73 protein-coding genes and 1 tRNA gene (1 of these 74 running past the window's edge) are annotated in these 81,250 nt (G+C 59.5%); 41 read left to right on the forward strand and 33 right to left on the reverse strand.

All coding sequences use genetic code 11. The features are described 5' to 3' along the window. The 3 genes in view from J5M66_RS09520 to cyoA are tightly spaced (at most 3 nt apart) and all read right to left on the reverse strand, a layout consistent with a single transcriptional unit that may run on beyond the window. A protein-coding gene (locus J5M66_RS09520; protein WP_024012803.1) for a cytochrome o ubiquinol oxidase subunit III crosses the window boundary here: on the reverse strand, positions 1 to 586 show its 5' portion. 29 nt of this gene lie to the left of the window's left edge; 586 of the gene's 615 nt are visible here — the first part of the coding sequence; it begins with the start codon at positions 584 to 586; its stop codon lies off the left edge, out of view. A 2-nt stretch (positions 587 to 588) separates the two neighbouring features. Next, the gene (cyoB, locus tag J5M66_RS09525; RefSeq protein WP_207807850.1) at positions 589 to 2,562 is read right to left on the reverse strand and encodes a cytochrome o ubiquinol oxidase subunit I; all 1,974 of its coding nucleotides are present in this window, start codon (positions 2,560 to 2,562) and stop codon (positions 589 to 591) included. A 3-nt stretch (positions 2,563 to 2,565) separates the two neighbouring features. After that, on the reverse strand, positions 2,566 to 3,495 hold the full coding sequence (gene cyoA / locus J5M66_RS09530) for a ubiquinol oxidase subunit II (RefSeq protein WP_206420365.1): 930 nt from the start codon (positions 3,493 to 3,495) through the stop codon (positions 2,566 to 2,568). A 320-nt stretch (positions 3,496 to 3,815) separates the two neighbouring features. On the opposite strand from cyoA, the gene J5M66_RS09535 reads away from it, so the two are divergent. Next, positions 3,816 to 4,130: a hypothetical protein gene (locus J5M66_RS09535; RefSeq protein WP_016774554.1), complete on the forward strand. Its 315-nt coding sequence runs from the start codon at positions 3,816 to 3,818 to the stop codon at positions 4,128 to 4,130. A 13-nt stretch (positions 4,131 to 4,143) separates the two neighbouring features. Here J5M66_RS09535 and galE (J5M66_RS09540) read toward each other — a convergent pair whose 3' ends face one another. Beyond that, positions 4,144 to 5,169 (reverse strand): UDP-glucose 4-epimerase GalE, encoded by a 1,026-nt coding sequence (gene galE / locus J5M66_RS09540; protein WP_125916475.1) that lies wholly within the window; start codon positions 5,167 to 5,169, stop codon positions 4,144 to 4,146. Between the two features lie 318 nt (positions 5,170 to 5,487). Here galE (J5M66_RS09540) and J5M66_RS09545 point away from each other — a divergent pair, with 318 nt between their 5' ends. Genes J5M66_RS09545 through J5M66_RS09560 form a run of 4 tightly spaced genes read left to right on the forward strand, consistent with a single transcriptional unit; the run spans position 5,488 to position 10,764 of the window. Beyond that, positions 5,488 to 6,657 carry a glycosyltransferase family 1 protein gene (locus J5M66_RS09545; protein ID WP_207807849.1) on the forward strand — a complete coding sequence of 390 codons (1,170 nt, stop codon included), beginning with the start codon at positions 5,488 to 5,490 and terminating at the stop codon, positions 6,655 to 6,657. Further along, the gene (gene glf, locus J5M66_RS09550; RefSeq protein ID WP_207807848.1) at positions 6,645 to 7,817 is read left to right on the forward strand and encodes a UDP-galactopyranose mutase; all 1,173 of its coding nucleotides are present in this window, start codon (positions 6,645 to 6,647) and stop codon (positions 7,815 to 7,817) included. The genes J5M66_RS09545 and glf overlap by 13 nt, the downstream gene beginning before the upstream one ends. Next, positions 7,814 to 9,007 (forward strand): beta-glucosidase, encoded by a 1,194-nt coding sequence (locus J5M66_RS09555; protein WP_207807847.1) that lies wholly within the window; start codon positions 7,814 to 7,816, stop codon positions 9,005 to 9,007. Before glf ends, J5M66_RS09555 begins: the two co-directional genes overlap by 4 nt. Next, on the forward strand, positions 9,004 to 10,764 hold the full coding sequence (locus tag J5M66_RS09560; protein WP_207807846.1) for an ABC transporter ATP-binding protein: 1,761 nt from the start codon (positions 9,004 to 9,006) through the stop codon (positions 10,762 to 10,764). Before J5M66_RS09555 ends, J5M66_RS09560 begins: the two co-directional genes overlap by 4 nt. Before the next feature lie 8 nt (positions 10,765 to 10,772). Here J5M66_RS09560 and J5M66_RS09565 read toward each other — a convergent pair whose 3' ends face one another. The 14 genes from J5M66_RS09565 to rfaH all read right to left on the reverse strand — a co-directional run bounded on the left by J5M66_RS09565 (position 10,773) and on the right by rfaH (position 27,385). Beyond that, the gene (locus J5M66_RS09565) at positions 10,773 to 12,251 is read right to left on the reverse strand and encodes a family 16 glycosylhydrolase (protein WP_207807845.1); all 1,479 of its coding nucleotides are present in this window, start codon (positions 12,249 to 12,251) and stop codon (positions 10,773 to 10,775) included. 30 nt (positions 12,252 to 12,281) lie between these two features. After that, a complete protein-coding gene (gene galE / locus J5M66_RS09570; RefSeq protein ID WP_207807844.1) occupies positions 12,282 to 13,337 on the reverse strand; it encodes a UDP-glucose 4-epimerase GalE in 1,056 nt (351 codons plus the stop codon). 31 nt (positions 13,338 to 13,368) lie between these two features. Further along, positions 13,369 to 14,787 carry an oligosaccharide flippase family protein gene (locus tag J5M66_RS09575; RefSeq protein WP_207807843.1) on the reverse strand — a complete coding sequence of 473 codons (1,419 nt, stop codon included), beginning with the start codon at positions 14,785 to 14,787 and terminating at the stop codon, positions 13,369 to 13,371. Between the two features lie 16 nt (positions 14,788 to 14,803). Next, positions 14,804 to 15,733, reverse strand: coding sequence for a glycosyltransferase family 2 protein (locus J5M66_RS09580; protein WP_207807842.1), 930 nt, complete (start codon positions 15,731 to 15,733; stop codon positions 14,804 to 14,806). Then, entirely contained in the window at positions 15,727 to 17,034 is a 1,308-nt protein-coding gene (locus J5M66_RS09585; RefSeq protein WP_110646539.1) for an O-antigen ligase family protein, read from the reverse strand. The genes J5M66_RS09580 and J5M66_RS09585 overlap by 7 nt, the downstream gene beginning before the upstream one ends. A gap of 1 nt (position 17,035) precedes the next feature. Then, positions 17,036 to 18,142 (reverse strand): glycosyltransferase, encoded by a 1,107-nt coding sequence (locus J5M66_RS09590; RefSeq protein ID WP_130888100.1) that lies wholly within the window; start codon positions 18,140 to 18,142, stop codon positions 17,036 to 17,038. Then, positions 18,139 to 19,218: a glycosyltransferase gene (locus J5M66_RS09595; RefSeq protein ID WP_207807841.1), complete on the reverse strand. Its 1,080-nt coding sequence runs from the start codon at positions 19,216 to 19,218 to the stop codon at positions 18,139 to 18,141. The genes J5M66_RS09590 and J5M66_RS09595 overlap by 4 nt, the downstream gene beginning before the upstream one ends. 11 nt (positions 19,219 to 19,229) lie before the next feature. Further along, complete coding sequence (locus tag J5M66_RS09600) at positions 19,230 to 19,937, reverse strand: WecB/TagA/CpsF family glycosyltransferase (protein WP_123442590.1); 708 nt, start codon at positions 19,935 to 19,937, stop codon at positions 19,230 to 19,232. Then, positions 19,934 to 21,292 (reverse strand): UDP-glucose/GDP-mannose dehydrogenase family protein, encoded by a 1,359-nt coding sequence (locus J5M66_RS09605; protein WP_207807840.1) that lies wholly within the window; start codon positions 21,290 to 21,292, stop codon positions 19,934 to 19,936. The genes J5M66_RS09600 and J5M66_RS09605 overlap by 4 nt, the downstream gene beginning before the upstream one ends. A 46-nt stretch (positions 21,293 to 21,338) precedes the next feature. Beyond that, on the reverse strand, positions 21,339 to 22,730 hold the full coding sequence (locus J5M66_RS09610; RefSeq protein ID WP_122704523.1) for an undecaprenyl-phosphate glucose phosphotransferase: 1,392 nt from the start codon (positions 22,728 to 22,730) through the stop codon (positions 21,339 to 21,341). A 66-nt stretch (positions 22,731 to 22,796) separates the two neighbouring features. After that, positions 22,797 to 25,106: a GNVR domain-containing protein gene (locus tag J5M66_RS09615; RefSeq protein WP_207807839.1), complete on the reverse strand. Its 2,310-nt coding sequence runs from the start codon at positions 25,104 to 25,106 to the stop codon at positions 22,797 to 22,799. A 2-nt stretch (positions 25,107 to 25,108) separates the two neighbouring features. Continuing rightward, positions 25,109 to 25,642, reverse strand: coding sequence for a polysaccharide biosynthesis/export family protein (locus J5M66_RS09620; protein ID WP_071172312.1), 534 nt, complete (start codon positions 25,640 to 25,642; stop codon positions 25,109 to 25,111). Positions 25,643 to 25,654: 12 nt separating this feature from the next. After that, on the reverse strand, positions 25,655 to 26,815 hold the full coding sequence (locus tag J5M66_RS09625; protein WP_207807838.1) for an outer membrane beta-barrel protein: 1,161 nt from the start codon (positions 26,813 to 26,815) through the stop codon (positions 25,655 to 25,657). A gap of 51 nt (positions 26,816 to 26,866) precedes the next feature. After that, positions 26,867 to 27,385, reverse strand: a complete 519-nt coding sequence (gene rfaH / locus J5M66_RS09630) for a transcription/translation regulatory transformer protein RfaH (protein ID WP_110646548.1) — start codon at positions 27,383 to 27,385, stop codon at positions 26,867 to 26,869. Between the two features lie 681 nt (positions 27,386 to 28,066). On the opposite strand from rfaH, the gene J5M66_RS09635 reads away from it, so the two are divergent. After that, positions 28,067 to 29,041: an NAD-dependent epimerase gene (locus J5M66_RS09635; protein ID WP_207807837.1), complete on the forward strand. Its 975-nt coding sequence runs from the start codon at positions 28,067 to 28,069 to the stop codon at positions 29,039 to 29,041. 1 nt (position 29,042) lies between these two features. On the opposite strand, the gene J5M66_RS09640 is transcribed toward J5M66_RS09635, so the two are convergent. Both J5M66_RS09640 and J5M66_RS09645 read right to left on the reverse strand, forming a co-directional pair. Further along, a complete protein-coding gene (locus tag J5M66_RS09640; RefSeq protein ID WP_207807836.1) occupies positions 29,043 to 29,252 on the reverse strand; it encodes a hypothetical protein in 210 nt (69 codons plus the stop codon). Positions 29,253 to 29,346: 94 nt separating this feature from the next. After that, entirely contained in the window at positions 29,347 to 30,273 is a 927-nt protein-coding gene (locus J5M66_RS09645; protein WP_207807835.1) for an alpha/beta hydrolase, read from the reverse strand. A gap of 118 nt (positions 30,274 to 30,391) precedes the next feature. Here J5M66_RS09645 and J5M66_RS09650 point away from each other — a divergent pair, with 118 nt between their 5' ends. The 9 genes from J5M66_RS09650 to J5M66_RS09690 all read left to right on the forward strand — a co-directional run bounded on the left by J5M66_RS09650 (position 30,392) and on the right by J5M66_RS09690 (position 39,802). Next, positions 30,392 to 31,297, forward strand: coding sequence for a LysR family transcriptional regulator (locus J5M66_RS09650; protein ID WP_207807834.1), 906 nt, complete (start codon positions 30,392 to 30,394; stop codon positions 31,295 to 31,297). Between the two features lie 201 nt (positions 31,298 to 31,498). Further along, the gene (locus J5M66_RS09655; RefSeq protein ID WP_207807833.1) at positions 31,499 to 32,746 is read left to right on the forward strand and encodes an ABC transporter substrate-binding protein; all 1,248 of its coding nucleotides are present in this window, start codon (positions 31,499 to 31,501) and stop codon (positions 32,744 to 32,746) included. 77 nt (positions 32,747 to 32,823) lie between these two features. Then, the gene (locus tag J5M66_RS09660) at positions 32,824 to 33,699 is read left to right on the forward strand and encodes a branched-chain amino acid ABC transporter permease (protein ID WP_122699312.1); all 876 of its coding nucleotides are present in this window, start codon (positions 32,824 to 32,826) and stop codon (positions 33,697 to 33,699) included. Between the two features lie 11 nt (positions 33,700 to 33,710). Beyond that, positions 33,711 to 35,492 (forward strand): branched-chain amino acid ABC transporter ATP-binding protein/permease, encoded by a 1,782-nt coding sequence (locus J5M66_RS09665; RefSeq protein ID WP_201278860.1) that lies wholly within the window; start codon positions 33,711 to 33,713, stop codon positions 35,490 to 35,492. Beyond that, positions 35,485 to 36,189, forward strand: a complete 705-nt coding sequence (locus J5M66_RS09670; RefSeq protein WP_122746355.1) for an ABC transporter ATP-binding protein — start codon at positions 35,485 to 35,487, stop codon at positions 36,187 to 36,189. The genes J5M66_RS09665 and J5M66_RS09670 overlap by 8 nt, the downstream gene beginning before the upstream one ends. Before the next feature lie 33 nt (positions 36,190 to 36,222). Further along, positions 36,223 to 36,993, forward strand: a complete 771-nt coding sequence (locus J5M66_RS09675) for an SDR family NAD(P)-dependent oxidoreductase (RefSeq protein WP_207807832.1) — start codon at positions 36,223 to 36,225, stop codon at positions 36,991 to 36,993. A gap of 24 nt (positions 36,994 to 37,017) precedes the next feature. Continuing rightward, entirely contained in the window at positions 37,018 to 38,142 is a 1,125-nt protein-coding gene (locus J5M66_RS09680; RefSeq protein WP_207807831.1) for a glycerol dehydrogenase, read from the forward strand. A 130-nt stretch (positions 38,143 to 38,272) separates the two neighbouring features. Then, positions 38,273 to 38,809, forward strand: coding sequence for a 2,4'-dihydroxyacetophenone dioxygenase family protein (locus tag J5M66_RS09685; protein WP_024012829.1), 537 nt, complete (start codon positions 38,273 to 38,275; stop codon positions 38,807 to 38,809). 87 nt (positions 38,810 to 38,896) lie between these two features. Further along, complete coding sequence (locus J5M66_RS09690) at positions 38,897 to 39,802, forward strand: LysR family transcriptional regulator (RefSeq protein WP_207807830.1); 906 nt, start codon at positions 38,897 to 38,899, stop codon at positions 39,800 to 39,802. A 121-nt stretch (positions 39,803 to 39,923) separates the two neighbouring features. Here the strand turns inward: J5M66_RS09690 and J5M66_RS09695 are convergent, their stop codons facing one another. The 3 genes from J5M66_RS09695 to J5M66_RS09705 form a co-directional block, all read right to left on the reverse strand. Beyond that, positions 39,924 to 42,383 (reverse strand): fimbria/pilus outer membrane usher protein, encoded by a 2,460-nt coding sequence (locus tag J5M66_RS09695; RefSeq protein ID WP_243432868.1) that lies wholly within the window; start codon positions 42,381 to 42,383, stop codon positions 39,924 to 39,926. A 197-nt stretch (positions 42,384 to 42,580) separates the two neighbouring features. After that, positions 42,581 to 43,330 (reverse strand): molecular chaperone, encoded by a 750-nt coding sequence (locus J5M66_RS09700; protein WP_130899379.1) that lies wholly within the window; start codon positions 43,328 to 43,330, stop codon positions 42,581 to 42,583. Positions 43,331 to 43,398: 68 nt separating this feature from the next. Next, a complete protein-coding gene (locus J5M66_RS09705) occupies positions 43,399 to 44,004 on the reverse strand; it encodes a fimbrial protein (RefSeq protein ID WP_207807829.1) in 606 nt (201 codons plus the stop codon). 320 nt (positions 44,005 to 44,324) lie between these two features. Here J5M66_RS09705 and J5M66_RS09710 point away from each other — a divergent pair, with 320 nt between their 5' ends. The 6 genes from J5M66_RS09710 to J5M66_RS09735 all read left to right on the forward strand — a co-directional run bounded on the left by J5M66_RS09710 (position 44,325) and on the right by J5M66_RS09735 (position 53,059). Next, positions 44,325 to 45,545, forward strand: coding sequence for an EAL domain-containing response regulator (locus J5M66_RS09710; protein ID WP_024012832.1), 1,221 nt, complete (start codon positions 44,325 to 44,327; stop codon positions 45,543 to 45,545). 173 nt (positions 45,546 to 45,718) lie between these two features. Then, positions 45,719 to 46,426, forward strand: coding sequence for a response regulator transcription factor (locus tag J5M66_RS09715; RefSeq protein WP_016774579.1), 708 nt, complete (start codon positions 45,719 to 45,721; stop codon positions 46,424 to 46,426). Between the two features lie 67 nt (positions 46,427 to 46,493). Beyond that, positions 46,494 to 50,066: a transporter substrate-binding domain-containing protein gene (locus J5M66_RS09720; protein WP_240996746.1), complete on the forward strand. Its 3,573-nt coding sequence runs from the start codon at positions 46,494 to 46,496 to the stop codon at positions 50,064 to 50,066. A gap of 102 nt (positions 50,067 to 50,168) precedes the next feature. Beyond that, positions 50,169 to 50,546: a type 1 fimbrial protein gene (locus tag J5M66_RS09725; RefSeq protein ID WP_130899376.1), complete on the forward strand. Its 378-nt coding sequence runs from the start codon at positions 50,169 to 50,171 to the stop codon at positions 50,544 to 50,546. A 308-nt stretch (positions 50,547 to 50,854) separates the two neighbouring features. Further along, a complete protein-coding gene (locus J5M66_RS09730) occupies positions 50,855 to 51,316 on the forward strand; it encodes a hypothetical protein (protein ID WP_073474637.1) in 462 nt (153 codons plus the stop codon). Between the two features lie 114 nt (positions 51,317 to 51,430). Continuing rightward, the gene (locus tag J5M66_RS09735) at positions 51,431 to 53,059 is read left to right on the forward strand and encodes a methyl-accepting chemotaxis protein (RefSeq protein WP_073474635.1); all 1,629 of its coding nucleotides are present in this window, start codon (positions 51,431 to 51,433) and stop codon (positions 53,057 to 53,059) included. A gap of 38 nt (positions 53,060 to 53,097) precedes the next feature. Here the strand turns inward: J5M66_RS09735 and J5M66_RS09740 are convergent, their stop codons facing one another. After that, the gene (locus J5M66_RS09740; RefSeq protein WP_207807828.1) at positions 53,098 to 53,682 is read right to left on the reverse strand and encodes a hypothetical protein; all 585 of its coding nucleotides are present in this window, start codon (positions 53,680 to 53,682) and stop codon (positions 53,098 to 53,100) included. Positions 53,683 to 54,012: 330 nt separating this feature from the next. Between J5M66_RS09740 and J5M66_RS09745 the strand changes: the two genes are divergently transcribed. Further along, positions 54,013 to 54,969 carry a fimbrial protein gene (locus J5M66_RS09745; RefSeq protein ID WP_207807827.1) on the forward strand — a complete coding sequence of 319 codons (957 nt, stop codon included), beginning with the start codon at positions 54,013 to 54,015 and terminating at the stop codon, positions 54,967 to 54,969. Here J5M66_RS09745 and J5M66_RS09750 read toward each other — a convergent pair. Together J5M66_RS09750 and J5M66_RS09755 are read right to left on the reverse strand one after the other, a co-directional pair. After that, positions 54,964 to 55,323 carry a response regulator gene (locus tag J5M66_RS09750; RefSeq protein ID WP_016774585.1) on the reverse strand — a complete coding sequence of 120 codons (360 nt, stop codon included), beginning with the start codon at positions 55,321 to 55,323 and terminating at the stop codon, positions 54,964 to 54,966. The two genes, J5M66_RS09745 and J5M66_RS09750, sit on opposite strands and share 6 nt — an antisense overlap. Positions 55,324 to 55,346: 23 nt before the next feature. Further along, positions 55,347 to 56,786, reverse strand: a complete 1,440-nt coding sequence (locus J5M66_RS09755; protein ID WP_207807826.1) for an ATPase domain-containing protein — start codon at positions 56,784 to 56,786, stop codon at positions 55,347 to 55,349. A 312-nt stretch (positions 56,787 to 57,098) separates the two neighbouring features. Here J5M66_RS09755 and pstS point away from each other — a divergent pair, with 312 nt between their 5' ends. The 6 genes from pstS to J5M66_RS09785 all read left to right on the forward strand — a co-directional run bounded on the left by pstS (position 57,099) and on the right by J5M66_RS09785 (position 62,349). Beyond that, positions 57,099 to 58,130 (forward strand): phosphate ABC transporter substrate-binding protein PstS, encoded by a 1,032-nt coding sequence (gene pstS, locus J5M66_RS09760; protein WP_051600442.1) that lies wholly within the window; start codon positions 57,099 to 57,101, stop codon positions 58,128 to 58,130. A 72-nt stretch (positions 58,131 to 58,202) separates the two neighbouring features. Further along, a complete protein-coding gene (gene pstC / locus J5M66_RS09765) occupies positions 58,203 to 59,168 on the forward strand; it encodes a phosphate ABC transporter permease subunit PstC (RefSeq protein WP_024012838.1) in 966 nt (321 codons plus the stop codon). Then, positions 59,168 to 60,079, forward strand: a complete 912-nt coding sequence (pstA, locus tag J5M66_RS09770; protein ID WP_207807825.1) for a phosphate ABC transporter permease PstA — start codon at positions 59,168 to 59,170, stop codon at positions 60,077 to 60,079. Before pstC ends, pstA begins: the two co-directional genes overlap by 1 nt. A gap of 75 nt (positions 60,080 to 60,154) precedes the next feature. Further along, positions 60,155 to 60,916: a phosphate ABC transporter ATP-binding protein PstB gene (gene pstB / locus J5M66_RS09775; RefSeq protein WP_016774591.1), complete on the forward strand. Its 762-nt coding sequence runs from the start codon at positions 60,155 to 60,157 to the stop codon at positions 60,914 to 60,916. A gap of 93 nt (positions 60,917 to 61,009) precedes the next feature. Beyond that, positions 61,010 to 61,708, forward strand: coding sequence for a hypothetical protein (locus J5M66_RS09780; protein WP_122750811.1), 699 nt, complete (start codon positions 61,010 to 61,012; stop codon positions 61,706 to 61,708). Continuing rightward, positions 61,708 to 62,349, forward strand: coding sequence for a hypothetical protein (locus tag J5M66_RS09785; RefSeq protein WP_225926646.1), 642 nt, complete (start codon positions 61,708 to 61,710; stop codon positions 62,347 to 62,349). The genes J5M66_RS09780 and J5M66_RS09785 overlap by 1 nt, the downstream gene beginning before the upstream one ends. Positions 62,350 to 62,501: 152 nt before the next feature. Here J5M66_RS09785 and J5M66_RS09790 read toward each other — a convergent pair. Next, positions 62,502 to 62,589 (reverse strand) — tRNA-Ser (locus J5M66_RS09790). Between the two features lie 123 nt (positions 62,590 to 62,712). Here J5M66_RS09790 and J5M66_RS09795 point away from each other — a divergent pair. After that, positions 62,713 to 63,384, forward strand: a complete 672-nt coding sequence (locus J5M66_RS09795) for a Bax inhibitor-1/YccA family protein (RefSeq protein ID WP_008006561.1) — start codon at positions 62,713 to 62,715, stop codon at positions 63,382 to 63,384. Between the two features lie 65 nt (positions 63,385 to 63,449). Here J5M66_RS09795 and J5M66_RS09800 read toward each other — a convergent pair whose 3' ends face one another. Both J5M66_RS09800 and J5M66_RS09805 read right to left on the reverse strand, forming a co-directional pair. Further along, positions 63,450 to 63,779, reverse strand: coding sequence for a YceK/YidQ family lipoprotein (locus J5M66_RS09800; protein WP_122610438.1), 330 nt, complete (start codon positions 63,777 to 63,779; stop codon positions 63,450 to 63,452). 58 nt (positions 63,780 to 63,837) lie between these two features. Further along, positions 63,838 to 64,275, reverse strand: coding sequence for an Lrp/AsnC family transcriptional regulator (locus J5M66_RS09805; protein WP_056785725.1), 438 nt, complete (start codon positions 64,273 to 64,275; stop codon positions 63,838 to 63,840). Between the two features lie 148 nt (positions 64,276 to 64,423). Here J5M66_RS09805 and J5M66_RS09810 point away from each other — a divergent pair, with 148 nt between their 5' ends. Further along, positions 64,424 to 65,317, forward strand: a complete 894-nt coding sequence (locus J5M66_RS09810; protein ID WP_207807824.1) for a DMT family transporter — start codon at positions 64,424 to 64,426, stop codon at positions 65,315 to 65,317. 3 nt (positions 65,318 to 65,320) lie between these two features. Here the strand turns inward: J5M66_RS09810 and J5M66_RS09815 are convergent, their stop codons facing one another. The 4 genes from J5M66_RS09815 to J5M66_RS09830 all read right to left on the reverse strand — a co-directional run bounded on the left by J5M66_RS09815 (position 65,321) and on the right by J5M66_RS09830 (position 69,468). Beyond that, positions 65,321 to 66,370: an FUSC family protein gene (locus J5M66_RS09815; RefSeq protein ID WP_207807823.1), complete on the reverse strand. Its 1,050-nt coding sequence runs from the start codon at positions 66,368 to 66,370 to the stop codon at positions 65,321 to 65,323. A gap of 48 nt (positions 66,371 to 66,418) precedes the next feature. Further along, a complete protein-coding gene (locus J5M66_RS09820) occupies positions 66,419 to 67,378 on the reverse strand; it encodes an HlyD family secretion protein (protein WP_016774598.1) in 960 nt (319 codons plus the stop codon). A gap of 2 nt (positions 67,379 to 67,380) precedes the next feature. Further along, the gene (locus tag J5M66_RS09825; protein ID WP_110599509.1) at positions 67,381 to 67,737 is read right to left on the reverse strand and encodes a DUF3302 domain-containing protein; all 357 of its coding nucleotides are present in this window, start codon (positions 67,735 to 67,737) and stop codon (positions 67,381 to 67,383) included. Between the two features lie 105 nt (positions 67,738 to 67,842). Further along, entirely contained in the window at positions 67,843 to 69,468 is a 1,626-nt protein-coding gene (locus J5M66_RS09830; protein ID WP_207807822.1) for an NADP-dependent glyceraldehyde-3-phosphate dehydrogenase, read from the reverse strand. Positions 69,469 to 69,819: 351 nt separating this feature from the next. On the opposite strand from J5M66_RS09830, the gene J5M66_RS09835 reads away from it, so the two are divergent. The 11 genes from J5M66_RS09835 to J5M66_RS09885 all read left to right on the forward strand — a co-directional run bounded on the left by J5M66_RS09835 (position 69,820) and on the right by J5M66_RS09885 (position 80,716). Continuing rightward, entirely contained in the window at positions 69,820 to 70,242 is a 423-nt protein-coding gene (locus J5M66_RS09835) for a hypothetical protein (RefSeq protein WP_206420348.1), read from the forward strand. Between the two features lie 287 nt (positions 70,243 to 70,529). Then, positions 70,530 to 71,141, forward strand: coding sequence for a transposase (locus J5M66_RS09840; protein WP_073474621.1), 612 nt, complete (start codon positions 70,530 to 70,532; stop codon positions 71,139 to 71,141). 54 nt (positions 71,142 to 71,195) lie between these two features. Continuing rightward, a complete protein-coding gene (locus J5M66_RS09845) occupies positions 71,196 to 72,794 on the forward strand; it encodes a ShlB/FhaC/HecB family hemolysin secretion/activation protein (protein ID WP_016774602.1) in 1,599 nt (532 codons plus the stop codon). Positions 72,795 to 72,806: 12 nt separating this feature from the next. Next, positions 72,807 to 74,606: a MotA/TolQ/ExbB proton channel family protein gene (locus J5M66_RS09850; protein WP_207807821.1), complete on the forward strand. Its 1,800-nt coding sequence runs from the start codon at positions 72,807 to 72,809 to the stop codon at positions 74,604 to 74,606. An 11-nt stretch (positions 74,607 to 74,617) separates the two neighbouring features. Continuing rightward, the gene (locus tag J5M66_RS09855; protein WP_003201710.1) at positions 74,618 to 75,043 is read left to right on the forward strand and encodes a biopolymer transporter ExbD; all 426 of its coding nucleotides are present in this window, start codon (positions 74,618 to 74,620) and stop codon (positions 75,041 to 75,043) included. A 3-nt stretch (positions 75,044 to 75,046) separates the two neighbouring features. Continuing rightward, a complete protein-coding gene (locus tag J5M66_RS09860; protein ID WP_207807820.1) occupies positions 75,047 to 75,751 on the forward strand; it encodes an energy transducer TonB in 705 nt (234 codons plus the stop codon). Between the two features lie 39 nt (positions 75,752 to 75,790). Further along, positions 75,791 to 77,488: a putative porin gene (locus tag J5M66_RS09865; RefSeq protein WP_024012852.1), complete on the forward strand. Its 1,698-nt coding sequence runs from the start codon at positions 75,791 to 75,793 to the stop codon at positions 77,486 to 77,488. An 18-nt stretch (positions 77,489 to 77,506) separates the two neighbouring features. Next, a complete protein-coding gene (locus tag J5M66_RS09870) occupies positions 77,507 to 78,136 on the forward strand; it encodes a DNA repair protein (RefSeq protein WP_110599522.1) in 630 nt (209 codons plus the stop codon). A gap of 17 nt (positions 78,137 to 78,153) precedes the next feature. After that, entirely contained in the window at positions 78,154 to 78,624 is a 471-nt protein-coding gene (locus tag J5M66_RS09875) for a YbjN domain-containing protein (RefSeq protein ID WP_207807819.1), read from the forward strand. Beyond that, positions 78,621 to 79,568 (forward strand): peptidylprolyl isomerase, encoded by a 948-nt coding sequence (locus J5M66_RS09880; RefSeq protein ID WP_207807818.1) that lies wholly within the window; start codon positions 78,621 to 78,623, stop codon positions 79,566 to 79,568. Before J5M66_RS09875 ends, J5M66_RS09880 begins: the two co-directional genes overlap by 4 nt. 167 nt (positions 79,569 to 79,735) lie before the next feature. Continuing rightward, positions 79,736 to 80,716: a LysR family transcriptional regulator gene (locus J5M66_RS09885; RefSeq protein ID WP_207807817.1), complete on the forward strand. Its 981-nt coding sequence runs from the start codon at positions 79,736 to 79,738 to the stop codon at positions 80,714 to 80,716. The last annotated feature ends 534 nt before the right edge of the window (positions 80,717 to 81,250 follow it).

Below are 81,250 nucleotides of genomic sequence, written 5' to 3' on the forward strand. Positions count from 1 at the left end.
TAAATACGCAGATCCACACCACGTCGAGGAAGTGCCAGAACAGGCTCAGGCAACTCAGGCGCGTGGTGTTGGTATTGGTCAGGCCCCGGCTGCTTACTTGCAGCATCAACACCGCCATCCACACCAGACCACTGAGCACGTGGGCGCCGTGGGTGCCGACGAGGGTGAAGAACGCGGTGAGGAAACCGCTGCGATCCGGCCCGTAGCCTTCTGCGATCAGATGATGGAATTCGTTGATTTCCATGGCGATGAAGCCGCAACCCAGCACGAAGGTGACGCCGAGCCAGCGCAGCACGTGGGATTTGTCATTGCGGTTCATCGCCAGCATCGCGTAACCGTAAGTGATGCTGCTGAGCAGCAGCAACGCGGTTTCGGCAAGGACGTAGGGCAATTCGAAAATGTCGACAGTCGAAGGCCCGCCAGCCACGCTGTCACGCAGTACGGCATAGCCTGCGAACAGCGTCGCAAACAGGATGCAGTCGGTCATCAGGTAGATCCAGAAACCGAAAATGCGCATCGAGCCCGCGTCTTCATGGCCATGTTCATGGCTGTGCGCGATGTCTTTATCCAGAACGATATTGGACATGTTCAAGCCTCCGCCAAGTCTTTGAGACGCGCTTTTTCAATCCGCGCCACTTCCTGCGCCGGGACGAAATAGTCGATGTCTTCGTCATAGCTGCGCACGATCATTGCCACCACCGAAGCGACCAGGCCGAAGATCGCCAGCCACCAGATATGCCACACCAGGGCGAAGCTGCAGATCAGCGCGAAGACACTGATCACCAGGCCGGCGGAGGTGTTGCGCGGCATGTGAATGGCGCGGTAGTCGGTGTGACTGAGGGTGCTGACGCCGCGCTCCTTCATGCCCCAATAGGCGTCGAGATCGTTGACTTTCGGTTGCTCGGCGAAGTTATAGAACGGTGGCGGCGAGGCCGTGGCCCATTCCAGCGTGCGACCGTCCCACGGGTCGCCGGTGAGGTCGCGCAGTTTCGCGCGGTTGCGGATGCTCACGTAGAGCTGCAGGGCCTGCGCGGACACGCCACAAAGAATGATGCCGACGCCAAGCAGTTCCAGCAGCAGCCACGGTTGCCAGGCCGGGTTGTCGAAATGGTTCAGGCGCCGGGTCATGCCCATGAAACCGAGCACGTACGAGGGCATGAACGCGAAGTAGAAACCGACCAGCCAGCACCAGAACGCAATGCGCCCGAGGCGGTCGTTGAGGCGGAAACCGAACGCCTTGGGGAACCAGTAAGTCAGCCCGGCCATGTAGCCGAACACCGCGCCGCCGATGATCACGTTATGGAAGTGCGCGATCAGAAACAGGCTGTTGTGCAGCAGGAAGTCGGCCCCGGGCACCGCCAGCAGCACGCCGGTCATGCCGCCGATACTGAACGTGACGATAAAGCCCAGCGTCCATAGCATCGGCGTTTCGAAGCGCACGCGGCCGCGATACATGGTGAACAGCCAGGTGAAGATTTTCACCCCGGTCGGCACTGCAATGATCATCGTCATGATGCCGAAAAACGCGTTGACGTTGGCCCCCGCGCCCATGGTGAAGAAGTGGTGCAGCCAGACGATGAACGACAGAATCGTGATCGCAATCGTCGCCCACACCAGCGAGACATAGCCGAACAGGCGCTTGCTGCTGAAGGTCGCGGCGATCTCCGAGAAGATCCCGAACGCCGGCAGGATCAGGATGTACACCTCCGGATGGCCCCACGCCCAGATGAGGTTGACGTACATCATCGGGTTGCCGCCGGCCTCGTTGGTGAAGAAGTGCATGCCCAGATAACGATCGAGGGTCAGCATCAACAGGGTGGCGGTAAGGATCGGGAACGCAGCGAGAATCAGGATCGAGGTGCACAGTGCGTTCCAGGTGAACACCGGCATCTTGAACAGGGTCATGCCTTCGGTGCGCATCTTGAGAATGGTCACGAAGAAGTTAACCCCGGTTAACAGCGTCCCTATGCCGGATATCTGTAATGACCAGATGTAGTAATCCACCCCGACCCCGGGGCTGTAGCCAAGTTCGGACAGGGGCGGGTAGGCGACCCAGCCGGTGCGGGCAAACTCACCAACGCCCAGCGAGATGTTCACCAGTGCCGCACCCACGACGAACAGCCAGAAACTCAGCGCGTTGAGGAACGGGTAGGCGACGTCGCGGGCACCGATCTGCAACGGCACGACGATGTTCATCAGGCCGACCACGAACGGCATCGCCATGAAGAAAATCATGATCACGCCGTGGGCGGTGAAGATCTGGTCGTAGTGTTCCGGCGGCAGGTAACCCGGGCCGCCACTGGATGCCATGGCCTGTTGGGTACGCATCATGATCGCGTCGGAGAAACCGCGCAGCAGCATGACCAACGCGACGATGATGTACATGCAGCCGATTTTCTTGTGATCCACCGAAGTGAACCACTCGCGCCACAGGTAGCCCCACTTGCGCTTCCAGGTGACGGTACCGACCAGGGCAAAACCCATCAGGCCGACGATAGCCAGGGTGTACATGACAATCGGCTCGTGCAATGGAACCGCGTCCCATGAAAGTTTCCCGAACATGATTTAACGCTCCTCGGCCAGCAGACTCGGTTGTTGATTGACGCGCACATCGTCGCTGTTGCTTTGCACCTGGGTTTCCTTCTTGCGCGGTGCTTTGTTCATTCCTTCGTACTTGTCGACGATGTCGAGAAACAGTCGCTCCTGCACAGCCGAGTAATAAGCGATCTTGTGCGCCACTGAAGGCTTGGCCAACTCGGCGTAACTGGTTTGATCAAGTTGCCCGGGCGCCGCTTTGACTTTGTTGACCCACGCTTCGTAATCCGCGCCGCTGAGTGCCAGGGTGCTGAAGTGCATGTCGGAAAAACCGTGGCCGTTATAGTTCGCAGCAATCCCGCGATACTGGCCGATTTCATTGGCGATCAAATGCAACTTGGTCTGCATGCCGGCCATGGCATATATCTGCCCACCGAGTGCCGGAATAAAGAATGAAGTCATGGCCGCGTCGGAAGTGACGGTGAAACTTACCGGCGTATTCACCGGTATCGCCAGTTCATTGACCGAGGCAATGCCCAGATCGGGGTAGATGAACAGCCATTTCCAGTCCGTTGCCACCACTTGCACATTGAGGTGCGGCACGTCGGAGTCCAACGGGCGATAGGGATCGAGTGCATGGGTGGTTTCCCAGGTCACCCAGCCGAGTACGCAAATAATCAGGAACGGCACGCCCCAGACCACCGCCTCGATCTTGTGCGAACTGGCCCAACGCGGCGAATAACGGGCCTTCTTGTTGGTCGCGCGGTAGCGATAGGCGAACAGGAAGGTCATGACGATGACCGGGATCACCACCAACAGCATCAGGCCCGTGGCGAGAATGATCAGGTCGCGTTCATCTCGGGCAACATCGCCCTTGGGGTTGAACACCACCAGATTGCAACCGGCGAGCAGAACGCTGGTAGCGAGATAGACCAGGCAATAGCTGATTGTTCGCTTCATACATGCTCCTGTTCTTTATATCGATCCTTGTTTTCTTCGGGCAACAGTTGGCCATGGACAGAAAACCCTGTTTCTGTACCGGCTAATCACGCTGGGCTGAATAACGAGTTGTACTTGAGCTCGCCTGGGCCTCGAACTTTTTGAATGAGCATTGCGACGTTGGTTTTACAGAATGTTACGCAAGCTGACGAACGGTTGAACTAGCGAAACGGCGGGCGCGAATCAACGCGCTATGCTGAAAATGCCTCTTGGCAATCCTTGGAATTATTCCGCCAAAGGAAAGATCTTTGACGTGAGCGAGTTGAGTTCAGGAGTACGACATGTTCAAACGCGGCGAAACCTACAACAAATGGAAGGCGACGGAAAAGGCGGAAAAGTGCCATACCGAAGAGGTTGAAAACGGCTGTCATATCGAGGTGCGGGCACGGGAAGCCGATGATGGCGACGTCGAAATGTTCATCAGCGTTTACACCGCAACCGGCGAGTGCGCCTACGAGCGCATCAGGAAATTGCCCGGCGTGGAATGGGAAGTCGAGGACGCGCTTAAACGTGGCATCGATCAGGCAGAACGAATTGCCGGCGGCGAGTCCGGACGATTGTCCTGTGCCGATGCGCACGGCCACGAGAACGAGTGACCGTGCGCAGCTTTCAATTGGCCTGGCGAACGTCAACCTGGCCGAGTTGATTGCACTGCCAGCGCCAGGCATCGGCGAGCATGCTGTGCAGTGAGCGGCTCGCCTGCCAGCCCAGTTCTTCGAGGGCTTTTTGCGGGTCCGCCCAGCATCGCGCGATGTCGCCGGGGCGCCTTGCTTCAATCCGCAAAGGGATCTTGATACCGGTCACTTGCTCGAAGGCGCTGATCACCTCCAGCACCGAATAGCCGCGCCCGGTACCGAGGTTCCAGATGCTCACACCATGGCGATCGCGCAAGGCGTCGAGCGCGCAGACGTGCCCGAGTGCAAGGTCGACGACGTGCAGATAATCGCGAATGCCGGTGCCGTCCGGGGTCGGGTAATCGTTGCCGAACACTGACAGCTGCGCGCGCTGGCCACTGGCAACTTCCAGCAGATAGGGCAGCAGGTTGTTGGGCGTGCTGGTGGGTGCCTCGCCGAGCAGGCCGGAAGGGTGCGCACCAATCGGATTGAAATAGCGCAGCAGGCCGATCGACCAGCGCGGGTCGGAACTGGCGACACTCTTCATGATGTTTTCCGACATCAGTTTCGACATGCCGTAAGGATTGGTCGGCTGGCCAGTGGCGCAGTTTTCGTTAATTGGCAGGGTGGCGCAGTCGCCATAAACAGTGGCCGATGAACTGAACACCAGATGGAAAACTCCGGCCTGGGCCATGGCCTGGCACAAGGTCAGGCTGCCGCCGACATTGGTGTCGAAATAGCGCAGAGGTTCACGCACGCTTTCTCCGACCGCTTTCAACCCGGCGCAATGCACCACGGCATCGATCGGGTAATCGTGCAGAAGATTGTCGAGCAGTCGTCGATTGCGCACATCACCCTGAATGAACTCCGGTCGTTTTCCGGCCAGCGTACTGATGCGCTCGATCGCCGCGCGCTGGCTGTTGCACAAGTTGTCGAGGATCACCACATCCTCGCCGTTGCCCAGCCATTGCAGTGCGACATGCGCACCAATGTATCCCGCACCACCCGTAATCAAGATCATGCGCCCGCCCTCACAAGTGACGCCATCGGCGATGGCTTCGTAGATGGTTTCGATGCGCCTGTGCGGCGGCAAAAACCATGGTTGTTCTGGACGGTAGGGGCTGGATTGATCGGCAAGTTCAACCTTGTTTGCCAGCCGGTATGTGCAGTTCATCGGCTGTGTTCAAGGTTGGGCTGAACGTCGCGTGAACGCGGCTATTCCAACCTTCAAGAGCCTTACGGCCTCATCGAGAAATGCCCTGCACTTGCAGTGTCGACAAGTGTGACGGCCCGGTGGCTCGGCACTGAGTCGTCTTGTTTTTTTGATGAGGATCTGGCTATGAACCTGGCAGAACAACCCGAGGCGCTTGCATTGGCGAGCGCGCAAAATGCTGTCGAAGCATCCTTTCAGGTGCGACCCACGTTGGTGTGCCTGTCGCATCTGCGCTGGGGATTTGTTTATCAACGGCCGCAGCACGTCATGTCGCGATTGGCCAAACACTACGACGTGGTGTTTTTCGAAGAGCCGGTATTTGTCGAAGACGCCACGCTCAGACTCGAGCTTTCGAATCCGGCGGCGGGAATAGAAGTGGCGGTGCCGCAATTGCCGATCGGCATGAGTGGCGAGGCGATCGAGCAGGCGCAGAGGCAATTGCTCGATGAGCACCTCGCCGGACGCGTTCAGGGCGATCTTTTGCTGTGGTATTTCACGCCGATGAGCCTGCTGTTTACCGAGCACCTCGACGCTCGGGTTACCGTCTATGACTGCATGGATGAACTGTCGGCGTTCATGGGCGCACCGGCGCGCTTGATCGACATGGAGCAGCAACTGCTCGCCCGGGCTGACGTGGTGTTTACCGGCGGCTTCAGTCTGTGGGAGGTCAAGCAGCGCCAGCACGGTAATGCCTATCCGGTACCGAGCAGCGTCGACATCGCGCATTTCGCGGCGGCGCGGCAGGCACTGCCGGAACCGCCCGATCAAGCATCCATAGCGCGGCCACGCCTGGGCTTTTTCGGCGTGATCGATGAACGCTTCGATATCGAATTGATTGACCGCGTGGCGGCGATGCGTCCCGACTGGCAGATCGTGCTGATCGGTCCGGTGGTGAAGATCGATCCGCAGACGCTGCCGCAACGGCCGAACCTTCATTATCTGGGCGGCAAGCAATATGCCGAGCTGCCGGACTACCTCGCTGGCTGGGACGTGGCACTGATGCCGTTCGCCCTCAACGCCTCCACGCGTTACATCAGCCCGACCAAGACTCCCGAATACCTCGCTGGCGGTTGCCCAGTGGTGTCGACGCCGATTCACGATGTGATCAGCGGCTACGGCGAGAGCGGCGCGGTGTTCATCGCCGACACTGCCAAGGCCTTCGTCGAGGCGATCGAAAAAGCTTTGCCACTCAAAGGCACCATCGAATTTCTGCAGCGCGCCGATGCCGCGATCGCCGGCATGTCGTGGGACAACACCAGCCGCTTCATGCAGGAGCAGATCGAATGCCTACGATAAGCCTTGAGCGCGCCAAGTCCGGCCACGCCTATGACTACCTCATCGTTGGTGCCGGGTTCGCCGGCAGTGTCATCGCCGAGCGTCTGGCCGAAGGATTGGGCCGCCGAGTGTTGCTGATTGACCGGCGCCCGCATATCGCCGGCAATGCCTACGACCATTACGATGAGGCCGGGGTACTGGTGCACCGCTATGGTCCGCACATCTTTCACACCAATGCCCAGCGCATTGTCGACTACCTGTCGCGCTTCACCGAATGGCGACCTTACGAGCATCGAGTCCTCGCCCAGGTCGACGGCAAGCTCGTGCCGATTCCGATCAATCTGACCACGCTGAATTCGCTCTATGGCCTGTCGATGTCCTCCGAAGAAGCCGAAGTGTTTCTCGCCGAACGCGCCGAACCGGTGGCGACCATTCGCACGTCCGAAGACGTCGTGGTCAATCAGATCGGCCGTGAGCTCTACGAAAAATTCTTTCGCGGCTACACGCGCAAGCAGTGGGGGCTGGATCCCTCGGCACTGGATAAATCGGTGACTTCGCGCATTCCGACGCGGACCAGCGAAGACGACCGCTATTTCGGTGACACCTTCCAGATCATGCCCTCGGACGGCTACACGCAAATGTTCGAACGCATGCTCGATCACCCGAACATCGATCTTCTGCTCGGCACCGATTTCAAGGCTGTGCGCGACGAGGTGCAGTACGCGCATCTGATCTACTGCGGCCCGATCGACGAATACTTCGATTTCCAGTTGGGCCGTTTGCCGTATCGGTCCTTGCGCTTCGAACACCAGACCCTCGAGCAGGAACACTATCAGCCAGTGGCGGTGGTGAATTATCCGCACCCGGATGTGCCGTATACGCGCATCACTGAATACAAACACCTGACCGGGCAAACGCACCCGTGCACCAGCATCACCTACGAGTTTCCCTGTGACGATGGCGACCCGTATTACCCGGTGCCGCGCGCAGAAAATGCCGAGCTGTACAAACGCTATCGAGCGCTCGCCGAGCAGACGCCGAACGTGACGTTTCTCGGCCGACTGGGTACCTACAAGTACTACAACATGGATCAGGTGGTGGGCCAGGCGCTGGCTTTGTATCGGGATATCCAGGCGGCGCAGGCAGAAACCACCGCTGAAACCGAGATCGATGCTTCATGACCGCGCAGCCGAAAGGCGACGAGCCCGGCGCAGATGCGTCTTCGATCTTCAGCAGCTTCGTCATGGCCGGTTTCGAATGTTCCAGCCAGCGCCGCCAGGACGGTCGGCGCCTGGATCTGCTGGCCGACACCGGGCATGCGCGCTGGGTCGACAAGGACTACCTGCGACTCAGCGGATTGAACATCCGTTGCGCCCGCGACGGCTTGCGCTGGCACCTGATCGAGCGCAGCCCCGGGCGCTATGACTGGAGCAGTTTTCTGCCGATGCTCAAAGCGGCACAAGCGCAGCAAGTGCAGGTGGTCTGGGATCTGTGCCATTACGGCTACCCGGATGATCTGGATATCTGGCGCCCGGCATTTGTCGAGCGTTTCGCCCGCTTCGCCGCTGCTGCAGCGAAGCTGATGGCCGACGAGGGCGTGAGCGTTCCGTTCTACTCGCCGATCAACGAGATTTCCTTCTGGAGTTGGGCGGGAGGCGAGGTGGCGTATTTCAATCCGAACGCACGCGGGCGCGCGCAGGAGCTCAAGCATCAACTGGTGCGGGCGAGCATTGCTGCGATCGAAGCGATACGCGAACAGGCGCCTAATGCGCGGTTTGTCCAGTGCGATCCGTTGATCCATGTGATCGCCGGTTCCCGGCGCAGTGACGATATCGAAGCCGCTGAGGCTTATCGGCTGTCGCAATTTCAGGCGTGGGATCTGCTCACCGGCCGCGAATGGCCGGGTCTGGGTGGGCAGGAGCATTACCTGGATATCGTCGGCGCCAATTTCTATGCGCATAACCAGTGGTATTTCCACGGCCGACGGATCCTTCGCGGCGAGCGCGACTTCCGGCCGTTGTCGGGCATGCTCAAGGAACTGCACCAGCGTTATCAGCGGCCAGTGCTGATCGCCGAAACCGGTGCCGAAGATGATGAACGCCTGCCGTGGCTGGCATACATCGTCGAGCAGACGCTGCTGGCCCTCGAACGCGGTGTGCCGGTGCAGGGCATTTGCTGGTACCCGTTTTTCGATTATCCGGGGTGGGACAATGGCCGGTATTGTCCCACCGGTGTGTTTGGCTATCCCGATGGCGAGGGCGAGCGCGCGGCGTTTCATCCCCTGCACGTCGAGCTGGCGCAAGTGCCCGAGCGGATTGCCGCAAGTCTGCGCCGGGTCAATGGCCGGCGTGTTGAGGGGCAGGGGAGATGAACTTTCAGCGCAGGCGCGATGAACCGTTGCCGGCGTCAGCCGCCGCGTTTCTATGGCGCTACATAAGAATTCGCCCGGCGCACTTCGTCTCCATGGTCGCACTGGTGATCGGCGCGGCTTGCTGTGCGGTGGTGGTTCAATACGGCATGAAACTGCTGGTCGATGCCATGGCCGCCGGGTCGGCGGCGGAACAGGTCTGGCACGCGTTCGGCCTGTTCATGGCGTTGATCGTGATGGAAAACCTGCTGTGGCGCCTCGGCGGTTGGGTCGGTTGCCACACCATCGTCGGCAGTTGTGCGGATCTGCGCGTCGACCTGTTCCATCATCTGACCGGCCACCCGATGCGTTATTTCCGGCGGCATTTCTCCGGTTCGCTGGCCAATCGCGTCTCGGCGATCGGTGCCGCTGCCGACAAGGTCTACGGCGGACTGACCTGGCGTATCGTGCCGCCATGCGTGGATTTCATCGGTGCCGTGGCCTTGCTGTTGGCGGTGCACGGTGCGATGGCGCTGGCATTGGTCGGTTGCGTGATAGTCGTCGCCGCGCTGATTACCATATTCGGCGTGCGCGGTCGCAGCCGGCACATCGCTTTCGCTTCGCAGTCGGCGCGGGTCGGTGGCGAGATTGTCGATCTGGTTTCCAACGTCTGGACCATCAAGGCCTTCTCTGGACGCCAACGCGAGCGCCTGCGCCTGGAGCGCGAGATCGGCATCGAGGCCGATTCACACCGCAGCAGCTGGATGTACATGGAAAAGGCCCGGGTACTGCACGACATCTGCCTGACCGTTATGGCCGGCGGCATGCTCGGCTGGGCGATTCTGCTCTGGCGAGCGGGACAGGTGACGGCGGGGGATGTGGTGATGGTCAGCGCGTTGACCTTTCGCATCCTGCACGGTTCGCGTGAACTGGCGCTGGCCCTGGTGGAAACCAGCCAGCAGATGGGTGTCATCAGCGAGACGCTGGGCATCGTCGCCCAGCCCCACGAGCTCAGCGACGCCTTGGAAGAACTGGCGCCGACGCGCGGGCACATCAAAATGCTCGACGTCAGTTACGCCTACCCGGACGGGCGCAAGGTCTTCGAGCATTTTTTCCTGGATATTCCCGCTGGACAAAGCGTCGGCATTGCCGGCACCTCGGGCTCGGGAAAGTCGACTTTGCTCGGTTTGCTGCAACGTCTGGATGACGTGCGCAGCGGGGTGATCCTGATCGACGACCGCGACATCCGCTCGGTCAGCCAGGACAGCCTGCGCCGGCAGATCGCCGTGGTGCCGCAGGAACCGGCGCTGTTCAATCGCAGCATTCTGGAAAACATCGGCTACGGCCAACCGCACGCTACCGAGCAGCAGATCATCGATGCGGCGCGCCAGGCGTTTTGCGATGAATTCATCCAGGCGTTGCCGCAGGGTTATCACACCCTGGTGGGTGAACGGGGAGTGACGTTGTCCGGCGGGCAACGCCAGCGCCTGGGGCTTGCGCGGGCGTTTTTGAAAGACGCCCCGATCCTGATTCTCGACGAGGCGACCTCGGCACTGGATTCCGATTCCGAAGCGATCATCCAGCGTGCATTGAGCAATCTCATGCGCGGCCGCACGGTACTCGCCGTGGCCCACCGCCTCTCGACCATCGCCAATTTCGATCGGGTGCTGGTGCTCGAGGACGGCGAGATCGTCCAGGACGGCACTCCCGAAGAACTGCGCGAAAGCCAAGGGCGGTTCCGCACGCTGTGGCAGATGCAGGCGATGGTGCACAACCGTTGAACGCGCTGCTATTGCGCTGAGCGCGTCCAGACCCTGACGTAGTCGATGCGAAACACCGACGGCAGATCAGCATCGTCGACCACGCCGAACCAGTCCCACATCGCTTCACTGTCGAAGACGATTTGCATGGGGAAATGCCAGTAGTTGTTTTTCGCCTCTCGCACCAGCACGCCGTCGACGTACCAGCGCAAAGTCTCGGGTTGCCAGTCAAAGCCGTAGACATGAAAAGTATTGGCCAGCCGCCACGGTGCGATCCAGGTACTGCCGGAACTCAGGTGTTGATCATTCTGCGGTCTGGCCCAGACATGCGCGTTCATGTTGTACAGGCGATCGAAGGCTTCATTGCGGGTCTTGCCGCCGATTTCGAAGATATCGATTTCCGTGGCATTGTCCGTCAGCCCGGTCCACGCCAGCCAGAACGCACTGGAACCGGCGGAATTCATCGGTTTCGCCCGGGCTTCGTAATAGCCGTACATCCCCCGTTCGTTGGTTCGCACCATCGCCGAGCTGTAATCCTTGTAGCCCAGGGCGACGTATTTCTCCGGGAGGGTCTGTTTGCGGAAAGTGATGTTCAGATTGCCGTTGCCGAGCTTGGCGTTCTCCGGCAAAAACAGCGCCGGTTTGCGCCCGAGGGAATCGGTGCCGGTGGCGTTGTTGACGTGCCAGCGTTCGGCATCGAGCGCGCTGCCGTTGAATTCGTCGGACAGCCGCGTATCGCGTTTCCAACCGCCGGCATTGGCTTGGTCCGATAACGGCAGGTCGGGCGTAACGTGCGTCGGGGTCGGGCCTAGCGGACCGACGCGAGTCCACGCATCCACCTGTTGCGGAATGGCGACCGTCCACTTTTGCGCCAGATACTCGAACACATTGCGGCGTTCTTCCTGGCTGCTGAATGGGCGGTCATAAACCAGTACTTCGGCAATGTCGCCGCGGAGGATTTCCGAGGTGCCAACCACGTTGCGCGCCACCGCGAACGGGCCGATCGGCACGTCACTGGTTTCCAGCAACGCCAGCGCCGGCTCGTAGGCGGTGGTCTGCTGCACACTGATGCCGAAATTCGGTGCGACGTTGTCGTTGTCCGCCAGTTGCGGCCGCGAGCTGAACAGGCGCTGCCAGGCCTTGCCGCCGGCTTGCTCGGGCAGGCGCCGCGAGACAACGAACACCGTCACCGGCCCTTTGCTTGTGCGGATCGCCTGGCCCATGAATGCAGCCGTGCCGCTGAAGCGCACCACGCCGTGGCCGTTGAGGGCGTTATCGACGCGCGTGGGCAAAGTCGTCGCCGCGCGATTGTCGACGACCACGTCATTGCCCTTGCCGGATTTATCCAGCCAGCGCACGACCTGATTTTGTCCATCCAGTGTCATCGAGGCCGGATCATTGCCGTCCAGCCACAACACAAGTCCATCAGTGACCGGTCGTGGAATATTGGCGTTGGCGCCAGCGCTCAGCAGCAGCAAAACCAACAGCAAGCAGCGTGATCTGTTCATGAGTCGTCCCTAACGTGGATTTGCCCCGGTTCAAGTGCCCACCGCCAGCAGCGGCGCCGGTTGCGGGCGGTAGCCCCACGGGTTGTTGGTCTGCCAGCGCCAGCTGTCGATGAGCATTTGCGTCAGCTCGCGTTGCGCGCGCCAGCCCAGTTCGCGCCCGGCCTTGCTCGCATCGGCGCGGCACTCGGCGACATCACCGGCGCGGCGCGGGGCGAAGCGGTAGGGAATGCGCAGGCCGGTGACGTCTTCGAAAGCGCTGATGATCTGCAACACGCTATAGCCGCTGCCGGTACCGAGATTCCAGATGTGCAGGCCATGCTCATCACCGTGCAAAACCTGCAGCGCCTTGAGATGACCTTCGGCCAGATCCAGTACATGGATGTAGTCGCGAATACAGGTGCCGTCGACGGTTGGATAGTCGTTGCCATACACGGTCAACGCAGCGCGCTGGCCGCTGGCAACCTCGGTGAGGCACGGCAGCAGATTGTTCGGCCGACCGTTGGGCGCTTCGCCGATCAGCCCGCTCTGGTGCGCGCCGATCGGGTTGAAGTAACGCAGCACAGCGATGTTCCAGCGCGCATCCGCGAGGGCGAGGTCGCTGAGCAGTTCTTCGATCACCAGCTTCGAGCGCCCGTACGGGTTAGCCGGTTTGCCGGTGCCATGCGATTCCACGATCGGCATCACAGTCGGCTCGCCATAGACAGTGGCCGAGGAACTGAACACCAGATTGAACACCTGCGCGCGGGCCATCGCCTGACACAGGTTCAGTGTGCCGAACACATTGTTGGCGTAGTAATCCATCGGCCGGCGCACGCTCTGCGCAACGGCTTTGAGGCCGGCGAAATGCAGCACTGCATCAATCGCGTAGGTGCTGAAAATCTCGTCCAGCAGCGCGGCGTCGCGGATATCGCCCTCGATGAAATCGACGTGCGAGTGACTCAACAGCTCCAGCCGTGCGACTGCTTCGCGGCTGCTGTTGCACAGGTTGTCGAGGATCAGCACCGAGTGTCCGGATTCGATCAGTTGCAATGCCGTGTGCGAACCGATGTAGCCGGCACCGCCCGTGATCAACGTGGTTTTGCGCATGACGACGTGCTCCATTGCGAGGAAATGCAGCTCAGCGGGCGGTGAACACCAACTTGAATTCTTGCGGCCAGCGCGGGTGCAGCAGGCTGTAGGCCAAGGCATAGGTCAGCGCGCCGATGGCAATATCGCCGGCCAGGTGCGCGTAGCCGGACAGGCCGGTTTGCCGCGACGCCCACATCACCACGACGACCATCACGAGAGAGGCAAGCAGGCTGCGGTAACCGGACTGAAAGAAGCTGCGCCAGTCGTAACCGATCGCGGCGTGCAGGCCGCGTACCTGCAACGGCGTGATCAGCAGCATGCGCAGCAGCAAAGCCAGCGCCGCCGCCATGCCGCCGTAGCTCGCGCCGAGCAGATACACCAGCGCCAGCGCGAGCAGGGTGGTGGCAACTTCGGCCTTGAGGGTCAAGTGCGTGCGATTGACCGCCACCAGCGCAGTGGTTGCATACAGCGCCAGATTGCCCAGCGCCGCCGTGCAGGCGAGCACTTGCAACAAGGGAATCGCATCGGCCCATTTCGCGCCGAAGATCAGCAGGATGATGTCCTCGGCGGTCAGGGCGATGCCGAAGAACAGCGGTGTCAGTACGAAACCGCTGATCGCCGTGGAATCGCCGATTACCCCTATCAGCCGCGCCGGTTCGGCACTGCGCCGGGCGAACACCGGCAAGGCGTAGCTCATCAAGCCGTTGTAGATCGCCGAGCGCGGCAGGTCGATGATGCGCATGGCCAGGTTGAACATGCCCACTGCATGGGCGCCAGCGGTGAGACCGAGAATCAGGTTGACGCCACGTTGCAGGGTTTGCGAACTCATCACGTTGACACAGACCGGGAGACCGGCGCGCAGCACTTCGCCCAGCACCTGGCGATCAATCAGAAAAGCGATGCGCCGACGCTCGCTGCGCATCAGTACCAGTGTGGAAACGCCGTCCATGATCAGCGCCTGGGCAACCACCGCCCACGGGCCGAAACCCAGCATCGCCACGGCCACACCGCCAACCCCGCCAGCCACTTTGCCGAGCAAGGTACGCGAGGCCAGCAACTTGAAATTGCCGCTGCGGCGCATCTGCGCCACATACACCCGCGCCATCAGGGTGAAGAGGATTTTTACCGAGGCCACGGCGGTCATCCAGCGCAGCGCGGTGGACGGCGTATACAGCACCACTGCCAGCGAAATCAAAGCAATCGACAACAGACTGACCAGCACGGCAAACCAGAACACGCTGCTGATGTGTTTGTCCTCGACACGTTGCAGGCGCACCAGCGGGTCTTCCAGCATCGACGAGAATAGAATGCCGACCACTTCGACCACGGCGATGATCAGCGTGCCGATGCCCAGCTCCGTCGGCGTCAGCAGATGCGCGTAGACGACAAAGGTAATCATCGACAGAAAGATCAGGCCGAACTTCTCGGTGAAAATCCATACGAGGGTCATCAGGCGACGGTTGGCCATGGCGCGATCCCTGAATTCAGCGGCTGTTGCCCAGGTTTTTCAAGCAGGCGTAGAGGTAGCGCAGGGTCGGTTTGCCCCGGGAGAAAAACAGCGTCTGCCACGAATGCCCGAGCATCTGCCGGAACACCTCGATAACCCGTCGATGATCGCCGCGCCGGGAAAACGCATTGAGAAATTCGGCGTGGTTGGCGAGGACGAAATAGATCCGTTGCTGTTTGTTCAGCCGCGTGCCGTAACGCGCCAGGTACAGCTGGATGAAACGCAGCTTGTGCGGGTAATACTTGTGCGGTTGCGCGGTGATGTTGGCGGCGTTGACGGCGCGCCAGTGGAGGATCTGCGGCACGCTGTGGATCTCGCTGATTTCGGCGATGCGCGTCCACAGCAGGCGATCCTCGGCAAAACGCAGGCTCTGATCGAAGCCGCCAATGGCGACGATGATCTCGCGCAGGGCGAGTACGCCGGAGGTGCCGTTGATGATGTTTTCGCGCATGAAATCGGCAAAGTGCTCGCCGTGTTTGCAGCGATCTTCCAATTGACGTTTGCCATCACTGAATTCACTCATCTGAAAGCAATCGATCAAGCCGACTTTGCGCCCCTGTTGGCTCAGTTCGGCGTGCAGCGCCAGTTGCTTTTGCAGTTTTTCCGGATGCCAGCGGTCGTCGGCATCGAGGAAGGCAATGAAAGTTTCCTCGGCACTGAACACGCCGTGATTGCGCGCACTCGCCGGGCCTTGGTTGGGCTGCTGTAACAGGACGATGGGCAAGGGCGCGGCGTAGTGCTTGACGATCTCTGGCCCGGCATCGCTGGAACCGTCATCGACGACAATCACTTTGTCCGGCAGGCGGGTCTGTGCGCACACCGAGTCCAGTGTGCGTTGAATGCTGGCGGCGGCGTTGAACAGCGGAATCACCACGCACACGGTGACGGCGGAGGGATCATTCAGCACGGGCGTTGCTCCCGGAAAGTGCCGCGCATTGGCCGAGCATTCGCCGCTGGCAGCGGCTGCGGACGGGCGACGAGGTGATGGCGGAAAGTCAGGCTGAGCACGCAGAAAATCAGGAACTCGCCGGAGCGGTAGTTGGGGATCACGTAGGCGACGTAATTGGTAACGACGAACAGGCCGATGATCACCAGCGCACAGGCCTGATAGCGTGCCGACTGATCCGCCGTGATTGCGCGATAGCGCTTGCTCAGAGTCTGGGCAAACATCAGCAGCAGGGCGATCAACTGGATCAAACCGCCGTTGAGCAGGGTTTCGACGTAGCCGCTGTGGGCATTGCCGATGTAGCCCCAGCGCGTGATAAACGCATCGGCATCGGCACTGGCCCAGAACGCGCCGAAACCGTAGCCCTTGAGAAATTGCGCATCGATCAGCGGCTGCAACAGCTCCCAGATCAGCGTGCGGTCGGTCAGCGACGGGTCACGGCCAACCAGTTCCAGCAGCATCGCGTAGTTGGCGTAGAGCACGCCACACAGAAGGAAGAACACCAGCGTCGCCGCCGTGAACGCCAACAGTGAGCGGTTGATGCGCAAGCGGATCAGCGTGATGAAGTAGGCGTAACTGGCGGTGCCGGCGACGATCAGCGCAATCGCCGTGGCCGACTGCGCCAGGCCAATGGCAATTAGCGCGAACAGTCCGTAGAGCATGGCCATTGGGTTGCGCTGGCGGATCATCGGCAGCAGCAACAGGATCGCTATCGCGTTCAGGCGTGCACCGGCATTCTTTTCCGCGAACACCCCGCGAAACGCACCGTCACGAATGCCGCCGGAAATGAAGGCGATGTCCGGGCGAATCACGGCGAAGATCAAGCCGACCAACGCCGCCGCACCGATCACACAGCCGAACAGAAACGCAATGCGTTCCAGGCTGTAGCGCCAGGCAATGAAACCGGCGAAAAACACCACACTGAGCAGCGCGACGAAACGCTTGAAGCTGAGCATCGGCTCGCTCGACCAACTGATCGACGCTGCCACGCAGCCGAGAAACAGCAGCAAGAACAGGTTCTGCCGGTAGAAGCTTTTACTGAGGAAGACCTTGTGCCGGATGAAGAAAAACAGCGGCACCAGCAAGGTCAGCAAGCCGCAGACCTGATTGGCCAGATTGCCTTCCAGATCCTGCTGGGCATCATCCAGCGTGCTCACATTACCCAGGCGCAGAAAGAAGCCGATCACTTGCGTATAGAACAGCACACCGAACAGGGTGAAGGCATCGGCCAGCGTCGAGTAACGCACTTGCAGGCGGTTCATCTCAGCGCCTCCCGAGTAACGCCTTGAGGTAGGTCTGCACCGCGCGAGCATTGACAAAACGCGCGGCAGCATCAATGCGGCGCTGGCGATGCACGGCTCGCGGCGTGGCCATTTGCGCACTGATCGCGGCGGCGAGGGCGGCGGGGTCGTCGACCTCGACCAAGGGCGCGACGGCACCATCGGCGAGAATTTCCTGCGGGCCATACGGGCAGCGGGTCGCTACCACCGGCGTGCCGGTCGACAGGGCTTCGACCAGGGCGTTGGGGCTGCCTTCGAAACGTGACGACAAAACAAAGCAATCGGCCCGAGCGATTTCGGCGATGGGGTCACTGGCATACCCGGGCAGATCGCAACGCTCTGCAACGCCGAGCGCTGCCGCCTGTGCCAGCAGTTCGCCGCGCAAGGCGCCTTCGCCGAAGATGATCAGCCGCGCATCGCGTTGCGGCAGGCGGGCGAAGGCGTCGATCAGGGTGTCGAAGCCTTTTTGTTGCGCCAGGCGTCCTACAGCGACGATCACCGGAGTGGTTTTGTCCTTCAACCAGGGATGGCTCGGCGCGGCGGCAGGCTTGTCGCGAAAATCGTTGTCGAGCACCGGGTTGTCAGCGGTCGTCACATCGCGCGAACGGGTGATGGTGGTGTCGACCAGATCTTCGGCGACGCCTTGCGACACGCAGATCACCGGGTTGGGAATCAGCCGGTACAGCCACGGCGCCAGCCAGTAGGCGAGCTTGACCGACAGGGCCGGGTTGACATGCTTGTCCCGCGAAAAGGCATTGCGCTCGCTGACATGCAGCCGCGCCAGCGTCCCGGACAGCGCGGCGGCGGCAATCGCCACGACGTTGACATGAGTGAGCACCGCCAGTTGCGCGTCGTAGCGATTGCTGCGCAAAAAGCGCATCAGCGCGGGCACGGCAGCGGCGCTGCGCGGGCTGTCGAGCAGCACTTGCCTCACCCGTGGGTCGAGCGCCGGTTGATTGATGCCGGCACCGGTGAGCATCAGCAGCGTGACTTCATTGCCGGCCTCAACCAAGGCGCCGGCGAGGCGCACCATCATTTTCTCCGCGCCACCGGCGCCGAGGTCCTGGAGGATGATCAGCAGCTTTTTCATCGGTTCCACACCTGGTAATAGGCCTGGGCGGCGTACTGGCTGGTATAGGGCAGGATCGCTTCGCTGACTGAATGTCGTGCTGGAGCTGCCGCTTCGCGGTTGGCCAGACTGTCGAGCATTGCCTCGGCCAGGGCCGGCACATCATTGACACCGACCAAACGCCCGAGGCGTCCATCATCGAGCAACTCGCGCGGCCCGCTGCCACAATCGGTGGAGATCACCGGAGTGCCCAGCGCCAGCGCCTCGACCAGCACCGTCGGCAAGCCTTCGTGCAAAGAGCTGAGCACCAACAGCTGCGCATGACGGATCAGCGGATAGGGATTGCGCAGATGGCCGGTGAAATGCACCAGACGTTCGATGCCCAGCCGTTGTGCCTGCGCTTCAAGCTGAGCGCGCAACGGGCCGTCGCCGGCAATCACCAGATACGGCAGCGGGCGTTGTTGCGCCGCCAGCGCGTAGGCTTCGAGCAGCAGATCAAAGCCCTTGGTTTCCACCAGTCGGCCGATCCCCAGCCAGTAATGATGGGGCACGCCACCGGACAGCGGCGCTTGTGCCGCACGCATCAGTTGTTCGCTGATCACTGCGTTCGGGCAATAACGAATGCGCGGTCGCCCCCACGGCATCAACCCGGCAAGCGACTGGCGCAGACCGTGGGACACCGCGACCACCTTGCCGCTGCCGCACAGGTACAGCGCGTACAACAGCCGCAGGCTGGCGCGCCCGGTGTTCTGCTCGGCGCAATCCAGCGCGGCGTGGCGGGTGTAAATGACTTTGCAGGGACTGCCCAGGGTGGCGAACCAGGTGCAGAGATTGGCCTGCTCCTTGGCGCCAATCAGGTGCGTCACGCTTTCGCGGCGAATCAGCCGGCGCAGCAGCACGATCGATTTCAGCCAGCCCGCGAGCCCACTGCCGCCACCGGCCATGCTCGGCGCGCCGTCGACGTTGGGCGAGTCGCCGTTCATGACGAAAAAACTCACCCGCCGACCGTCCGCCAGAAACTGCTCGGCGAGGCGTTGCTGCACGCACTCGACGCCGCCGCCAGTCTGGTAATCCTTGAGCGTGAACAGAATATGCATCGGCACAATCCTCATGGGGCAGTGACATTGATTGCCACTTGCTGGCGCAGAATCAGTTCGGTCAGGCGCAGGGCATTGCTCGGGTAGTCGAGCAGGTAACGCTTGATCGTGTGCGGCTCGCGGTACATGCGGTAAAAGGCGCGCAGGTGCAGGCGATTGATCGCGTCGGGGTAGTAACGCTCGCTGGCATTGGCCTCCTGACGAATGAAACCGCCGCAGGTGAACGCCACGCCGCTGAAACCACCGCGCAGTGCTTCGAGGATAAAGCGCTCCTGCAGACCGGCGCCGAGGCCGACCAGCAGCAGATTGGTCCGCTGCCGGCGGATGTCAGCTTGAATTGCCGCACCTTGTTCGGCGTCGAAGTAACCGTTGCGCGCGCCGACCAATTGCAGGCGCGGGTATTGCGTGCCGAGCTTGTCAACGAAACGATCAAGCTCCGCTTGCCGCGCACCGACCACGTAGACGCGTTTGCCGCGCTGCTCGGACTCGCGCAACACCGGATCGGCAATCGAGGTGAAATCGAAACTGACCCGCTGCACCGCGCGCCCGGTGATGCGCGACATGAACCCGGACATCAGCATGCCGTCGCAGAAATACGCCAGCGAAGGCGGCGGCTGGCGGATGAAACTGCCGATCGAGGCGAAGTTGAGAAAGGAGAAGGCCCGGTTGGAGTCCAGCAGGGCTGGCGAATAACGGTCGAGCAATTCCAGGCGGATCATGACGCGAGATCCTGTGCTTCGGCGGCGCAGGTCGGGCGACCAACGCTGATGTAGGTGAAGCCGCGTGCGCTGAGGCGTTGCGGATCGAACAGATTGCGGCCATCGAAGATCAGCGGATTTTTCAACTGGCGGGCGAGCAGTTCGAAGTCCGGCGCGCGAAACGATTGCCACTCGGTGACGATCACCAGCGCGTCGGCATTTTTCAGCGCCGCCTCTTTGGTCCCCGCCAACGTGAGGTCATCACGCGGGCCGTAAAGCTGCTGCGCCTGCTCCATGGCTTTAGGGTCGAATGCCTGCACATTGGCGCCGGCTCGCCACAACGCCTCCATCAGCACGCGGCTGGGGGCTTCGCGCATGTCGTCAGTGTTGGGCTTGAAGCTCAGGCCCCACAGCGCGAAGGTTTTGCCTTCCAGCTCTCCGTTGAAGTGCTCGGCGATCTTGTGGAACAACGTGCTTTTCTGCTCGTTGTTGCGCGACTCCACCGCGCGGAGCAGGCGCGCATCGATGTCGACGCCGTGGGCGGCATGGATCAACGCCCGCACATCCTTGGGGAAACACGAGCCGCCATAACCGATGCCGGGGTAGATGAACTGGTAGCCGATGCGCGGATCCGAGCCGATGCCGTGGCGGACCATTTCGATGTCGGCGCCAAGCTTTTCCGCGAGCCCGGCCATTTCGTTCATGAAACTGATCTTGGTCGCGAGCATGCAGTTGGCCGCGTACTTGGTCAGCTCGGCGCTGCGCACATCCATGACGATGATTTTTTCGCGGTTGCGATTGAACGGTTCGTACAACTCGCGCATCAGCGCTTCGGCGCGCGGGCTGTCGGTGCCGATGATGATCCGGTCGGGGCGCATGCAGTCGTCGACCGCGCAACCTTCCTTGAGAAATTCCGGATTGGAAACCACATCGAAGGTCAGTGCACCACGGCCACTTTCGCCGAGGATGGCGCTGATGCATTCGCGCACCCGGTCCGCTGTGCCCACCGGCACCGTGGATTTGTCGACGATGATCTGCTCGCCGCGCAGGTGCTCGCCGATGGTGCGGGCGACGCTGAGCACATGTTTGAGATCCGCCGAGCCGTCCTCGTCCGGCGGCGTGCCGACGGCGATCAGCAACACATCGCCATGCTTTACGGCGGCGGCCAGATCGCTGCCGAATTGCAGGCGACCGCTGTGATGATTGTCCCGCACCAGGCTTTTCAGACCCGGCTCGTAGATGGGCAGGCTGCCGTCATTCAAGGCCTGCACCTTGGCCGCGTCAACATCCACACACAGCACGTTGTGGCCGACCTCGGCCAGCGCGGCGCCCTGGACCAGTCCGACATAACCGATACCGAATACACTCACATTCATGGGAAAACCTCATGCGTGGCGGGGTGGGCCAGAGCGCTGGCCGCTGTCAGTAAATGTTTTTCGAGAACAGGGTGAAGGGCGTCTTCAGCAGGATCTTGATGTCCAGCCACAGCGACCATTGATTGATGTAATTGAGGTCTTGGGCGACCCGGCGCTGCATCTTTTCCACGGTTTCGGTTTCGCCGCGATGCCCGGTGATCTGTGCCAGCCCGGTGATGCCAGGCTTGAGCCGATGCCGCGCCATGTAGGCGCGCACCTTGCCGGTGTAATAGATGTTGTGGGTGACCGCGTGGGGGCGCGGGCCGACCAGCGCCATGTGGCCGAACAGCACGTTGAATAGCTGCGGCAGCTCATCGATGGAGCTGCGCCGCAGAAAGCGTCCCAGCGGTGTGACGCGGTCGTCGTCGCGGGTGGCCTGACGTACTTGCTGATCGTCGTGCACGCGCATTGAGCGGAATTTCCACACGCGGATCACTTCGCCGTCGCAGCCATGGCGGTTCTGCTTGAACAGCACCGGTCCCGGCGAGGTCAGCTTGACCGCGATGGCTACTCCGAGCAGCAGCGGGCTGAGCAGAATCAGCGCCACCGCAGCGACGCTGCGTTCGAACAGGTCCTTGCAGAACAGGCTGCCGGGGTGCGAAGTGAGCAGGCTTTCGTTGAGATAGATCGCCGGCATGCGCTCGATCTCGGAGATCGAATGATTGAGCAGGACCATGCTGCCCAGATCCGGAATCCACACCACGTCGACGTTCATGTCGAGCAGGTTGATGTACAGCGCTTCGATGGTCGCTGCCTCGGCCATCGGCAGCACGATGTACACGCGCCGCGCCTGCAACCGCGTAATGATTTCGCGGATGTCCTCGACCTCACCGAGCAGCGGCAGAATGCTCGGCGCCGGGCCGCTGTCGGCTTTCGCCGCGACAAAACCGAGCAGCAGCGCACGATCCGGGTCGAGCAGTTTGCGCGCCAGTTCATGGGCGGTCGGGCAGGTGCCGATGATCACCGCGCGCCGCTCGTTGCAGATCATCTTGGTGTACATGCGCACGAACAGGTGCAGGGGCAGAAACGTCGCCGCCTGGGCGAGAAAACCCACCACGGCCCAGACAATCACCACCTGCCGCGAGAACAACGCGCTGGTCTGGGTGACAAAGGCGATGCTCATCAGCAGCCCGAGCAGAATCAGCCAGCCGGCGAGCAAACGCCCGAGCCCGACCAGCAGACCATGGCGCTTGTGGTAGACCTGCACCAGGCCGTAGACCGGCATCGAGCCAAGCACCGTGAGAATGATCAGCAGCCGATATTCACTGGGCAACTCGCCGATGCGCCAGTGCACCAGCACGATCAGCAACAGGTTGACCAGGGTCATTGCGCACAGCCATTGCACCCAGAAGGTGAGGCCGCGACGGTGTGCCATTTGCGCGGAATATTGCGAGGTCATCGGCGCGATCTCCGATTCGTCGAACAGGGAAGGATTTGCTGTTGCCGGGCGGCACGGCCCGAAGGATCAGCGCGGGGCGAAGTCGTAGTCGTAGAAGGAACGGGAATGGCCATGGCCGTACTTGCGCGCCTTGCGCAGATCGACCTGATTGAGCACCACGCCGAACACCGGCGCCTGGCTCTGCTGCAACACGGCAATGCTCTTGCGCACTTGGCCGACCGGCGTGCTCTGCGCCTTGACCACGTAGATCACCGCATCGGAATGCTGGGCCAGCAACAGCGCGTCACTGACAATTTCTGCCGGCGGCGAATCGATGATGATGTGCCGGTAGCGCGACTTGAGAATCTGCAACAGCCGGCCGAGGCGTGGAGAGCTGAGCAAATCCTGCGCCGGCGCCACGGCATTGCTCGAACTGCTCGAGGCTTTCAAACGCGGTGCCTCGAACGGGTCCAGCGCCGATGGCGACAGGCAGCCGGCCGGGAGCATGTCGAGATTGCCGACGCTGCGGATGCAGTCTTCCAGCCGCGCGCTGCCAGCCATGAGGTTGGAGAGGCCGGGGCTCTGCGGCGGGAAATCGAAGTTCAGCGACAGCGTCGGCTGCCGCATGTCGGCATCGATCAGCAGCACCCGTTCCAGCGGCGCCAGCGACGAAGCGAGATTGTTGGCGATGGTGCTCTTGCCTTCGCCGGACACCGAAGACGTGACCAGCACCACCTGCGCCGGCCGTTCGTTGTTTTGCAGCATCAGCCAGGTGCGCAGGTTACGGATGGTTTCGCAGAACCGCGGGTGGTCGTTGTCCTCGAACAGCCGCGCCAGCTGCCGCCGGCTCTTTTTCATCACCAGCGGCACGACGCTGAGCAGCGGCACATTGAGCAGGCTCTCGACGGTGTCGTCGGTCTTGAAGGTGTTGCTCAGGGTATCGAAGAGGAAGGCGAGGGCGACGCCGACGACCGCCGCGACCAGCGCAACAATTGCGAGAATCAGGTTCTTGCGCGGTTTGCTCGCTTCCAGCGGTGCGATCGCCGGGTCGACGATGCGCGCCTTGGCCGAATCCATGTCCGAGGTGGCAGCGGTTTCCTTGAGTCGGGTGACGAAGGTTTCGTACAGCGCTCGGGTGCTGTCGACTTCACGCTGGAACTCGCGCAACTGGAATTCCTTGCGCGAAATGTCCTGAATCTGCGCCTTGTTGCTGTTGAAGGATTTGCGCAGCGCGTCTTCGCTGGCCACTGCCAGCTGATACTGGCGCTCGATACCGGCAACCACTTGCTGCACTTGCAGGCGCAGGCTGTTGGCCGCCGTACGCTGTTCGGAACGGGCGGAGATCAGCGCCGGGTGCTTCGGCCCGTAGCGGCCCGACAACTCTTCGACTTTGGCCTGGGCCTTGGCCAGATCAGCCTGGAACTGCTGAATCAGCGGATTGCTCAGCACTGCCGGCACGCTGGACAAACGGCTGATATCGCCGTTGCTCAAGGCTTGCGCCTGACGGAACTGGCTCTCCGCTTCAGCACGGTCGCGGCGCGCATCGATCATGCGGTTGCCGGTCATCTGCAGCTCGTTGGCACTGATGGTGGCGACACCGTCGACATCGACCAGACCCTGTTCCTCGCGGTAGGCCTGCAACTTGTTTTCGGCGACGCGCAGGTTGTCGCGCAACTCGACCAGGCGGGTGTTCATCCAACTGGTGTTGTTTTGCGAGGACTTGAGGCTGGTGTCCTGCTGGCTGTCGATAAAACCTTGGGCGAGGGCGTTGGCCACCGCCGCAGCGAGTGCCGGGTCGGGCAGTTCGACGTCGATTTCCAGCAACTGGCTCTTGCCGACGAATTTGACGCTGGTGTGCAGCATCAGGTTTTGCGTGACGTCGTTGAACACCTGTTCTTCGGTCGCCGGCGGCTTCGGCGGCGGCAACAGGTCCAGCCATGGCAGCCACTGGTCACGATTGAGGTCCGCCAGCCATTGGCGCGGGGTGAACCAACTCTGCGCCTGCTGGCGTGGATCGGTGATCGGGTTGGTAGTCAGGCCAAGTTTGCGCACGGCGCGCTCGGCCAACTCCCGCGATTGCAGCAGGGCTTGCTGGGTCTGCAAGTAATCAGTGGTGGTGGCACCGCCGGATTCGGCGGCTTGCTGAAAACTCAACACCGGCGGCGTCTTGTCCTTGATCAGCAGTGTCGCACTGCCGACGTACTGCGGCGTGATGAACGACAGCGCCGCTACGGCCAGCGCGCAACTGAGCAGCACCAGCCAGGCGATGTTCCACTTCGCCGACCAGATCACCCGCCACAGGTGCAGCAGATCAAGGGTGTCCGACTCGTCGGCGGCTTGCGTTGGCAAGTGGCCCTGGAGCGGACGTTCGAGGTAGGTGCTTGGGCTGTTGTCCATGATCAGAAAAAGCCTTGTGCAATGGAAATGGTGTCGCCGGGGGCGATGACGGTGGTGCGCGAGATGTTCTCGGTGACCGGTGGGCCGCCACTGCCGCGCAAAATCGTCACGCGTTTCATTGAGGCGCGTTCGGTCAGGCCGCCACCCAGGGCGATGGCTTTTTCCAGAGTGAGCCCGGGCTGGAAGGGATAACTGCCGGGCTTCTGCACCTCGCCGTTGATGTAGAACGGGCGGTATTCGATCTGGCTGAGGCTGACTTTCGGATCGACCAGATAGCCTTGCCTCAGGCCATCGACGATCTTCTGTTCGACCTGATTGGGCGTCAGGCCCTTGGCGACGATTTCGCCGAGAAACGGGTAGGAGAAGGTGCCGGCATCGTTGAGGCGGATCTTCTTGAAGCTCAGTTCCGGCTCGCCGAACACGATGATGCGCAAGACATCGCCAGCGGCCAGGCGGTAATTGGTGTCGGTGTCCGCCGCCTCGACCGTGGGCACTGTCCAGAGCAGCAACAACAATAAAATCAGGCGCGTATGCATGGCCCAACCCTCCTACAGACTGACGTCGAACGTGATCTGGAAAACATTGCGGGTGAAGCTTTCGTTGTCGGCATCGGAGTCGTTATCGCGGTGGCGGTAGGCGACTTCGACGTCCAGCCAGCGGCGCATTGCGTAATTCACGCCGAGTTTGTAGTCCTGCAAATCGTCGCTACGGTCCTGGCCTTCGTAGACGTAATGGCCCATGCCGACTTCGGCAACGCTGGTGATGCGTTCGGTCCAGCCGTGACGCCAACCGATCTGGGTGAAGGTGGCTTTCACCGCGTCGGAGCCATCGTCGCCTTCGGCCATGGCCTGGCGGGCGAGAAAGGTGAAAGTCGAGTAGGTGCGCGGTTTCCACGCCAGATCCACTTGCCAGGTCGGGTTGCTCAGGTCGTCGGAACCACTCTGGTCGAAATTCTTGCGCTCGTAACCGACGCGCAATTTGCCTGTGGTTTTCGCCGTCATGTCCCACTCGGCACCGGCCAGCACTGCGTCGGAGCGGCTGCTGCGCGGGCTGTTCGATTGCAGGTAGTCGAAGCGGATGTGGTCGTATTCGAGCAAGCCACGGGTTTTGCTGCCGAGGCGGTGATACCAGGTGCTGGTCAGATTGCTGGTGTTGCGCTCCTTGTCATCGTTGATGCCATCGGAGTTGTCGTAGCGCAGCTGTGCGTAGCTGGCGCCGAGGTCGATCTGGTTCAGCGCACTGCGCGCGCCAAAGGTGTAGACGCCGCCGACGCGCTGACTCTCGATCTTGTCGTTGATGCCGTCGACGGCGGTCGAGGTGGTGCGCTCGTATTTACGCGCCTCGGCTTCGAGTTTCAGACGATGCCGATCAGTGAACTCCATGATGCTGTCGGCGCGCAGGCGCTGGGCGGTGTTCGAAGCGTCTGAGGCGCTGTGATAGATGTAGCGGGTCGGTTCCCAGATCACCCGCGTGGCGCTGTTGCGGTCCTCCGCCTTGAGCTCGAAGGCCGGCGCCAGACGGGTGACCATGGTCGATTCGACATCGTGTTCGACTTCGCGAAAGTTGTCGTCGTAGCTTTCCGACAAGGCAAAGGTCGGGGTGAAATCGAAGCCGTAGACATTGATCGCTTGCGGCTCAACGCACCAGGCAGCTTCGGGGGCACAGCAGGCGACGACTAAAACCAGGGAACAGCGAGGCTTCAGAGCCATGGATCACGCTCCTGATTAAGGGGGTCGGGGTCAGGGCGAAGCGGATCCGGACTATTGTCGCTGGCGTTCGAGGTAACTCAGCGGGACGCTGACGTGCTGTTGGCGGTTGAGAAAATTGAGCAGCATCATCACGCGCTCGTCGCCCTGCATGGACAGGAACACGCCTTCAAGCGGGGACAGTGGGCCCTGGACGATTTGCAGAGGTTCGCCGGGCTTGAGTGTCGGTTCGGCAGGAAAACCGAGCGACTCCTGGCTGCGTTCGCGCAGTTGCGCAATCACGTCTTCGTCGACCCGGGCGGGCACATGGTTGAATTCGACGATGCGGCTGACACCGCGGGTCGAGCGAATCGGTGCCCAGTTATCGTCTCGGCTCAGTTCAATGAACACGTAGCCGGGGAACAGCGATTCCAGTGTTCGTTGGCGTTTGCCACGAATACTTCGCTCGCTCATCAGCTGCGGCCGAAAGGTCGAATAGTTCTGTTGCTGCAGATTGAGTTGTGCCCGTTCATCCTGGCGGGGCTTGCACTGCAATAAATACCAGTTAGAACCGTTGCGGCAAACCGTTAGCATGCTGGAGTACTCCATACATAGCGATCGTGTAAGCAGGGCGGCCGATAACGTGGGACTAGCCGTCATGCTGCTAGTAGGTAGTAGGCTGATCAAGGCAAAGTGCCGAGCCAGATGCATCAATGTTTATTGGCAGAAGAAGTGTTTCAAAAATGAATCAACTTGATTGGGTTGTTGTTATATCCATGGCCGTCTTGGCTATAACGAGTCCGCGCTTTTGTTTGAGCAAAGCTACCGCACGGTTCGCAGTTGCGACCTTCAGGATCCAATTACATAAATAGCCGGAGAGCAGAAAAGTGCGCGTCGGCGCGAGCTCGTCGGGCAGTGATTAGTTATCGGCCAGTCTTTGCAAGCTGTCAATTGCTAACAGTCAAAAACATTACCTTTCATCCGCTGATGATGGCCATCTCACGTAGGTTATTGATTGGTAAAGGTGAAATTTATTCGTCGGGTTTTTTAAACTTTTCGAAGTTGTTGAAGTCGCGGAGGTTAGATGGTGCGCGTGATAGCAAATTATTTTCAATCTTACATGTTTCGGTTCGTAAGAAGTTTTGATTTTAGATGCCTCGCGTCGGATGCTGCTGGCCCGAGTAACTAAGGTCGTCTATGAATAGTTACGGTCGTTCGCGGGTAAATGTTCGTGCTGCATATTTCTTGAAGTCAAACCGGTGAGCCGAGGCAATCATGAGTGTTCTGGTAACGGGTGCCGCAGGTTTTATCGGTTATCACACGGTCATGCGTTTATGTCGCGAAGGGCTAGAGGTTGTGGGTATCGACAATCTCAATCCTTATTACGACGTCAAACTCAAACAGGCGCGTTTGCAGAGATTGCAGACGCTGGTCAATTTTACGTTCCAGCGGCTGGACATTGTCGATCAGAGCGCTTTGACCGCGTTGTTCGAACACGGCCACTACAAACAGGTCATTCACCTCGCTGCGCAGGCCGGAGTGCGCTACTCGCTGGACAATCCTGATGCCTATGCGCAGTCGAATCTGGTCGGGTTCCTCAACGTTCTGGAAGCGTGCCGTCGTCACCCTCCAGAGCACTTGATCTATGCATCGAGCAGTTCGGTGTATGGCGCCAATACCAAGATGCCGTTTGCAGAAGACGATCCGGTCGATCAACCGGTTTCGTTGTACGCCGCGAGCAAACGCGCCAATGAACTGATCGCGCACAGTTACTGCCATCTCTACGGCTTGCAGGCCACCGGCCTGCGCTTCTTTACCGTGTACGGCCCGTGGGGGCGACCGGACATGGCGCTGTTCAAATTCACCGAAGCGATGCTCAACGGGCGCGCCATCGACCTCTACAACCAAGGCGAAATGGCGCGCGACTTCACCCTTATCGACGACATCGTCGAAGCGATTTTCCGACTGCTCGACAAACCGCCCGCAATCAGCGCCGAGCGCGGCATCAACCGGTTATTCAATATTGGCCGCGGCAGTCCGGTAGCGCTGATGAGCTTCGTCGAATGCCTGGAGCAGGCACTGGGCATCAAAGCCCAGCGCCATTATCTGCCGATGCAGGAGGGCGACGTGCTGAAGACCTGGGCCGACGTATCGGCGCTGGCACGCTGCATCGACTTCAGCCCGCAGGTGCCGATCGAGCAGGGCGTGCAAGCGTTCGTGCAGTGGTATCGCGAGTTTTACCAGGTCTGATTCAGTGCAGGGTGACGGCCCTGCGACTTTCCCCGATGCGGATCCGGTCGAGGGCGCGGTTCAACGCATCCAGTGCATCGAGCAGCGCCTTGGCCTCGGCCTCACGCCCGTCGCCCCACAGGCGTTCGGCCATTTTGTTCAAGGCCTGAATGGCGCGTTCGATGTCGGCTGCGCTGGCGGTGTTCTCAGGGGCTGGTGGTTTTTTCGGCATTCAGGGTTCCTCGGCGGTCGGCAAACCACCATACCGCCAAGGCGCCGAGCTATACAGCGACAAGTGTCCCCGATCAGCAGCGGACGCAGTTTGGTCAGCGATTAGCCTCAGTCAATCCCGCCTCGATAAACCGCACCGAACTCTCCAGCGCCTGCTGCCCCTCGGCCAGCATGCCCGCGTAGAAATGCCAGGCGTGAAACATGCCGGGCCACACTTCAAGATTGACCCGGACGCGGTTTTCCGCCAGGTGATTGGCCAGACGCATGGCGTCACTGAGCATCAGTTCGTTTTCGCCGATCTGCACCAGAATCGGTGGCAGTCCGGTGACGTCGGCGAACACCGGCGACGCCAGCGGATGGTTGGCCAAGGTGTCGCCGAGAAAGGCTCGCGCGAGGATGTCCAGCACTGGCTTGGAGTTTAGCGGGTCAAGGCCTTCACGATTGCTCATGGAGGCGCCGGTGTGTTCAAGGTTGGCCCAAGGCGAGATTGACGAGCCCACCGCAGGCAAGGGCAAGCCTTTGGATTTTGCCGCGACCATCACGCTGACCACCATCGCGCCACCCGCCGACTCGCCTGCGAAGGCAATCTTGCTGGCGGCGATGTTCTGCTCAAGCAACCACTCATAGGCGCGCAAAGTGTCATCGATGGGGGCGGGGAACTGATGCTCGGGTGCGAGGCGGTAATCCGGCATGTACACCCGCGCGCCAAGCATTTTTGCGTAGTTGCCGCCGATGCCGTGGTAGCCGTCAGGTCGACCGACGATGTAGGCACCGCCGTGGATGTACATCAGCACCGCATCGGTCTTGAGCTCATCCGGAGTCACCAGCGTAGCGGGCACGCCGCCCATGTCGACTGCTTCAAACCCCACGCCAGCAGGCGGCTGATTCTGCCCGAGCATTTTTGCGTAGGCATCGCGGATGTCGCTCATCTTAGTGGTGGTATCGATACCCTTCAGCACGGGCACCAGATCGCTGAGGCTGTTGGCCCAGGTTTGTACAGCTGCTTTTACTTCAATGTTCATATGACCTCGATCAGACGTTAGTGATGGCTTAACTAATCGAGATGGTATGCTCATGATTGGGGAATAGGGTTCCCCATAACCGGTGCCAAGCCGCTTGAATGCCAAACCCGGAGGCCTCATGGAACTGCATAACCTGAACGACATCGCCGCCTTCGTCGCCTCGGTGGATACTGGAAGTTTTACGGCGGCGGCCAGGCAACTCGGGCTGACCCGCTCGGCCGTCGGTAAATCGATCGTGCGGCTCGAATCGCGTCTGCAGGTCCGTCTGCTCAACCGCACCACCCGCAGCCTGAGCCTGACCGACGATGGTCGGGTGCTGTATGAGCGATGTGTGGGCATCTTGCAGGATCTGGACGAGGTCGAAGAGGCTTTGGCGTTCCGCCGTTCGACGCCCAGCGGCCGCTTGCGCATGAGCCTGCCGGTAGCACTGGGCCGGCTGCACGTTGTGCAGCACATCGAGCGCTGTCTGAGAGACTGGCCGTCGCTCGCCATCGACGCGACGTTTTCCGATCGGCTGGTCGACCTGATCGACGAGGGTTTCGATCTGGCGATTCGCATCGGTCCGCCCAAGGAAGACTCCGGGCTACTCACACGCACGGTGGCTTACCAGCAAATGATCACCTGTGCCTCGCCCGATTATCTGAATGAACATCCGGCACCGCAGACACCCGAAGATCTCGCCGGGCATGCGTGCCTGCACTTCGTCAGCGGCGGCCGATTGCTGGCGTGGAATTTTCGCGTCAATGGTCAGCCTGTGCCGGTCATTCATGCCGGACGGCTGCAAATGGACAGCGCCGAAGCCTTGCATCAGGCGACTGCGGCCGGCCTCGGTATCGCGACATTGCCATCCTATGTGGTCAACGATGACCTGCGCAGTGGCAAGCTCGTGCAGTTGCTCGCTGAGTACGCCGAGGCTGCCGAGCCGATCCGGGTGATTTACCCGAGCAAGCGACACCTGTCGCCGAAGATTCGCCTGTTCATCGACAGGCTGGTGGAAGCGTGGTCACCGGCGCCTTGGGACTGATCAGCCCCCATAGGAGCTGTGCCGCAAATTCACAGCAGGTGTGCTTTTTCAGCTATATCCAGCCAATCTTGGCGAGCCGTACTCTTGCAAACAGTGGCGCAGAAACTTGCGTGTCATCGCCACTGTAATCCGACGATGTCTGTGCTCGGCACGGATCATTTGAAGGAACAATAAAAACAATATCTGCGGGAGATGAATCCAATGAGACTCGCTCAAGAGGAAGCCGTGGCCGTGGCGGCTACCGCGAAAAGCTGGCTGAAAGCTGCCGGCATCCTGCTTTGCCTGTCCACCCCGGTCGCCGCGCTCGCGGACATCAGGATCGGTGCGCTTTATCCCCTGAGTGGATCCCTGGCGTTGCTGGGCGACGAGAGCTTCCGTGGCCTCGAACTGGCCGTCGCCGAACGAAATGCTTCGGGCGGTTTGAAGGGCGAGCCGATCAAATTGCTCAAGGCCGACGCAGTCGATGCGGGACAAGCGGTCGGTGCCGCGCGCCGGCTAACCTCTGTTGAGAACGTCACTGCTGTATTTGGCAGCTATTCCTCGGCGCTGTCATTTGCGGCCACGCAGGTGACGGAGATGGCGGGGGTGCCATTTTTCGAATTGGGTGCGGTGTCCGACCACATCACTGAGCGTGATCTGAGCTACGTGATGCGCATCAACCCGACCGCCAGGAATTTTGCCGAGGGCACCATCACCGCCATCACGGACATTGTCAGCCCGTCGCTCAAGGTCGATCCGAAACAATTGAAAGTCGCGATCATCCACGAGGATGCGCTGTACGGTACGACCATCGCCGGGTTTCAGAAAAAAATCGCTCAGGAGCAAGGTCTGAATGTGGTCGAGGTACTGCCGTATTCGGCCAAAGCCGTCGATCTCTCATCGCTGATCCTGCGTTTGAAAGGCGCCCAGGCGGATGTGGTATTGCAGACCAGTTATCAGAACGACACGACGCTGTTTTTCCGCCAGATCCGCGAAGCCGGTTTCAGGCCCAAAGCCGTTATCGGTGCCGGCGGCGGCTATTCCATGCAGGACACGGTCAAGGTCGTCGGCGCAGCCAATATGGAAGGCGTGCTCGATGTCGATTTCCCACAGTTCCAGACCAATGAAAACGGCGCTCCCGGTATCGGGGCGTTCGCCAAGGCATACAAGGATCGCTACGGCAGCGAACCGCGCTCGGGCCACAGCCTGATCAACTATGTCGGGGCGAAGATATTCCTCGATGCCATGGAAAACAGTACTTCGCTGGACGCCGATGCGATCCGTGCCTCGGTGGCAACCATCGATATTCCTCTCGGCGGTACGGCTGCCGGCATCGGTGCCAGGTTTGGCAAGAACGGCCAGAACCAGCGCGCCAATACGGCAATCATGCAGTGGCAGAACGGACTGCTGAAAACCGTTTACCCCCAGGCAGCCGCCGTTGCCCAAGCGCGTTTTTCCGACCAACCCTGATACCTGAACCCCGCAATCTGCTGAAGCTTGATCATTGAGCTTCACGGGTTCGTTCGCTCGCAAAGAGGGCGCCAACCGTGGAAATTTTCATCCAGCTCCTGTTGAACGGCTTATTGCTCGGTGGCACGTTGGCCATCATCAGCATCGGCCTGACTTTGATTTTCGGCATCGTGCGTGTGGTCAACTTCGCCCATGGCGAGTTTCTGATGATCGGCCTGTATGCCGTGTACTTGCTGAATTCGCACTTCGGCATCCACCCGTATATAGCGATCATTCCTGCGACGATCCTGTTGTTTGCCGCTGGTGCGGTGATGCAGCGTTTCATCATTCAGCCGTTGCTTGGCGCTGAGGGACATATCCAGATTTTCGCCACCGTGGGCATCTCGATTGCTCTGATGAACGGCGCGTTGCTGATCTTCGGTGCCGACGTCATGACGGTGAAGAACATCAGCGTCGGTACCACAACCGTCAGCTTTGGCGCCTTTCGCGTCAGCAGCGGTCAGTTGATCACTTTTGTCGCGTCGCTCGCACTGGTCGCGGGGCTGCACTGGTTTTTGCAGAACACCTTTCTCGGCCGGGCCGTCCGCGCTACTGCACAGCATCGCAACGCGGCGCAACTGATGGGCGTCAACGTCAAGAACATCTATGTGTTTGCCTTCGGCCTGGGTTGCGCCTGCCTGGGCGTCGCCTCGGGACTGATCGCTCCGCAATATCCGGTCTTTCCAACCGTTGGCACTTTCTTCGTGCTGACGGCGTTTGTGATTGTGGTGCTGGGCGGTCTGGGCAGCCTGTCCGGCGCACTGATCGGTTCAATGCTGATCGGCATCGTCGACAGTCTCGCCGGTTACTACATCGCGCCAGACCTCAAGGAGGTCGTCTATTTCACGATTTTCCTGGGAATCCTGGTGTTTCGTCCGACAGGTCTTTTCGGCGCCGGTCGCGGGTCTGAGTGAGGAAAATGGTCATGAATATTTTGCACCCGCGTGTCTATGTCAGTGCACTGGCCCTGGCGCTGTTACTGATCATTCCATTGAGCGTTGGCTCGCCGTTCGTTTATCACCTGTTCATCCTCATATGCAGTTATGCGGCACTGGCCAGTGCCTGGAACATCGTCGGCGGGTTTGCCGGCCAGCTGTCGTTGGGGCATGCCGTGTTCTATGGGGTGGGCGCTTACACGACGACGCTGTTGATGATGAAACTGGGCATCAGTCCATGGATCGGCATGTTCGCTGGCGCAATCCTGTCGTCGATTGTCGCGGTGCTGATCAGTTGGCCATGCTTCAGATTGCGCGGGCCGTTTTTTGCCTTGGCGACCATTGCGGTGCTGGAGGTCGTGCGTCTGGTGGCGATCAATCAGCATGACGTGACCGGTGGTGCGGCAGGGCTGGGCGTACCGCTGAAGCTCGGTTTCGAGTGGATGTTGTTCCGCCCGCGCTGGCCATACCTGCTGATTGCCTTCGCCTTTCTGCTCATCACATTGGCAGTGTCGTGGAAGATCAAGAATTCCCGACTGGGTTATTACCTGATCGCCGTGCGTGAACGTGAAGACGCCGCCCATGCGGTGGGCGTGAACTCGGTCAAGGTCAAGCTGATCGCCGTGGTGTTGTCCGCATTTATCACCAGCCTGGTCGGCAGCTTTCACGCGATGTACCTGACCTTCATCGAACCCGGCTCGATGTTTTCTCTGGAGATGTCGATTCAGATCGCCATGTTCGCGTTGATTGGTGGACTGGGCACGGTATCGGGACCGCTGATCGGCACTTTGCTGGTGCTGCCGCTGGCTGAACTGGCACGCGGCTGGCTGGGCGATCTGGGCAGCGGTGTGCACGGTCTGGTCTATGGCATCGTGCTGGTCGCGGTGGTGCTGACTATTCCGCAAGGCGTGGTGGGGCGTTTTGGGGCTCGGATATTTGCCTGGATCGACTCATTGCCCGGCGGCCGTCGTTCGATGGCAAATGCAGAAGCACCGATCGGGCCGTCCTTGGCGCGAGCTCACTCGGCCACGCACGGTGAGCCGGTTCTGGTCGCAGAAAACCTGCACAAGTTCTTTGGCGGACTGCACGCCACCAACGATGTTTCGCTGAGCTTGGCCGAAGGCGAAATCGTGGGTGTGATCGGCCCGAACGGCGCCGGCAAAACCACGGTGTTCAACCAGCTCTCCGGGTTTCTTCTGCCGTCCAAAGGCCTAGTGAAAGTGCGCTTGCTCAATGGCGACTGGGTCACCCCGAGCAGCCCGGCCGAGTTCGCCAGGGCAGGCATTGGCCGGACCTTTCAGATCGTGCAGCCATTCGCTGATTTGAGTGTCTGCGAAAACATCATGCTCGGTGCATTCATGCACACCGCCGACGCGAAGGAGGCGAGGGCGATCGCCGAGCAAGTCGCCGAGCTGACCGAACTCACCGCGCTGCTCGACACCCGGGCGCGCAACTTGACGGTCGGCGGCATGAAGCGCCTGGAAATGGCCCGCGCCCTGGCGACGCGCCCGCGCATCCTGCTGCTCGACGAGGTCATGGCCGGCCTCAACCCGACGGATGTTGCCAAGGCCATCGCAGTCATTCGCCGGGTGCGTGATTCGGGTGTCAGCGTGTTGATGATCGAGCACTTGATGCAAGCCACCATGAGCCTTTCTGACCGCATCGTCGTGATCAGTTCCGGCACGCTGCTGATGCAGGGCGCGCCTCATGATGTGATCAACGATCCTCAGGTGATCGAAGCCTACCTCGGCAAGGAGTACAGCCATGCTTAAACTCGACAACGTCCACAGCGGCTATGGCGGTACGGAGATCCTTCGTGGCGTGTCCATCGAGGTCAATGCCGGTGAGGTGGTGACTATCGTCGGCGCCAACGGCGCCGGCAAAACCACGACCCTGCGCAGCTTGTGCGGCATCGTCACACCGTCCCAAGGCACGATCGAATTCGAAGGCCAGCGCATCGATGGCAATCGCCCCGATCAGATTGTCGACGCGGGCCTGACACTGATACCGGAGGGGCGCCAGTTGTTTCCCTTCATCAGCGTGCGCGACAACCTCTTGATGGGCGCTTACAAACGCAGTGCACGAGCGGGCTACAGGCAGCGTCTGGACAATATTCTCGATCTGTTTCCGAGGGTGCGCGAACGCCTTGATCAGAACGCCGGGACACTGTCGGGCGGCGAACAACAAATGGTTGCCATCGCCCGGGGCCTGATGGCCGAGCCGAAATTGTTGATGTTTGATGAGCCGTCGCTGGGCCTGTCACCGCTGCTGGTGTCGCAGGTCTTCGAGATCATCGACAGGATTCTCCAACTGGGCACCACCGTGTTGATCGTCGAGCAGAACATCGTTCATACGCTGCGCATTGCTCATCGCGGTTACGTGCTGGAGAACGGCGAGGTGGTGCTCAGCGGCACCGGCCAGGAACTGCTGGAAAACCCGCACGTCAAGCGTGCTTATCTGGGGCTCTGACCCAATCCATTCATCTGCAAGCGAGAGAAGGTCATGACTCATTCCAGACACGCCGGGCGCACCGTATTGGTCACCGGCGCCGGGGGCGGCATCGGTGCGGCGATCGCGCGGTTGTATTGCGAAGAAGGTGCAGCCGTGGCGCTGCTCGATGCTGATGCCGACAAGGTGCAACAGCAGGGCGTGGCGTTGCGTAATGCGGGTTTTGCGGTCGCGTGGGCGCAGGCTGATGTCGCGAATTTTCAAGACTGCGCTGCTGCCTGCGAGCGCTTGCAAGGTGAGCTCGGCCACATCGATACGCTGATCAACAACGCCGGCATTTCGCCCAAACACCACGGCGCACCCGCGCCGATCTGGACCATGGCGCCGGATGAGTGGCTGCGGGTGGTCGATATCAACCTCAATGGCTCCTTCAACCTGGTGCGAGTGCTCGCGCCCGGCATGGTCGAGCGCCGGTTCGGGCGCATCGTCAATATGTCTTCGGTGGCGGGCAGCGCGTTCTTGCCGATTGTCGCAGCGCACTACAGTGCGACCAAAGCCGCAATCATCGGCTTTACCCGCCACCTGGCCGGCGAACTCGGGCCGTTCGGTGTCACCGCCAATGCGCTGGCACCGGGACGAATCGAAACGCCATTGCTCAAGACCGTATCGGCCCAGGCCAATCAAACCGTGGTCGACGAGACACCGCTGCGCAGGCTGGGCACACCGCTTGAGGTGGCGAGGGCGGCGTGTTTTCTCACGTCAAGTGAAAGCGACTTCATTACCGGCCAGGTGATTGATGTCGCGGGCGGCTGGTTGATGCGCTGATGACTTCTTGCGAGGACGTTTGTCATGGTTAAAACGATGGGATTTCCCGGGCGCTACGAGCAGGGTCCGAATGCATTGCAACAATTGGGCAGAGTGCTGAACGACATGGGCCGATCACGGCCGCTGGTGCTTTGCGATGAGTTTGTCGCCCGGCATCTATGGCCGCAGGTTGGCGCCGCGTTGCAGGACCAGGGATTGGAACCGTTGCACATCGAGTTTCCCGGCGAGTGCACGCGCGCTGCCATTGCGCAGTTATCCGAGCAGGCATTGCTGCACGCCCCCGACACGATCATTGCGCTGGGCGGTGGCAAGACCATCGATACGGCGAAGGGGCTGGCGGCCAATCTCGACGTACCGATCATTGTCTGCCCCACGATCGCTTCAAGTGACGCGCCAACGAGTCGGCTGATCGTGCTTTATGACGAAGAGCACAAAGTGGTGGGCGTGGAGTTCCTGAAGATGAATCCCGCTGCGGTGATTGTCGATACAGAGGTCATCGTTCAGGCGCCGGCACGGTTCTTCGCGGCCGGGATCGGCGATGCCATCAGCAAGAAATTCGAAGCCCGACAGTGCTACGCCGCCGGCGGCCACAACTCTTTCGGCACACCGCCTCTGCACACGGCGTTGATGCTCACCAACCTGGTTTTCGACACGCTGATGCAGTGCGGCGTCCCGGCTTATCAGGCGGTGTGTCGTCATGAACTCACCGATGATGTCGAGCGGGTCATCGAAGGCACCGTGCTGATTAGCGGTGTCGGTTTCGAGAGCGGTGGTTTGTCACTGTCCCATGCCCTGGTTCGGGGGCTGACCGCGATACCGGCGATGGCGTCGATGCTGCACGGCGAACTGGTGGCGTTCGGCACACTGGTGCAGATGGCGGTGGAGGCGCGACCGGTCGACGAGATTGAACAGGTCGCGCGTCTGCTGCACGCGGTGAAGCTGCCCGTGACGTTCGCTGAGCTGGGTCAGCGCACGCCGTTGACGACAGCGCAGATCACTATTCTGGTGGACGCGACCTTATCGGCGGCATACGCCAGAAACATGCAGCCGCCCTTGACCTACCAGCGCCTGGTAGAAGGATTGGCGGCGGCTGACAGCCTGGGTGCGCGGTTGATCAGAGGCTGCGCGAAGCCGCCCGCGACGCTGTGATCCTGTGTCACAACAGGTATGACCAAGTAGCTGTTTTCTCCCGTACAGCGACGCCATAACCTTTCCCTCAAGCGAAATCCTGGCGCAATCAAGTGCTGTGAGTTCGTCAAGAAAACCTAGAGGCCTGACAATGAATACTCCTGTTAAACCTGATGAGCTCGCCATTGCGTACCAGTTGCCGCAAGTTCCATTCATGACGCCCGACATGGTGCATCCGGGCGTCATGACGCAGTGGCTCGAAGACGATGCGCTGTGGGTGCCGGTAACGAAATCTGTCTCCTTCAAGCCGTTGCTGCTCAACACCAGCGGCGGCTACTACATCAACCTGTTGCGGGTGCGTCAGGCCGGCGTGCTGTCGCGTCACCGCCATACCGGCGGCGTGCATGCGATCGTGCTCAAGGGTCGCTGGTACTACCTGGAGCATGACTGGGTCGCGGAGGAGGGGTCTTTTGCCTATGAGCCGCCCGGTGAAACGCATACCCTGTTCGTCCCCGAGGATGTGAGTGAAATGATCACCTGGTTCCACGTGCAGGGTGGCTACACTTACGTCGATCCGCAGGGCGTTGCCGTGGGTTACGAAGATGTGTTCACCAAGCTTGAAGCCGCCCGAGCGCATTACAAGACGCTGGGTTTGCCGGACGACTACATCGAACAGTTCATTCGCTGACCCGGACCCCAGGAAAAAGCGCGCTTCGGCGCGCTTTTTCATGAGCGTTGAGACAACATGCCTTCAAGCTTTTCGCCAGGACCGGCCATGGACAATTATTCGCAGCTACTCGCTTTTATCTGGTCTACCGAATGTGGAAGTTTTTCTGCTGCCGCGCGCGCCCATCACCTGACGCCATCAGCGGTCAGCAAACTGATCACCCGCCTGGAAGATCGCTTGCAGGTCCGGCTGTTCCAGCGCGGCTCGCGCGTGCTTACGCTGACCGAGGAGGGCGCCGCTTACCTGCGCAGCGCCAAAGCCGTCGTCGAAGCCATGAACGAGGCGGACTCGCTGGCCGAGGCGTTGCCCTCCAGAGTCAGTGGCACCCTGCGCATTCACACCATGACCTCTTTCGCCAAACACCAGATCGTGCCGTGGCTGCCGGAATTTCTGGATTTGTATCCCTCACTGGACGTTGAGATTCAACTCGGTGCGCAATTTGTCGATCACTTCGAGCAAGGTCTGGATATCGCCATCCACAGCGGCGTATTGCCCAGCTCATCACGCATTGCCAGACGCATCGGCGAATGTGAATGGCTGATCTGTGCCTCGCCGCGGTACCTGGCTGAACACGGCACACCAACCACACCCGCAGATTTGCTGAATCATCGTTGCTTCAATTTCAGCTTCGTCAGCCCGTGGAACAAATGGTCATTTTTGCAGGATGGAGACGGCGTCTCGGTACCGGTGACCGCCAGCGCGTCTTTTACTCAAGGCGATCTGTTGCGCGACATGGCGCTGTCAGGCGCTGGCGTGGTGAAGCTTGCGGACTTTCATATCGGGCTTGATGTAAAAGCGGGAACACTGGTGCCGTTGCTTGAGGATTTCAAAACGGGTGTGGTCGAGCCGATCTACCTGCTTTATTCGGATCGCAAGCATTTGAGTCCACGGATACGAGTGTTCATCGAGTTTTTTCAGAACAAGTGGCGTGAGCATCCGTGGAAGGTTTCTTGACGTTCAGCTCTGGGGCCAGCGTATTGATCAACGCGATGCTCAAACTGCGCGTTAAAAAGCCCTGAATCATCAGGGCTGTGTTCTGGCTGAGGGGGCGCAGAGTGACAAGTTCGCGGTCGGTCTACTTCGGGCTCGAAGCGCAAGCCAACCGATATTGCTCGTAGTTCAAGCCTTCGACCTTTTCCGGCAGCTTGTATGGCACGGGGCAGCTTTTGCCCTGCCACTTGATGGTGATGACACCGTGATCTTTGGTCACCAGCGCCAGGGCCTTGCCCGTCGGATCTGACAATGCCAGTTGTTTGCCGTCGCTATCCAACAGCACCGCGCCGAATGGAATCGGCTGGCCGTTGGCATCGTACAGTTCAAACTGGACGCGTCTGCCTTTGCTGCCTTCGAAGCGTGCAAGAACCACCGAACCTCGTCTTGGCACCAGTTGTTGGGTGGCATTGTCCAGCTCGATCTCACCGCCCAGGTTACGCGTGTCCAGCGTTACCCAGTTCACGCGGTACGGTTGCGCGTTAGGCAGAACCGCATAGCCGTTCAGGCCGGTTTTCACACCCGAATAGCTGCTGACTTCGACGCCCGACATGCCGGGGACTTCCACCAGGCCGAACGTTTCACCGACGGTCTGGCCCATATTGATGCCGCCGGCATGAGCCACGATCGATCCGGCCGCACTCAGGTTCTGCGACTCATAGCCGCTGCCTCGATTGTAGCCAAAGCCCAGATCGCCCATCGACGTACGGGTACTCAGACTGAGCGAGCCAGAGCGCTCGCCCTGGACGCTGCGCCCGGTCTGCACGGAATAGTAAGTGTCGCTGTCCTCGGTCAGATAACCATTGATCCCGGCTTGCGTGCTGGTACCGGCGTTCTGATGGTTACTGGAAACGTAGGCACGCGGTGCGCGTGGTGTCGATCCGAGCGGGAACGAAATTGAAACGCTTAATTGCGTGTCGTTGCTGGTGTCACCGCGTGCGCCGAATTCCTGGGTTTTGCTCAGGCTGATGTTGTAGTTCAGGTCGCGCCAATTGTTGTTGTAGCCGGCGGAAAAGCTGCGCGAGCCACCGCGATCCCAATAGCGCTGGTCACTGGCATTCAAATACAGCGAGCCGAACTGGCGCGCTTCGCCAAGGGTCTGGTTGACCGTGAGGTCGGTACGGGTTTTGGCATTGCCCGCGCGCCGCGTAGCGCCGGCGCTGGTGTCCTGCACATGGTCGGTCAGCGTGCGGTAACCCTCGGTCGAATAACGATAGGCGGCGAGGGTGAAGCTGGTATCGGTACCGGTGAAGGTCTTTGCATAAAGCGCGCGGACACTGCTGCCCTGGGTGGTTTTGCCGAATGCCTTGCTGGACGATTGCGTAACGTCCAGGGACATCGCGCCAATCGAGGTGTTCTTCGCCGCACCGATGGACAGCGCCTTGAAGCCGTTGCTCGCCTGAATGCCGGCAATGCCTGTCAGATTGCTGGTCAAGCCGTAGGCGAAAGTGCCGCCGAGAAAGGCTGGTTTGTCATAACCCTCGCTGTTGTTGTTGAATTTACCGCTCGACAGGCTGTACTTCAGTTGCCCCTCACGCACCATCGTCGGCAGGGCGGAGAACGCCTGGCGGGTGACCTTGCGCCGACCATCCGCTTCGACAATGGTGATCTCCAGGTCACCGTTGGAGCCCGATGGGTAGATATCACTGATCTCGAACGGACCCGGCGGTACATTGGTGGTGTAGAGAATGTAGTTGTCCTGGCGGACCTCGATCTTCGCATTGGTTTCCGCCACGCCACGAATGATCGGTGCATAACCGCGCTCACTGTCTGCACGCATGCCTTCATCAGAAGCGATCTTGACGCCTTGGTAGCGCACGCTGTCGAACAGATCCGAATCGGAAAAGATTTCACCCGCGCTCAGTTGCCCCTTGATCGCCGTGAGGTCGCGCTGAATGAACGTGCGGTTGCTGACAAAACGATTGGGTCGGCCGGTGGAGCTGCTCAGATTGGACTCGTTGCGCAGACGCCAGGCGCCAAAGTTGATGCCGTTGCGCAGCCCCAGGTTATTGGAGATTTGCGTGGTGTAATCGGTTTTGCTGCGGGTGCTGCTCAGCTGGTAGTTGATGAAACCGGCGGCCACACCTTGGTCCCAAAGCTCTGGATCTACATAGCCGCGCATGCCACGCGCCATGGCGACCTGCGGCACACTGATATTGAGGCGCAGGCGGTTGGCATCGAAATTGAGACTCGCTTGCTCGATCATTGCAGGCAGGTCGTAGTGATCGGCAGGATGTTGCTCGTCAACCAGACCCTGCTCACGCAGTTTGCGCATGTCCACACCCAGCTGCTGCAACAGTTCCAGGGTGATGCGTGGCTCGACTTTGCCGTTGACCGGGTTGGCCGCGAAATCGATATCGCGACGCCCGACCAGCGTGCCGTTGCTGAACACGTCGACGCGGTATTGGCCTGGCAAGACGCTGTTGGCATTCAGCAACGGTTGCAGATCGACCGCCGATGAACCTTCAAGGAACAGCGTATTGAAAGATTCACTCGCCACTGCGGCCGGGGCTTCGGCGCCCACGGCGAATCCGCAAATGGCCATGTTGATAGCAAAGCACAATGGATGCAGGCAGCCCAACGCCGCTTTGTTTTTCTGGCGCGCAACATGATGCTTAACACAACTTTCAGATGTGTGGTGTTGGGAGGAAAACATGCAATTTGCCTTATCAGTCCGTGTTGCTTCAACCGGAGTCCGGAACTTTTGAATAGCTTGTAAGTTGGCAGGGTGGGACGGGGGATTTACTGGGCGGAGGCATCTTTCACGCGCTCGGCATGGCTTTCGGCAACGCTTAGTGGTGCATCGAATCGTTGTTGTGCGCCGTAATCGTTAATTGCTGAAAAACTCAAATGCGAAGTGCCAGCTGGCAGATCTTTCAGATTGAATGAGCGAACTTCCCCTGGAACGATCATTGTCGAATCAATTACCAATTCCGCTTTTTTCCCTGCAACGACTTTCAGATCCGCCAGCGACACGTGGTAGTTGCTTTGGTTTTTTACTTTCAGCACCGACTTGCCAGCCTGAGTGACCAATTGCCATGCAAGTTGCTCCGGTGCCTTTGCGGCATCACCGGTGAGTCCGTCCGGGCGGAAGAAGACCTTGATACGCTGACGTACCGCCAATTGCAGCGTGTTGACATCGGCAGCACTGGCCTGGGGGATTTCCTGCACGTTCAGCCATACCACCGACTCCTTGTCCGCAGGCATGCCGCGGCCTTCATAAAGAATCCTCAGTAATTGCTGTTGATTGGGCTCAAGTTTGGCCAGTGGTGGAGTAACTGCGAAAGGCGGTGCGCTGCCAGCCGTGTCGCCGGCATCCAGCCACGATTGCGCCAGAATGGTTTGTCCGCCGTTGCGCACGGTGACATTCGCCTCTTTGTGCGCGCCATCGAAGATAACCCGGGTGGAGCTCAAGGAGATGCTGGCGAATGCCGAGTGCGTCATCAACACCCCGGCAAGCCCCAGGCAAAGCGGAAAGTAGCGACTTAACATAGATTTCACCGATTAATCTGGTCGGGAAGGACGAGGCACAGCGGCCCCGTCCAGGTATTGCGGGCTGCTTATTCGTATTCGAGAACGAACGGCAGAGTGGCGTTACCGGTACCGGCAGTAGCGGTGGTCTTGTCGCCGGTGGTGACGTAAGCGGCTGCGAACGACAGGGTGCCGTCACCGCCTGTGGTTGTGTCGCCAGTCAGGTTGGTCTGCACTTTGGCAGTGGCTTCGGAGCTCAGGTCGATCAACTGGCCATTGCTGTCCAGCAGTGCGATACCAACGCCTTTGGCCGCGTCTGCACCCTGCAGCTTGAGAACTTTCTTGCCATCAACCAGGCCCGAACCGCCGTTTACGGTTGGTTTGAACAGCATCGAAACCTTGGTGCCAGCGTTGCAGTTCACTTTCAGGTTGAAATCGTTGGCGGCCACACGACCGGCGCCCGGAGCAGAGTCGGTGCCCATGTCTTTGATCGACACGCTGCCCATGTCCACGGCAATCATCTTGTCGTTACCCAAGGCGCCATCTACCGAGCAAGCGTCGTTATTGATAACGCCGGTGAAGCTGATTTGACCGCTGCCGCCCTTGACAGCTTTGGCCGCTTCTTCTTCAGCCACTGCGCCAGTGGAGGCAGCCAGTACGGAAAGAGTGAGTACTGCGAAAGCGAACTTTTTCATGTTTATATCCGAAGTTATTGTGAAGTGCTGCATTGAAATGCCAGGCCATATTAGGTGTGCGATGGTGGCGGGTCTTTGGGATTTGTCTTAAAGCGATAAAGGTGCGAGCCAGTCAGTAATATGGCAGTGGCGTATTCATATTTGCGGTAATGGTGCAGCGAACCAAATGAGACAATTCTCAAAGTCGTGCGGTCTTTGTCTGGCTAGTATTCGCGGATGCAGAAATTCTCAGTCAACGCAAAGTTTGTGAGCGGGCGTCCTGCTTGAAAGATTATTCAAACTTTCGCTATTAACGACTGATAGAAAGAGGTTCCAGGTTTGTGAACACGCTTCGTATATTGGTCTTGGAAGATCACGCCTTTCAGCGCACGGCGGCAGTCAGTGCGCTTAATAGTCTGGGGTACAAAAATATCTTTCAGGCGGCTGACGGCAAGGATGCGCTGGCTGTGATATCCCAGGCTGGAGGCGTGGACGTTGCATTGTGTGACTTGAGCATGGCCGGGATGGATGGTTTGACGTTCTTGCGCCTGGCGAGAGAGGCCGGTTTGATTCGTGCAGTGATCATCTGCAGTTCACTGCCTGAAGACTTGTTGCGCACGGTTGACCGGATTGTCACGTTGCAGGGGCTGGAATTGCTTGGCAGTGTCGGCAAGCCTCTGATGGTCGATGTGCTGGGGCCATTGTTGGCGCGTTATCGGCCGCACACGCCGGGCGATGCCAAAGTGGTGGAAAGTCATCTCGATCAGCCTTCGGAGAACGAAGTGCTCGAAGCGATACGCCGTCAGGAATTTCGCGCCTACTTCCAGCCCAAATTTCATCTGCGCAGTGGTGAAGTGGATGGCGCCGAGGTGCTGGTGCGATGGCAGAGTCCCAGTCGCGGTTTGCTTTCACCGGGCATGTTCTTGCCGACGATCGAGCGCTGCGGGCTGCTCGATGAGATGTTTTTCAGCCTGCTCACCCAAGGCTTGAGTCTGCAGCGCTTCGTCCAGTCTCACGGCAAGCCGTTTAAGCTGGCGTTCAATCTCGACGTGACGCAGATGGCCAATCCGAATCTTGTCGACCGGATCAAGGCGCTGTTGCGCATCCATGGCGCCTCGCCAGCTGGGCTCATTTTCGAGCTCACGGAAACCGGCCTGCTGCAGATGCCCGAGATCAGCATGGAAAACATGGTGCGTCTGCGCATGCTCGGCTTCAGTCTGGCAATCGATGATTTCGGTGTCGGCTATTCTTCACTTGAGCGGCTGTGCCAGATGCCGTTCAACGAAATCAAACTCGACGCCGGCTTCGTGCAGAATTTCCATCAGGCGCGCTACAGCGCGGTCATCCACGGGGCGTTGGCCCTGGCGCGGGAATTGGACATGCGCGTGGTGGCAGAGGGTATTGAAACCGCAGATCAGGTTCAGCATCTGGCGCGGCTTGGTTGTCAGTGGGGGCAGGGCTTCTTCTATGCTCGCCCGATGAATTGGGCGCATTTGGTCGACTGGCGTTTCGAGGGTCAGAAGTCATCCTGGCGCCGCGCAATAGGCACATCCGATCGTTGATGCAAGCGGCATTCTGACTTTTGGGACAAAGCCCTATTTCGTCACGCCTTTAAAACACTCATCATGTGCCGAGAAATCAATCAGATGCACCTGAATGCTTCGGTGATGCCCGGGATTTGCTGCGGTTGCCAAGTGCTGATGGTCCTCCAACACTCTTCATCATGGAGCTGTTCATGCATTGGTCAGTCGTGAATCCGTTACGCGTTGCCATCCTTGATGATCACTCGCTCATACGTCTGGCGATGAAGTCGCGGCTGACGCGCGAAGCCGAGTTCAGTGTCGTAGGTGTGTATGGCAGCAGCGCGCAGTTGCTCGCCGGATTGCGCGAAATCGACATCGACCTGCTGATACTCGATTACAAACTGCACGATGGGGAGCTGGACGGGCTCAATCTGATCCGCCTGCTGCGCAAGCAATATCCGGGCATGCGCATCCTCGTCTCTTCCTCAGAAGAGCGCCCGGCAGTGGTGAACATGGCGGTCGGGGCGGGCGTCAGTGGATTCTTCGGCAAGTCACAGTCGGTCGATGACCTGATTACTGCCATTCGCTGTGCAGCGTCCGGCCAGTTGTACCTGTCTCCCACCATGGCCTTTGAGCTTGACGTGTTGCCAGCATCGATCGAAGAACCCGCCGGTGCCAAAGACGAGAGCGCGGCGCACAGCGACGATTTCCTCAGTAATCCTCTGCTGTCACCTAAAGAGAAAGAAGTCTTGCGCTGTTGTCTCGAGGGGATGGGGGTGACGCAGATTGCCTTGAAGTTCTCGCGCAGTCGCAAAACCATCAGTGGGCAAAAACAGGCCGCTTTCAAAAAGCTTGGCATTCGTGGTGACGCAGAGCTGTTCAAGTTGCAGCACAGCCTGACAGCCGACAACCAGGGATAACACGCTTATGTTTCATCTGTTGCGCGGTGTTTTGCTAATCAGTGTGCTTTTCGTATTCAGTAGTGGTGTGTTATTGGCAGCAGAGCCGCGCACCTTGCAGGTGTTCGGTCGCTCTGACTGCAAGGAGCTGCAAGTCGATCTGGCCAATGAAGACTGGAGTTGGCTGCGGCAAAAGCGCAGCCTGATATTGGGTTCTGCGCTTCCGGATTTCCCGCCTTATGTCATGACCGCCAGCGGTACGCGCTATGAGGGGATTGCCGCCGATATCGCGTGCATTATCGGTCAGGCACTGCATGTTGAGATTACCGTCAAGGCTTACCCTGACCGGCGTGACGCCATGGCCGCACTTGAGCGCGGTGACATTGACATGTTGGGCAGTTCCAACAGTTTCGAATTGATCGATGGCCTCGTCACGCTCAGCAAACCTTATGTCGAAGACGTGCCGGCGATGTTCATGCGCGGCGATGATCGACGACCGATGCCGGCCAATCTGGCCGGTTTGCGTATTGCGGTTGCCGACGATTACCTGCCTTCCAGTCAATTACACGCGTTATACCCCAACGCCGAATTCGTGCTTTTTCCATCGAACGAGTTGGCACTGGCTGCGCTGGCTTTTGGCAAGGTCGACCTGTTTCTCGGCGATACGGTGTCGAGCAATTACCTGATCAACCTCAACTACTTCAACTATGTGCGGCTGCACTCTTTCGTCAAAACCCAAACCAGCGGTTTCAGCTTTGCCTTGCGCCGGGGCAACGACCAATTGCTGCGTCTGATCGATTCGACCCTCGAGTCGCTGGGTGATGCGAAGATTGCCGAAATTACCAAGCGCTGGTCGGGCGGCGGCGGGGCGCTGACGCCCAAACGCATTGACCTGACACCCGGCGAAGCACGTTGGCTTGAGCTGCATCCGGTCGCGCGGTTCGTGATCAATGACGATCAGGCACCGTTTGCATTCTTTGATGGTGACGGCAACTTTGGCGGGATCGGCGCTGATCTGCTCGAGCTCATCCAGCGGCGTACCGGCTTGCAGATCAATGTCGAGCGCACCGACAGCTTTTCCAGTCTGAGCACGCGTCTGCTGGATGGCAGCGCGGATATTTCTCTGCTGACACCAACGGTCTCGCGGGAAGTCGGCATGCGTTTCACTCATCCGTTCCTTGCCAGCCCCTTTGTGATCGTCACCACCAAGGACGCAGGCGCGCCTTCAAGCCTGCAGGAGCTGCGCGGCAAGCGCGTCGCAGTGCCCGAAAGTTCGGCTGAGCGTGAGCTGCTCAAGGACTACCCCGACATCGAGATCGTTGATAACGAAACAGTTCTGGGCGCCTTGGCTGACGTGAAGGACGGTCGAGCGGACGCGATGATTACCACGTTGCACAGTGCGCGCTACTACATTGCCCACATCTACAGCGACAGCTTGCGTATCTCCAACATCGTCGGCATGAACAAAGGCTTCCTCGCTTTCGCCGCGCGGCGTGCCGATACCGAACTGGTCAGCATTCTGAACAAGGCGTTGCTGAGCATTCCGCCGGATGAGCTGGACGTAATCCTCAACAGGTGGCGTCCCATTGCAGCGTTTTCGGGGTTGTCGTGGCGCGATTACAAGGCGCTGATCTACCAGATCAGCGCTGGCGCGTTCCTGATTATCCTGGGATCGCTGGCGTGGAATTTCTATATTCGCCGGCAGATCCGCGAACGCAGCCGGGCAGAGCGCTTGCTGGGCGATCAGTTGAAGTTCATGGGCGCGTTGATCAACGGCACGCCGCATCCCATCTACGTACGTGATCGTGAAGGTCGGCTTGTCACCTGCAATAATAATTATCTGCAAACATTTGGCCTGCTGGAAAAGGACGTGATCGGCAAGACCGTGCTCGAAAGCGGCAAGCGCAATCGTCAGGAGGCGTTGCAATTTCACGACGACTACCTGCGCGTCATCGAGCAGGACGAACCTTACGAGGTGGATCGCACGCTGCATGTCGGTGATACGCGGCTGATCATTTACCACTGGATCCAGCCGTATCACGACACGGCGGGTGAAGTCAGAGGCGTGATCTGCGGCTGGATCGATATCAGCGAACGCCGTGAACTGATCGAGGAGTTGCGTTCGGCGAAAGAGCTGGCTGACGAGTCGAGCCGCGCCAAAACCACCTTCCTGGCGACCATGAGCCACGAAATCCGTACGCCGATGAGCGCCGTGATCGGCATGCTCGAACTTACCCTCAAGCGTGCCGAGCAGGGACACTTCGATCGGCCGGCGATTGAAGTGGCATACGACTCGGCAAAAGGTCTGCTGGAACTGATCGGCGATATCCTCGATGTGGTACGCATCGAATCGGGCCATGTCAGCCTTTCGCCGAAACGTGCCAACCTGCGCGAATTGGTCGAATCCGTGGCGCGGGTGTTCGACGGCTTGGCCAGGCAGAAGAGTCTGGTGCTGAAGCTCGACATCGACGCCACTGTCGGCTGTGACGTATTGGTTGATCCGATGCGCTTCCAGCAGGTGCTCTCGAACCTGGTGGGCAACGCGATCAAGTTTACCGACACCGGTCATGTCAGCGTCTCGATTCGCGGCCAACGTCTCGCTGACGAACGCTTACAGGTCGACCTCAAGGTCGAGGACACCGGCATCGGCATTTCCAGCGCCGATCTGCAGAATCTGTTCCAGCCGTTTTCCCAAGCCAATCATGGTCCCTCCAGCAGAGGCGGCACCGGTCTGGGACTGGCGATCTCCCGTTCATTGTGCGAATTGATGGGCGGGCGGCTGAACATTACCAGTACGCTTGGCAAAGGCACCTGCCTGGAAGTGTCGCTGTTCTTCAATATTCTCAGCCCGCTTGGCGGCAAAGTGCTGCCTGTTTCGGTTGTTCAGGACAAACCGGTACCGACACTCAGGATTCTCGTAGTCGATGACCAGAGCGCCAACCGCCTGCTGTTGACGCAGCAGCTGAGTTTCCTTGGCCAGGCGGTGCGTGATGCCGCCGACGGTGCCCAGGCATTGGCGCTGTGGCGCTCGGAGCCGTTCGACATTGTGATCACGGACTGCAACATGCCGGTCATGAACGGCTATGAGCTGGCCCGCACCATTCGCCAGGACGAACGCGAAAGTGGTGGATCGCCGTGCATCGTACTGGGCTTCACGGCCAACGCGCAGCCGGAAGAAAAAGTGAAATGCCGGGAGGCCGGGATGGATGATTGCCTGTTCAAACCGATCAGTCTCGGCACCTTGTCGATCATGCTTGCAGGCTGGGAAAAAAATGTTGAAACCCAGCCATTTGAAAGCCCGCCTGCGGCGACTATCAAGGAGCTGGGTTCGATTCGCGAGCGTCTTGACGAGCTCACCGGGGGCGATCTCGACATGATGAAAGAACTTCTGCGCGAGGCGCTGTCGAGTTGCGAAAAGGATCTGGAGGAGTTGCATTCGCTAATACCCGAAAGCGATCCCGGGCTGTTGGCTGACCTGGCGCACCGCATCAAGGGGGCGGCGCGCATTGTTGCCGAGCATCAGGTCATTGAGGCGTGTAACGAGCTTGAGGCCGAGTGCGAGGCGCCTGTTATCGATCCGCTGGACCTCAATCGCAGTGCATTGAAGCTGGAGCATGCACAGGCTGATCTGATCAAGAAAATCAAACGGATCGAGCTGTAAACGTATCGGCTCATGACCATCCGACTGGCCTTGCATTGAAGCTGACGTTAAAGATCATTTTGCAGCGGGCGATACCTTGGTTAATAACCATGGAGTTTCGCGATGATCATTCGACGTCCTTTATTGATTGCCTGCCTTTGCCTGCTCGGTTTTGACGCCGTCAGCGCAGCCCAGTCTGCGCCGGTCAGCGGAGTGATTCGCTTCAGCGGTCGAATTGTCGAGGCAAGTTGCATTGTCAGTGGCGCCAGCCATTCTTCTGTCGAGTTGCTTGATTGCCCCCAGGCAAGCACCGGGCAGATTTTTACCGTGAACAACGTCAGTGCGGCAGGGCGAGGTGAGTCGCGCCAGCAGGTGTTTGTGAAGGTGATTGCCGATACTCATGAGCAGGACGATTATTACGACCAGCGCTTGCTGCTCACGGACAACAAGGGTCACCAGATAACGAGCGGTAATTACGTAGTGACGATGACGCTGCCTTGATGGCTTGGAAAGAATGAGTCTGCGCCCCTTGTTTCAAGGTTACTGACAAAAAGGGGCGTTAATAATGAGAATTGTCTGGTTCGCACAGAACCGTCCCGCGCTTCTGGCTTGTCGCGACTCCCCTGCGTTGCAAAATCCCTCCTTCAACACTTTCTGAGCCAGACCATGCGCCGATCGCGTGGGCTGTCGTCAAGGTGTGGCTTTTTATCAGCTATCCCTGCGTTCATTTTTGAGACAAGTCTCATATCAGGCAGATTGGCCCTTGGTTATTTTCTTGAAAGGAAGAATGGAGCTGCCAAAGGTGTCCGATGTTTCTTGAAAATAACCGCAGTAGATCCTTGCGGATCCTGATCGCCGATAGCGATGTGCGCAGAGGTCAGTCAATCGAACAGCAGTTCAACAAGCTGGGCTGTCTCAGCGTCTTGAACGTTTGCACTTATCGTGACCTGAAAATACTGACGTATTACTGCCCTCAACGGTTGAGCCTGGTCGTCGTCAATGCTGAGTTGCTCAGCGAAATGGCGATGGATCCGCTCGACTTTTTCGGGGAAAACCCGCTGATTCGTCATCTGCTGATTTTCAATCCCAACGATGATCACCAGTGGTCGAAGACCTTCTTCAACCCGCATCCGCAACGCTGGATGCGCCTGGTCTCGAAAATCAATCTGCCGCGACTGGCAGATTTTCTGATGCTGGCCGACCCGGCGCTCAAGGAAATTGCGGAGCCGGCCTCGACCAACTCCACACTCTCTCCGTGCGCCAACCGCTAGCTACCGCACCTTCCCGCGTTGATCCAGGTATGCGCCGAGGCGCTATACCGCAGCGCCGCTCTGCTGCCCACTCGTTTACCCCATTGTCTTGAATACACTCTAAGGTAAGGCATCATGCTGCTTCGTAAACTCAATCTCGCGCCGCGTTCGGCGCTGTGTTTCGGCTTGTTCTGTCTCATGATTATCGCGATCGGATTGATCGCTCTGCAGCAAGTCGACTTGCTCAACAAGGCAGAAACGTACGTCGAGACGACGATCGTGCCGAGTATCAAGCTGCTCGGCCAACTCGATCGAGAGTTCGTCGAAATCAAGGGCAACAACGCTCGCTTGCGCAATCCCATTGAAACGAGTGAGCGCAAAGCGCAGGCCCTGATTGACATCCAGCAGTCGCGTCAGATGATCAAAAATCATCAGCGTGCGCTCATTGACCTGCTGGCGACTGACGCCGGGCGCGAGGCGTTCGAGGAGTTTGCCAAAGCACAGAAGGTCAACGATCAGGCGCAGGACCAATACCTTGAAACAGTGGCGAACGGGCAGCTTGAAGCGGCCATTGCGCTGTCCAGGAATCAGATGCGTGCGGCGTCGGATGGCGTACAGGTCGCGCTCAAAAAGTTGATTGCTCTCAACGAGATAGAAGCTTATGAGGCGGGCAAGCAGGCCGACAATGTCTATGAGCACACGCTGTTGATCGTCAGTGTGTTCATTCTCATCGCGATCGGTGCTTCGTTGGCCCTGGCCGTGTTGTATACCCGCAGCCTGACGGTACCCATTGCAGGCTCGCTAAGGGTTGCCGAATGCATCGCCGCCAATGATCTGAGCGAAACCATTGCGCTGGATGGCTCCGATGAGGCGGCGCAAATGCTGTCGTCATTGGCGGCGATGCAAACCAGTCTGCGAGATGCCTTGATCATGATCCGTGATTCGTCCACGCAGTTGGCCGAGACCTCGGAGGTCATGCACGGCGTCACTGAAGATATCTCGCGTATCACTCAACGTCAGAGCCATGAAATCGAAATGGCCGCCACCGCCGTCACTGAAATGAGTGCAGCGGTGGAGCAGGTTGCAGACAACGCCGCATCGACCTCGCAGCTGACGTCGGAATCAAGCGCGGCAGCCATTGCCGGTCGAAGTCAGGTCAGCGACACGGTCGCCGCAATCAACCTGATGGTGTCCAGCGTGCACAGCACCTCGGCTGAGGTGCAGGCGCTATCGACCATGGCGAGCGATATCAGCAGCGTGCTGGACGTTATCCGAGAGGTTGCCGAACAAACCAATCTGCTTGCCTTGAACGCAGCGATCGAAGCAGCGCGGGCGGGGGAGGCGGGTCGCGGTTTTGCCGTGGTTGCCGATGAGGTGAGAGGGCTGGCGCAGCGTACTCAGAAGTCGACCGAGGACATCGAGTCCATGGTCAGCTCCATTCAGTCGGGCACCAGCCGCGCAGTTTCCTCCATGAGCCACACCCGCGCTCAGGCCGAGAGAACGCTCGAAATGGCCAATATCGCCGGCGAAGTGCTGACCGACATCACTGGCTCGCTGAATCTCATCAACGAGCGAAACCTGCTGATGGCAACCGCTGCAGAAGAGCAGGCTCAGGTTGCGCGTGAAGTGGATCGCAGCCTGATCAGCATTCGCGACCTTTCGTGTGAAACCGCTGAGGGATCGAAACAGACCGCAGTCGCATCGGCGGAGCTGTCGCAATTGGCCGCGTCGCTGAACAAACTGACCAAGGAATTCAAACTTTAATCAGTAAACGTAAAGCCCTGGCTACCAGGGCTTTTTGATCAGCGCTCGATCGGCGCAGCAAAGTCCTGCGCATGGGGTGCAGAGTCAGTTTGTGCTGGCGATGCGGTTTGTGCTGTCAACTGCTCAATGCAGCTGGCGAGTTGTTTTTCATAGCTTTCAAGTACCGCTTCGGCTTCAGCTTCGCGCTCATCACGCAGGCGGAAGAAATCGTCGCGATTGAGTTGGTCCGCAACAAGTCGGATGTTTTGCTCGATGATCGCGCACAGTGAATCTTCATCCTCTAACGCCGCGCTGGTCAGGGCTGCCTGTCGATTGTTTTCGAGTTCGGTTTTTGCGTGCTCAGCGGCCTTCGCCTGTTCCTTTGCGCTAAGCAGGTCGGTTTCCAAAACCTGTTTCTGTTCCGCCAGGCGCTTCAGTTCTGCGCTCATCGACTGGATTGCATCGGCGCGTTGGGTGAGTTGGACCTCCTGTTGTCGCACCACAGCCTTCAGTGGAAACAGTTCATTGAGTTGGTAGCCGGCGACCACAGTCATGGCGATCAGTGCCAGCGCAAGAATGGTCAGGCAGTAGATGGCGGCGTTGCTCTGGGGTTTTGAGCTATTGAGGGTATCGAGGGCTCTCACGGAATCGTTTCTCCTATCAAGAGTAGACAGTGTAATAACCTCGATTCGCTGGGCCTTTAAGACGAGTCTTAAATTGTGCTCTATTTGCGTATGTCGATAACGACTAACATTTGTTAACGAATTCGCAGAAGGCTTCTTGTTTAAACCGACTATCTAAAGTTTCTTGTGGGTCCATGAGAATTGTCTTGTTTGCGAATAAATAAACTTTTTGCTCAAGCTCCTTTTTTTCATTATCGTCTGCTGCCGCTTTGGTGGCGTTTACTGCTGATAGTTCACGCAATCGTCCGCCATTCAAATGTTTGCAAACACGGCGAGTTCAGAGAGATTGCTATGAAGTTTTCCCATGTTTTAATTGTCGGTTTTTTGTATTTACTGCCATTTAACGCAATGGCTGCAGTTTGCGAATTTTATCCCGACCATTCCAAGGGCAGTGTCAGGGTGGTTCTTCCAGCCACGATCTCGGTGCCTCGTGACACGCCCAACGGCACGGTTATCTATGAAAGCCCGATCGTGACCCTGGGCGCCATACCCAGCTCATTCAGGTGCTCTGCGGTACACAACGAAGGTGTACGCAATACTGTCGGCGTTACTCAGCCGGGCGCGGAGATTTTTCCTATCGGAAATACCGGAATCGGCTGGCAATGGGTCCGACCGCCATCGGGGAAAGCGTGGAAAGGCTTTCCAGGAACTACCGACACTGCTGGCGGTTGGGGTTGGAATGGTTCTGAGCACATCTTGCGTTTTGTAAAGACGGGAACTATTTCCGGCAGTGCGACGATACCCTCAGGCCAACTTGGGACCTTCGTCGCTGCAGAAATCGAGCCTCTGGCAATGAATACAAATGGCACGCGGATCGTCTCGCAGTCTTGTGAAACACCTGATGTGAAAGTGGATATGGGCAGCTACACCATGAGCGATTTTTTGCAGAACGGTGACTATGCGAAGGAGAAATACTTCTTTCTTGATATGAAAAACTGTCCTCCCGGAATCAATAACTTCAGGTACTCCTTTTTGCCCACTGCGGGCAGCCCTGCATGGAGCGCTGATACCGGCGTGGTACACCTCAACAGTAATTCCACTGCCAAAGGGCTGGCATTGCAAATGCGCTTCAGTGACAGGACGATACTCAAGCTGAACCAGAATTACATAATGAAAGCGCCAACATCGAGCGGCGGTAATGCATCCGTTTCCTTGCAAGCCCGCTTCGTGCGCATCGAGCCTTCCAATGCGCAAATGCGAGCGGGCGATGCCAATGCCGAAATTGCCTTTGTCGTCGAGTATCTATGAGCCCAACAGCCTCTTTACCTCAGCCACAATCACCGCAATATCAAACGGCTTGGGCACTACCACATCAAACAGATCCGAACGTTGCATGCCGATGTGCGCTTGCGCGCCACTCATGAGAATGATCGGCAAGTGTTTGACGGACGGCTGGGCACGCACGGCTTCGGCGAATTCGAGGCCGTCCATGACCGGCATCATGAAGTCAGTGATGACCAGGGCTGGACGTTCTCTTTCCAGCACTTCGAGAGCCTTCTTGCCATTGCTCGCGGTCACAGTCATGAAGCCCTCATCCTCAAGCGCAAAGCCAAGAATGTCAGCAATCAGATACTCGTCGTCGACTACCAGGATGGTGGTCATGTTATTTCAACCCGCTTGCAGACTTACGAAATTGAACCAGGCAATGACTCAGCTGTGACTGAAGGTTCATTTTTCAAAGCCTTTTCCAGGAACACATCTTGATCACGGATAACCACCTCGAACCGCGACGGGTTGTAGGAGCTATCGCGTACCTTAAGAATGGAAAGCGTCCTGCGAAGTTCAGCGTGATTCTCAAAGAAACGCATGAGGATCAGGTTGTCGACAATACTGGACAGGTCAGAGTTCGGTGCGCTGACCTCGGATCCGAACAAATCGCGCATTTCCCAAGAGGCAAAGACCGTCACGCCTCTGGACCGCAGCTCATTCATCAGCGCGCTGAAAAAGTCGGTGATGCGTTCCGGAGTGGTTGAAACCCGAGTCATGCCGCTGAGGCTATCGATGAACAGGCGCTTGATGCCTTTTTCATCGACCAGGCTCAGCAGGCGTGCGCCGAGTCCGTCCAGCAAGCCTTCGGTAGTTGGCTGCCAGGCAATGCTCAGCGCACCGCCGTGTTCCATTTGTTCGATATCGATGCCCAGCGAACGGCCTTTCAGCCGCAGCCGCTGCGGGCTTTCATAGAAACCAAAATGCAGGCCAGGCGCTTCGGCCGTAGATTGCGCGAGAAACTTCAGGCCCAGCGTGGTTTTGCCGATGCCGGAAGGACCCATGACCAGCGTGACGCTGGAGCTGTGCAAGCCGCCACCGAAAATCTCGTCGAGCGACGCAATGCCGCTTGGAATGCGCGTCATGTCCGCGCTGTCAGGGGCGGAAGGGCGCTTGTAGAGACTTTCGAGGCGCGGGTAGACGACCAGGCCGTTATCGGTGATCTCGCACTCGTGAAGGCCCGTCAACGCGCCGCTGCCGCGGGTCTTGCGCAAATGAATGCGGCGCACCGAACGGGTACCGAACAGCTCTTCACCCATTTCGATGACGCCGTCGACCATCGTGTGCTCGGGGCTGCCGTCGTCCAGGCGCGAGCTGGTGAGAAACAGCACGGTGCAACCGGCAAATGCGGCATGGCCTTGCAGTTCAGAGATGAATTTTTTCGTGTCGATCGGCGAGTCGGCTTTGGAGCGTGCATTGAGCAGGCCGTCGACGACCATGACGGTCGCCTTCTGCCGAGTGATTTCGCGTCGCAGCAGCTTCACGACTTCATCGAGGCCTTCGTTTTCCAGCGTATCGAATGCGCTGACAAACTGAATTTCCGCGCCGACTCGCGAAGCGTCGAAAAAACTCATGGTCGACAGAAACTGGAACAGCCGGTCGTGGGACTCGGCCAGCAACGTGGCGACCAGCACACGGCCGCCGTTGCGGGCATGGTGAAATCCTAGCTGGTTGGCAAGGATGGTCTTGCCGGAGCCCGGGCGCCCTTGAATGATGTATGAAGCGCCGGCGACAAAGCCCCCCTGAAGCAGCGCGTCGAGCCCTTCGATCCCGCTTTGAAGGCGTTTTAGCTTTTCCACAATGCGACCCTGATCTGAATAAACAGGCTTGTTCAGCCGAATGAGTGAAATGCTAACGCCATTTCCGATTGACGGCCATAAAGGCTGGGGAAAAGTAGCGTTTTTGCAATGTGAACCTGGCGCGTGACTGCTCGGGATCAGGGGGTAATGACAAGCGCGGCACAGGAAAATTCGATTTTTCGAAACCCGCAAGCGATTACGTCCATATGCGGTGCTGCGGACCATGAGGGTAACGCTTGCCACTTTGCTTTCATGAAATCGTCACAAAACTGCTGCAGAGTTCGGGAGCCCGTAATCACTAGGTGTCATTTAATGAAAAGTTTGATGAAGTCTGCTGCGCTCGCCATTGCGGTATCTCTTTGTGCCACCTCGGCCTCCTTTGCAGCAGAAAATGTTCGCCTGACGGGGTCCGGAGCAAGTTTCCCGGCGCCGATCTACCTGACCTGGTTCAAGGATTTCAGCAAGAAATCCGATGGCGTCACTGTCGATTACCAATCCAAGGGCAGTGGCGCGGGCGTACAGGACTTCTTGAACAAAACCGTGGATTTCGCTGCCAGTGACTCGGCAATGAAAGACGAAGATATCGCCAAGGTCGCCGAAGGCGTGCAGTTGCTGCCAATGACCGCCGGTGAAATCGTGCTGGCCTATAACCTGCCGGGCAATCCCAAGGGCCTGAAGCTGCCACGCGACGTCTATTCCAACATTTTCCTGGGCAAGATCACGCGCTGGAACGATCCGCAGATCGTCGCAGCCAACCCGGACCTGAAACTCTCCGATACGCCAATCACGGTTGTCGTGCGTGCAGATTCCAGCGGTACGACCGCGGTATTCACCAAGCACCTGGCAACCGTCAACGCCGAGTTCAAGCAGGCGTTGGGTGAGGGCAACACCGTCAACTGGCCGGCCAGTGACAAGTTCATCAAATCGCCGAAAAACGATGGCGTGACGGCGACCGTGCGCCAGACCCCTGGAGCGATTGGTTACATCGAATATGGCTTCGCCAAGCTCGCCAAAGTCGACTTCGCCCAGTTGCAGAACAAGGCTGGCAATTACGTCGTGCCAAACGCCGAAAGCGGTGCCGAGGCCCTGGCGGCGGTGAAGATGCCGGAAAACCTGGTGGCCTGGCTGCCTGATCCGGACGGCGCCAAGTCCTATCCGATCACCTCTTATACCTGGATGATTTTCCGCAAGGACAATGGCAACCCGGCCAAGGCCAAGGCCATGCGTGAAATGGTCGAATACAGCCTGACCGAGGGGCAGAAGATTGCCGATTCGATGGGTTACATCCCGTTGCCACAATCGGTCGTCGAACAGGTTCGCAAAGCGTCCGCCAACATTCAGTAACGCCGTGAGGTCTCTCGGCGTGTGCGTCTGCGCCACGCCGGGAGAGTTTTCCCCCTGTTCCGGACTTAGCCCATGAACAAACCTTTTGTCGTACCGGTTAATCCCGACTCTGCCTGCCAGCCACCCTCGACGAAGGATTTTCTGGTTGATCGTACCTTCCGCGCGCTCGCACGCATCGGTGTGGTACTGATTCTGGCGCTGGTATTTGCACTGGTGTTCGAAGTCGGACGCAAGGCACTTCCCGGTATGGAGAAGCACGGCTTCGATGTGCTTCTGGGCAGCGTGTGGGACGTCAACCAGGGCAAATACGGCATCCTGCCGGCCATCTGGGGCACGCTTTACAGCGCCTTCATCGCGTTGCTGATCGCCGGTGTCTTTGGCGTGAGCATGGCGATTTTCCTGACCCAGGATTTCCTGCCGACCAAGCTCGCTGCGCTGTTTCGCACCATCGTCGAACTGCTCGCAGCCATTCCCAGCGTGGTCTATGGCCTGTGGGGGATCTATGTGGTGATTCCGGCGATTCGGCCGCTGACCACTTGGTTGAACAGCGAACTGGGCTGGATACCTTTTTTCGGCACGTCCCTGAGCGGTCCGGGCCTGCTGCCCGCAGCGCTGGTGCTCGCCATCATGATTCTGCCGACCATTGCCGCCGTGTCGCAGGACGCGCTGACGGCTGTGCCAATGAAAACCAAACAAGCCGCGTACGGCATGGGCACAACCCATTGGGAAGCGATTCTCAAAGTGATGGTGCCTTCGGCCGCCACCGGCATTTTCGGCTCTCTGGTGCTGGGCCTGGGCCGCGCGCTGGGTGAAACGATGGCGCTGGCCATGCTGGTCGGCAATGCCAACAACATTTCCCTCTCGTTGTTTGCACCGGCCAACACGCTTGCCGCTCTGCTGGCGCTGAACTTCCCCGAAGCCGGGCCGAACGAGATCGAGGTGTTGATGTATGCCGCGCTCGTACTGATGTTGATTACGCTGATCGTGAACATTTTCGGCTCGATGATCATGATGTACGCCCAACGGGGTAACAAGTGATGACTGATCTGACCGCAGCAACAGACCTGACGGCGCCAACCGGTGCGATGCCCAGTTTGCAACGCAGGTTCGAAGGCCGCGCGCTGCGTAGCCTGATCCTGACCACCCTGGTCTGGGCAGGTGCTTTGCTCGCCAGCGTACCGCTGATTTCCGTGCTCTACATGCTGATCACTCGTGGTGGCGCGCGTCTGAACCTGGAAGTCTTCACCGAACTGCCGCCGACCGGCTTCGAGATGGGCGGCGGTTTCGGCAACGCGATGGCGGGTACCTTTGTGATGGTCGGTATCGCGGCAGCAATCGCGGTGCCGGTCGGAATCATGGCGGCCATTTTTCTGGCTGAACTGGGGCCGGATAGCAAGCTGGGCAACGCCGCGCGTTTTGCCGCCAAGATGCTTACGGGCCTGCCATCAATCCTGGCAGGTGTATTTGCCTACGCCTTGGTAGTGATGACCACCGGCACGTATTCGGCACCGGCAGGTGGCGTGGCACTCGCCGTCCTGATGCTGCCTATCGTGGTGCTGACCGCAGAAGAATCGATGCGGATGGTGCCCAAGATCATGAAAGATGCTGCTTATGGCATGGGCTGCACCCGCTCGCAGGTCATCTGGAAAATCATCTTGCCGACCGGCATACCGGCGATCCTGACTGGTGTGATGCTCGCCGTGGCGCGTGCCGCAGGCGAGACGGCACCGCTGTTGTTCACCGCGCTGTTCAGCAACTACTGGATCTACCACCAGGGCAATCTCGATGTCATGAACCCGACTGCCTCGCTGGCGGTGCTGATCTACAACTTCTCCGGCATGCCTTTCGATAACCAGCTCGAGCTCGCATGGGCGGCCTCGTTGGTGCTGGTGATGATCGTGCTGTTCGTGAACATCATCAGCCGGATTTTCGGCAAGCCCAAGTATTAAGAACGGGAGCATCTGATTTTGAACGTATCCACTGCGCAAATTGCCGCTCCGTTTGTCACCCAGGCGCCTGTAGTCATGGACTGCAAACTGGACAAGATTTTCTACGGCAACTTCATGGCAGTACGTGACAGCCACGTGCCCATCGAGAAAAACAAGATCACCGGATTCATCGGTCCCTCAGGCTGCGGCAAAAGTACCGTGCTGCGCAGCCTCAACCGGATGAACGATCTGGTGAAGGGCTTTCGTTTCGAGGGCCATGTGCATTTCCTCGGGCAGGATGTCTATGGCAAGGGCGTCGACCCGGTGGTCGTGCGCCGCTACATCGGCATGGTGTTTCAACAGCCCAACCCGTTCTCGATGAGCATCTTCGACAACGTGGCGTTTGGTCTTCGCCTCAATCGCTACAAGGGCGATATCGGCGACCGGGTCAAGCATGCGCTGCAAGGCGCCGCGCTGTGGGACGAAGTCAAGGACAAGCTCAAGGTCAGCGGCCTGTCGCTCTCCGGTGGCCAGCAACAACGCCTGTGTATCGCCCGGGCAATCGCCACTGAGCCGGAAGTCCTGCTGCTGGATGAACCTTGTTCGGCACTCGACCCGATCGCCACCCGACGCGTCGAAGAATTGATGGTCGAGTTGAAGAAGGACTACACCATCGCACTGGTGACCCACAACATGCAGCAAGCCATCCGTGTTGCTGACACCACGGCGTTTTTCTCGGTGGATATTTCCCAGGGCACACGCACCGGTTATCTGGTCGAAATGGGGCCGACCGCGCAGATCTTCGACAACCCGCGTGAACAGATGACCGGCGATTACATCAGCGGCAAGTTCAGCTGAGCCTTGCCACCGGTCACGGCCGCCTACCTGCACAAGCCAAATGGATTTGGCGGGCATCGGTGGACATTTACCAAGCGTTTCCAAGGAGCTCCAATGCCTGCCACGCATCGCCTTGATTTGCCTGCGATTGAACGCGCACTGCGGAAAGTGCAGAGCCGTTTCGCCGAGCTCAGCCGGCACTTCACCGAGCCCCGAGACCCGTTGACTGATGAAGTGCTGCACAACGTGCTTGAAGGCTATGCGTTGGTTGACGAGTATGTTGCCCGCGGCGTCGACCTGTTCGATCTGCAGCAACTGAACCTGATGCTGGAGATCAATGCCACAGTGCTTTGTGGCCGGGATCCAGCGCGCCGGCTGGAATACGCTCAGCATCTGTCAGCCACCGAGGCGCATTTCTTCAACAACGTCGAGGGCGGCATCAAGGACTTGTACAACTGGTATTGCGCTTATCGCAGTGAGTCAGTCTGGAAGCGTGCAGCGGGTGTCTATGTGCGCATTCTGAGCAAGCCGCAGCTGTTTATCGAAGGCAACAACCGCAGTGGCTCGCTGATTGTCAGCTACCTGCTCATGCGGGCAGGGCTGCCTCCATTCGTGTTGACCCTGGAAAATGCCGAGGGCTATTTCAACCCGTCCTCGGTCATCCGCAACTCCGCCAAACATGGCGTCAAGGCGTTGTACGAATTGCCCAAGATCAAGAAAAAATATGCAGCATTCCTGGAAGAACAGGCGCCCGATCCAATGAAATTCTTTCTCAAAGGCAAGCCTTTGCCTCTCTCTCAGGGTGGCCATTGATGAACTGGGCACCAGCATTTGCCAGATTGAGAACCTTCGGCAGCCGGGCAGGGCAGGCTATCCGCTGCGCTTTGCCGCAGTTGTTCGAACGTCAGCGCATACGGATTTCGTTCGATATCGATGACACGCTCGCTTGCCAGCTTCATCACTGCGCAGTCGAGAACAGTCGACTACCGGCCTGTATTCATCGTTGGCTGGGTGAACCGTTGCGGATGGGCACACGATCGCTGATCCGAGAGCTGCGCCGCCAGGATTGCAGTGTCTGGGTCTACACCTCATCCGGGCGCACGCCGTCCTATATCAGGCGTTGGTTGGCGCTTTATGGCATCCGCGTCGACGGCGTGGTCAACAGCGTACTGCACAACCGTGCCCTCACGGCGCACGGGATGTCGAACGCGCCTTCCAAGTATCCGCCAGCGTTCGATATCGACTTGCATGTTGATGATTCGGAGGGCGTGCAGATTGAAGGCAAGGATCATGGCTTCCGGGTGGTCGTGGTGCATCCCGAGGATGATCGCTGGGCGCAGAAAGTGCTGGATTCGGTGGCCAAGGTCCAGGCGCAGCTCGCCTGGCAGCAAATGCTCAGACCTCAGGCGCCGGTGCAACAGCGTGCGGAGGCTGTCTTTGAGTCGCTTGGCTGAGGGAGTACGCATTGGCTATCTGGACAGCAGCGCCTCAGGTGTACGAGGCACTGCTGAGAAATGACTCAATAGATGCGCAAACGCGGCTGCGCAAAACATGTCTCGCAGAAACGACAAAGCCCTGAATAATCAGGGCTTTGTCGTACATAAGATGGCGGAGGCGATGGGATTCGAACTCATGGACCTGTTACAGTCGACGGTTTTCAAGACCGTTGCCTTAAACCACTCGGCCACACCTCCGTTTGCGTTGCGGGCGCCATAATACCTGAATGAAACACACTGTCAAACTCTCTGCATGGCTTGTTACAGAGCGTCTGTTATGATCTTTGCGACTGAACGTTTCAAACCAACAGGAGTGTCGCCATGCGCGAACAGGATTACGCAGTTAATAACAGCGTGCAGGCTGAGCAGCTAGAGGTTAGCCGCGTCCTGCGCAACACTTATGGTCTCTTGGCTCTGACCCTCGCATTCAGCGGCGTGATGGCCTTCGTAGCCCAGCAGATGCGTGTCGGCTACCCGAACATTTTCGTGGTGCTGATCGGCTTCTACGGGCTGTTCTTCCTCACCAACAAACTCCGTGATTCCGCGTGGGGCCTGGTGTCCGCCTTCGCGTTGACCGGTTTCATGGGTTTCCTGCTCGGCCCGATCCTCAACCGTTACCTGGGCATGCAGGGCGGCGCTGAAGTGGTCAGCTCGGCTTTCGCCATGACCGCACTGGTGTTCGGTGGTCTGTCGGCCTACGTGCTGATCACCCGCAAGGACATGAGCTTCCTCGGTGGCTTCATCACTGCCGGTTTCTTTGTCCTGCTGGGCGCTACGCTGGCGAGCTTCTTCTTCCAGATCAGCGGCCTGCAACTGGCGATCAGCGCCGGCTTCGTGCTGTTCTCGTCGGTCTGCATTCTGTTCCAGACCAGCGCGATCATCCACGGCGGCGAGCGCAACTACATCATGGCGACCATCAGCCTGTATGTATCGATCTACAACCTGTTCGTCAGCCTGTTGCAACTGTTCGGCATCATGAGCCGCGACGACTGATCGTAATGGCTGCAATAAAAAACCCGCTTCGGCGGGTTTTTTATCGTCTGGAGAAAAGTGTCTGCTCAGTTGATGACGATGCTGCCGTCCACTTGCTGACGGTAGATCGTGTAGGGCAGGAGCAAGGTGTCGAGCGCGCCGGAGACCACGGCGTCCACCAGCACCACCGGAATGGCCGCGTTGCGGTGATCATCGGGATCGATGCCTGAGGCCAGCGGAGCGTTCAGCGTGCAGAAGTCATAAGCGAGGCCGCTGTAGATTCTCGGTACCGCGCCGCAATAACTTTTCTGCTGCTTGAGCCCGTCAATGGCAGCCTGGTCGTCGCGCGCCACCGTCTGAATCGTGCCACAGCCGCCGAGCAGCATGCCGGCCAGCAGTATTGCCTGAATTTTCATAGCGCCATTCCTTAGCCGCGAAAAACCCCAATCTACCCTGATCATTGGTAAAAGACACCTACGCCATCGGTGGCAGGCGTCGCTTGACCGGGGTCTTCTTGACGATCGCGGTGTTGGTTTCAGCCAACGTATTCAGTCGGTCGAGCAGGGTATCGAGCTGTTCCATCGAGCGCACGTGCAGGCGGGCGATAAAGCAGTCGTCACCGGTGACCTTGTCGCACTCGGTGAACTCCGGAATCGACATGATCTGCCGCTCAACCTCCTGCAGTTGCCCTGGCAGCGGCCGTACGCGAACGATCGCCTGCAACTGATAGCCGAAGCATTTCGGATCAATCTCCACCGTGTAGCCCTTGAGCACGCCGCGTTCTTCCAGCCGCCGCAACCGCTCGGCCACGCTGGGCGATGAAAGGCCGCTGATCTGCGCCAGCGCTTTGAGCGAGCGCCGCGAGTCTTCCATCAGCGCGCTGATAAGTATCTGATCGATATCGTCAGTCACAGGCAAACTCCGAATTAGGCAAAGGGCGCAAATCACCCTCGATAAAAAAGGCGCAAACCAAGTTTAGCCTGCTTTATGCGCTGGAGCAGCCCGAGGTGCGCTTGGCATACTTTTGCCACGCTTCGCTCACAGCCTCAGGAGAACAATAATGGACAACACAATCCGCCGCGGCTCGCTGGAAATGACCGCCGCCATGCTGATATCCGGGACGATCGGCTGGTTTGTGCTGGTGTCCGGGCAACCGGTGCTTGACGTGGTGTTCTGGCGCTGCGTGTTCGGCGCCGGCACGTTGCTGTTGGTCTGCGCCGCGTTCGGATTCCTGCGTCCGGGGATTCTGACCCGCACAACGTTTCTGCTGGCGGTGCTCAGTGGCATGGCGATTGTCGGCAATTGGGTGCTGCTGTTCGCATCCTATTCTCGCGCCTCGATTGCCATCGGCACCGCAGTCTATAACGTGCAGCCATTCATGCTGGTCGGTCTGGCGGCACTGTTTCTCGGCGAGAAAATTACCCTGCAGAAGCTGTTCTGGCTGGCGATTTCGTTCATGGGCATGCTGGCGATCGTCAGCGCCCATGGCACGCAAGGTGAGGAGGGTAACGATTACTTGATGGGGATTGCCCTGGCGTTGGGCGCCGCCTTTCTGTATGCGATCGCGGCACTGATCATCAAGCGCCTGACCGGCACGCCGCCGCACCTGATCGCGCTGATTCAAGTCTGCACCGGGGTGTTGTTGCTCGCGCCGTTCGCGCATTTCGATGCGTTGCCGCAAGGCGTCGATGCCTGGGCGAGTCTGCTGACTCTCGGGATCGTGCACACCGGTCTGATGTACGTTTTGCTGTACGGCGCGATTCAAAAATTGCCGACGGCATTGACCGGCGCGCTGTCCTTTATCTATCCGATCGCGGCAATCTTTGTTGACTGGTTCGCCTTCGGCCATCGCCTCGAATTGCTGCAGTGGATAGGCGTTGCAGCGATCCTGCTGGCCGCCGCCGGCATGCAACAAGGTTGGGGCTGGAAAACCCGGCGGCTGGCGGCGCAATAAAGATCAGATATTCCAGCGCGGTGCGGTTGCTGCCAGGCGCTGGCGCATCTCGCTGATATTGGCGGCGAGTTGTCGGGTCAACATCCGGTAGCCGTCGAGCGTGTTGGCGACCGGCGCATCAAGGTCCGCTGCTGGCAGCTCCATCGGCCGCTCCAGCCGTTGCGAGGCCCCGGTTTTCAACGCGCGAGCCATGCCGATCAGCTGCACACGAATCTGCCGGTGCTCAGCCTTCAGCGCCGTTTGCAAATGGGCTGTGGCCTGCGGGTTGCTGGCATTGGGACGGATATTGCCGAGGATCTCCAGCGTGCTGATGCACATGCGCAGGTTGCGCTGAATGGCGTCGAGCTCGGTCATGGAAATCTTCACTTCCTTGGACACTGATGGCATCAGCGAGCGCAGCTGCACCATCACCGCACCCACCTTGCTCATCAGCCGCACATGCTCGTCGGCGCTGACCGCTTCACCGTTGATGATGCGCCCGTACACCGTGGCGCAATCGCGCAAGGCATCGGCGAGGTTGTAACGCCACGAGTAGACCGCGTACAGCGGCAGGGCGAAGGAAAACGCCAGGGCGAGGGCGATGCCGATCAGGATGTCGACGCCGCGCCACAGACCATCGGTGATCGGGTTGTCGCCATGCCCGGCGACGATGAACACCGTGATCGCCGAGAGCAGGGCGGTGTAGCCGCCCTTGCCAATCGCGTGATACGAGAAAAAACCGCACACCACAGCCATGGAAAAGTAGGTCAGCCACGGCAGGCCCAGCCATGCATGTTGCGCCACCAGTGCCAACCCGACCCCTGCACCGATCAAGGTACCAATGGCGCGCTCGGCGGCTTTTTTGCCGATATTGCCGTGATGCTGCAAACCGCCGATGACCACCAGCATGGTCACTGACGCCCATTCGCCGTGGGGCAGATTGATGCCAGTGGTCAGCAGAATCGTCGCCAACAATCCCAAGGCCACCCGCACGGAATGGATCAGTCGGGCGTGACGGTAGCGCCGATACGGGTCCAGTAACGGACGCAGGATACGGCGCAACAGCGGTGGCATGCGGTGGGTGCTGTAAGTAGTCAGTGCGAACCTCGTGAGTCAGTCAAATCAATGGAAGGGGAAAATGTAATTCATCCAGGCGGACATGCGCAGCAGGATTTTGCGCATCGCGCCGATGTGATGAAAGTGCTGACTGTAAAGCGCCGCTTGCCCGTACGCGCCGCCCGGCATGAGCGCGCTGTATTCGGCGAACGCCGGGTCAGTGATTTCAATGATCACCGGCACGCGTCCGGCCGGTGGCGAACCGGTGTAGCTGATCAGGGTACCGGAAGGTTGCACCTGGCCCTCGGCGATCACCCCGATGACACTTTTCACCCGACCGGCGAAGACCTTGCCGGGAATGCCATCGAAGGCGACTTCGGCCTCGTCGCCCACGGTCAGACGCAGCAGGCTGTTCTGACGCATCCAAGCGGCGAAGTACTGACCTTCCTGCGGAATAAACACCATTGACGGGCGCAGCGGCAGCTTGCTCGCCATCATCCCCGGTCGCAGCGAAACGTGGGTGACGAAGCCTTTGCTCGGCGCTCGAACCACGGTGTTGTCCAGTTCAAATTGAGCGTTGTCCAGTTGCGCCTGCAGATCGTCGGTGCGGGCAATGGCCGCGTCCAGTTCACGCTGGGTGCCGAAGTTGCGGCGTATCAGTTCGGTGATGCGGTAGCGGTCGCCCTTGGCTGCAACCAGTTGCGCCTTGAGCGATTTCAAGCGGTTCTGGAAAGGCGTGGGATCGATGCGGAACAGCACGTCGCCTTTTTCCAGGGGTTCGTTGCCCTTAACCGGCACGTCGATCACCTGGCCACTGATGATCGGAATGACCGGGACCGAGACAAAGTAGGAGCGCGCCACCTCGGAATAGGGATGGTTGTAGTTCATGGTGAAAATCAGCGCGCCGATGATCAGCACGCCACCCAGGACAGCGGTGGGCACCGTCCATTTATTCAGCGGAATGCGGAAGATCTTGAAGATGGCGACGCAGAGTGCGGCGTACGTGAGGATGAGCAACAGATCCATGCTCAGATCCCCCGGCTGTCAGAGTGAGGCGCAACCGGCGACTGCGCTTCGAGCCGCTCGATCCGGGCTTGCAGCTCGACGACCTGCTGCTCCAGTTGATTGACGTGATTCTGGATGGGTTTGCCATCGCCGAAACCCCAACCGCGATCCTCGCGATAAGCCATCGCCCAAATCCACAGAAACGGCCAGAGTGCATGCAAGGTGAACAGACTGACCCAGCCCGTGGCATGGATTGCGTCCTGGTGCGGGTGGTTGCGATGAACGGCGATTTCGTACGGAATGTCATGCAGCACGATGATCCCGTAAAACAGCACGAGACCGACAAAAACCAACAGACCCAATGCGAAGTAATCGAGCATGGTCAGCCTCCCGGGCATCCAGCAATGCTGGGCTGAGTGTAGTCACTGAATCGCCCGGGGGGGGCTGACGGATCGGCAGGATCGTTCAATCCTGCCGATCATCCGTCAAAAGATGTAATCGGTGGTCAGGAAACTCGAATCACGCCCGCGAATGATCTCGCTGATCAGGTCCTTGTTGCTCTCCTGGAACTTGGTCGCCACCAGCGTCCGAATCGAAAACACTCGCAAGGCATCGTGAACCGAGAGCGTGCCTTCGGCGGAGTTTTTGCGGCCATTGAACGGGTAAGTGTCCGGGCCGCGCTGGCACTGGGCGTTGAGGTTGATCCGCCCGACCTGATTGGCGAAAGTGTCGACCAGCCGGCCGACCGCCACCGGGTTGGTGCCGAAGATGCTCAACTGCTGGCCGAAATCGGATTCCAGCACATAGTCAATCACGGTATCGAGGTGGCGGTACGGCACGATGGGCACGACCGGGCCGAACTGTTCTTCCTGATACACGCGCATTTGCGGATTCACCGGATACAGCACTGCCGGGTAGAAGAACGAGGCGTGGGACTCGCCACCATTCGGGTTGACCACCTGGGCGCCTTTGCTTTGCGCATCCGCGACCAGCCCGTGCAGATAATCGACCTTGCCCGACTCCGGCAGCGGCGTCAGCGCCACGCCGCTGTCCCACGGCATGCCCGGTTTGAGCGTGGCCAGTCTGGCATTGAATTTCTCGATGAAGCTGTCGACCACGTCTTCATGCACGAAGAGGATTTTCAGTGCGGTGCAGCGCTGACCATTGAACGACAGCGAGCCGGTGACCGCTTCGCTGACTGCATTGTCGAGATCGACTTCGGGCAAAACGATGCCCGGGTTCTTGGCGTCCAGACCCAGAGCCGCGCGCAAGCGGTGTGGTTTCGGGTGCAGCTTTTTCAGGTCACTGGCAGCCTTGTTGGTGCCGATGAAGGCAAAGATGTCGATCTTGCCGCTGGCCATCAAAGCGCTGACGGTCTCGCGGCCGCTGCCGTAGATGACGTTGATCACGCCGCTCGGGAAGCTGTCGCGGAAGGCTTCGAGCAACGGGCGAATCAGCAGCACGCCGAGCTTGGCCGGTTTGAACACCACGGTGTTACCCATGATCAGTGCCGGAATCAGCGTGGTGAAGGTTTCGTTCAGCGGATAGTTGTAAGGCCCCATGCACAAGGCGACGCCGAGTGGCACGCGGCGGATCTGGCCGAGGGTGTCCTGCTCCAGCTCGAAACGGCTGGAGCGGCGGTCGAGTTCTTTCAGGGCATTGATGGTGTCGACGATGTAATCGCAGGTGCGGTCGAACTCTTTTTCCGAGTCCTTGAGGTTCTTGCCGATCTCCCACATCAGCAGCTTGACCACGGCCTCGCGCTGCTCGCGCATGCGGCCGAGGAATGCTTCGACGTGCTGGATGCGCTCGGCCACGCGCATGGTCGGCCACAGGCCTTGGCCGCGATCGTAAGCGCGAACGGCAGCGTCGAGGGCGGTGAGCGCGGTGTCGGCATCCAGCAGCGGCGTGCTGCCGAGGATCACCTGTTCTTCGCCGTTTTCGCTTTTCAGATAAACCGGGCTGCGCACCTGCGCGAGCGGGCCGTCCCAGCGGCGCAATTGACCATCGACCAGATATTCACGCTGCTCGACCTGAGCGTCGAGGCGATATTTTTCCGGGATGTCGCTGACCGAAGGGAACAGGTTGCCAATGATGTTTGCTGTGGTCATGTCACTACCCTGTGTTGAAGTCGGCGTGCCGATTGAAAGTCTTGTGAAGGTTATACGCCTGAACGGGCCGGGATTTAACCCCGTGAATGTCGTTCGCACGTCACGCAAATGTCCAGCTCAAAGGGCAGTAAGAGCGGCAGTTTTTCGGTGGTTCGGACATGAATCCGCGCCGGATATGGCAGCAACTGAGGGGCCGTTTCACATTTTCAAGTGCAGGTCTACTGTCATGTTTGACAGTAGACCTGCTACAGGAGCCGGCGTATCAATCGCAATGGCCGTGATAGCCGCGGCTCATTCCCATATTGTTCATTTACTGAATGACCAAGCTTTCTCTTGTCGGAGGAATTCATAATGGCGACTAATACAAAATCAGCTACGAAGGGCCTTTTCAAAGTGCGTACCGATCAGCGAAGCGACGTTAGGGCTGATGTACTTTCGTTTGAAGATTCGGGTACTGGCTATAAGGTCTCCTTCAACGAAGGGGTTGGGGGCATCATGGAACAAAAGACGTATTTTGTGTTGGGGTTTCCTGACAAATCACCTTCTGGTAACTACGATGTCAAACAACTGACGGAGGCTATATACAAGGAATGGTCCGAATATCACAGTTACGATTATGCCGCCAAATCAGGCTTCGTTACTGTTTCGTATTCAGACTCCCCTCGCACAACCGAAGGAAAATTCGATATCGATATGGAGTTGCAAGGTAACCCTGTTCCACCCGGACCAAGACATTTGAAAGTTAGCGGAACGTTCAATTTGCAAAGAACCTGATGTGGCAGGGCTGCGGGTTTCAATCCAGTATCAAGTCCCACGCGTAAGCGTTATAAGGCGCTGCGCCGACTGTAGTAGTCAGTGACTCGGCGTAGCGCCATTCGCATACCTCTTCTTTCTCTCAATAATCAATTTGCTCCGTATTCTTCGCAATCACTCGTTTAAATGAAGCTTTTATGACAAAAGTTCGGTAGCCCTTTGCCAGTCCGGTCATGCCTGTGTAACGCGCTTGAGGGGCCTTTCGGGGCGTACTTTGCAAGCCGAGGCGGGACGCCGGGAGTGAGGCAATGGGGACTATGGAACGCTATTCGAAAGTGGGCATGCAGGAGCTCGATCAACGCCTGTCGAAGATCGTCGAAGCCGCGCGCAAGAAGCCGGTTTCGGTGTATCGCTACGGCGCGCCGTGGGTCTGGATCGTCTCGCAGGAGGACTGGCAGGGCGCTCTGAAAGAAGTGTCCAGCTACATTCCGCCGGGCCATTCGCTGGTGTTGCTGCGCCCGCAGATCGACGATCTGCTCGACGCCCACCAGGACCTGCTGCACGACCTCAATGCCGCACCCGGCATGCTCATTCCCGCGCAGACGGTGATGCACATCCTGCTCCTGCAATTGCTGTATTCGGTGCCCAGCGAACAGCAGCTCTATGAACAGCTGAACTACAACCTGCTGTTCCGCTGGTTTGTCGGCCTCGGCCTGAACCAGAAAGTCTGGAGTTTCACCGCCCTCAGCCGTGACATCGCCACGCTGCTCAACGAGCCGCGCGCGGTGCTGCTGATTCAGAAAATCATCGGCGAAGTGTTCTGCGGTGCCTTGCTGCAAATGCCCGAGTTCTCGCTGAACTTTGCGCTGTTGCACACCTGGCTGGGCAAGCACGCCTGCGCCACAACGATCAGCAATTGACGCAGCACACCGGGCGCTAACGCCCACAGGTCATCGCGAATTTCAGGGGGTAATGTGGAACGGATTTTCACGTCACGGCTGGCGCTGTGGGGCTGGCTGCTGGTGACGGCGGGCGCGCAGCCGGCGCTGGCCGAGGAGGGCACAGAAGCGCCCGCCGCGCAGCGACTGGTCGACGTCAACGAATACTTCGTGCGCGGCAATACCGTGCTTGATGCGCGGGCGATCGAAGAAGCGGTGTACCCGTTCCTCGGCCCGCAGAAAGCCTTGAGCGACATCGAAGGCGCCCGCGATGCGCTGCAGAAGGCCTATCAGGAACGCGGCTATCAATCGGTGTTTGTCGAGCTGCCCGAGCAGGCCGTGGCCGATGGCATCGTCTATCTGCAAGTCAGCGAAACCAAGGTCGGCCGGGTGCGCGTGGTCGGCGCCAAACATTATTCGCCGCTGGATATCCGCGACAACGTCCCGGCGCTGAAAGAAGGCGAGGTGCCGGACTTTGCCAAAGTCCAGGGCGAACTCGCGCAGCTCAACAAGACCCCCGGTCGCCAGGTCATGCCGCTGGTGCGCGAAGGTCAGCGCCCCGGCACCATGGATGTCGACTTGCAGGTCGAAGACCAGAACCCGTGGACGGCCAGCGTGGGCCTCAATAACGATTACAGTGCCGACACCGAAAAGCTGCGCAGCGTCACCAGTCTCGGTTACAACAACCTCTGGCAGCTCGGCCACAGCGTCAACCTGACGTTCTTCACCGCGCCGCAGGAAACCGACAACGCCAAGGTCTGGTCCGGGTCCTACACCGCGCCGCTGAGCGAGCGCTGGAGCGTGCAGTTCTCCGGTTACCAGTCCGACAGCAACGTCGCCACCATCGGCGGCAGCAACGTGCTCGGCAAGGGTCACAGCTACGGCGTCGCGGCGATCTACACGTTGCCCTCGAGCGGCAATTGGTCGAACTCGTTGTCGGCCGGCATCGACTTCAAGGACTTCGACGAGCGCCTGAGCCTGTCCGGCGAAAGCGACAAGGTACCGCTGAAATACGCGCCGTTCACCTTCGCCTACAACGGCTTTCGCTACAGCGAAAAGAGCCAGCTCGGCCTCGGCCTGAGTCTGGTTGCCGCGACCCGCAGCGTGTTCGGCTACGGCAGCGACGACGAAGACTTCGACTACAAACGTTATCGCGCCAAACCGAGTTTCGCCGTGCTCAAGGGCGACACCAACTTCACCTGGACTTTCGACAGCGACTGGCAGAGCGCAAGTAAAGCCGCATTCCAACTCGCCTCGGGGCCGCTGGTTTCCAACGAACAATTCTCCGCCGGTGGCGCCACCTCCGTGCGCGGCTATCTCGCGGCTGAACGTACCGCCGATGACGGCTATTTGCTCAGCCAGGAATTGCGCACACCGTCGCTGGCGAAATTCGCCGGCACGTGGATGCAGGACTGGCGCTTCTATGCCTTCGCCGAAGGCGCGCAGTTGTACTTGCGCGACGAACTGCCGGATCAGGACGCCAATTACGCCCTGGCCAGCGTCGGCCTCGGCACCCGCGCCAGCCTCAGTAAATGGCTATCCGGCAGCCTCGACTGGGGCTACCCGCTACTCGAAGGGCCGAACACCTCAAAGCAGGAATCGCGCCTGCACTTCAACCTCCAAGCCACTTTCTAACGGAGCACGTCCATGCAACGCCTTCTCCTTTCGTTGTTGATCTGCCTGGGCTTCGTGCTCCCGGCCACGGCTCAGGCCTGGTGGCAGGACGATTGGCATTACCGCAAACAGATTGCCGTCGACACCACGCCACAAGGCGCGGCGATCAATCAGGCCCTCGGCCGCACCGCGCTGCTGGTGCGCCTGCACACCGGCAACTTCACCTTCGACGGCGTGAAAGAGGACGGCTCCGATCTGCGCTTCGTCGCGGCGGATGACAAAACCGTGCTCAACCACCAGATCGAAAGTTTCGATGCGCTGATGGGGATGGCGCTGATCTGGGTCGATGTGCCGAATGTCGAGGGTGGTCAGCGTCAGGACATCTGGATGTATTACGGCAACCAGAAAGCCCCGGCTACCGGCAACGGGCAACTCACTTTCGATCCGAATTACACCGCGCTGTATCACTTCGACGGTGCCACCGGCACCCCGGCGAAAGACACCACGGCGTACGGCAACACCGCGCAAAGCGCGACCGGCACAGCGATCGATGGCGTCGTCGGGCGCGCCTTGCAGTTCAGCGGCCAGCCGTTGTTGCTGCCAGCCAGTCCGTCGCTGCAACACAACGCCGGCAGCGCGTTCACCTTCAGTGCCTGGCTGCGTCTGGATCAGGCGAGTGGCGAGCAAGTGATACTGGCGCGTCGCGAAGGCACGCAAAGTCTGCTGATTGGCGTCAGCCAAGGCCTGCCGTTCGTAGAGATCGACGGCCAGCGCGCCGCTGCCACCCAAGCGCTGGCGCCGGGGCAATGGCAACACCTCGCACTGACCGCCGAGGGCTCGAAAGTCACCCTGTACATCAACGGTCGCGAAAGCGCTGCGTTGGCTCAGGCGATGCCGGCGTTCAACTCGGTCATGGCCATCGGCACCGATCTGCAGGAAGGCGCGTTCCAGCCATTCGCTGGCGCAATTGATGAGCTGCGCCTGTCGAAAGTCGCCCGTCCGGCCGCGCTGTTGCTGGCCGATGCCACCTCGCAAGGCGCCGAGTCGAAACTGGTGGCTTACGGCGTCGATGAAGAACAATCCGGGTTTGGCTTCGGTAGCCTCGGCTTCCTGCTCAACGCGGTGCCAGTCGACGCCTGGGTGATCATCGCCGTGCTGGTGCTGATGATGTTCCAGTCGTGGATCATCATGTTGCGCAAGAACCGCAGCCTCAGTCGCGTCACCGCTGCCAACGAAGACTTTCGCGTGCAATTCGCCAAGGTCGGCACGCGTCTGGAAATGTTCGCCGACGATGCGCAACTGGCTCAGCGTCTGCAGCATTCGTCGCTGTGGCGCCTGTACCTGGTGGCGGTCAAAGAGATCCGTACCCGTCGTGAGCAGGGCGCCGATACCTCCTCGGTTTCAGCGGCAACCATCGAAGCCATCCGCTGCTCGATGGACGGCGTGCGCACCCGCGAAAACCAGCAGCTCAGCTCGAAACTCTCGACCCTGTCCAACGCCATCGCCGGCGGTCCGTATATCGGCCTGCTAGGCACGGTGCTGGGGATCATGGTGGTGTTCCTCGGTACGGCAATGGCCGGCGACGTCAACATCAACGCCATCGCTCCCGGTATGGCCGCCGCGCTGCTGGCCACGGCGATGGGCCTGTTCGTCGCGATCCCCGCGCTGTTTGGCTACAACCGCCTGATCACCCGCAACAAGGAAGTCAGCGCCGACATGCGTGTGTTCGTCGACGAGTTCATCACCCGTCTGGCGGAGATGCACGGCGAGAGCCAGTTCAGTGAGGCGTCGCACCAGCGCGGCCATCACGCCAACCACTCCGTACCGGCCTGAGGAGCACTGCCATGGCGTCCGTAAATGCCTCCCACGACGATGATGACGATGCCGCGGTCGACAGCATCAACATCACTCCGCTGGTCGATGTGCTGATGGTGGTGCTGGTGATGTTCATCCTCACCGCCACCGCGCAGGTCTCCGGGATCCAGATCAACCTGCCCAAGGCCAGCGCGTCGGTGTCGCTGTCGGAAGCCAAGACCAAGGCGATCTCGGTCAACGACGGCGGCCAGGTGTTCCTCGATGCCTATCCGGTCACTTTGGCCGAGCTGGAAGAGCGCCTGCGCATCGAGAAAGCACAGAGCCCGGATTTTCCGGTGATCGTGCGCGGCGATGCGACGGTGCAGTACCAGAAAGTCATCGAAGTGCTCGACCTGCTGCGTCGGCTCGAACTGTCCCAGGTCGGTCTTGTTACCGGCAAACCGAGTCAGGGCTGAGTCATGACCGCACAACTCCCGATCGAACCGCCGCCCGTGAAAAAGTCGCCGTTGCGCTATGTGAAGTGGGGCGCCGGACTGCTGGTCTCCGCGCTCGCCGCGTGGTTCCTCTGGCAGTGGGCCAACGACATGGCTGGCGTGCGCCGCGAAGCGCCGAAAGTGCCGACAATCATTCCGTTGCCGCCACCGCCACCACCGCCGCCGGAGAAACCGCCAGAGCCGGAAACGCCGGTGGAAGAAAAAGTCGTCGAGCCCGAGCCAACGCCGGAGCCGGAGGAGGTCAAGCCTGAAGAAGAGGCGCCGCCATCGCCGGCGGACGATCTGGCCAACCCGATGCAAATGGACGGTGACGCGCAGGCCGGCAGCGACGCTTTCAACATCGGCGCAGGCAAGGGCGGCGGCATGGCCGGTGCCGGCGGCGGGCGTTTGGGTACGGGCACGTACAGCCAGTTTCTCGCGTTCACTTTCCAGCGTTTGCTGCGCGAGAACCCCGAGCTGCGCAACCTCGCATTCTCGCTGCAGGCCGACGTCTGGCTGAGCAGCGTCGGCGAGATCACCCGCGTCGAGCTGATCAAGTCCAGCGGCAACCCGCAAATCGATACCCAGGTGCTGGCCGCTTTACGCGGTGCGCCAGCCCTCAGCGAACGGCCTCCGGCCTCCATCACTTTGCCCGTGCGCTTGTCCCTGCAAGGGCGGCGTCCGGGTTAATTCACTTATTCAAGCTTCGGCAAAAGGAGTTGTGTGCAGATGATTTCCAACGTGAATCGATTGTCCCTGGCGGTCGGCATGGTCATTGCGACCCTGGTCGGTCAGGCCGTGGCAGCGCCTGCGCCGTCGGAGAATGCCACGATCAATCTGATCCGCTTGCTGGTCGAGCAGGGCATTCTCAAACAGGACAAGGCTGACGCGCTGATCGCCCAAGCGCAGAACGAAGCGGCGCAGGCGAAACAGGCCGCCGCGTCCACCGCGGTCGCGGCCGGGCCGGTCGCCGCGCCGGGCGATGTGCGTGTGCAGTACGTGCCGGCAGCGGTGCGTGACCAGATCCGCGATCAGGTCAAAGCCGAGGTCATGGCCACCGCCAAACAGGAAAACTGGGCCGCGCCGAATACCTTCCCGGACTGGGCCTCGCGCATCAGTTTCGACGGCGACATTCGCCTGCGTGACGAATCGCGTTACTACTCGGGCAACAACAGCAACGAAATTGTCGACTTCGCCAAGCTCAACAACAATGGCCCGTACGACGTAAATCCCAACAGCAGCACCAGCCTGCCGCCGTTGCTCAACACCCGCGAAGACCGCGAAAACCTCTTTCGCCTGCGCGCACGCCTGGGCATGAAAGCGGTGATTTCGGAGGAATGGACCGCCGGCATTCGCATCGGCACCGGTTCGGACAACAACCCGGTATCGACCACGCAGAACCTCGGCGGCGGCTTCGCCAAGAAGGACATCTGGCTCGATCAGGGCTACCTGACCTGGAAGCCAATGGACGAATTGACCCTGACCGGCGGGCGCTTCGCCAACCCGTTCATGTCCACCGACATGCTCTATTCCAACGACCTGAATTTCGACGGCGTAGCGGCGATCTTCGACCACAAGCTCAACCGCGATTGGGGCGTGTTCGGCACCGTCGGCGCTTTCCCGGTGGATTACACCAACGACACCTCCAGCAGCAACGGTTTCGACAAGGAAGAGAGCGACAACAAGTGGCTGTACGGCGCTCAGCTCGGCGCGAAATGGGCGATCAACAGCAACAACCGCCTAAAAGGTGCGCTGGCCTATTACCGCTTCGACGACATTCAGGGCCAGCGCTCCAGCCCCTGCGAACCGTGGGCCGGCGCGCCGGGCTGCGACAGCGACGGTACCCGTGCGGCGTTCATGCAGAAGGGCAACAGCGTGTTTCTGCTGCGTGACATCACGCCGAACCCGCTCAACCCGAGCGCCACGCCGCAGCCGCAATTCGTCGGTCTCGCCTCCGAGTTTAACCTGCTCGATCTCAACGTGGTCTGGGATGCCGACCTGCCGCAGGACTTCAAACTGCGCAGCCAGGGCAACTACATCCACAACCTCAGCTACGACGAAGGCGACATGCGCAAGCGTTCCGCCGGGCAGATCGTCAACAACCTCGACAGCAACGGCGAGATCGAAAGCGGCGCCAATGCATGGATGGTGCAGTTCACCCTCGGCAACGCACTGGACCTCAAGCGCAAGGGCGACTGGAACCTGTTCGCCGGCTACAAGTACATCCAGCCGGACGCCTTGCCCGACGGCTTCAACGACTCGTCGTTCCACCTCGGCGGCACCAACGCCAAGGGCTATTTCATGGGCGGCAACTACGGCCTGGCGAAGAACGTTTCCGCCACGGGTCGCTGGATGAGCACCGAAGCGGTGTACGGCGCGCCGTTCGACATCGACGTCTTGCAGCTTGAGATCAACACGCGCTTCTAAGGCGCCGGGAGAGCTTTTATGAACACGCGTTTTCTCGCGCTGGGCCTGGGTTTGTTGATTGCCACCGGGGCGAACGGCGAAGGCATGGAAGAACGCTTGCGCACGCAACTGCGCAGCACCACCCAGCAATTGCAGGCCCTGCAAAGCCAACAGGCCCAGGCCAGCGCCGCACAACTGGCGGCGCAGAACGAAGCCAAGGCAGCGCAAGCGCAGATCAAGCAGCTGACTGCCGAACTGGCCAAAGCCAAAGGTCTTGCCGAGCAACTGGCCGGGCAACAACAGAGCCTGCACAGCCAGGCGCAGGCGCAAGTCGCGGCCAGTGCCGAGCAGACCGGCAAGTTCAAAAAAGCCTATGACGAATTGCTGGTCCTCGCTCGTGGCAAAGAAGCCGAACGCACGAAGCTGCAAGCGCAACTGGCGGAACGTGACACACAAGTGCAGCAATGTTCAGCCAAGAATCAGCAAATGTACGGCGTCGCCAAACAGATCCTCACGGCCTACGAAAACATCGACGTCGCCGAAGTGATGAAGATCCGCCAGCCCTTCGCTGGCAGCGCCCGGGTCAAGTTCGATGAACTGGCCCAGGGCTTCGGCGACGAGCTGTACAAAACCCAATTCGACGCGCCGCAAGCGGCGATCGCTCACTGATAGCAAGGAAGAAAGCCATGACTCAATTGATCACCCACGTTTCCCCGCAATCGCTGACCGACGTTCTGCAAGCCGCCGGTTACCGCGTCAACCAGAGCGAACAGAACGGCATCGTCCAGTTGCTCAGCGCCAGTCAGGGCATCGGCTACGCCGTGCGGTTCGGCAACCCGGCGATGGAGCAGGGCGGGTTCGTTGATTTCACTTTCAGCTGTGCGCTGCGCGTGCAGGGTGAGTTGCCTGAGGGAGTCGCAGAGCAGTGGAATGCTACTCGACGTTTTGCACGGTTGTCGTTGCAGGGTGAGTTTCTGGTCATGGAGATGGACGTGGTCGTGGCTGCTGGCGTGAGCAACGAGCACCTGCGCGGCAATTTGGAATTGTGGGATCGCCTGTTGCAGGAATTCATCGTTTACCTGCGCGATTTCAGCCAGACCACTGCTGTGCAAACCGCCAAATCGGCTATCGCCGAACAAGAGGAAGTCGCACTGTGAAGAAGCCTGTCATGGTGATCGGCGCCGGAGCGGTGGCGCTGTTGGTGGTGGCCGTGGCACTGGTGCTGCGGCCGGGCAGTGATCCGGTCGCCGCCCAGCAGCCGTCGCCGGTGATGGCGGTTGCAGCCGGGCCAGCGGTCGCGCGGTTGGGCAATCAGCAGGTTTCGCCAGAGGAATTGCAGGCGCTGCTGGCCACTGTCCCGGCGCAAACCAGCGAACAACTGCGCGGCAACCGTGAGGCGCTGGAACGCTGGATTCGTACGCGGCTGGCGGAAAAAGCCGTGCTGGAACAGGCCGATGCGCAGGGGTGGGCGCAGCGTCCGGACGTCGCCCGGCAGACCCGTGCTGCGACTGAGCAGATCGTGTTTCGTGATTATTTGCGCTCGGTGAGTCAGGTGCCGGCGGATTATCCGAGCGCGGCCGAGTTGCAGCAGGCGTACGACGCGGGGAAGGCCAATTGGCAGACGCCGGCGCTGTATCGGGTCAGTCAGATTTTTCTCTCTGTCAGTGATGCTTCTAATGCGGAAACAGTGCGCAAGCAAGCAGTTGAGTTGAGCAAGAAAGCCCAGTCAGCGCCGGGCGACTTTGCCGCGTTGGCTACGCAATATTCGCAGGATCGAGTGACGGCAGAGCGGGGCGGTGATACCGGCCTGCAACCGTTGCAACAACTGGTGCCGGAAGTACGGGGCGCCGTGGCGCGCCTCAAGGTGGGCGCCGTGTCTGATCCGGTGCAAAGCGCCGCCGGTTTCCACGTGATCAAACTCACCGAACAGCAACCGGCTCGCACCGCGACGCTGGAGGAACTGCGCGACCAACTGACCCAGGCCCTGCGCGCACAACGCCAGGAACAGATCGCCCAGGCTTATCTGGACGGCATGCTCAACACCGCCACCCTGAGCATCGACGGCGCTGAACTGAACAAAATCCTCGAGGAAAAACACTGACGTCAGCCAGAACACCATTCACCCCAGTGGGAGCGAGCCTGCTCGCGAATGCGGCGGGTCAGTCAGCGAAGATGTTGAATGTGCTAACGCTTTCGCGAGCAGGCTCGCTCCCACAATGAGATCCGGTGTATTCAGAGCAACCACATTAGATCGACAGGGAGTCATCAATGTCATTCACCGAACCCGCAGGACGCGACGCCGCCAGCGTTTACCTTTCGCCGCGAGACAACTCCGAACCCTGGCTCAACCAGGCCGCGACCATCGACAGCGAAGTCGCCCGATACTTCCTCGTCAGCGCCCGCTGCGGTTGCTTCATGCAAGCCGCGCGCAGCCTCAATGTGCGCTCGACGCTGCTGCGCAAACAACTCGCGCAACTCGAACAACAACTGCAACACAGCCTGTTCAGCTTCCAGGGCAGCGCCCTAACGCTCACCCGCGAAGGCCAACAGTTGCAGGCCCGACTCAGCACCCTGGCCCACCAACGCAAACTCCCGGTCATCGAACAACCACTGATCCGCCTCGCCATCGCCGAATCCATCCTCCACGACATTCTCGGCCGCGACCTCATCGCACTGCTGCGGCGCAACGCCAGCCTGCGTCTGGAAATTATTGCTCTGGATAGCAAACTGGCCTTGCGTGCGGTCAGCGCCGACATTGTCCTCTGGCTGGCGCCCAGCGATGCTTCAAACCCTGGTCCCACCTTCGCCACAAGCGCACCGCAACACCTCGCGCGAATTGAATATCTGCCGCACATTGCCAAGCGCTATTCGAGGGTGACAGCGCGACCGGAAACGCCGGAAGATCTGGCGGACTTCATGCTGGTGCAGTGGCAGCATGATCGGCGAGTTGAGAGTTTTCGGCAGTGGAATGAACTGGTCGAACAACGGTTAGCTGGAGTGGTGCAGATGCAGTCCTATGAATTGATGCTCGAGATGATTCGCTGCAGCGCCTGCATTGGCTTACTGCCGGCATACATGAGCCGCTTCGACCGTGGCCTAATCGCATTGCCCGGATTATTCGCCGAACCGATGCAGCTCCATGCTTGGCTCGCCGTCAACACCGACTCGCAAAACTGCCCCGAAATCCAAGCCCTCATCGACCTCATCCAGCAAACCTTCAACGAACGCCACGAATGGTTCCAGCCTTGACCCGCCCCTCCTGTAGGAGTGAGCCTACTCGCGAAAGCAATCCGCCAGTCGAAGCCAAAGTGACTGACAAACCGCATTCGCGAGCAGGCTCGCTCCCACAAGAATCTTCACTGCTTACGCGTTGATCGTTCCCACGCTCCGCGTGGGAATGCAGCCTGGGACGCTCTGCGTCCCCCCAGAGCTGGAACGCGGAGCGTCCCTTGAGGCATTCCCACGCAGAGCGTGGGGACGATCATCAACTGCACCCGTACCGCATCAACAGTGGGAGCAAGCCTGCTCGCGAAAGCAACCCGCCAGTCGAAGCCACAGTGACTGACAAACCGCTTTCGCCAGCAGGCTCGCTCCCACAGGAATCTTCATTGCTTACACGTTGATCGTTCCCACGCTCCGCGTGGGAATGCAGCCCGGGACGCTCTGCGTCCCCCCAGAGCTGGAACGCGGAGCGTCCCTTGAGGCATTCCCACGCAGAGCGTGGGGACGATCATCAACTGCACCCGTACCGCATCAACAGTGGGAGCAAGCCTGCTCGCGAAT

Source organism: Pseudomonas sp. 67(2021) (assembly GCF_017491835.1).
Lineage (GTDB): Bacteria > Pseudomonadota > Gammaproteobacteria > Pseudomonadales > Pseudomonadaceae > Aquipseudomonas > Aquipseudomonas atacamensis.

Bases quoted from the DNA above. Each gene is read 5' to 3' on its own strand.
- cyoB (WP_207807850.1), bottom strand. From the start codon at position 2,562: ATGTTCGGGAAACTTTCATGGGACGCGGTTCCATTGCACGAGCCGATT.
- cyoA (WP_206420365.1), bottom strand. From the start codon at position 3,495: ATGAAGCGAACAATCAGCTATTGCCTGGTCTATCTCGCTACCAGCGTT.
- J5M66_RS09535 (WP_016774554.1), top strand. From the start codon at position 3,816: ATGTTCAAACGCGGCGAAACCTACAACAAATGGAAGGCGACGGAAAAG.
- galE (WP_125916475.1), bottom strand. From the start codon at position 5,169: ATGATCTTGATTACGGGTGGTGCGGGATACATTGGTGCGCATGTCGCA.
- J5M66_RS09545 (WP_207807849.1), top strand. From the start codon at position 5,488: ATGAACCTGGCAGAACAACCCGAGGCGCTTGCATTGGCGAGCGCGCAA.
- glf (WP_207807848.1), top strand. From the start codon at position 6,645: ATGCCTACGATAAGCCTTGAGCGCGCCAAGTCCGGCCACGCCTATGAC.
- J5M66_RS09555 (WP_207807847.1), top strand. From the start codon at position 7,814: ATGACCGCGCAGCCGAAAGGCGACGAGCCCGGCGCAGATGCGTCTTCG.
- J5M66_RS09560 (WP_207807846.1), top strand. From the start codon at position 9,004: ATGAACTTTCAGCGCAGGCGCGATGAACCGTTGCCGGCGTCAGCCGCC.
- J5M66_RS09565 (WP_207807845.1), bottom strand. From the start codon at position 12,251: ATGAACAGATCACGCTGCTTGCTGTTGGTTTTGCTGCTGCTGAGCGCT.
- galE (WP_207807844.1), bottom strand. From the start codon at position 13,337: ATGCGCAAAACCACGTTGATCACGGGCGGTGCCGGCTACATCGGTTCG.
- J5M66_RS09575 (WP_207807843.1), bottom strand. From the start codon at position 14,787: ATGGCCAACCGTCGCCTGATGACCCTCGTATGGATTTTCACCGAGAAG.
- J5M66_RS09585 (WP_110646539.1), bottom strand. From the start codon at position 17,034: ATGAACCGCCTGCAAGTGCGTTACTCGACGCTGGCCGATGCCTTCACC.
- J5M66_RS09590 (WP_130888100.1), bottom strand. From the start codon at position 18,142: ATGAAAAAGCTGCTGATCATCCTCCAGGACCTCGGCGCCGGTGGCGCG.
- J5M66_RS09595 (WP_207807841.1), bottom strand. From the start codon at position 19,218: ATGCATATTCTGTTCACGCTCAAGGATTACCAGACTGGCGGCGGCGTC.
- J5M66_RS09600 (WP_123442590.1), bottom strand. From the start codon at position 19,937: ATGATCCGCCTGGAATTGCTCGACCGTTATTCGCCAGCCCTGCTGGAC.
- J5M66_RS09605 (WP_207807840.1), bottom strand. From the start codon at position 21,292: ATGAATGTGAGTGTATTCGGTATCGGTTATGTCGGACTGGTCCAGGGC.
- J5M66_RS09610 (WP_122704523.1), bottom strand. From the start codon at position 22,730: ATGACCTCGCAATATTCCGCGCAAATGGCACACCGTCGCGGCCTCACC.
- J5M66_RS09615 (WP_207807839.1), bottom strand. From the start codon at position 25,106: ATGGACAACAGCCCAAGCACCTACCTCGAACGTCCGCTCCAGGGCCAC.
- J5M66_RS09620 (WP_071172312.1), bottom strand. From the start codon at position 25,642: ATGCATACGCGCCTGATTTTATTGTTGTTGCTGCTCTGGACAGTGCCC.
- J5M66_RS09625 (WP_207807838.1), bottom strand. From the start codon at position 26,815: ATGGCTCTGAAGCCTCGCTGTTCCCTGGTTTTAGTCGTCGCCTGCTGT.
- rfaH (WP_110646548.1), bottom strand. From the start codon at position 27,385: ATGCTAACGGTTTGCCGCAACGGTTCTAACTGGTATTTATTGCAGTGC.
- J5M66_RS09635 (WP_207807837.1), top strand. From the start codon at position 28,067: ATGAGTGTTCTGGTAACGGGTGCCGCAGGTTTTATCGGTTATCACACG.
- J5M66_RS09640 (WP_207807836.1), bottom strand. From the start codon at position 29,252: ATGCCGAAAAAACCACCAGCCCCTGAGAACACCGCCAGCGCAGCCGAC.
- J5M66_RS09645 (WP_207807835.1), bottom strand. From the start codon at position 30,273: ATGAACATTGAAGTAAAAGCAGCTGTACAAACCTGGGCCAACAGCCTC.
- J5M66_RS09650 (WP_207807834.1), top strand. From the start codon at position 30,392: ATGGAACTGCATAACCTGAACGACATCGCCGCCTTCGTCGCCTCGGTG.
- J5M66_RS09655 (WP_207807833.1), top strand. From the start codon at position 31,499: ATGAGACTCGCTCAAGAGGAAGCCGTGGCCGTGGCGGCTACCGCGAAA.
- J5M66_RS09665 (WP_201278860.1), top strand. From the start codon at position 33,711: ATGAATATTTTGCACCCGCGTGTCTATGTCAGTGCACTGGCCCTGGCG.
- J5M66_RS09670 (WP_122746355.1), top strand. From the start codon at position 35,485: ATGCTTAAACTCGACAACGTCCACAGCGGCTATGGCGGTACGGAGATC.
- J5M66_RS09675 (WP_207807832.1), top strand. From the start codon at position 36,223: ATGACTCATTCCAGACACGCCGGGCGCACCGTATTGGTCACCGGCGCC.
- J5M66_RS09680 (WP_207807831.1), top strand. From the start codon at position 37,018: ATGGTTAAAACGATGGGATTTCCCGGGCGCTACGAGCAGGGTCCGAAT.
- J5M66_RS09685 (WP_024012829.1), top strand. From the start codon at position 38,273: ATGAATACTCCTGTTAAACCTGATGAGCTCGCCATTGCGTACCAGTTG.
- J5M66_RS09690 (WP_207807830.1), top strand. From the start codon at position 38,897: ATGGACAATTATTCGCAGCTACTCGCTTTTATCTGGTCTACCGAATGT.
- J5M66_RS09695 (WP_243432868.1), bottom strand. From the start codon at position 42,383: ATGGCCATTTGCGGATTCGCCGTGGGCGCCGAAGCCCCGGCCGCAGTG.
- J5M66_RS09700 (WP_130899379.1), bottom strand. From the start codon at position 43,330: ATGTTAAGTCGCTACTTTCCGCTTTGCCTGGGGCTTGCCGGGGTGTTG.
- J5M66_RS09705 (WP_207807829.1), bottom strand. From the start codon at position 44,004: ATGAAAAAGTTCGCTTTCGCAGTACTCACTCTTTCCGTACTGGCTGCC.
- J5M66_RS09715 (WP_016774579.1), top strand. From the start codon at position 45,719: ATGCATTGGTCAGTCGTGAATCCGTTACGCGTTGCCATCCTTGATGAT.
- J5M66_RS09725 (WP_130899376.1), top strand. From the start codon at position 50,169: ATGATCATTCGACGTCCTTTATTGATTGCCTGCCTTTGCCTGCTCGGT.
- J5M66_RS09730 (WP_073474637.1), top strand. From the start codon at position 50,855: ATGTTTCTTGAAAATAACCGCAGTAGATCCTTGCGGATCCTGATCGCC.
- J5M66_RS09735 (WP_073474635.1), top strand. From the start codon at position 51,431: ATGCTGCTTCGTAAACTCAATCTCGCGCCGCGTTCGGCGCTGTGTTTC.
- J5M66_RS09745 (WP_207807827.1), top strand. From the start codon at position 54,013: ATGAAGTTTTCCCATGTTTTAATTGTCGGTTTTTTGTATTTACTGCCA.
- J5M66_RS09750 (WP_016774585.1), bottom strand. From the start codon at position 55,323: ATGACCACCATCCTGGTAGTCGACGACGAGTATCTGATTGCTGACATT.
- pstS (WP_051600442.1), top strand. From the start codon at position 57,099: ATGAAAAGTTTGATGAAGTCTGCTGCGCTCGCCATTGCGGTATCTCTT.
- pstC (WP_024012838.1), top strand. From the start codon at position 58,203: ATGAACAAACCTTTTGTCGTACCGGTTAATCCCGACTCTGCCTGCCAG.
- pstA (WP_207807825.1), top strand. From the start codon at position 59,168: ATGACTGATCTGACCGCAGCAACAGACCTGACGGCGCCAACCGGTGCG.
- pstB (WP_016774591.1), top strand. From the start codon at position 60,155: ATGGACTGCAAACTGGACAAGATTTTCTACGGCAACTTCATGGCAGTA.
- J5M66_RS09780 (WP_122750811.1), top strand. From the start codon at position 61,010: ATGCCTGCCACGCATCGCCTTGATTTGCCTGCGATTGAACGCGCACTG.
- J5M66_RS09785 (WP_225926646.1), top strand. From the start codon at position 61,708: ATGAACTGGGCACCAGCATTTGCCAGATTGAGAACCTTCGGCAGCCGG.
- J5M66_RS09795 (WP_008006561.1), top strand. From the start codon at position 62,713: ATGCGCGAACAGGATTACGCAGTTAATAACAGCGTGCAGGCTGAGCAG.
- J5M66_RS09800 (WP_122610438.1), bottom strand. From the start codon at position 63,779: ATGAAAATTCAGGCAATACTGCTGGCCGGCATGCTGCTCGGCGGCTGT.
- J5M66_RS09810 (WP_207807824.1), top strand. From the start codon at position 64,424: ATGGACAACACAATCCGCCGCGGCTCGCTGGAAATGACCGCCGCCATG.
- J5M66_RS09815 (WP_207807823.1), bottom strand. From the start codon at position 66,370: ATGCCACCGCTGTTGCGCCGTATCCTGCGTCCGTTACTGGACCCGTAT.
- J5M66_RS09820 (WP_016774598.1), bottom strand. From the start codon at position 67,378: ATGGATCTGTTGCTCATCCTCACGTACGCCGCACTCTGCGTCGCCATC.
- J5M66_RS09825 (WP_110599509.1), bottom strand. From the start codon at position 67,737: ATGCTCGATTACTTCGCATTGGGTCTGTTGGTTTTTGTCGGTCTCGTG.
- J5M66_RS09830 (WP_207807822.1), bottom strand. From the start codon at position 69,468: ATGACCACAGCAAACATCATTGGCAACCTGTTCCCTTCGGTCAGCGAC.
- J5M66_RS09835 (WP_206420348.1), top strand. From the start codon at position 69,820: ATGGCGACTAATACAAAATCAGCTACGAAGGGCCTTTTCAAAGTGCGT.
- J5M66_RS09840 (WP_073474621.1), top strand. From the start codon at position 70,530: ATGGGGACTATGGAACGCTATTCGAAAGTGGGCATGCAGGAGCTCGAT.
- J5M66_RS09850 (WP_207807821.1), top strand. From the start codon at position 72,807: ATGCAACGCCTTCTCCTTTCGTTGTTGATCTGCCTGGGCTTCGTGCTC.
- J5M66_RS09855 (WP_003201710.1), top strand. From the start codon at position 74,618: ATGGCGTCCGTAAATGCCTCCCACGACGATGATGACGATGCCGCGGTC.
- J5M66_RS09860 (WP_207807820.1), top strand. From the start codon at position 75,047: ATGACCGCACAACTCCCGATCGAACCGCCGCCCGTGAAAAAGTCGCCG.
- J5M66_RS09865 (WP_024012852.1), top strand. From the start codon at position 75,791: ATGATTTCCAACGTGAATCGATTGTCCCTGGCGGTCGGCATGGTCATT.
- J5M66_RS09870 (WP_110599522.1), top strand. From the start codon at position 77,507: ATGAACACGCGTTTTCTCGCGCTGGGCCTGGGTTTGTTGATTGCCACC.
- J5M66_RS09875 (WP_207807819.1), top strand. From the start codon at position 78,154: ATGACTCAATTGATCACCCACGTTTCCCCGCAATCGCTGACCGACGTT.
- J5M66_RS09885 (WP_207807817.1), top strand. From the start codon at position 79,736: ATGTCATTCACCGAACCCGCAGGACGCGACGCCGCCAGCGTTTACCTT.